This window comes from Thiomicrorhabdus cannonii, from assembly GCF_013391695.1.
Classification (GTDB): domain Bacteria; phylum Pseudomonadota; class Gammaproteobacteria; order Thiomicrospirales; family Thiomicrospiraceae; genus Thiomicrorhabdus; species Thiomicrorhabdus cannonii.
In genome coordinates, this window is record NZ_JACBGH010000004.1 from 114,494 (window position 1) to 229,836 (window position 115,343).

Sequence of the window (115,343 nt, forward strand, 5' to 3'; positions counted from 1 at the left end):
AATGGCATCGTCTTCATTAAAGTCCACCCGGATGCCGACCGCCCCCAGCCGTATCAAGCTTTCCACCTGCGGACGCGGCGTGCGGTAGGTAAACACCACCGGCTGCCCTTCCGCTAAAAAGCGTTTAGCCAGATAAAAGCCGATGCGCTGACCGGCGCCGGTAATCAAGATTGCGTCGTTTAACATACTCATTTCCTTAGAGAAGCCTTGAACGAGATGGAGCACACATCAAAATGGTTAAAAATCACCAACCCAGTTTAGCATAGTGCGTTTTGACAGCGTTCCAACAAAAGCGTACATTGTTTCCACTCTCCCACTTGATGAAACGCCTTATGAAAACGCCATTATTCCATCGACTTACCCGCCCGTTTTTTATGGTATTCGGCCTGTTTTACAGCTTAACGGCACACGCACAGCTGCAAGTCGGGCAAACTGCCCCGTCCTTTGCCCTCTACGACCAGCATCAACACCTGCAAAAACTGGACGATTACCGCGGTCAGTGGGTGGTGCTCTATTTCTATCCCAAGGACGACACCCCCGGCTGCACCGCCGAGGCCTGCAGTTTTCGCGACAATATCAACAAACTGATTGCCAAACAGGCGGTGATTCTGGGCGTCAGCGTCGACAATACCGACGACCATAAAACCTTTGCCGCAAAATACAACCTGCCGTTCAGCCTGCTGGCCGATCCCGAAGGCAAGGTCGCCAAACAGTACGACGCCCTGCTTGACCTCAAGGTCTTGCGCTTCGCCAAACGCCATAGTTTTATCATCGACCCGCAAGGCCGTATCGTCCGCATCTACCGCAGCGTCGATCCGCAGCGCCATGTGGCCGAAATATTGAAAGACCTTGAAGATTTGCAGCAAAAGACTGAGTAAAGCACTCGGGATTGGTTAAAATGGACTGAACGCCACTATCCGTCAAGGAGCGCGCCATGAACAGATTCCTCCCCTCCCTGCACCGCTGGCTGTTTGCCCTGCTGGCGGCTTTCAGTTTAAGCGCTTGCGCCAAGGAGCCCGATATGACTACTACCAATCCATCTGACACCGACAGCATCGTCCTCGGCATGGGCTGTTTCTGGGGCGCCGAAAAACGCATGAGCGAACTTCCCGGCGTACTCGATGTCGAAAGCGGCTACGCCGGCGGTGACGCCGAAAAGGTCGGCTACTATGACGTGCTCGGCGAAGAAAAAGCCATCCGCATGGGCAAAAGCGCGCTGCGCAACCATGCCGAAGTCATCAAAGTCACCTTTGATCCCGCCGTGGTCAGTCTGCAGAGCGTGCTCATCAAATTCTGGGAGAACCACAACCCCACGCAGGGCGACCGACAGGGTAACGATGTGGGCAGCAACTACCGCAGCGCCATCTACTACCGCAACGCCGCCCAGAAAGCGGTGGCCGAACAGACCCGCGACGTCTATCAGCAGGCGTTGAGCGCCAAAGGGTTCGGCCCCATCACCACCGAAATCGCCCCGCTGAAAAACTATAACAGCGCCGAAGAGTACCATCAGGATTACCTTAAAAAGAATCCCAACGGTTATTGCGGACTGGGCGGCACCGGCGTGGCCTATCCCGGCTCGCAACAGTCCGCCAAACCGCAAGCCCCGCGACTGGAGGCCAAAACCCTCCATTTCGACCGCCAGCTGATTGTGTTTGAGGCCGAAGAGTGTGAATTCTGCAAACTGTTCCACCAAGAGATTCTGTCGAGCTGGCAGTCCGAGGTGCCGGTGGCCACCACCTTCAGCACGCAGCCGCCGGAAGGCTGGAAACTGGAAAAAACCCTGTTCGCCACGCCCACCATCGTGTTGTTTGAAAAAGGCGTGGAGAAATCGCGCTTCACCGGTTACAACGGCGACAAGCCGCGTTTCTGGAAATGGCTCGGCTTTCAGCTATTAACGCCGGAGCAGCAGCATATCGCCTTTGAACAGGGCACCGAATACGCCTTTAGCGGTTCGCATCTCGACGAAAAACGTCCCGGCACCTTTGTCGATCCGATTACCGGCGCGGCGCTGTTCCGCTCCGACACCAAGTTCGACAGCGGCACCGGCTGGCCGAGTTTCTTCAACCCGGTGCCCGGCGCGATTACCGAACATGAAGACAATTCGCACGGTATGCGCCGTATCGAGGTCAGAAGCGCCAGCTCCGGCATCCATCTGGGCCACGTCTTCAACGATGGCCCGCCGCCGACCTACAAACGCTACTGCATCAACGGCAATGTGCTCAAATTTGTACCGGATGAAGCCGCTAAACCATAACAAGCAATAACGCGGATTTTGCGCTTTCAAAAACTGAACAGGCCGGGTAGGAAAGATTCCATACCCGGCCTGTTCAGTTTTATAACCCCCAAAAAAACCGCCCCTTCAACGCACTGACGACCCACCCCTGTCGCCATTCAAAATCCGCACCTCGCGCTGCGGGAACGGAATGCTGATGTGATTGTCGTGCAGGGTTTTCCAGATAATCATCAAGAGGTCCGAGCCGACGCGGTTTTTGCCGTCATCCACCCCCTCGATCCAGTATTCCAGCTGGAACACCACGCCGGAATCGGCAAACTCGACGATTTCGCAGTCCGGCTTTTCCGGTTCCTGCAACACCTGCGGATGCTGCTGCACCGCCTGCAGAATCAGTGCGGGAATGGCCGGAATGTCGCTGTCGTATGCCACCGAAAACTGCAATGTATAACGCTGCCGCGGATCCTGATGCGTCCAGTTCACAAAGGTACTGGTAATGAACTTCTCGTTGGGAACCACCACGATTTTACCGTCATAGGTCTGCAAGGAGGAGGAGCGCATATTCAGCGTTTTGAGCACACCGGCTTTGCCGTCCTCCAACTCGATGTAATCGCCCACCGCCAGCGACTTGTCGAGCAGAATAATCAGTCCGGAGATGAAATTGGACGCAATCTGCTGCAAACCGAAACCGATCCCCACGCCCAAAGCGCCGCCGAACACCGCCAACGCCGTCAGATTGATGCCCACCGCGTTCAACAGCAGCAGGAAAATCACCACAAACAGCGCAATCTCGAACAGCTTGGCAAACACCTCGCGGCTGCGCGCATCCAGATTCTGTTTGCTGCGGATCAGTTGCTGACCGTATTGATTGGACAAGCGCCCCAGCCAGAAAAGCACCGCACCGAACACCAGCAGCCTGAGCACCATATAGACGGAAACATGCACCTCGCCGACTTCGATGGACAGGCCGTCAAGCAGACTCACCGTCTGGTCGAGAATCCCCAGCATATAAAGCAGTGCCGTGGGAATCATCACCCACTTGAGCATCACTCCGAGAAAAAGATGGTTGACGTAACGGTTTACGGCGACAAACAGCGCCACGATCAGCACCAGACTAAACGCAAATTTAAGCAGTTCATGCGGATAGTTCAGCTGCATAAACAGGCTGTGGGTCAGCCATAGCAGCCCCAACAGCACCATCGGCAACAATAACTGCCTCACAACCGTCAAAGGTGCGGCAAACCAGCTTACGTTCTGATTCAGGCTTTGCAGGCGCGTTTCCAACATCCTTGCGGCACGCGCAGCCACGCCCATGGACAGCACCACGATCGCCGCCAGCACGGCCGCTTGCAGATACACCTCGGGGCGCCCTAGCCAATCCTGAGCCGCCTGCATCCATACGCCTATCTGTGTCGCCAGACTCTCCATCTGCGTTTCCTCTTTATTGCTAATTTTATCGGCAAACAGCATAATCGGGCTGACGCCCCAAAACCCTTAATCCAACCCTTAATCCATTCCAACACAAAGCGGATACCCGATGCAAACAGCGCGCCTTTGGCTGGCCCCTCTCTTTCTGCTTCTGTACCACACGCCGCTTTATGCGGAAACAGACGTTGCCCCGATGCCCGCCGAAACCAGCCGCTTGGGCTGGCTGGAACAGGCCCGGCTCGAAGGGCTGAACGACACCCTCGAAGCCAAAATCGATTCCGGCGCCGATCACAGTGCGCTGCATGCCGAGCATATCGACTATTTCCAAAGCGACGGACAAATCTGGGTGCGCTTCACCACCGTCCAGCAGACCACGCTGCGCAAACCGCTGCTGCGCGAAAGCCGGATCAAACAGAAAAACGCCGCGAGCCAACGCCGCCCGGTGGTGCGCTTACGGCTCTGTTTAAACGGCCAATGGCGGGAGGTCGAGGTCAACCTGGTCAACCGCAGCCAGTTCAAACAGCCGCTTCTGATCGGGCGCTCGGCCCTGTTGCGCGGCGAGCTGATCGACGTGCAGCAGACGCACCTCACGCAACCAAACTGCTCACAACAAAACCAAGAGAATTAGCGCTGTTTCAGGCGTTTTTGCAAAGCACTCTTCGGGTCTGCCGCCTTGTCGGTGCGCACCGTTTTTCTCACCGGGCGTTGCAGAATCAGATTATTGGGGTAGGCGATCTCATTGCCTTTTTCGTCGGTCAGCAGCACATTGAAAAAGTTGATCTCGCGGATCACCCCTTTCACACAGTTACTGCCGTCGATAATCTCGATCTCATCCCCCACCTTGGCCGGCATGGTGAAGAACACAATAATGCTCGCGGTGATATTGCTCAGAATCGACCACTGCGCCACCAGCGCCACGCCGATGACCGCCAGCACCGATGACGCCACCACCAGCAGCGCCTGATAGTCGATGCCCCATACCACCAGCAGCACGATCAGCCACACCACCGCAATCATCGCCTTAAAATAACGGTACACCTGCATGGCCCGGTTCAGCGGCACTCCCTTGACCTGACCGATATTCAAAATCAGCTTTTTCGCCCCCCACTGGGTCGCGATCACGGCAAAAGGGATCAGCACGCTGATGACAATCTGTGTATAAGGGATATTTTCCACCGAAACCGACATACTCACCTCTTGTTTTCAATCCCGCCTATCAGGACGGCGGCAGGGATATAAATGGATTCCTATTATCCTGATTTGGCGGCGGCTTTAAAACCAAAGCGCACAATTGCAGGAAATGATGTTAAAAACCTATACAATCTGTATAATTAAATCATCCTGTTTTCCTGTCCTGGAGGTCAAAATTATGCAACCCGCACTCTTTCCCCGTTTAAGAATCGCCGTATCGGACTGCCTGCGCGGCACCGAATGCCGTTACAACGGAGGCCATGCCCAGGACGACTTCATCAACCAGCAACTTGCAAACTATGCCGACTTCCTGCCGTTCTGTCCCGAAGCGCCGGTATTGGGTACGCCGCGCGAAACCATTCAACTGGTCGGCATCGACGGGAAAATACACGTGATGGGCACCCGCACACGTCGCGATGTCACCGAAGGCATCGAAAACTACACCCACCGCATGGTACCGAAACTGTTGGAACAGCGGATCGACTGCGCTATCGTCAAATCGCGCTCGCCAAGCTGCGGACTGGAGCGCATCAAAGTCTACCGCCCCAACGGCCAGTGGTTCGGCTCCTCCGACCCCATGAGCAGCGGCGTATTCACCGCCCATCTCCAGCAAAGCGCCCCCCAGCTTGCGATTGAAGAGGAAGGCCGTCTGCAGGACGCCTGGCTGCGCGAAAGTTTTATGATGCAGGTGTTTACCGCGGCGCGCTGGCGCGAGTTTCTCGCCGCCGAGCCCAGTTTGGCGGATTTTCAGGCTTTCCACCGCGACCACAAATACCTGCTGCTCTCCAAAAACGAAACGCTCTACCGTCATTTGGGCGCGCTGGTGGCCACCACGCGTAAGGACAATCTGCAGGAGAGCCTGCGCGGCTACGGCTACCTGCTGATGGAGCTGCTGGCCTACCGCAGCAAACGCGGCCATGTGCGCAATGTGCTCGACCACATCTACGGTTATTTCAAAAAGCAGGTCAGCGAAGACGAAAAACAGCACTACCACGACACCGTTCAGGAGTTTGTGGACGGCATCATTCCACTGGTCGCGGTCATTAAAATTCTCGAACAGTTTGTCAAACGCTACGGCTCGGACTATCTGCAATCGCAGGTTTTCTTCCATCCGTATCCGCCGGAACTGGCCTTGCGCTCAAAGATTACCGCTTATCGTTAAGCCGGTCTTGACCCGGTACTTTTTATCAGGCTAAGATGCTTGCTTTGGCAAATGATGAACGTAAACCGGACAACACGCAATGAAAGATCCCAAACTCAGAAACGCTCTGCTGTTACAACTGGTGGAAAATGCGCAGGACGGCATTGTCGTCGCGGAAAAAGAGGGACATGACACCATCCTGATCTATGTGAATCCCGCCTTTGAAAAACTCACCGGCTATCAGGCCGATGAGGTGCTTTATCAGGATTGCCGCTTCCTGCAGGGAGAGGATACCGCACCGGAATCGGTCAAACTCATCCGCCACGCGATTGACGAAAAACAGCCGGTGCGTTCGGTTTTAAAGAACTACCGCAAGGACGGCTCGATTTTTTGGAATGAGTTGAGCGTGACGCCCTATTATGACGACGTGGATGGCGTGACTTACTACATCGGCATTCAGAAAGACGTGACCGACCAGGTGCTGCTGCAACAGGCGCTGGAAAAAGCGGAGGAGCGCATTGCCGCGCTCGAAGCGGAATTGAAAGGCGCGGCCTCAAACTAAGCGCGCCGACAGGCGACTAAAGCGCCTGCCAACCCTCGCAATGCACCCCAAGCTGGGTGTTGAGGGCTTGCAACGTCTCCTGCGGCTCGATACCCACCGCAAAATAGTACAACCCGAGCGAGGCATGACGCTGGTGCCATGCCAGCCAGTGGTCGGCATCGCTGCCATCCCCGACCAAAGCCACGCCCTCGCATTTAAGCGTCTTAAGCGCCGCGAGCATCGGCTGATCATCTTCCTTGTCGACAAACGCCTGTCCGCCCCACAGCGGATACACGCCCAAATCGGCCAGTCGCAACGCCGCCAGCGCACAAAGCACCTCACTCATCTCTGGCGACCAGCCGACCGACGCACCCGACAACCAGATACGCGGCGGCTCGTTCAACGCGCGGCAGGCGTGGTAAAGACGCGTCATCAAACGCGGGCGTAACACGCTGCTCCACAAAACCCGGCGTGCCGCATCGCGCCCGTTAACCGCTTGACTCGCCTCGACCAACAGACGGCGGCACAACGACTCCGGCCACTCCGTCCACAGGCGGTCAAACAAACCTTGCAACGCGCTCACATCGGCCTCATCAAGTGCCGCCAGCAGGGCCGCGGCAAAATCCGTTTCCTCCTTCGCCGTGGCAACCACCGGGCTGGGAACGCTTGCGGGCGCGTCATTCAGAAACTGCTTGACCTGACTGATGGGAATGCCTTTCTCCGTCAAGGCCACCGCGCGCTGGATACGCTCCACCACCTGCTGCGTAAACAGACGGTGACCGCTCGGCGTGCGCACCGGCTCAAACAGGCCGTAGCGGCGTTCCCAGGCACGCAGGGTAATGGGGTTGACACCGGTCAGTCGGGAAACCTCACGGATGGGATAAAGCGCTTCACTCTGATTCATGGCTACATCTTTCTGGTCTGGCGGATAACCTATTCAGCTATTGGACAAAACCGCGTCATAAAAGTCAAAAATTATACAATAAAGCGCGCAACCGAGTACGTGTCTCTGAAGCGCCCGTGTTCAAGTCATATTACCCGGCGTTTTCATCGCCTCGACACGCTGCAAATGCGCCGCGCGACTCGCCTGCAGATCGACTATCGGCAAGGGATAATCCACTCCCAGTCTGACACCTTTCATCTGGCACTCCAGCGGCTGCTCCCAGGGCGCATGAATCGCCTTGGCCGACAGCCGCCGCAACTCCGGCAACCAACGGCGGATATAATCGCCCTGTTCATCAAACTTGCGGCTTTGCAGCACCGGATTAAACAGCCGGTAATAGGGCGAGGCATCCACCCCGCAACCCGCCACCCACTGCCAACCCATGGCGTTATTGGCGGGATCGGCATCAAACAGGGTGTAGTCAAACCATGCCTGCCCGACGCGCCAGTTTTGATTGAGGTTTTTGGTCAGCAAAGAAGCCACCAACATGCGCACGCGGTTATGCATCGTGCCGGTCTGCCAAAGCTCGCGCATGCCGGCATCCACAATGGGGATGCCGGTCTGTCCGCGTTGCCAGTGCTGCAAAGCGGCCGCGTCCTCGTCCCACGGCATCGCCGCAAATTTCGACTGAAACGGCTCAAACTGGCTGTGCGGCGCGTGCCACAACAGATAACGCGCAAACTCCCGCCATACCAGCTGGCGTAACCACGCCTGCGAACCGCCGCTGTCGACGCCGCCTGCTTCCTGCAAGGCCAGCAGATAACAATAGACCGCGCGGACATTGAGCTCGCCGAAATGCAGTGCGACCGACAGTGCCGACGTCGCCGGCAGTGCGGGAAAATCGCGCTGCAGCGCATAGTCGGCCATATCCTCCTGCGCAAAGCGTTGCAAACGCGCCCAGGCTGCGACCTCCCCCGGCGTTTCGTTGGCCATCAGCCCTTGCGCCCAGGGGCGTTGCATCAGCGCTTGCAAGCTTTCCGGTAAAACTGAACAGGCCGGGTCGGCCGGTTTGAGCCGCGACCAATCGCCCACCGCTTCGTCCAAAGGCTCGATGCGCGCGGCCTGCGCCTGCAACGCTTTGTAAAACGGCGTAAACACGGCATAAGGCTTGCCCTGGCCATTAAGGACGCTGTCGGGCGGCAACAGACTTTCGGAAAAGAACGGCTGCAGCGCGATCTTGTTGCGCCGGCAGACCGTCAGGGCCTGCTGCTGCATGGTTTGAAACGGCTCGCCGGGCTGGTAGGTATAATGCACCGCGCCAATCTGCTGCGTCCGGATCAGCCCCTCCAATGCCCTTTCAAAATCGCCGGCGACTATCCACAGATCGCCGCCGAGTTTTCTGATGCGCTCCCGCAGGTACGTCAGGCCATGCGCCAAGCGCAGCGTATTGGCGCTTTGCGCACCGCCGACGGTCTGCGCCGGATCGTGAAAATACGCCAGAATGACCGCGCCGCCGTGCTGCGCGCTGTGCGCCAGAGCTGACTGCAGGGCCGGAAGATGGGTGGTGCGCAGTTCGCGCTGTAACCAGACAAGCGTATTCATAAGTTGCGTGTCAACGCCTCCTTGAGTGCGACTGAAAGCGGCTCGTCACCAAGCCAGAGTCCAAAATACAACGCCTTGAAACCGGGCGTCCGGGTTTCAAATTGCAGCGCGCCATTCAACGCCAGTTGGGTGCGACCGTCGGGCAGATGCGTCAGTCGGTAACAATCGCCGGGCGCCACGTCGCGATAGCGTTCATGCAATCCCCCGACGGCGGCCTGCAAGGGCGGACTCAACCCATCCGGCAAATGCGTCTGGGCCGCCTCGATGAGCCACTCGCGCTTGATGGAACGACGATAACACAAAGTCAGACGCAACGGCACGCCGTCCTCGGACCAGTGTGCGCCGAGCGTGCCGGCGGCGCGTTCCACCTGGGCGTCATACAGCGCCATCCACAACCAGTGATCGGTGGCCTGCGACACGTTCTGCCAGACGATGGGCGGCACTGATTCGGCGGGCGCAGTTTGCGCCTGCACAGTGGTCCCCATCCACATCAACCATGCGCCAATCCATGCCCGAGCCGGCCTGTTGAGTTTCACAGACCGCTCTCCAGTTCGCTGTCGCCCTGACTGAACTTGCTGAAAAACAGCGTCACCTCACCCACCTTAAAGCCCCACTTACTGACCTCGGCGCGGTTCAACAGCAGTTCCGGCGTTTGCAGAAACATCCAATCGTCAAACTGCACGTGAATGGAACTGTTTTTGTAGGGCAGATCGAGCGTATAACGCCAGTTAAGTGCATTGCCGGCTGATTCGCCATAGGCCTCGCCCACCACATCGGCGGCCCGGCCGACGTAGCGGCCCTCGGCAGTGCGGGTAATCTGCCAGATGCGCGTCTGCCGCTCGCCGTTGTCGTAAATGAAACGTTCGTCCAGACGCAGCTGGTTGCCGATCACCTCGCCGCTGATCGCCACCTTGAAACGGCGCTCCACCCGACCGGAACGCGCCTGAAACTGCCCCCAGGCGTAAGTTTTGCCGTCAAAGTAGGCAAAGAGGTCAAATTCCGGCGCGGTGTTACGGTACTCCTGAACATCCATGCTGCTGCATCCTCCCAATAATATCAACAGGCCGGTCAGCACAACCGCCGCCCAGCGTTTAAACGGCATCGGCTTAAAGCGTGTCATGCGCAGGTGCCTCAAAGGTGACTTGATGGACATTGATATGCCCGGTTTCAAAGCCGACGCTGCAATAGTCCAGATAGTAATTCCACAGGCGTTGGAAAGCGCGGTCGTATCCGAGGCGCTCAAGCTGCTCGTGTTCCTGATTGAAACGGTGCTTCCACAGCTGGCAGGTACGCGCATAATCCTGTCCGAAGGCGAAACTGTCTGTCATCTGCAAACCCGCGTTATGCCCGAGTTCACGCAGTTGCGTCAGGCTTGGCAGCAGTCCGCCCGGAAAGATATAGGTCTGAATAAAATCCACGCTGTTCTGGTAGCGTTGCGCGTGCGCTTCGTCGATGGTAATCACCTGCAGCACCGCCTTGCCGCCGGGCTTGAGCAGGCGTTGAATCTGCTCGAAATAGACCTGCCAATACTCCTTGCCGACCGCTTCGAACATCTCGATGCTGACGATGTGGTCGTAGCTGCCGGTTTCATGGCGATAGTCCTGCAAAGCCACCTCAAACCGCGCTGCGTCGGCCGACTGCTGCAAGCGCTGCTGTGCATAAGACTTCTGTTCCACCGACAGCGTCAGCCCTTTGATCTCGGCCTGCTGCTGCAAGGCCAGTTCCATAAATCCGCCCCAACCGCAGCCGATTTCCAACAGTCGCTCGCCGCCCTTGAGCTGCAACTGCGCCAGAATACGCTGGTATTTGGCACGCTGCGCGCTGCCAAGATCCGTGTGCGTGTCGCTAAACAGTGCGCTTGAATAGGTCATGCTCGGGTCAAGCCACAAACGGTAGAAGGCATTGCCCAGATCGTAATGAAAAGCGATATTGCGCCGGCTGTTACTCACCGAGTTGTGGCGGCGGCGATGCTGCCAACGCTCCAGGAATGTCAGCCATCTGCCGCCAAGCAGCGACTCGAACAGATGGCGGTTGTCATACGCCAGATGCATCAGTTGATAGAGTGACGGCGTTTCGAGCGCGCCTTCGTAATAGGCCTGCGCAAAGCCCAGCTCGCCGCGCGTTTTCAGCAGCCAGTAGGTGCGCAGCGGCCGCACAATCACCAGTTCGGCGTGATACCCGGCCTGTCCACTTTCAAAACGCCAGGTTTGTTCGCCAAGCGACAGTGTCAGACTGCCTTGGCGAATATCGTCAAACGGCAGACGCATCAGCAGCGCCTGCCAGGGCAAAGGACGCAGCAAACGGCGCCACCATGCCAACCCCAAAGCGCGGGTACTCAGAGTTTTCATTATTGTTTCATCTCCGTATGACTGTAACGCACCGCACGCAAAGACGCCGGTGTCTTGTGGAAACGCGCGCCCTTCAACCAGATTTTGAGCGCCCACCAATGGATCAGCGCCATGACCTTGAAGGTATTAAAGGGCTGCAGCAGTGCGGCTTTAAACACATTGGCGCCGGTCAGCGCCTGCCGTTTTCCGCTCTGCGTGGCGAGCAGACGCGGCTCGCCGTTTTCGCTTTCGTGAATCGCCAATCGGTAATCCTCGGCGGGCGCGCTGAAACGGAAACGGTAACGGCACACCATGCCCAGAAACGGCGACACATGAAATACCTTGTCGGCGGCGGCCTTGACCTGCCCGTTTGGGGTGAGCGCAAGAGCACGGCCGCCATCCGCCAATACATAGTGATGCCACTGTCCGAAGGTATTGCTGACTTCGGCGATAATGCCGACCAACGCCCCTGCCGCATCGTAGGCGTACCACATGGCCAGCGGATTGAAGGTCCAGCCCAAAAAGCGCGGCAGGCAGACCAGTTCAATCCGCGCCGCGGGTTCGGGCAAGCCGTATTGCGCCAGCAGAGCGTCCGCCCAAAGGCGCCACGGCCGGCCGTCACGCGCGCCGTAGTCTTTAAAATAGAGGCTCAACAGATTGAAACGGTTCAGCGACAAGCCAGGCACGGCGGCCAGGTCTTCGGTCACGCGGTCGATGTCGATGCAGACGCTGAGCACCTTATAATTGAAGCGATAGGACACCTCGCCGAAACGGGCGTGCATCACCTCGCAGCGATACAGTCCGCTAGGCATGGCGCACCCCGGCCTGTTCAATTTCCCACGGCAACGGCAGCTGCCAGCGGCGAGCCAGCTCCACCGCGCTTCTGAGGCCGTCCTCATGGAATCCGTAGCCGAGCCAGGCACCGGCAAACCAGATACCGGCCTCGCCCTGATGCTGCTGCACGGCGGATTGCGCCAGCGCCGCCGCCGGGTCGAATACCGGATGCTCGTAGACGATTTTTTCAAAGACTTTGTCGGCGGCAGGTTCGACGATTGGATTGAGCGTGACCAGCAAGGGTTCGCTTGCCTCAATGTGTTGCAGACGGTTCATCCAATAGGTCACCGCCACACGGTCTTCGGGCAGGCGGCTGTCGCGCAGATAGTTCCAGCTCGACCAGGCCAGGCGGCGCTTGGGCATCTGCGCCGCGTCGCGGTGCACATAGGCCAGATTGGTCTGATAGCGGAAATCGCGCAAGGGCGCGAAAATCGGCTTGAGGGTATCGTCCAGCAGCGCAAAACTCTGGTCGGCATGACTCGCCAGCACCACCTGATCGAAACATTCCTGCGAACCGTCGGCAAAGGTGATTTCCAACGCTTTGCCGACGCGACGCACATTCAGCGCCTCGGCCTGCAGGCGCACCTCGAAATCGGCCTGCTGCAACAACGCATCGATATAGCGTTGCGAGCCGCCCGTCACCGTTTCCCACTGCGGGCGCTCGCTGACATTGAGCAAACCGTGATTTTCAAAAAAGCGCAGAAAACTGCCCACCGGAAACTGCATCATGGTGGCGGTAGGACACGACCAGATGGCGGCGGCCATCGGCAAAAGATAATGCTCCCGCAGGGCTTTGCCAAAACCGTGGCGTTGCAGATAGTCACCCAAGGTCTGTGTCAGAGTGTCAGGCTGCTTCAGGTCGGCCTTGGCCTGCCGGTTGAAGCGCACAATCTCCGCCAGCATCTTCCAGTGCGCGGCCGACAGCAGATTGCGGCGCTGCGCAAACAGCGTGTTGAGATTGCTGCCGGCATACTCCAGACGGCCGCCGTCGATGGACACGGCAAAGCTCATTTCCGTAGGCTGAGTTGCCACTCCAAGATGGGCCAACATGGCCGTCAAATACGGATAATTGGGGCGGTTGAAAACGATAAACCCGCTGTCCATCTCGTAGGATTCCGTCTTGCCGGGCAAACTCACCCGACGGGTGTTGGTGTGGCCGCCGAGCCGATTCGCCTTCTCCAGCAGCGTCACCTGATGACGCTGACTCAAAAACCAGGCACTGGCCAGGCCGCTGATACCGCTGCCGATGACCGCCACTTTCTGGGGCTGTGTAAGACGTTGCTTGAATTGCGTGTGCATTTTGTATCCCACCGTAAGAAATCGCTGGCTTTATTTTATACACAAGTTATACAATAAAGCCATACAAATTCAAAAATAGTTATACACATGAGCCATTCCCCTTTGCCATCACACAGCCTCGATGCCTCTCGGAAAACGCCGATACTCTGGCTGGTCGGCGCCTCCGAAGGCATCGGGCTGGCGCTCACCGAGATCGCCCTGCGACACGGCTGGCGGGTCATCGCCAGCGCCCGGCAAGCCGAACAGAACCCCACCCTGCAGGCATGGCAAAAGACGTTTCAGCCGCGCCTGACCCTGCTGAATCTCGACGTGACCGACAGCGCACAATGCCGCCATGCCGCGGAACGCGCCCGCAACACCTACGGAAAGATTGATATCTGGTTCTACAACGTTGCCAGTTACCGGCCGATGAATCTGGCGGAGTCCAATGTGGCGGACTATGAACAGATGAACCAGACCAACTATCTGGGTGCGGTGCGCTTGCTGCATGCGCTCTTGCCGAACAGCGCGCCGCACGCCGCTCAGCGGCCCGTTAAATGGGTCTGGAATATCAGCCTGGCCTCTTATTTCGGGCTGCCATACGGCGGGGCCTATTCTGCCCCCAAAGCAGCCCTGCTCAATCTGGCGGAAGCACTTGCTCCCGAACTGGCGACGCAAGGGATTCATTTGCAGGTGATTAACCACGGTTTCGTCAAAACGCGCCTCACCGCCCAAAACGACTTCGCCATGCCCGGCCTGATGACGCCGCAGGCGGCGGCGCAACGTATTTTCGACGCCATGCAATCATCCGATGCCTTTGAAGTGCGCTTCCCGCTGGCCCTCGGCCTGTGGCTGCGCCTGCTGCGCTGCCTGCCGAAAAACTGGAGTTTGAAACTCAGCGCCAAACTGCTCAAAAAAGGGGAAAAGCCATGACCAGCCCGGCCTTGCAAACCTATGTCGAGGCGTTTGAAACGCTTAATCCGCAAACCCTGCACACCCGACTGGCGCCGATGTTGCATGAACAGATCCATTTCAAAGACCCGTTCAATGACGTGTTCGGCAAAACCGCCAGCCTGCAGATTTTCGAGCATATGTTCGCGACCCTCGATCAGCCGCGCTTCAAGGTGCGCCAGGCCGCGATGAGCGACACGCACACCGCGCTGCTGCGCTGGCAGTTTCACTTCAACCGCCGGAATCAACTGACTTCGCACTGTATCGAGGGGATGAGCTGCGTGCGCTTCAATGCACAAGGCCAAGTCATCGAACATATCGACCACTGGGATGCGGCCGAGCAGGTCTATGCCAAGGTGCCGCTATTGGGCTGGGGGATAAAATGGATAAGACGCCGCTTAAGTGCGCCGCACAGCGTTTCGCAAAGGCAACCCGCAAAGTCAACGCGCAAAGGCGACTGAAGGCCGGCAGACCCGGCCTGTTGAGTTTTTGGAACAGGTTGGCAGCGTCTATCCCAGCAAATCGGCCAAAGCCGCCTGCGCGCTGGCATAACGGAACTGGAAACCGGCCCGCAGCAGACGTGCCGGCACCACGGCCGCCGAATGGGTCAGCACCTGCGCGCCTTCGCCAAACAGCAGGCGCAGCTGCCAGGCCGGCAACGGCAGCCAAAACGGGCGATGCAGGACTTCCGCCAGGGTTCGCCCAAACTCGGCATTACTGAGCGGCTGCGGCGCACACAAGTTATACACGCCCTGCATCTGCGGCTGCTCCAACGCAAACAGCATAGCGGCGCACAGGTCGTCGATATGCACCCACGAGAAGCACTGCTTGCCACCCGCCACCGGACCGCCCAAACCGAGTTTGAAAGCCGGCAACATCTTCGCCAGGGCACCGCCGTCCGTACCCAACACCACCCCAAAGCGGAAAATCAGCGGGGCAGGCACCAGCTGCCGTGAAGCCGCCTCCCATGCCGCTCCGAGTCTGCCGAGTTCGGAATCATCCACGCCATCACAGCTTTCGTCGCACGGGGCGGTGCAATCGTTCTGCGGATAGATGCCGATGGCCGAGGCCGAAAAGATCCGCGCCGGCGGTTGAGCGCACCGCGCCAAGGCTTCGGCCAGCATCGCATTGGTGTTGAGACGACTGTCCCATAGATCGCGTTTGTGCTTCGCCGTCCAGCGCTGCCCGACATTGGCGCCGGCCAGCATAATCAGCAGATCGCGCCCTTCGAGCAAAACCGCCAGCCCCTCCACATTGCTGAAGGCTTCGCGCCCCATGACCTCGACCTGATGACCGGCCTCACGCAAATGCCGCCGCAGGTGCCGGCCGATAAAACCGGTTCCTCCCAAAATCAGAATGTTCTGTTGCGCCAATGCCATTTAATACTCCTCCATCAGCCGTTTGGCCGTTTCACGAATCGCCGCCTGCTGTTCCGCCGACTTGGCCTGCCAGTTCTTAACCTGCATCCCTAATCGCGGGTGGCCTTGTAGCCAGTTTTCGTGGCGGGCGATAAAATCCCAATAAAGCGCGGTAAACGGGCAGGCCTGCTCACCACTCGCCTGCTCTGGCCGATAGCGGCACCGCGCGCAGTAGTTCGACATACGTTGAATATAAGCGCCGCTGGCGATATAGGGTTTGGAACCGACGATACCACCGTCCGCGAATTGCGACATGCCCAGGGTATTGGGGATTTCCACCCACGCCACCGCATCGGCATACATCGCCAGATACCAGCGATGCACCGCCTGCGGCTCGACTCCGCGCAGCAAGGCAAACAGGCCGGTCACCATCAACCGCTGGATATGATGACCATACCCTTCATGCAACACCGGCCGCAGCGCCTCGTGCAGACAGACATAATCGGTTTTGCCGTGCCAATAAACCTCCGGCAGCGGTGCTGCGGCCTGCAAGGCATTCATGTCCGCCCAGGCGTTGCGATGCGACCAATACAAACCACGCACATACTCCCGCCACCCCAGAATCTGGCGGATAAACCCCTCGACCGCATTGAGCGGCGCACACCCCTGGCGGTAGGCGTTTTCGGCATCGGCAATCAGCTCGCGCGGATTGAGCAGCTTCAGATTCAACGCGGCCGAAATCCGGCTGTGATAGAGCGTGTCTTCGCCGAGCCACATCGCATCCTGAAAATCGCCAAACAACGGCAGACGCGTCTGCACAAAGTCCTGCCATTGCGCCAACGCCTGCTCGCGCGTCAACGGCCAGAGAAAATCCCCCCAGAATCCGGGCAGGCCGGGTAGATGGGCTTCTATCTCGGCACGCACCGCATTCATGACCTTGCCGCTGGCCGCATCCTCCAAGGATTCCAGCGGCGGCAAGGCACCCGGCCCCTGCTTGCCGAACGCCTGGCGGTTATCCTTGTCAAAATTCCACACCCCGCCTTCCGGTTGACCGTCGGCACGCAGCAAAATGCCGTGTTTACGGCGCAAATAGCGATACCAGTATTCCATACGCGGCTGTTTCTTGCCGGCAAGCCAGTGCGAAAACTCACCGGGTTCGGCCATAAAATGGCGGTCCGGCAACCAGTTCAGCGTCAGCTTTGCGGCACCTGCCGCGGCTTCCATCAGCTGTCTTACCCGGTTATCCCCCGGCAGCACCGCATAGACTGCCTGCGGCCGATGACGTGCAATCGCCTGTTGTAACGCCTCGCCCAAATCGGCCAGGCGCTCATGCAGGAAACGGTAATCAACCCGCCAGCCCTGATCCTGCAGGCGCTGTGAGAACAGGCGCATGGCGCTCAAAAACAGCAAGGTACGCTGCTTGCTGGAGAGCGGTTCAGTGGATTCACCAAGCACCTCGGCCATCCATACACAATCGCGGGTGCGATCGGCCTGTTCCCAGAGCGCACTGTCTTCATTGAGTTGATCCCCCAACACCAACAACAGATGCCGACAGGGCAAGGTCTGTTTCATAACGGATTCTCCTTAACGCCCTGACGGCGACAGCGCTGCGAACAGTAACGTACGTTTTCCCAGTTGAGCCGCCACTTCTTGCGCCAGACAAACGGGCGCTGACAAACCGGACAGATTTTTTGCGGCAGATGTTCTTTGTGATGCGACATGAGCGCCCCCTGAACAAATTCAAATGTACACTTATTGTATAATAATTGACAAAACTTATACACAAAGATAGAGTAACAAGTGAAACATTAAAGTTTTAATGTTCTCTGCTCTAGGCGTAAACAGGTAATGGCATCAAGCAACAAAGGGTGGGCTATATCTGAATTTACGCCGCTTTAGGCCTGGTCTGAAAGGCCGGGCCTCTTTTTCAAGGATTTCTTTGAGTCGCTTTATCCCGTCTGCCTGACAGGGCAAATGGCCAATTTAAAACCCAACGGGGAGGGTTTATGTTTTGCAGCAACCTCAAACAGCAACTGAACAGACTGGAACAGGCTAACCTCGAAAAAGAGGCTGTTCTCAAGGCGATGGATCGCGCCCTGGCAATGATCGAATTCGATCCGCAGGGAAACATCCTCGGATGCAACCATAACTTCCAGCAGGTCATGGGTTACAGCGAAGAGGCGGTGCGCGGCAAACACCACAGTCTGTTCGTGAGTAAGCAGGAAACCGCAAGTGCCGGTTATGCCCGCTTCTGGCAAAGACTCCGCCAGGGCGAATTCTTTTCCGGACGCTACAAACGGCTGCGTCAGGACGGCACCGCCGTTTGGCTGGAAGCCACCTATAATCCGGTGATAAATTCAAATGGCGAGGTCGTCAAGGTGATCAAACTGGCCACCGACATTACCGCTAAAGTCGAGCGTGAACTGTACGACAAAGCGCAAATGGAGGCTTTGAACAAAGTCATGGCGGTCATCACCTTTGATCTGCAGGGCAATATCCTCGATGCCAACGATAATTTCCTCAAAGCCACCGGCTATCAACTCGATGAGATACAACACCGGCATCACCGCCTGTTTGTAACACCGGAATATGCGGCATCGGAGGAATACGCGCTTTTCTGGAAGCAACTGGCCCAGGGCATTCACCAGGCCGGCACCTTTGAACGGCGCACCAAAAACGGCGAGCCGCTATGGCTGGAAGCGAGTTACAACCCTATTCTGGATGACGAAGGCCAGCCGTTCCGGATTGTTAAATACGCGACCGATGTGAGCCAAAACGAGAACACCCGCCTGCTCAGGGATGTGATTGATAACGCCGGCGACGTGCTGCAACGCTTTTCGCAGGGCGATCTGACCGCCAGAATGCGTGAGCATCTTGAAGAGGGTCAGGTCTGCATGTTCCGCCCCGAAATCAACCAGCTCACCCGCAGCATCGGTGAAATGGCGGAAAAACTCGATGAGGTCATCGCCTCGGCGATTGAGTCTTCCAACGTGGTGCAAAGCGCCGCCGGCGAAGTCAGCAACGGCGCGGCCGATCTGAACCAGCGGGTACAGGAGCAGGCCGCCGCGCTGGAGCAGACCTCCTCCACCATGCATCAAATGAATGCCAGCGTGCAGAACAACTCCGCCAACGCCAGACATGCGGCCAAAGTCTCCAACGATGCACAGCTGAAAGCCGGCGATGGCGTGAAGGTCATGCAACAGACCATCGAGGCGATTAACGCCATTCAGGAGGCCAGCACCCACATCGCCGAAATCGTCTCGTTAATTGACAGCATCGCCTTCCAGACCAACCTGCTGGCGCTCAATGCCGCGGTGGAAGCCGCCCGTGCCGGAGAACACGGTCGCGGCTTTGCGGTGGTGGCCGGCGAAGTGCGCAACCTGGCGCAGAAATCGGCCGAAGCGGCCAAAGACATCAACAAGTTGATCAACGACAGCGTTGCCAAAGTCACCCAGGGAACCAAACTCGCCTCGGAATCGGGCGAGGCGCTGCAGGAGATCAACAACGCAATTCAGGCTATCGTGCAACTGATCAAACAAATCGCCGATGCGTCCGATGAACAGGCCACCGGCATTGAACAGGTCCATCAGGCCATCACCCAAATTGACGATGTGACCCAACAGAACGCCGCGCTGGTGGAGCAGACCTCTGCCGCCGCCGACAGCATGAACGAACAGGCCACCCGGCTTCGCGACAATATGCGTTTTTTCAAGCTGAGCGCGCATTCAAACCAAGCGGCGCCTTCGGCTAATCCCGCCATCAGAAGCGCGCCGCAAACCTTGACGCAACCCGCGAAACCTGTCGCCAAACCATCCGCAACGCTGGCGCCGGCAAAAACGGCGACAAACACCGACCAGCCGATAAAGGCGGCCATACAGCAGGCACGGGATACCGAATGGGAGGATTTTTAAGGCGACTGCAAAAGAGTGGATGTATAGATTAAGTACAATATTTGACAAATGTTATACAACTGAATATATTAAATCACGAAGCATTAAAGTCTTAATGTTCTCTGCTCTAAAAGGCGACAAAAGGTCAAGTTTTACACCCTTGACTGAAGGCCTCTTTACACCGGGCCTTACGCAATTTTTCAGCCCCCTTGCGGGGCTGCCTTTTTGCCGGGTTGCAGGCTCAATCACAGTAACGATAGCAGAAAACGCGCTTTCAGAAGATGACTGGCATCAACACAGCACTAACGCTATTGCAACGCTATTGCAACGCTATATGCCGCTATAGTCCAACCAAACATTAAACGCCGAATCGCTCACTACAGCGGCGCCATCGGTAATAATCATACCGTCATCATCCGCATAGAGATGCATGCCCGGCATGACGGTCAAGCCGGTAAACGCCAAATCGCACGACTGTAGAGTTTCGCTCGCAGAAGACTCTCTAATCGGACAGGTTCCCAACCCCCAGATGGCCAACGGCAGCCCTTTTAGAAACTGCGCGTTCCTGACATAGCCATTGACCACCAGACCGCGCCAGTTGTTTCGAATCGCCAAATCTGCAATTTTACGGTCAACCACTGACACATAACGCTGCCCGCTATCAATAAACAGCACGCGTTTTTTTCCATCATTTTTGAGAACCTCTTCCACTTCGTCGGCACTGCCGGTCTTAAGCGTCTCAATATCGGCGCTAATCGACGTGGAACCGCCGTATGATTTAAACAATGGACTGACCACTTGAATATTACCGTGATAGGTATCGCAAATCTCTGCTGTGCCAAATATCATCTTTATCTCCTTATCCCGTCAAATCGCACCAATAACAACCGTTATGCACCACAAATATTGCATTTCAGCGTGTTTTTAGGGGCTTCGCTAGCTATACAGCATGACCGATACCAAAATGAACAGGCCGGGTAAAAAAGCCCCAACCGGCTTAATGTTCCGCTGCGATATTGACCAAACCCGACAAAACGGCACTCAGCACCTCGACCTGCGGGCATTCCGAAATGCCATATCGGTTAGCCAGATAGGCTAAATCGTTGTATGACAACCACACCATCCCGCTCTCATCCTCCCAAGCGAGAATTTTCAGCGGCAGATCCAATCCGATGGCCTGGCTCGCCGCCATCAAAGGCGTTCCTCCCTGGGGACTGCCGAAAATCAACAGCTCCGTCGGCCGCAACTGTTTGTCTACTTGAAGCGCCCCGGCTGCGTGGTCGATGCGGGCGAAAACCTTCATTCCGTGCGCTGTCACTTCGGCCTCCAGCTTATCGACCGACCGTTTAACGGAGTTAAGACTGGGAATCTTAACTAACCCTTTGTCACTGACGGTTTCGGCTTGATATTCGGACATATTCACATTACCTACATGGCTGAACATTAAGCGGAATACAGCTCGTTATAAAGTTTATTGGCAGAGGCCACCAATTCACCACTCAGCGCAAAACCGATGACATTTTGCTCTTCCTTGTAGAACAGCTGCTGGTTGTCGCCCACATTGAGCGTCGTTTCCCACAAACCGTGCGTGGCATGCAGCGGCGGACTCAACATAATCGACAAACTGGGCGTCTTGGTCTTAATCAGCGTTGGCAGCACTTTAAATACCTGCTCATCAGCGCCAAATATATGCGAAGCCAGCGCTTTAACCTGCCTTCTAATAGGCTCCAAATAGGCCTGAATAACGCCATCGATTTCAGCGCAATCGCCTATCGCATAGATATTCTCATCACTGGTGACACAGTGTTCATCAATACAGATGCCCAGATTCGTCTTCAGTCCAGCCTTTTTCGCCAATTCAGTATTGGGAGACAAACCAATGGCCGCCAAGACCAGTTCGGTTTGCAGCACTTCGCCCTGATCGGTTTTAAGAACATATTTCCCTTCATCACCGTAATCGATAGACTTCAGCTCTGAGTTGAAAACAATGTCGATACCACGACTCATGAGCTTCTCTTCCAGCCTGCGTGCAATCGCCTCCGGCATAATCTGGCTCATCAGATGCGCGCCCCGCACAATGAGACGCACCTTAACGCCATAAGATGCCAAATCTTCGGCCAATTCGGTCGCGATCAGACCGCCGCCAATCAGGGTCACCTCCTGTTTACCCTGAAGCTTGCCATAAAACTTCTTATAAGCCTGCAGATCATTGATGGTCATCACTTCATGCACGGCATCGCCTTCGATTCTTGGCATTAACGCCTTCGCTCCGGTCGCGATAATCAACTTGTCGTAAGCGAACGAGCCCGTGGTTGTCATGACTTTCTTGCGTGCGGTGTTGATCGACATAACCTTGGTTTTGGTTTTAACGCCGATATTCAACTCAGCCGCTTTTTGATTGGCGGTCGCTTCGGGAATATCATCGGGTGTTCTGTTTTGACCCAATGCCATCGACAAAGCGGGCTTGGGATAGACCGTTCCATCATCCGCCGTCAACAGCGTGATGACCGCCTCATCGGAAACCGCGCGAATCGCTTCAGCCGCCTGCCAGCCGGCATAGCCGGAGCCGACAATCAGTACATCCGCCTTGGTGCTCGCTTTGCGCTTAGTTCCCTCACACGACGGTGCTGCAGATTTGGATTCATCGATCAGAACAAAATCCGATTTACTGACCAAACACAAGGGACAGTACCAATCGTCAGGAATATCCTCAAAACGCGTGCCCGGCGCCAAACCTGAATCCGGATCGCCCAATTCCTCGTCATAAATCAGACCACATGTCTTACAGATGTACTTTTTAAATGGCTGGCTCATAGCAATCTCCTAAGCCGCTGACAAGCGATCAATCTCTTTTCTTAAGTGCTTAATCGACGGGGTAACAATAATGACAAAATAGGCTTCGCGCTGCTTGCGATGCGGCGCGGCATCCATAATGTATCCCTTGGCGCCCGCATGCTGCATGACCGAATCCGCAGCACGCTTACAAATTTCAGCTCCAAGCAGACGCGCCTCCAGAACCGAACGGATATAGTCTGCACCGGGCGTATAAGGTTCCTCGCACAACCCTTGAATCAAATCCAGCGCATCCTCGAGCTCTTCCCGCAACTCATCGGGCGAATCATCCAGGTACTCATTGATTTCGGACAGCGTCAAATTGGCTTTGTTCATTTCATTGATCGCGCCCTGAATCACGCCGGCCGCCATGCCGGTTTGCAGCAGAATGAACCCCGCCTTGATTTTTTCCAGATAGGGCTTTAACGGATCTGCCAAAAGATATTTTTTGGGCAAGAATGCATTATCAAAAATCAACGAGTAGGTGCCCGTACCCTCCATACCGACAAACTTCACCATCTGTTTCATGGTCAACCCGTCCAGATCGCATGGAATCAACGCCATGACATCGCGAATGGGCGTGCCATCCTTTTTATGAAGCGTGAAAATCGACCCGAAGAAGTGCTTGGAGGAGCTCTCCAATAAATTTGAAACCCATGGAAGCGTACCGTTGATGACATAGCCATCTTCCGTTTCTTCTGCCGACAACTTCAACTCTTCAATCCCGGCGAAATACTTCATCGGATTGGAAAGCGCCGTCGCACCAAAATATTCCCCGTTTACCATTTTTGGTAATACATTCTCTTTCAGCCACGTGTTCTCAGAGTTTTCGATATACCAAGCGCATACCGATTGCGCCCACATCATAAAACCTGTAGACATACACTCTTCTGAAACCGTTGCCATATCCGCAATCGTTCCAAACAGATTCAGGTCACCATTGTTTTGCGAAGGAATATGGTGACGAAACGCGCCCGCCTGACCGACCTTCTCCAAAATAGAGGTGGTGTACTCACCGTGATCAATCGCTACCGTTAGCGGCTTTAAATCCTTCTGAACAATTTGTTTAATCATCATTGCAATCCTCTTGGCAAGGACTGGCCCGGCGCACCGGGCCAGCATCTCTCTTATTTCTTCAATTCACCAGACATCTTCACAGAGTTCATATAGGTGTTAGCAACCGGTGACCACTTCATGGCATGGGCAACCAGTTCCTCAAGCACCTCTTGAGATGTGCCTGGAGATTCAATTACGAAATAGGCGCGAACTTCCGTCACCCCCAGTGGCTTGTTAGGATCCAGGTCACCTGTCCCCCACACGGCAGTGATATTAATGTCGCCTTCCAAATGCACTTCCAGCTTAGTCAATGGAATACCACGGTTGGTTGCGTTAGCTTGCACACCCACAGACAAACATGAACCCAATGACAACAAGGCCATTTCAGATGGGTTTGGAGCCGTATCTTCACCTAACAATCCTGGCGGCTCGTCCACAACGATGGCAGGAAGATCACGAATATAGTTGAAGTTTTTGAATTGTCCTTCCAGTACGGTTTTGGACTTCAACGTCTTAACTGCATTCGGGTCGGCCTTACCGGCCTCACCTAACTTATCCAAACCGCTCTTATCAATTGGACGCAGGCATGATGGGATAACGATTTCTGACATGAGATTTCTCCTAAACAATTAAATAATTTATTGGTCTAAATCATTTTCGCTGACCGAAAACTGTTAAGTACTTAGCTTCGGAGATGCCAGAATTTGAAATAATCTTTATAAACAATAGGTTAAGGCCACAAAAACTCATTTTTTTACATTTCACACCCCTTCTTGAACCACTTTGTTAACAATTGACAACAATCTTTGGAAAAACACACTCCATATTGTTAACAATTAAAACTAATCGCAGCCAAAAAAAGCATAAAAACCTAGCAATAACATCATGTTAAAAAAGATGGCACAACACTTGTTAAATAGACAACGCACTCTATTACCAACCCAACGGAGAACTTAAAATGTTGACAAAACTAGAGATGACCGAAGCAATCATGGTTGCCAAATCCGAAAAATCATTAACATGGACACAAATTGCTGAAGCCGCCGGCTTGAGCGAGGTGTACACCACGTCAGCCTGTTTGGGCATGAACCACCTGGATGCTGAACCGGCAGACAAAGTTGCTGCGATCCTGGGGCTAGACGCAAGCGTGTCCAAAGCATTACAAAGCTACCCAACTAAAATTTTCGAACAAGCCGTTCCTACGGATCCTCTGATCTACCGCCTGTACGAAATTGTCGGTGTCTATGGAGAAACCATGAAAGAAGTGATTCAAGAGAAATTTGGTGACGGCATTATGAGCGCCATTGATTTCACGATGGATATCGACAAAGAGAAGAACCCGGCCGGAGACCGTGTAGTCGTCACAATGAACGGTAAATTCCTGCCCTACAAGGCCTGGTAACTGTCAGCCCCAAACCATTAAAGCGCGGGGCAAACCCCCTGAAAACAAAGCCCGTCTACACGACGGGCTTTTTTATTCCGACTCAAAAAACCCATCTCAACAAACATCCAGCCAATGAACCAAATTGTTAACACTTTGTTCCAAAGTGGACATGTTTGTACACAACCATGAGGCTAAAAAACGATAACATATTGATTTATATGAAATATAAATTGTTGGCATTTATCATTGCTATATAACAATCGAAAACATGTAAAGGAATCAACACCATGTCAGCTTCAAACATTTGGATTTCAGACCTTACACACTATTACAACAAAAAACAGAAAAGCCCTACGCTGGACAACATCAACCTGAGTATCCCTAAAGGACAGCTGACGGCATTGATTGGTCGAAGCGGTTGCGGCAAATCAACACTATTACAAATGATGGCGGGACTCTTGTTCCCCAGTGACGGCGCTGTTCGCATCAACGGACAGACCATCGTAAAACCGAGCGCAAAATGGAACATGATGTTTCAAAAACCGTCACTCTATCCGTGGATGACCGTGAGGGAAAACGCAGCTTTAGGCTTGGTATTTGCCGGCACTTACAAAGAGAAAGCCGACCGCGTTGAAGAGCTCTTGGATATGGTCGGTCTTAAAGAACACAAAGACAAAAACGTCCAACAGCTTTCGGGCGGGCAACAACAACGTGTTGCCTTGGCGAGATCTTTGGCAACCGAACCCGAAATCCTCCTGCTGGATGAACCCTTTTCAGCGCTCGATGCGTTTACCCGTACCGCCCTGCAAACAGAGGTCGCTCAAATCTGCCACGATCAAAACATCACCATGGTTCTGGTAACGCACGACATTGAAGAGGCGGTTGCCATGGCCGACAAAGTCATCATCATGAGCCACAACCCCGGAAAAATCGTTGGCGAAAAAGACATTCCGCTGCACTACCCACGAGACAGAAGCAGCAAAGATTTTGCAACACTTAAAGAAGAACTCTTTGCGGAGTTTGAAAAGATCGACTTAGAAAAGCAGCGTGAACTAGAGGCAATGGCGTCCTAATCAGCTGTATCCATCACATCAAATAATCACGTTTAACATTCAGGAGAGACCACTATGTGTCAATATTGCAGCCCAGACAATGAAATGTCACGACTAGATTATAAATTCAACCCAGCCAAAGGTCGCCGCGAATTCATCCTTGATAGCTTAGCCACAGCCGGAGGATTGGCGGCGGCTATGAGCCTCCCTAACCAAGCCTTTGCAGCCCCCGCCATGCCTAAAGATGAAGTGGTCAGAATCGGCTACATCCCGATTACCGATGCCAGCGCTTTGCTTGTTGCACATGGCATGGGCTTTTTTGAGGAAGAAGGACTAAAAGCCGAAAAACCCACGCTTATCCGCGGCTGGTCTCCGCTTATCGAAGGTTTTGCCGCCCATAAATTCAATTTGGTGCACTTCTTGAAACCGATTCCTGTATGGATGCGTTATAACAACAATTTTCCCGTCAAAATCACCGGTTGGGCACACACCAATGGTTCCGGTTTAGTCGTGGGCAAACATACCGGCATAAACGCCTTTGAAGAATTAGGTGGCATGCAGGTTGCCGTTCCTTACTGGTATTCGATGCACAATATCGTGCTGCAAATGGCGCTGAAAAATGCCGGATTGGAGCCTGTTATTCAAGATCAGAACCTGCCTCTTAAAAAGAATCAGGTCAACCTCCAAATCATGCCTCCTCCAGATATGCCGCCTGCCTTGGCAGCCAAAAAGATTGACGCATACATCGTAGCGGAACCTTTCAATGCGGCGGGTGAAGTGCTGGCTGGCGGGAAAATGCTGCGCTTTACCGGTGACATCTGGAAAAACCACCCATGCTGCGTAGTGTGTATGCACGACGAAGATACAGAGCAGCGCAAAGAGTGGTCACAGAAAGTCATGAATGCGGTTGTCCGCGGCGCGGTTTACGCTCAGGAAAACAAAGAAGAAGTGGCCAAAATGCTTTCACGAGAAGGCAAACGTTATCTTCCAATGAAGGCTGATGTCGTGTTAAAAGCCATGACCGATTACAGCGATGCCAGCTACGCCAATCCAGATGCCATCAAACACCCGGACTGGGGCGTTGGCCGCATCGATTTCAACCCCTATCCTTACCCGTCAGCAACCAAGTTCATTGTTGACCAGCTAAAAGAAACCTTGGTCACCGGCAACACAAGCTTCCTAAAAGAACTGGATACCGACTTTGTGACACAAGATCTGGTCAATTATGAATTCGTCAAAAACGCGATGGATAAATACGGCGTGTGGGACAAGGTCAAAGGAGTGGATCTTAGCAATCCGACCCATCGTCAGGAGGTATTTGAACTATGACAACAGCAGCAACCATTACCCCTAAAGCAGGATGGTTTGCAAACGCCATGAGCGGTTACGGCAAAATGCCTTTGTGGATGCAAAGTGCAACCAATGCCACTCTAGGCATGACTATCCTGTTGGTTCTTTGGTGGATTGGCGGGCTCTTAATCGCCTCCAACCCGGATACCGAAGCGTTTGCCAATTTTGCGCCAGGACCAACCCTGGTGTCTTTATGGCACCTTATCGAATCGGGCACCTTATGGGAAACCATCTACTCCAGCCTATATAGAATTATTATCGGGCTATTCTGGGGGATTGTGATTGGCGTACCCGTTGGCGTACTGGTGGGTTATTTCCTCAATTTCCGTCAAGTCGCGAATATGCCGTTCCAGTTCCTGCGCATGATCAGCCCGCTGGCCTGGATGCCGATTGCCGTATTGGCATTTGAAACCTGGGATCAGGCGATTATCTTTCTATTGGCGATGGCGACGGTTTGGCCGATTATTTTCGGTACGGCTCACGGCGTGCAACGCATTGACCCTAACTGGTTCAGAGTGGCTAAAAACCTCGGCGCAGACGGCTATCAAATGCTACGCCGCGTGATTATGCCGGCCATTGCACAGGACGTCTTCGCCGGCATCCGCCTGGCAATCGGTGTGGCGTGGGTGGTATTAGTACCGGCTGAGTATCTGGGCGTGACGTCTGGATTGGGCTACGCCATCAACGACGCTCGCGATACGCTGGATTATGACAAGCTGGCGGCCATCGTGGTGGTGATCGGCGTGATCGGTTACCTGCTGGACTTCATTGCCATGAAATTGATCAAGCGCTATTCATGGCACGTTGAATAAGTTAATTCCCCCATCGTTGAAGCCATTGAACGTCACTCAATGGCTTCAACCTTTACCAGATTATCCAATAAATATTCCTGCCCGGAGTCGTCCATGAGATATTCTCGACCATCTCTTACGTACAGATTGGCTATCTTGATGTTGACTCTCATCGAACCGCCATCAACGTCATGAAACTCAAGATTAACCGGCTGATGCCGCATACAAAACAGCTCAAGCTGGTCGTACAATGCACAAGATATGGCCACTTTCTTCCCCTCACAACCTTCTGATTCATAGAGCGAAATGATAACATGAACTCAACTAATCACATTGACTTCCACCACCCTCCAAAGGCCGACTTAGTGAAAAGCAACGAGTTATTGGACATCGCAAATCACTCTGAATATCTGGTTATCAAAGAAGCTGCAGAACAGATTGAAAACGCCAACAACCCACAGAAAGCCATTCACTCGATTCTTAGCCTTATTTCACGGCAAATGGGACTTAACCGCGGACGCGTTTTGCTTCAGGACGGGCCTTCAGGCTACCTGTACACGGCCTACTCATACGGTTTGACCAGCGAAGAGGTTTCACGAAGCCGTTTTGCCATCAATGAAGGGATTACAGGAAAGGTCATGTACACTGGTATGCCGATTATTGTTTCCGACATTGACAAAGAGGACGACTACCTTTTCAGAACCGTCGACCGCCTGACCCTTCCGGAGGGAAAAGTCTCCTTTATTGCCACTCCCATCATTCGCAATAACATCGTCATTGGCGTACTCGCCGTCAACCGTTTAAGCACCCCAAACAGAAACAGACAGCTCGACAAAGACCTCGGATTGCTCAAACTGATCGCCCTGTTTATCAGTGAAATTCTGGCGGTTCACGCCATGATCGAACAACAGACACAGATTCTAAAAGAAGAAAACGAACAACTCCGGGCATTGGCTTTAGGCCAAGGCAGCCAGTACGGCATCATTGGCGAGAGTCCGGCACTGATTGCGACATTGAATAAAGTTTCACGGGCCACCAACACCTCTGTCACCGTCATGCTGCAAGGCGAATCGGGCACGGGGAAAGAACGCTTCTCACGCATGCTTCATCTGGCCTCACACCGACAAGACGGGCCGTTTATTGCGATTAACTGTTCCGCCATTCCTACCGACCTGCTGGAATCCGAACTATTCGGCCACGAAAAAGGCGCTTTTACCGGAGCGATTCAGGCAAAACAGGGCAAAATGGAACTTGCCAACCACGGCACCCTCTTCCTCGACGAAATCGGGGATATGCCACTTGATTTACAAGCCAAACTCCTGCGCGTACTTGAAGAGCGAAGCATTACACGCATTGGCGGAACCAAACCGATCCCGATTGATATTCGCATTATCGTGGCAACCCACAAAGACCTCCACGAACAGGTCAATCAGGGGCGATTCCGACTCGACTTATTCTATCGTTTGAATGTCTTTCCAATCGAATTGCCCGCTTTGCGCGACCGTCAAGGCGACATCAAACTGCTTGCCCGCCATTTCCTCAACCAAGCCAACCAAGAATACGGAGCGAGTGCTGTTTTTGATCCGGATGCGATGAAATTCCTCGAAAGTTACAATTGGCCTGGGAATATCCGCCAACTGGAAAATATCGTCAAGCGCGCCGTGTTACTGGCGGACAAGCATCGCTTTATCTCCAGTGATCTCATCAATCTCATCATCGCTGAAGAACGCGGCATTATTCTAAAAGACGCATCGTCCGAAACAGATGTTCATACCCCATACAAAGCGCCTGCGGAAGCCCCAAGAGCAGAATTGCCCCCGCCTGCGCTTAAAGAACCCGCCTATTATGAGAGCCCTCAACCGGCTCATCATTTTGTGGATCCTTATCCCGATTCTCTCTTGCATGAGGATAGCAAAAGAGCCTATTGGAGGGTGTCTGAAAACGAAAAGGAAAGGCTTTTAAATGCCCTGCATGCTGCTCACGGCAATAAAACCCGTGCTGCCATGCTATTGAATATGACGCCGCGCCAATTCGGCTATCGCTTGAAAAAACTCGACCTTGAATAGACCTTAGCGTTAGTAAGCCACGAAAAAGTTGCTCGCGTTTTATCAAACCCTCTCATCCCTCTATTGCTAAAGGCCGTCACCCACCCGGCCTGGCTAAATTATTTTTCGCTTCCCTCTTTATCACAACGCTTATCAAACACAGACGCCCGCCTTTATTGGCTGAGAACAGGTTATTCTCTCATTAAGACGTCAACGCCTTAAGCCATGTAAACATAGGTAAACAATGTTTAACCTTTTGTTAACATTCAATAACACAAAAAATACCAATTTAAACTACAAATATAATGTATATTTTTAAATAAATATCACATCATATTGTTATTAAAAGAAATACAAAAAATGGCACTCCTAAAGCTAAGTCATTAGCAAACCAACAAGGAGAGCACTATGAGAAAAAACGTTTTATCCCAACATATCCATTCCATTCTTCAGGCTTCTGCCCTGGGAGCCGGCCTGTTACTCGCGCCGGAATATGCTGCGGCTGCCGAGAGTTTTACAGAAGCCCTAACAGGGGGCAAACCGACGGTCGATATCCGCATCCGTTATGAAGGCGTCGAGCAAGACACCAAGGAAGACGCTTCAGCCATCACGGCAAGAACACGTATCGGTTATCTAACGGGAGACTATAAAGGCTTTAATGCGTTTGTTGAAATGTCAGATACGTCAGCACTGGGCGATCGCAAAGACTTCTATGTACCTGCTGGTCCTTATGCGGGCGGAGACAGCGCAAAAGCCGTTGTACTTGCCCCATCTCTAACCGTTTTAAACCAAGCCTGGATTGGCTATACACTGGGTAAAACCAACGTAAAAGCGGGTAGACAACGTATCACCATGGATACTCGCTTTTTGGGTAACGTCGGTTGGCGTCAAAAAGAGCAGACTTACCACGGTGTCAGCCTGAACACCAAAGACATTCCTAATGTCGATCTGAATTACGCCTATATCACTAATGCCAGCAATCCTGTGGGCGTCGACTCAGAAATGACCAGTCACGCTGCAAAAATCGACTTTACCGGCATTCCGTTTGGGACTTTAAGCGCGTATGGCTACTTCCTGGACTATGAAACCGGAACAGACAGCCAAACGCTGGGGGCCCGATTTGCAGGAAAATCTAAGTTAACAGACAATCTAGGACTTATTTACCATCTAGAGTACGCTTCTCAAAGCGAATATGCCGATAGCGACAACATCGGCGGCGATTATACGCATGGAAAGCTTGGGGTAGACTTTGGTAAAGCGACGGTATTGGTTGGCCAAGAAACATTAGGTGGTAACGGCAGCCATGCATTCCAAACACCGCTTGCCACCCTTCACCTTTATAACGGCTGGGCAGATATGTTTCTTGCCACGCCAGCGAACGGTCTAGTGGACAAATACATCAACCTATCCGGCAGTGCCTTTGGCTTAAAACTAGCGGCCACGTACCATGACTTTACTTCGGATAAAGGCAACATCAATTACGGCACAGAGTACGATCTACTGGCACTTAAAAAGTTCGATAAGACCTACACTGCCGGCATTAAATACGCGTCGTTTGCAGCTTCGAATGACTATACCTACAAAGATACCAATAAAATTTGGGTGTGGGGTGAAATGAAATTTTAATCCTTCATGACTTCATTTAACGTGTTTTCCAATTTCGCCTAGTGGTCTTATGGCCACAACCCGGAAAGCGACTTAATCGTCGCTTTTCTTATTCACCATCTATCAAAAATTTGCCAAACCACGCGGCAACGTATCCGCCTCTCCCTGTTATCCTAAACACCAGAAATCAACAGCCTCCAATATAAACAACAACACAGATCAAGAGAACCTGTTCTTTTGAACGCATTTGCACTATAAATGCCTTTCCGAAACCCTTATAATACAAAACCCTTAAAACACGCGCCCGTAGCTCAGCTGGATAGAGCGCTCCCCTCCGGAGGGAGAGGCCGGGAGTTCGAATCTTCTCGGGCGCGCCATTATTCCATACGCCATCCAATTACGGATGCGACCGTTCCTCCTTCACTACAACACCCAAGCTAACTCAGACCTTATGACTGTTGATGAAGCACTTGAACAACTGCCGGAAATTTTAAAACGGAATTTGGACCGCAATCTTTGCGTCTGTAATGAAGTGCCTAAAATCAGGGTGATTGCGGCGATCGCGGAAGGTGCACACGACCTTGAAGCCGTGCGACAGAAAACCTATGCATCGGACGGCAACGGCTGCTGCCGCAGACAAATTGAAGACCTGTTGGAGTGCCTGGCCTCGCCTGAAAGCGGCGACTGAGTTTATTCGAGCTCGACGCCGTTATTGTGCAAAATCGCCTCTTTGGCGAAGTTGAGATCGGCCTGAAACTCTGCATACACGGTGTATAACGGCTCACCCTTGCGCACCGCCTGATCCAATTTTTTGTGCAAATACACCCCCGCCCCCTTGTCCAGAGGCGCACCGGCCAAACTGGCGATGCGGGCGATCTGCAGGTTATCGATGGCGCAGACACGGCCGTCTTTTTCGGCGAGCACATCAAACGTCAACTTGCCCGGTGTCAGCACCTGCTCCTTCTTGCCCTGAGCGAGAATAATCGCGTTAAACTTCTCCAGCGCCCGCCCCGAGTCGAGAATGTCGCGGGCAATCTCATAGCCTTTACCGCCGCGCACATCGGGGTCAAATTCGATAATCCGCCCGGCCAGACGCAACGCTTTTTCACGCAAATCCTGCGGGGCGGCCGGGGCATTCTCCAACACCTGCAACACATCCCGCGCTTCCAGAACAGGCCCGACACCGCGCCCCACCGGCTGTCTGCCGTCGGTAATCACCACGTCGATCTGCAACCCGAGGTTATCGCCCACATACTCAAACAATTTGCGCAAGCGCATCGCCGACTGCTGCGAGCGCACCTTGGCGGTCGGCCCCACCGGAATGTCCACAATCAGATGCGTCGCGCCGGCGGCGAGTTTTTTGGACAGGATGGAAGCGACCATCTGCCCCGGAGAATCCATCGCCAAAGGGCGTTCCACCGCAATCAACACATCATCCACCGGTGCCAGTTTGGCGGTTCCGCCCCACGCCAGACTGCCGCGCAATTCACGCACGATTTTCTGCAACTGCTTGATGCTCAGTTCGACCTGGCTGAACACCTCCATGGTATCGGCCGTTCCGGCCGGCGAGGTGATCGCACGGCTGGAGGTTTTGGGCATAAACAGGCCGTGAGCCGCCACAATCGGCACAATCAGCATACTGGTGCGGTTGCCCGGAATCCCGCCGATACAGTGCTTGTCCACCACCAACGGCTCCTCCCAATCAATGCGCTCGCCGGTGTCCACCATCGCCTGCGTCAGATACAGCACCTCATCCCGATCCATGCCGCTTTCGGCGCACGCCACCAGATAGGCGGTCATCTCGATTTTGGAGTAACGGTTGTCGGCAATGTCGCGGATAATTTCAAGGTACTGCTGGTAGTCGAGCGATTCGCCGGCGATCTTGCGATGCACATAGGAAAACGACTTGGGTTGCGACGCCGGACAGATACGCACCGGCGCCCCTTCCGGCAAACCGAACTGGGCGAACACCTGCTCGCTCAAACCCAACTCGCCGGGCGCCACAAACGCGTCGTCGTCAACCACATTCAACACCGCCAATACCGAATGGCCGTCATCCTTGGCATGCACCTCGATCTTGCTCAGCGCCTGAAACCCTTCAATCTGATAGACTTCGCACTGCCGGTGCAGATAGGCCACGTTTTCTTTGTGGGTATCAATCGCGATGCGTCGCAGTTTTAAATTGGCCATGCTTTCCTCGGCTAACGTTTAGCTTGTATGCGTTTATCATTCTACCCCAAGCCACCGCGTAAACCGACGATTGCCACGCTCTATATTTGGATAAATTATATTAATTATTAACGATAAAAATAATTTATTAAAATAACCGGAAAACACCCTGTCACGGATACGATTATGCTTGCCCATTTACGCCTTACCCCGCTGCCGCTTGCGCTCATCCTACTGAGTCCGCTGCTGATTTTTGCCTTGCTGCAACCGGCCAAAGGCCTGCCGACGAGCGCCCTGCTGCTCTATATCGGCGCCTTGATGGGCGCGGCATTGAACTATTTTCACTTCGGTTTCAGCAGCAGTTTCCGCGAGCTGCTGAGCGCGCGCAAAACCAGCGGCATGCGCGCCATTGTGTGGATGCTCGGCATCGCCATTGTGCTCTTCGCACCGCTTTTGGCGATGGAAAACTGGCAGCAACAGAACTTTAACGGCTTTATCCGCACCATCGGCCTGGCACTGCCGGTCGGCGCCTTTATTTTCGGTATCGGCATGCAGATCGGCTGCGGCTGCACCTCGGGAACGCTGAACCGTGCCGGACAGCTGCAACCGCTCTCCTTCACCACCCTGCTGTTCATGGTCATCGGCGGCACTTTCGCCGCCTACAGCTACGATACCTGGAATAACTGGCCGGCACTGGAGCCCTTCGCCTTTCAACTCTCTTTCGGCTGGATTTTAGGATTAGTGCTGCAACTGGGACTTTTAGCGGCGCTCTACCTATTGCTTTCACGTCTGGAACAGCAGCGCCATGCACGCATTGAAGCGCTGTGGAAAAACCCAACAGGCCACCCCTTTCTGCTGGCGGGCATCAGTTTGGCAATCCTCAACGCCTCGCTATTGTTCATCAGCGGCCAGCCGTGGTCGATCGCCTCGATCTTCCCTTACTGGGGCAGCCGTCTGATTGATCTGCTCAATCTGCCGCTGGATTGGAGTTTCTGGAGCTATACGATGGAAAACGCCACGCGCATGAACCAAAGCTGGCTGGACAACCCGGTCAGTCTGACCACGTTGGGCGTGATTTTGGGGGCTTTGACCGTATCGCTGATCAAGCCGCGCGAAAAAGTCGCCGTCACATTGCGCGGCCTGAGCGCCAGCATGATTGGCGGGGCGATTATGGGATTGGGTGCGGTGATGGCCTCCGGCTGCAATATCGGCGCCTTTTTCAGCGGCATCGCCTCGGGCAGCGGCCACGGCTGGGTGTGGCTGGTATTTGCGTTAATGGGTAATTATATCGGCGTTAAAATCCGCCAGCAGGTGCGCTTAGGATAAAGCCAAATAAACCACGAAGTACACTAAGATCACGAAGATTTCAATCAAGGTGAAAAACGTCTCTCAATCCGGTCTTCGTGCGCTTCGTGTACTCTGTGGTTTAGAAATTCAATCAATGATTAATCAAAATTAAATTTCCTGCGGTGCGATACGCCCGGCCAAAGCGCCGGCAATCACCACAAACGCCGCCGCCAAGAACAGACAGGCTTCCATGCCGCCCACCTGATAGACATAACCCGACAACAAAGTGCCGGCCAAACGCCCGCCGGCATTGGCCATGTAGTAAAAACCCACGTCTTTCGACGCGCCATCGGCGTCGGCGTAAGCCACAATCAGGTAGGAATGTACCGCCGAGTTCAGGGCAAACGCCACCGCAAACACCATCAAGCCCACCAGCAACACCCATTTGGTTTCAAATTGCAGCACCAAACCCATCGCCACCGGAATCGCCGCCAACGCAAACGCGAGCTTCATGGCCGTGACCGAGGTGGGCAAGGTTTTCGCCTGCTTGCCGGTCAGTTTTGGCGCCATCGCCTGAATCAGACCGTAACCGATAATCCACAACGCCAGATAAGCGCCGATCTCGGCATGGCTCCAGCCGAGCACACCCGCCAGATAGACCGGCAAGGCGACCACAAACCAGATGTCGCGCGCGCCGAACAGGAAAAACCGCGCCGCCGACAGACCGTTGATGGCTGGGCTTTTCGAGAAAAGCTGTGTGAATTTCGGCTTGTTTTTCGCCTGTCCCAAACGGTTATCCAGAAACAGCAGCGACACCAGCAACGCCAAACTCAACAGGCCGGCTAGGCTATACAGCGCATTTTCAAAACCGATCGTCGTCAACAGCAAACCGCCGATAAAGAAGCCCACCCCTTTCAAGGCGTTTTTGGAGCCGGTCAAGAGCGCCACCCATTTATACAGGGTGCCGTCGGCGTCATTCGCCAGACTTTTAATGCTGCTTTTGGCGCTCATTTTATTGAGGTCTTTGGCAATGCCCGACAGCGCCTGCGCCACCATCACATAGGCGACCGTGAGCCAGTCGGGATTGAGCGTCAGCATCAGCAGCGCGACTATCTGCAATATCAACCCCACGTCCATGGTCACTTTCAGACCCAAGCGAGCGCCGAGCCAACCGCCCAGCAGATTAGTGACAATGCCAAAGAACTCATACAACACAAACAGCAAGGCCAACTCAAACGGACTGTAACCCTGCTGATAGAAAAACAGCAGCACCAACATGCGCAAAGCGCCGTCGGTCAGCGTAAACGCCCAGTAATTGGCGGTGACAATAGCGTATTGTTGTATGGGATTCATCATTGACTCTTTTAAGAATTTTTAACCACAGAGGCACAGAGACACCGAGTATTTAGAACAGTTCAAGTGCCAAAAAACTCAACAGGCCGGCTCGGAATATTTTGCGCTTGAATTCAACCATCAATTGCAACACAACCAAACCTCCTCAGTGTCTCGGTGTCTCTGTGGTGCAACGTGTCGTTATTCGCCCAGTAACTGATTCGCCAAACCGGCTTTGACCGCCAGCTCCATCATGCGCGCCACGTAGCCGATTTCATTGTCGTACCACGCCAGCACTTTCAACTGCGTGCCGTCGACCACCATCGTGGAGGGCGCATCAATCACCGACGAACACAACTCGCCTTCGTAATCCACCGACACCAGCGGGCGCTCTTCGTACCCCAGAATATCCTTCAGATAGGTTTCCGATGCCGTTTTGAACAAAGCGTTGACCTCTTCCACCGAAGTTTCGCGCTGCATCTCCAGCACCAGATCGGTCAAAGAGGCGTTCATCAGCGGGACGCGCACCGCGATGCCGTTCAAGCAGCCGTTCAGCTCCGGAAAAATCGTGCCGATTGCCGTGGCCGAACCGGTCGAAGTCGGAATCAGCGATTCGAACCCGGCGCGTGCGCGGCGCAGATCCTTATGACCGTGATCGACCACCTTCTGCGTGTTGGTGCGGTCGTGCATCGTGGTGATCATGCCGTGCTTGATACCGATCTGCTCATGCAACACCTTGATGACCGGCGCGATGCAGTTGGTGGTGCAGGAGGCGGCGGTGATAATGCTGTCTTCTCCGGCCACAAAAATGCCGTCATTGACACCCATGACGATGTTCTTGATACCCTCTTTCATCGGCGCGGCCACAATCACCTGTTTGACGCCCTGCTCCAGATACGGCTGCAAACTTTCGCGGGTGCGGAATTTGCCGGTGCATTCCAATACCACATCCACTTCCAACGCCGCCCAATCGGTCGCAGCGATCTCCTTATTCTGCGAATAACTGATTGCATGCTCGCCGATAATGATCTGATCGGCATCTTCATGCGCCTCATGGTGCCAACGGCCGTGCGCCGAATCGAAATTGAGCAGATGCGCCGAACCGTACGCATCGGTGGCGATCTCATTGATATGCACAAACTCCACTTCCGGCCAATCATAGGCCACACGCAACGCCAGACGCCCCATGCGCCCGAAACCGTTAATCGCCACTTTTACCGTCATGACTGTTTCCTTTTTCTCAATTTGAACGGCGGCTATTACACCCGATTGAGATGACAATCAGGTGACAAGCCCATGAAAGTTAGTCGGCCGCCTTCAACCAAGTCTCAACCTGCTCGGCACTGGGCATACCACCGGCATGGACGACCTTTTCATCCATCACGATAGCCGGCGTGCTCATCACCCCATAAGCGGCGATTTCGGCCACATCTTCAACCTTCACGATGCAGACTTCACGATCCAGTTTTTCCGCCACCTGCTCGATCAACGCGGCGGTATTGTTGCAGGTGGCGCAGCCCGTGCCCAATACCTTGACAACCAGCGCATCGCTACCGCAACAAGCATGGTTTGATGAACTGTCACAGCATGCCGTTTTAGGCTCGCTGTCGCCACAGCAACCAGTTTCACCGCCGCAGCACCCGGCCTGTTGAGTTTTTTCAGCCGTTTTTTCAGACTCGCAGCAAGCGTTATTGTCGCTGCAACATCCTCCGCTTTTCGCTGTGGATTCCGCATCGCACACCACGCCGCAAGCCACACATTCACCACGGGCGTTTTTGAACATCGGACAGAAACCCGTAAACGACGCCTGAATGGCATTGACCGCCATCAAAATCATCAGCCATAAAAACGAAACCTTGGTCAGGTCGATCTGCCCCATAAAATGCGATACCGCCAACAGAACCAACATCATCACGGCAAAAAAACGCAACGGGCGATTGCCCTTCACTGCAATAGTCATCTCTTTCTCCTTTTGAATCACAAAGTGCTTAAAATTTAAGCATAAAAATAATTGAAACCATAACCCACCAGCATAAAGGCCACCGCCAAGACACCCGCAAACAATCCCAACGCCGGCCAGCGAATGACCTTTCTTAAAATCAGCAGTTCCGGCAACGACAATGCGGCAATGCTCATCATCAGCGCCAAACTGGTTCCCAACGGCACGCCCTTGGCCAACATCGCCTCCACTACCGGAATCACGCCGGTGGCATTGGAATACAAGGGCACGCCCAACAACACCGCCGCCGGCACGCTCCACCAATTACCGGCATCGGCCAGATGTTCGCTGACCCAACTCTCCGGCACATAACCATGAAACAGCGCCCCGACGGTAATACCAATCACCACCCAATGCCAGATGCGTTTGACGATCACCTTGACCTCGTTCCAGGCAAACTGATGACGCAACTGCCAGCCTTGCACCACCGCCTGCTGCTCCTGCTGCTGACGACGTTTGATCTCCCAAACGTAAGACTCTACCCAGCGCTCCGGCTTGAACCAGCCGATCACCACCGAACCGACATACGCCACGACCATCCCCGTTAACACATAGGCCAAAGCCACCTGCCACCCCAGCAGCGTAATCAACAGCACCACCGCCACTTCGTTAACCATCGGACTGGCAATCAAAAACGCAAAGGTGATGGTCAGCGGAATACGCGCCTCGACAAAACCGATAAACAAGGGAACCGACGAACACGAGCAGAAAGGGGTGATAGAACCCAACGTGATCGCCAGCGAGCGCCCCAACCAGAGCGGTTTGCCCATCACACTATCGCGGATTTTCTCGGTGGAAACATAAGCACGCAGCAATCCCATCAGATAGATGATCAGCACCAGTAGAAAGAAAAGTTTGGCAATGTCCGCCACCCAGAAACTCACCGCCTGCGCCAGCGCCGTGTGCGCCGACAGTCCAAGCAACTGCAGCGCAATCCAATTTCCCAAAGCATCAAACAGGGATAACATACTCTATCTCATTTTGTATATTCGCATATACGGATATATAATATTCAGGAGAGATACAAACCGCAAGCGGAATTCGCCTTTTGGAAGCAAATCCTGCAAAATGCACCCTATGAAACATTGACCCAATTAAATATCAACACATGGAAATATGAATACGGACCTCAATCACAACCCGCAACTGGAAGCCCTGACGCAAACCTTCAAGGCGCTCTCTGAACCGGTGCGCCTGCGTATCGTGCACCTGCTGTTGCAGCGCGACAACCTGTGCGTCTGCGATCTGACGGAAGTCCTGGCGCTCAACCAAAGCACCGTTTCACGCCATCTGGCCACCCTTAAAAACGCCAATGTGGTGCGCGCCTGGCGCGAAGGCACCTGGATGCATTACGCCATCCAGCCGGACACGCTCAGCCTGCTGCAGTTAGAGCTAATGAAACAACAGTTGGGGACGATTCTGGCTGACGACCTGGAGGAACTTGCAACCTACGAACAGCAACCCAGAAAATGCTCGCTGCCTTCTGCGGACTAAACGCTGCCAAGCGCGTGCCGCATATAAAAACCCGGCAAAAAAACATGCGTTTTTATCCGTAAGCGCCTCAAAAAACAGTGACTTAAAGATCACTTTGCCCACTTTCTTAGACCAGAATTTTATATAATAGTCTGCTTATGTCCTTTCACCTTATCACCTTAAGAGTTGGGTAAATGAAAAATAGAGTGTTTGATGTCGTCATTGTGGGCGGCGGAATTTCCGGTTGTGCGCTCACCTATGTGCTGTCTAAATACAGCGATGTGAAATCCATTGCCGTCCTCGAAAAGTACGGCTCGCTCGCTCCGCTTAACTCCAATGCGCGCAGCAACAGCCAGACCTTGCACTGCGGCGACATCGAAACCAACTACACCCTGGAAAAGGCCATCATCGTCAAACGCCAGGCCAATATGCTGGTCAACTACGCCAAGCAGGTGGAAAAGAACGACTTTATTTTCAAATTCCCCAAAATGATTCTGGCGGTGGGTGAGGACGAGTGCGCGCGCCTTGAAGAGCGCCACCACAAATTTGCCGACGCCTTCCCTTACATGGAACTGTGGGATGCGGAGCGCATCGCCGAAGTCGAGCCGGCCGTTGCCCTGAAAGACGGCAAGCCGCGCCCCGAGAAAATCCTGGCGTCCGGCTGTACCGACGAATATTCGGCGGTCAACTACGGCAACCTGTCAAAATCGTTCATCAACAGCGCGCGCAAATACGGCAAGGAGATCAATGTCTCCTTGAGCTCGCAAGTCACCAAGATCAAACGCTTCGACGACCACTATGAACTGACCACGCCGCAAGGCACCTTTTTGGCCAGCTTTGTGGTGGTATCCGCCGGTGCGCACAGCCTGCTGCTGGCCAACCAGCTGGGGCATGGGCTGAATATGTCGATTTTGCCGATGGCGGGCAGCTTCTACTATGTACCGAAGATTCTGAACGGCAAAGTCTACACCATGCAGAACGACAAACTGCCGTTTGCCGCCCTGCACGGCGACCCAGATCTAGTGGAAATGGATAAAACCCGCTTGGGACCAACGGCACTGGTGCTCCCTAAACTGGAACGTTACACCGGCGGCACCTACTGGGATTTCTGGAAGAGCCTGAAGCTCGATTTCAAAGTCATCAAAGTCTTCTGGGACCTGATGAAAGACAGCACCATCCGCAACTACATCTTCCGCAACTTTGCGTTTGAGATTCCGTGGTTGCGCACCCGTCTGTTCGCCAAGGACGCGCAGAAAATCCTGCCTGATCTGAAACCGCAGGATTTGGAATACGCCTCCGGAATCGGCGGCTTGCGCCCGCAGGTCATCGACAAAACCGAGATGAAACTGAAGCTCGGCGAAGCCAGCATCGTACCGGAAAACGAAAACCTGATTTTCAATATGACCCCGTCGCCGGGCGCCACCACCTGTTTGGGGAACGCCTACCGCGACGCGCAGATTATCGCCGAACGTCTGGGCATCCACCTCAACAAAGAGCAACTGGTCGAAGACCTGCTGGACGGCGAAGACCTGCTGTTCTTCAAATAAGTCTGCGTTAAATGCCAGTCAACGCCCTGCCCACGCACCTGATTACCGGCCTGCTGGGCAGCGGCAAAACCACTCTGCTGCGTCATCTGATCTCGCAAAAACCGGCTAACGAACGCTGGGGCATTCTCATTAACGAGTTTGGCGACATTGATTTGGACGCCGCCACCCTGCAAGCGACCAACAGCGGCGAACACGTACACATCCAGGAAGTTTCCGGCGGCTGCGTCTGCTGCACCGCACAACACGGCCTCACCCAAGCATTGCACACTCTGTTGCAACAACCGCTCGACCGGCTGTTTATCGAACCCACCGGGCTCGGCCATCCGGCCAAACTGCTCGATACCCTAAAGCGCACCGCCTTTGCACGACCGCTCGCTCTGCAGGCCGTGGTCTGCGTCATCACCCCTTCGCAACTCACGCCGGAACGCTGGCAGAAATCGGCGGTGATGCGCGATCTGGTCACGCTGGCCGATCTGATTGTGCTCAATAAAACCGACCAGGCCGGGTCTGAACTGCAGCAGCAGGCGGTCGCCTTGCTCAACGGGCTTTACCCGCCCAAAACAGCCGTTATCGCCACCCAGTTCGGCCGCCTGGACTGGACGCAACTGCAGCGCCCGCACCAACCTGCGCCCTTGCTGTTTCTGCAAGGGCTGGATGAACACGCCGAGCACCTGGCCTGTGCAAATACAAAATACACCAGCAGCCTGCCGCAACACCCGGCCTGCTGGGTTTCTCACGACGCAAAAACCGCCAGATTACGCGCACTCGGCTGGATTTTCAGTGCCCAAACGCAGTTCAACCGCATCGCCCTTAAAGCCTTTTTTAACGAAATCTCGCCCCATCTGGCACGCGCCAAGGGCCTGCTTAAAACCGGCAACGAGTGGCAGCTGATCAACTGGAGCGACGGCCAACTCACCTTCGAAGACATCGCCTGGCGGCAGGACAGCCGCTTGGAGCTGCTCTTCAACAACGAGGTCGAACTCACGGAAAACGACCTTGAATTGTCTCTGGCCGCCACCATTAACAATCTTAATAACAGAGCAAAATAATCGGAATTAAGGCGATGCCATTTCCCAAAGTTTGCTAGAATTGCTCTTCATTTTCATTTAGATGAGACTTTTTTGACGCTTTTATGGCAACAGATTCAAACTGTTACCGCGCCAAAAGTCCCATTGGCACGGCAGAAAACTGCCTCTTACAAGTCGAAGGAAATTGCATGACCAAGCACATGCCCGATATCGCATGCCAACCGCATCACGGTCCATCCGGTCAACTCAACTGGGTAGGAATGAGCGGGATTGAACTCCCGATTTTAGTCAAACAAGCCCAAGCAGACGGCTCCGCCGCCGTTGAAGTGCGCCTGTCCTCGCAAGCGCAGGCCTACGTCAACCTGATCGACCCGCAAAGCAAAGGCATTCACATGTCACGCTTGTATTTGCTGCTTGATCAGCTCGCCACGCAGGAAGCCTTGACACCGAATCGCGTCAAAACCATTTTGGACAAGTTTGTCGAATCGCATCAAGGCTTGAGCACACACGCCTTTGTCGAATTCAAGTTCGATTACTACGAACGCCGCCTCTCGCTCAAAAGCGACAACAGCGGCTGGAAACACTACCCGACCACGCTGCGCGGTGAGCTGCGCAACGGCCAATTCGAGTGCGAGCTTTCCATCGAAGTGCCCTACTCTTCAACCTGCCCCTGCTCAGCCGCGTTATCGCGCCAGCTGATTCAGGAAGCGTTCGAAGCGCAGTTTGCCGGAAAGTCGCTGGACTACAATACGGTTCTGGCCTGGCTGGGCACGCCCGAAGGCATCAACGCCACACCGCACAGTCAGCGCTCCTACGCGCAGGTTAAGGTCAAAGTGCAGGCCGGCGACCAGCTGGAAATCTCCGACTTGATCAACCACATCGAAGACGCGCTGCAAACGCCGGTACAAGCCACCGTCAAACGTGAAGACGAACAGGAATTCGCCCGCCTCAACGCCAGCAACCTCATGTTCTGCGAAGACGCGGCACGCCGCCTGCAAAACCGTCTGGACAACAGCGCCGAGTATCTCGACTTCTGGGTACGCGTCAACCACCTCGAAAGCCTGCATCCGCACGATGCCGTGGCCATTGTCACCAAGGGCATCGAAAACGGCTACAACGACGAGCCCAACTATATGGATCCGATGAAATAACCATCGTTTCCTGTAGCCAAAAACAAAATAGCCCGCAAATGCGGGCTTTTTTATGGCGCTAAAACCTTACTCAACAAAAACTCAACAGGCCGGGTTATTTCAAATGCGCCAACCCAACCTAAACCGATTTGGGAGATGATTTGCGTGAAGGTCAAGGCGGATTCGAGAGACGTTTAGTTAAACTAAACGAACTCGAATCCAACGCAGAAATTCACCAAATCAGACCCAAATCAGAAGTCGCCGCCAGTGAGCTCGCGGTACACATGTCTCGCGTTAGTCGGTGCCGCCTGATCGAACACCGGACGGTCTTTGTACATCGACTGGTCAATCGCCTCGGCAGCGTCGCCGTTACCGCCGGCATCGACCACCTTCTTGACCTGCTGATGCAGGTATACCAGATAATCGTAGGTCTGATGTTTAATCGTCTCGAGGCTGGCCGGCGTGCCGTGCCCCGGAATCACCGTGGTGTCGGCCGGAATTTGCCCCAGCATGTTCTTAAACGACGCTTCCCATGCAAAGGAGTCGGTGTAGTTGAAGAACACCGGCATACGTTCGTTGAAGCCTAAATCGCCGGACAGCAGCAGTTTGCGCGACGGCACATAGACACTGGTGGAAGCGGGCGTGTGGCCCGGGCCGAAATCTTTCAGAATGACTTTCTCGCCGTCGCCGACGTCTATCGTCAACTCGCCGTCGTAGGTCGTGAATTTGTCGGAAACATTACGCGCCGGGTCGGTGATCTCTCTGCCGACACGGGTTCCCCACTCTTCCTTGATGAAATCAAACGCTTCGTCAAACTGCTGGTTGGCCATGGTGCTGGAATAGAGGTTTTTGACACCCACATCCACCCAGTAACTGGCGCCGAGATAGGCATGCCCCTGGTTGTTTTCAACCGCCACCCATTTGACCGGTTTGTTGGTGACCTTTTTGATCTGCTGATGCAGGCTGTACGCCAAGGCCGGATTGGCGCCGGCGTTAAACACAAACACACCGTCTTTGAAGACGATAAACGACAGGTTGTTATTCAAGCCGAAGTTGGAGGGGTTGTGCCAGATCATGCTGCCCACCACGGCATACACACCCGGCATCACTTCCTGGGGTTGCGGAATCGGCAGAACCTTGCCGATATACCCGGCGCTCTTTTCGGTTTTAATGACATCCTTGGCATAAGTATCGATCGACTCATGCATCATCGGGCTGATATTGGCCAGCTCCTTGGCATAGGCCTCAAAGCCCGCCACATAAGGATCCTCATGAGCTGCAAAAACTTGATGAGCGTATAGCAGTGCTGACGACGTTGCCAGCGCAATGATAGTTTTCTTCATGCTTTCCTCCTTGACCATAGTGACCGCTACACATCATAACATTTTCAATTTTAGGCACTTATCACTAAGTTCTATCGAGCAAATTAGAATTTTTATGCTCGTAGACATCGAAAATGGTGATGGCCATCGCCGCAATCACCGGGCCGAAAAACAGCCCGATCACCCCAAAATGGATCAGACCGGCAAAGGTCGAAAGCACCGTCAGCAGCGTATGATTGGCCACCGCCAAGCCATGCCCTTTTTCACCCAACGAGCGCGTAATCGCACTCATCATCACCGGACGCATAATGTTGTCGATGACAAATCCGGTCACCACCACACCCCAGAAAGCAATAATCGCCGCAGTCCAATAATCGCCCTGCAAACCGGCCAACACCGCCACCGGAATCCACACCAGGGCCGCGCCCACCACCGGAATAAACGACGCCACCGCAATCGCCAAACCAATGAACAGGCCGGGTAACCCCAAAAACCACGCCACCAGCGCAAACGACAGCCCCTGCATCAGCGCAATCCCCAGTACCGACAGCGTCAGCACCGTCGACAGACTGGCAAAACGGTCCATAATCATCTTGTCGTAATAGTTTTCGAGCGGCGACAGCACCTTGATGTGATGGGCGATGCGGTGGCCGTCGCGGTAAAAGAAAAACAGCGCAAACACCGACAACCCCAAAAAGGTCAGAAACGACGAGGTACTGCCGACAATGCCCTCCAACAAGAAAAACGTGACTTTCTGCGCGCCGGCAATGATCTTCTCGGAATTGGCGCGCAACTGTTCCAACGCGCTCAACTGCGCCTCCTCGCCTATCGGCAGGTGGCTTAACAGACTCTTGTTAAGCTGCACCAGACTCTCGGCGTTCTGCTGCGCAAACCAGCTCTGGGCATCGCCGTATAAGTGCCCCACCTGCAAACTCACCTCCACCAGCAGATAGGTCACCGGCGCAATCACCCCTAAAAACACCAGCAAACTCATGCCCGAAGCCGCCAGCGTCGGTGAGTTTTTGCAATGCGGCAGTAATTTGCTATAAAAACCGTAAGTCGCGGTTGCCAGAATCATCGCGAAGAACAACGCTTCCAAAAAAGGCGCAAACAGCCACAACAGACCAAACAGGGCGAGGATGAGTAAAATCAGTAAAAAGCCTTCCTCATAAGGCGCATTTGCACGCATAATAAACTCCGAGAAATCATAAAAAAACCAAAGAGTACCCTATCATGAACGCCTATATTGAAAAAGTCACTATCCGTCCTGAAGGCTCCCTGCAGATTCTCTCCGCTCAGGAGGCCGAGCAGTTAAGCGATACCAGCGCCGGAGGCCTGAACGCGATTCTGCGCCAATGCGCCTTGGCGGTACTCAATACCGGCGCACGCGGCGACAGCGCCCACGCGCTGCTGCAGGAACATGGCGAATTCACGATTCAGGCGATTGTGAAAGGGCGCGGCGTACAGCTGATTATCGAAAATCCGCCGCAGCACGCCTTTGTGGACGGCGAAATGATCGAAGGCCTCAAAGAGCACCTCTTTGCCGTGGTGCGCGACCTGATCTATTCGCGTAACGAAATTCTCGATCTCGGCCAGCTCGACCTGACCCGCAGCGAACACATCACCAACGCGGTGTTTCTGGTGGCGCGCAACGCCCAGCTGCTGCGTCCCAATATCCTGCCCAATGTGGTGGTCTGCTGGGGCGGCCACTCCATCCCGCTCGAAGAGTACCACTACTGCAAACATCTGGGCTACGAGCTCGGCCTGCGCAATCTGGATATCTGCACCGGCTGCGGGCCGGGCGCCATGAAAGGCCCGATGAAAGGCGCCGTGCTCGGTCACGGCAAACAGCGTTACCCCAATGCTCGCTATATCGGCCTGTCCGAACCGGGTATCATCGCCGCCGAAGCGCCTAACGCCATCGTCAACGAACTGTGCATCATGCCCGACATCGAAAAACGTCTGGAGGCTTTTGTGCGCATCGGCCATGCGATTGTGGTGTTCCCCGGCGGCGCCGGCACGATGGAAGAGATCCTCTACGTGTTGAGCCTCAAACTGCACCCCAAAAACGCCGACATGCCGCTGCCCATTTTCCTGAGCGGCCCGGAAAGCAGCCGCGCCTATTTCGACAGCGTGCTCGACTTCATCGAAATCACCCTCGGCAAAGCCGCCTGCGAGCATCTGCAGATTCTAGTCAACGAACCGGAAAAGGTCGCCAGCCAGGTCAAAGCGGCCATGGAAACCGTCCGCCAGGACCGCAAGGCGAGCAGCGATGCCTACTACTTCAACTGGCGACTGCATCTGGATGCGGATTTACAAATGCCGTTTGAACCGACCCACGCCAATATGGCCAACCTCAACCTGCATAAAAACCAGCCGGCCCACCAGCTCGCCAGCCAGTTGCGCAAAGCGTTTTCGGGCATAGTGGCGGGTAATGTCAAGGCCGACGGCGTGCGCGAAATCGAAAAACACGGCCCCTTCGAGATTCACGGCGACCCTGAAATCATGCAGGCCATGGACAAGCTGCTGGAAAGTTTTATTGCACAAAAACGCATGAAGATTGACGCAAGCAATTATAATCCTTGCTACAAAATTATCCGCTGAACGAACTGTGACGACTATGACTGAACCAAGCCTGACTTTTGAAGATTTTGACCTTGATCCCGCCCTGCAGGACGCGATCAAAAAAATGAACTATCACAAGCCCACGCCGGTTCAGGCCGAAGCCATTCCCGCGCTGCTGGAACGTCAGGACGTATTGGCGGGTGCGGCCACCGGCACCGGTAAAACCGCCGCGTTCGTCTTGCCCATGCTGCAATACCTGCTCGACGAACCGCGCCATCCCGATTTGCCGCGCGTGCTGCTGCTCGCGCCCACGCGCGAACTGGCGTTCCAGATTCACAAGGTCGTCAAACAGCTCGGCACCTTCTGCAACTTTAAAACCGCCATCATCACCGGCGGTTTCGACAAAGCCAACCAGTTCAAAACCCTGCGTCAACCGTTCGATATTCTGGTGGGCACGCCGGGGCGTCTGACCTATCTGATGGCCGAAGACGCCCTGAACCTCTCCGACATCGAGATGGTCGTCATCGACGAGGCCGACCGCATGCTCGACATGGGGCAAGGCAAAGACGTGCTGGCACTGCTGGACGCCATCCCCGAAGACTTCCAGGCCGCCTTGTTCTCGGCGACCCTGTCGGGTGCGGGCGTGCGCAAGTTCGCCGAAGAGATTCTGGATGATCCGGTGACCGTGCAGATCGAAGCGCCGAACCAGCAATCCGAGCAGATTCAGCAAATCGTCTATCTGGCCAACGACAAGGCCCACAAGCAGGCCTTGCTGGAAAACATCCTCAATGACGCCACCTGCCAAAGCGCGATTGTGTTCTGCAACAAAAAAGAACGCGCTCTGGAAGTCACCGAGTGGCTGCAGTCGCGCAATATCTCCGCGCAGGTGCTGCACGGCGATTTCATCCAGGCGGTGCGCATGGACAAGATGCACAAGTTCAAAAGCGGCAAAATCAAAGTGCTGGTGGCCACCGACGTCGCCGCGCGCGGTCTGGACATGCTGCACATCACCCATGTCATCAACTACGACCTGCCGTTTAGAGGCGACATCTACATCCACCGCATCGGCCGCACCGGCCGCGCGCAGCAGGTGGGCATCGCCGTCAACCTGGTGGAACGCCACGACCTGGAGAATCTGGAACGCATCGAATACCATCTGCAGCAACAGCTGCCGGTGGGCAAGATTGCGGGACTGGAAGCCAATTTCAAAATGAAAGACGTCGCCAAAAAGCCGGCCAAGAAAAAGGTCAAAAAGAAAGACGCGACGAAGAAATCGGCCGCAAAAACCGCCAAAAAGAAGAAATAACCGCGCATAAAACCGCGTCGTTTTTCGGCTGACAGAAACTCAACAGGCCGGGTAGAGAATATCTTTACCCGGCCTATTCAGTTTTTAAAGACTTAAATTTTGCGTTTAATGTGAGTCGGTTTTCACCGTCGTTTGCGGCTGCGACGACAGAATATCAAAGTAGTAGTGCGCCAGCGCAATCACCGCCAGCACCGGGGCGAACAGGCTCAATAGCGGCAGCAGGCTCAGGGCGAAGAAACCCGCCAAGGTCAGGGTTGAGGTGCCGTTGCCCAAACCTTTCACCTGATTGAACAGCGCTTCCGGCAGAATCACCTGCCCGACATCGAGCACCACGGAATAGCGGAAGAACAGAAAGCCGAGCAGCCAGAACCAGACGATATTGATCAGCGGAATAAACAGCATCGGAATGGTCACCAGAAACAGCAGCAACATCAGCAGGCCGAATTTGGTCAGCTTCCACAGCATGCCGCCAATCGAACCGTGACCGCTGTACGGCGTATGCGGGTAATGTTTGTCATGCACCACCTTGACCAGCGAATCGGTCATAAAGCCGGTAATCACCATCGCAAACAGCAGCACCAGATAACTGCCCAACAGAAACCCGAGCACGCCGGCCACCAAGGTCACCACAAAGCCGATGATCCACAGCAGCAGACCGCCGATTAACGGAATCGAGCCGATGGTGTTTTCGGCGTTCTGCGACCAGGTCGTAAACTCCACCACCATCGTATTCTGCGTAACCCAGTCACTGAACAGCAGCACCCCGAACAGGCCATAACCCAATAGCGACACCAACACAATCGCCGCCGCAAACGGGATAAACAGACGCCACAAAATCGCCGGCTCTTTCAGGTCGGCCAGCGTTTTCCAGTAAAGCTCTACCATGCAGCCGCCTTATTTAATCCAGATCGATTTGATATTGGTGAACTCGCGGATGCCATGCACCGACAGTTCGCGACCGTAACCGGAGTTCTTGACGCCGCCGAACGGCAAACGCGGATCCGAAAAGGTGCTGCTGTTGATATAGGTCGCGCCCGATTCCATGCCGCGCGCCATCGCCTCGGCAGTGGCCAGATCCCCCGTCCAGATGGAACCGCCCAGACCATAATCCACGGCATTGGCGATCCCCAGAGCGTGCGCCGGTTCGGAGGCTTTCAACACCACCGCCACCGGCCCGAACAGCTCTTCGTTGTAGGCCGGCATATTGCTGGTCACATCGGTCAGAATGGTCGGCGCGTAATAAGAGCCCGGGCGATCCAACTGATAGCCGCCGGTGACGATTTTCGCCCCCATTTCCACCGAACGCATCACCTGATCGTGCAGTTCGTCCAGCAGATCCTGACGTGCCATCGGCGCCAGAGTGGTCTCTTCATCCATCGGGTCGCCGGCTACAAAGTGGTTTTCAACCGCCTCTTTGAATTTCTGGATAAAATCGTTGGCGATAAACTGATCGACAATAAAACGTTTGGCGGCGATGCAGCTCTGCCCCATATTGCTGAAACGCCCTTTGACCGCCCCTGCAATCACCTTGGACATGGGCGCATCGTCGAGCACAATAAACGCGTCCGATCCGCCCAGTTCCAGCACACATTTTTTCAGCTCGGAACCGGCAATCGCCGCGACCTTGCGGCCGGCCGGCTCGCTGCCGGTCAAACTCACGGCACGCACCGCCGGATGGCGAATGACACTTTCGACCTTATCGGAGCCGATCATCAGGGTGGTGAAGATGTAATCGGGGAAGCCGGCCTTGCGGAACACCTCTTCGATTGCCAGCGCACATTGCGGCACATTGGAGGCGTGTTTCAGCAGGCCGATATTGCCCGCCACCAGCGCCGGCGCCGCAAAGCGGAACACCTGCCAGAACGGGAAGTTCCACGGCATCACCGCCAGCACCACGCCCAACGGCAGGTAGGCCACATAACTCTTGCTGGCGTCGGTTGCCACCATCTCGTCCGCCAGAAAGGCCGGGCCGTGTTCGGCATAGAACTCGCACACCCACGCCGACTTTTCGATTTCCGCCATCGCTTCGGCATAGGTCTTGCCCATTTCCAGCGTAATCAGCTCGGCCAGCAAATCGGCATCGTCGCGCAACACCTCGGCCACATTGCGCATCAGAGCGCAGCGGTCTTCAATCGGCGTCAACTTGGCCCAGTCGGCAAAGGCGTAACCCGCCTCGGTCACCACTTCATCCAATGTTTCCTGATCCCAGGTGTCAAATTCGGCCAACAACTCGCCGTTGGCAGGATTAATGGATTGCATTGTCATAAACGGGTTTCTCCTAAAAAAACAAACCCACTTGAGAAGCCAAGCGGGTCGTTGTCACTGAATCTTTTTTGTTATGGCGGTTAAGCCATCACCGCCTCTTGCGCCCAGGCGCCGGCGGCCAGGAAGTTTTTACTGATCTGCACGATGCCGACCCCCTCAAAACTCACCTCTTCGGCTTCATCGGCCTTGTTTTGCAGGGTCTTGAGAATATTGAGCACCTCGCCTATCGGCCCTTCGTGCTTGACCAGGGCCAGGTTCAACTCCTCGCTTAACGGCAAAGCCGCCACCACCTCAATAATCGGGGTTTTGAAGTAGGCGTCCAGATTCGATAACAACCCGGCGAGGAAATAGCTGTCTTTTTCTTTGGCATGTCCGCCCTGCTCGGCCATCAGCTCGCAGAACTTGGCGTTCAGCAGCGAGGTGGTCAACAGCGCCTGCGGCACATCTTCCATATTGGACAACATCAGCAGGTTCACCCAGAACTTCAGGCGCTTGAGCCCCATATAGCGCAAACCGTCGGCAATCTTTTCAACACGCACCGGCATATCGTTGGCGGGGTGGTTGATGGCCATGAGCAGTTTATGACTTAAACCGACATCCTGCGAAATAATCTCACTGAGTTCGTCAAACTGGGTGTTGGGCGAATTGACCTTGGCCATCAGCTGCAACAGATTCAGCTTGTTGCCGGAAAGCTGATTGCCGTTGACCACCGTCGGATTGGTGAAGAAATAGCCCTGATAATAATCAAAATCGAACTGCTTCAGATAATCGAACTCTTCCTCGTTTTGAATGGCATCGGCAATCACCTTAATGCCCTTGTTATGGAGCTTCTCCACCATCAGGTGAAGCTGCAGCTCGTTGAAATGGCTGACCTTGATTTTGACATAAGAGGTAATGGTAGCGAGTTTCTCACTCTCCGCATCATCGATGTAATCGTCCAGCAGAAAGTGATACCCCTTCAATTTGAGTTCCTTGAGCGAACGCAAGGTGGCGGAATCCTTGAGCACCTCGGTGCCGATTTCCAGCAATACCAGATGATCAGTTCCGAATTGCGGAATGCTTTCGGGTTTCAGCAGCGGCGTGGGAAGATGCAGCATGCAGGGATAACTGCCCACCAGCGCATGAAATCCGAGATCGTTTTCGATTTTGTCGATCAACGCCTCGGTGGAAGGAACCGAATGGCCATTGGGATTCATCCCCAGATGAAAGCGCAATTCGTAGGCGAACAACCCCATATTCTGATCCAATACCGGCTGCCGCCCCACATACACTTCCGACTTGCGCATCTTTTCTGATCCTATCCTTATCCAATAACCCCAACTGTACGCGGTTTTTTGGGGACATTCAAGCATCCAACCGCGCAAAAACCCGGCCTGTTGAAAACCCAGCAGGCCGGGTAGGGAGCCGCTTTTAACGGTTAAACAACAAACGCTGTCCCGGCGTGAACTCGGCAAACTGCCCTTGGTGGTATTTCAACTCACCCGAAACAAAGGTACCGATGACGCTCGACTTGAAGGTATGCCCTTCCCACGGCGACCAAGCGCATTTGTAGAGATTATGCGCCTTGTCGTCGGTATGCGGTTTGTTCATGTCCACCAATACCAAATCGGCCCAGTAGCCTTCACGGATAAAGCCGCGGTCCTCAATCTGGTAACGGATGGCGACATTGTGTGCGGTTTTCTGCACCACCGTTTCCACGTCAAACACACCGTCATGCACCATATCCAGCAGCGCGCTCAACGACTGCTGCACCTGCGGCAGACCCGACGGCGCTTTGAAATAACTGTTCGCCTTCTCTTCCAGCGTATGCGGCGCGTGGTCGGTGGCGATGATGTCGATGCGTCCCTCTTTCACCGCCTGACGGATTGCATCGCGGTCGGACTGTTTTTTGACCGCCGGGTTGCATTTGATCAGACTGCCTTGGGTTGCATAATCGGCATCGCTAAACCACAAATGGTGGACGCACGCCTCAGCAGTGATTTTTTTGCCTTCCACCGGGCCGGGCGCAAACAACGCCAACTCTTCGGCGGTGGTGATGTGCAGCACATGCAAATCGGCGCCAGTCTCTTTGGCCAATTCAATCGCAAAATTGGACGACTTGTAACAGGCTTCGCGGCAGCGGATGTCAGGATGGGCCGACATCGGCACATCCTCGCCGTACTGCTCGCGGTATTTGTCCTCATTCGCCTTGATCATCGGCGTGTCTTCGCAGTGAGTGGCGATCAGCATCGGGCTGTGCGTGAAGATTTCGCGCAACGCCTGTTCGCGATCCACCAACATATTGCCGGTAGACGACCCCATAAACACCTTCACGCCGCAAACATTGCGCGGGTTGACCTTTTTCAACTCTTCCACGTTGTCATTGGTCGCGCCAAAATAGAACGAGTAGTTGATCCACGACTTCTGTGCACCGATGGCGTATTTAGCTTCCAGATTCTCAATGGTGGTCGTCGTCGGATTGACGTTAGGCATATCCATAAAAGTGGTGGTGCCGCCGGCCAACGCCGCTTTCGATTCCGAAGCGATATCGCCTTTGGCGGTCAGGCCCGGCTCGCGAAAGTGCACCTGATCGTCGATAAAACCGGGCAGCAGCAGCAGTCCCTGCGCGTCGATCACCTTATCCGCGGCCGCTTCGATATGAGGCGCGATTTTGGCAATCCGGCCGTGTTCGATCAACACATCGGCCACCTGTTGCTGCCCCTCGTTGACCAGGGTAGCCTGAGAAATCAAAATGCTTGGTAAGTCGCGACTCATACTTCGGTTCCTATTTTTATGGACGGTTGGCGCCTGTCATCCAGACTTAAGAGAGCTTTGCACGAGGTGGTTGCACGAATAAAAATGGTTAAAAATCGCCTGATTTTTGTTGAAAAACTTGCTAATAGCCAGCTATTCGCTGCGTTTTTCGCCTCAATCAGCCAATTTTTTCCTCATTTTTCTTTTGCGCCCCACTCGTGCAAAGCTCTCTTTAAAATAAAACTTATTTTAACGTGAAGCCCAATCCGATTGGGGCTTTTTTAAACAAGCAAAACGCATACAGTCTTAAGAGTTTCAACACACTAAACGCGTTAAAATAACGCTTATTTATCACCTTACCGCGCGAGGAGACGGGCATGAATCCCTTTAAATGGCTACTGATCGGCCTGGTGCGTTTCTACCAGCTCTTTATCAGCCCGCTGCTCGGGCCGCGCTGCCGCTTTTATCCGAGCTGCTCGCATTACGCGATCGACGCCCTGCAGCAACACGGCGTCTTATGCGGCACCTGGCTGGCGATCAAACGCATCGGCCGCTGCCATCCCGGCAATCCGGGCGGAGTCGATCCGGTACCCACCTGCGGCTGCCGAAAACATTGCCAGGAGCCGCTGCCGGAAGACGACGCCAACGCCCCCCAAAATCCTCCTGACAAACCTCATCAATAACCGTTATCCAGCGGAATGTTTAAATTCATCGGGGTGTCATATTTTGCTGCCAAAATAGGCTACAATGAAATGATGACTCAACCGCCGGGCGATCCATTGCGGGATCGCTCCAGCACCAGCCAGGTAACCCGATTATGCTTGAAACCGCGCCAGAAACCCTTGATGTTCAAACCTTAGAAGAGATGGTTCCAGAAGAACCGAACTACCCGCGTTACATCAACCGCGAACGCAGTCTGCTGGAGTTTAACCGACGCGTTTTGGCGCAGGCGCAAAACCCCGACATTCCGCTATTGGAACGCCTCAAGTATCTGTGCATCTCCAGCAGCAATATGGACGAGTTCTTCGAGGTGCGCCTGGCCAGTCTGTACGAACTGAAAAACGATCCGGCGGCGCGCACCAAACCGGACGACATGGTGCCGCAGGAAGCCATCAACATGCTCAACGCCGTAGCCCACGAGCTGGTGGAGGAGCAGTACCACACCCTTAACAATGTGCTGATTCCGGAGTTGCAGAAAGAGAACATCCGCTTTGTGCGCCGCAACCACTGGAACGAACAGCAACGCGAGTGGATTCGCAACTTCTTCGTCGAGTCGCTGCATCCGGTGCTAAGCCCGATGGGATTGGATCCGTCACACCCTTTCCCCAAAATCCTCAACAAAAGTTTGAACTTCATCGTCTCATTGGAAGGCAAAGATGCGTTTGGCCGTTCCAACGGTCTGGCCATCGTCCAGGTACCGCGCTCCTTGCCGCGCATTATCAAGCTGCCTCCGGAAGCGACCAGCGGCGAAAACGACTTCATCTTTCTCTCCTCGATTCTGCACGCCAATGTCGCCACCCTGTTCCCGGGCATGACGGTCACCGGCTGTTACCAGTTCCGCGTGACGCGCAACACCAACCTGTTTATCGACGAAGAGGAAGTGGACGACATCATGCGCGCCCTGCAGGGCGAACTCAGCGGCCGCCAGTACGGCGGCGCCATCCGTCTGGAGGTGGCCGACAACTGTCCGCGCCATATGGTGGACTACCTGCTCGACCAGTTCAAACTCAACGAGGATGCGCTCTATCAGGTCAACGGCCCGGTCAACCTGCACCGTTTGAATGCCGTCCCTGACATGGCCAACCGCCCCGACCTGCTGTTTGCGCCCTTTACCGCCAAACTCTACAAGCAGCCCAAGGCCAGCAAAAACGGTTTCCGCCTGTTCAACCGCAAAAAAGGTCCGGAAAGCCTGTTTGAACGCATCCAGCGCAAAGACATTCTGTTGCACCACCCTTACGACTCGTTTGCGCCGGTCATCGACTTTTTGCAGGCGGCCGCCACCGACCCTGACGTACTGGCGATCCGCATGACGCTGTACCGCACCGGCAGCAAGTCGGCGATTATCGACGCCTTGGAAAAAGCGGCGCGCAACGGCAAAGAGGTCACCGCCGTGGTCGAACTGCGCGCCCGCTTCGACGAAGACACCAATATCATTCAGGCCACCCGTCTGCAGGACGCCGGCGCGCATGTGGTGTACGGCGTGGTGGGCTACAAAACCCACGCCAAGATGATTCTGGTGGTGCGCCGCGAGGGCGAGAAACTGCGCCACTACACCCATCTGGGCACCGGCAACTACCACACTATTACCTCGCGTTTTTATACCGACTTCGGTCTGCTGACCGCCAATCCGGCGGTTGGGCGCGACACTTCCAAAATCTTCCAGCAGCTCACCAGCCTCGGCACCACCGACGGCCTTGAGGTGCTGCTGCAATCGCCGTTCACCCTCTACTCCGGCATGCTCAAGCGCATCCGCCGCGAAGCGCAAAACGCGCAGGAAGGCAAACCGGCACGCATTATCGCCAAAATGAACGGTCTGCAGGAACAGGGCATTATCGATGCGCTGTACGAGGCCTCGCAGGCCGGCGTGCAGATCGACCTGATTATCCGCGGCATGTGCAGCCTGCGCCCCGGCGTACCCGGCCTGTCGGAAAACATCCGCGTCACCAGCATCGTCGGGCGCTTTCTGGAGCACCACCGTATCTATTATTTTGAAAACAGCGGTGCCGCGCCGGAACTTTACTGCTCCAGCGCCGACTGGATGAGCCGCAACCTGTTGTCGCGCGTGGAAACCTGCTTCCCGATTCTGGATGCCGACAACTTCCAGCAGGTCTATACCGAAGGTCTGGCGATCTATCTCGAAGACAATGTCAACGCCTGGGAACTGCAGGCCGACGGCAGTTACATCCAACGCTTACAGGGCGAACAGACGCCTTTCTGCGCGCAGCAGTCGCTCATCGAAAAATACAGCAGCACATCCATTTAAGCCAAGACCCAAAATTGTTTTATCCCCTTTTTCGATAAAAGGGGGTAAACTATGGGCTCTTTTTTTGGGGCTTCGCTCGTAGTTTGATCATTTCTCGCACCCGTTTTTAAGCCTTCTGAAGCCACCTGCTGCCGTTTACGGCCGCATCCGGTGATGCAAAGCGGCTGCGACCTTTAAGCGTTTACACCATGAATGACACTGTAACACCGACGCCGGCACCTGATGCGCCGCAAAACCTCGACAATACGCTGTATGCGGCGATTGATCTGGGCTCCAACAGTTTTCACATGATTATCGCCCGTGAAGTCCACGGCCAGATGCAGGTAGTCGACAAACATAAAGAGATGGTGCGCCTGCGCGCCGGCCTGGACGAAGAGGGCAAACTCAGCGAAAAGGCCTTTGTCCAGGCGATCGAATGCCTGCAACGCTTCGGCCAACTGATCAACAACATCCCTACGCAGAACGTCCGCGCGGTGGGCACCAACACGCTGCGCAACGCCAAAAACAGCCGCGAATTCCTCAAAGAAGCCCGCAAAGCCCTCGGCCACAGCATCCAGATTATCGCCGGCCAGGAAGAAGCCCGCCTGATCTATCTGGGCGTGGCGCATGGCATGCCCAACAACGACGAACAGCGCCTGGTCATGGATATCGGCGGCGGCAGCACCGAATACATTATCGGCAAACACTTTGACCACCACCATCTGACCAGCACGGAAATGGGCTGTGTGAGCATCACCCAGACTTATTTCCCGCACGACATCGTCAGCAGCTTCACGATGCAGCAGGCCATTTCGGCGTGCCGCCAAACGCTGCGCCCGCACCGCGTCAAACTCAAAAAACTGGGGTGGGACATCGCCATCGGCGCCTCCGGCACCATCAAATCCATCGGCCAGATTCTCGAGCAGAACGGCTGGTGGGACAACGGCATTACCCTCAACGGACTGTATAAGTTGCGCGACGCCCTGATTCTCGCGGGGCATGCCGATGCGCTGCAGTTGGAAGGGCTGAAAGACGACCGCCGCCCGGTGTTATCGGGCGGACTGGCGGTGCTGATCGCCACTTTTGAAGAGCTGGGCATCAAACAGATGCAGGTTTCGGCCAACGCCTTGCGCGAAGGCCTGATTTTTGACACCCTGGGGCGCCTGTTTTCCGACGACGTGCGCGAAATCAGCGTCAATGCGATGCAGCAATGGATGCGGGTTGACGTGCAGCAGGCCAATCATGTCGCGCAAACCGCGCTGGCGCTCTACAAACAGGCGCACAACAGCTGGCAGCTGCGCAACAGCGAATACGACTACCGCAAGCTGCTCACCTGGGCCGCCAAACTGCACGAGTGCGGCATTGCCATCAGCTACAAACGCTACCGTCACCATAGCGCCTATTTGATTGCGCAGGCGGAAATGGCCGGCTTTGACCAGCAGGAAAAACAGATGCTGAGCATTATGCTGCTGAACCACCGCGGCAAATTCATTGCCGAGGCGTACGACGTGATTGATACCGAACGCGACAAACTGCTCTATCTGACGGTCTTGTTGCGTTTGGCGGTGCGCATCCACCGCGGCCGCGATTTCGAGGAAATCGAGCCGACCCTCTATATCGAAGACAACAACCAGATTCATCTGGAGTTTGAAGACAACTGGCTGGAACAGCACCCGTTGACGCGTCTGGATCTGGAAGTCGAAGCCAAACGCCTCGAAGCAGCCGGCTTTAAACTGACATTTGTCTGAAAACAACGCCTCAAAAACTCAACAGGCCGGGAGAGAAGCGATTTCACCACGAAGGTCACGAAGAACACGAAGTTTTCCTAAAAAACCGACGTATCGACTTAATACATCTTTTTGATTCAAAAGTTTTTTAAATCAAGCGTGAAACAGAAAAACAACGCCGGCAACTGATTAACATCCAAAGTCTTCGTGCTCTTCGTGACCTTCGTGGTTAACTCATCCAACCCGGCCTGTTCAGTTTTGAAACACGGCTTGTGACTCCGCCTTTAATAGATATCCAACTGCAAGCGGCGCGCCTTGCGTAGAGTCTGCCAATAGTCGCGCGCCTCTATTTCATCCATTTCACCGCATTGCATAAACAACGCGATAAACGCCGCCTCCACGCCTTTGGCGAGCTGATCCTGACTGCCGCACACATACACATGCGCACCCTGCTGCAACCAATCCCACAACGCCGCCTGATGCTGCGCCATCTCATGCTGTACATAGTGTTTTTCTGCCTGGTCACGCGAAAACGCCGTATTCAACCGCAGTTTGCCCTGCGCCTGCCAAGCCTGCAAAACATCGCCAAACAGAAATGAACAGGCCAGGTGGGTTTCGCCAAAAAACAGCCAGTTCTGTCCGCTGTCGGATTGCGCTGCGCGCTGCTGCATAAAGGCGATATAAGGCGCCAGCCCGGTGCCGGCGCCGAGCATAATGATCGGCGTTTGATGGTTGGCCGGCAGTTTGAAGGTGGGATTGGGCTTTAACTCCACCTCAACCGCCTCACCAATCTGCAGCTGACTGACCAGAAAACTCGCCACCCCGAAGTGCATGCGCTCGGACACCGCGGCATTTTGGTAGGCAACCAAACGTATCAGCAGATGCACCTCATTGCCCACCGCCACCTGCGCCGAGGCGATGGAGTAATAACGCGGCGCCAGAGGCGAGAGCAGCGCCAAAAAGTCGGCACCCAGTTCACACAGCGACGGAAAGGCATCCAGCAGGTCGAGAATATCGCGGCCGTAAGCGTAATCGATCATCGCCTGACGATCCGCCCAGTCGCCCAACTGATACTGGCGTTGCAGTTTATTGAGAATGGCCGGATTGAGCTGGGAGATTTCCAGATGCTCGGTCAAGGCAACGCGACTGGAGACTTGGCCAGCGCGGCGCACTTCGACGCGTTCATCGCCGCTCAGGCGTAAACGCTGCAGCAGCGCCTCGACCCATTCAGGCTGGTTTTGGACGCTCAAGGTCAGCCAGTCGCCCGGCTCGTAATGCAGCGTTTCACCGGCAGGCGGCGTTAAGACAAGGTGATAAATGGTTTTGTCATCACACGCAGGCGTGAGATTGATCAGCTGTTTGACTTGCAGTTGCATCTAAGAACACTCTCTTGGCGAAACACTTCCCGCATTGTAACACGCAAAAAGCCCTTCGCCAGGAAGCGGCGGGAAGGGTTGGTCAGCGGATATGTTCCATCAGCACCGTCATCCAGGGTGCTGTGACCAGAATCGTCACCGCCGACATCAAGCCCGCCACCACGCCGATTCCGACCTGCATGGTCACATTGTTCTGCTTGATTTCGATGTCAGCCATTTGACGCTCCACCGAGCTGAAAATATCCACCTGTTTTTTCAGCAGACCGTTAAGCGTTCGAATCTGTTTGAAAAGCAGTTGCTGTTCTTTTTCGATCTGCTGACGTGACTTGATGCCCTGTTCCTCTAGCGTGCGCATCTGCTGCGCCATTTGCCCGATAGAACTGTCCATCTGCGCCACCAGATTCTTCAGCGCAGTTTTGTCTTCATTGAGCCATTCAAAATCCGGCGTGACCATATCCGACATATCCATATCGTCGTACTTGCTCTTGCCTTGTGCCGGACTTTTGCCCATGTGGCGGCGCATCGCCTGTTCCAGCAACACGCTTTTCGATCCCAGAGGTTCAATGTTTCTTAAATCAATCGCCATGTTTTTCTCCCTGTGCTTGTTATGCGCCACACCGTCAATTTTTTGTCAGTGCGATTCGGTATAATCTTCTGTTATTGGCCTTAACGCAGAGAGCGTGCCAACTTGGCGCGACTGAAAAAATTCACAAGGAAAAAAACATGAAATATATCGGAGCCCATGTTTCCGCCGCCGGCGGTGTCGAAAACGCGCCGCTGCGCGCCCATGAAATCGGCGCCACCGCCTTTGCGCTGTTTACCAAGAACCAGCGCCAGTGGAAAGCCGCGCCTTTAACGCAAAAGAGCATCGAACAGTTCAAAGCCAATTGTGAACGCCTCGGCTACGGCCCCAAACAGATTCTGCCGCACGACAGCTATCTGATTAACCTCGGCCATCCGGACGTGGATGCGCGCCAGAAATCGCTCGACGCCTTTATCGACGAACTGCGGCGCTGCGAGCAGCTTGGCATCGACCGCCTCAATTTCCATCCCGGCAGCCACCTGCGCGAAATCTCCGAAGAGGCCTGTCTGGATCTGATCGCCGAATCGATCAATTTTGCGCTCGAGCAGACGCAAGGCGTGATCGCGGTCATCGAAAACACCGCCGGACAAGGCTCCAATCTGGGCTATCAGCACGAACAGCTCGCCTACCTGATCGACAAGGTGGAAGACAAAACCCGCGTGGGCGTCTGCTTCGATACCTGCCACGCCTATGCGGCGGGTTACGACCTGAAAAACGATTATGAAGGCGTCATGGCCGACTTTGCAAAGGTCGTCGGTTTTGAGTATTTAAAAGGCATGCACCTGAATGATTCCAAAGCCAAGCTCGGCCAGAAACTCGACCGCCATCACAGCCTGGGCGCAGGCGAAATCGGCTGGCAAGCCTTCAGAAAAATCATGCAGGACCCGCGCATTGACGACATTCCGCTGACGCTGGAAACCATCAATCCGGACATCTGGGCCGAGGAAATCCAAACCCTCAAAGGGTTTATGAATTCAACGGGGTAAAATAGACTTTACCACCCGGCCTGTTGAGTTTTTAAAAACGGCGTTTTGCAAAAAAGTTGCGGCGCCGTTTTTGCATGGAGTAAGATAATCGCACTTTGTTTACACCATGAATCCTATCAATGAATAAAAACCAGTTTATCGAATTCGTCATGCAAGCCGGCGTGCTGAAATTAGGCGAATTCACCCTCAAGTCGGGACGCAAGAGCCCCTACTTCTTCAATGCCGGCCTGTTCAATACCGGCGCGCAACTCTCCACACTGGCACAAGGTTATGCCGCCACCCTGGCAGAATCGGGCGTGGATTTCGACGTGCTGTTCGGCCCGGCCTATAAAGGCATTCCGCTGGCGGCAACCACCTGCGTGGCGCTGTCTGAAAAACACGGCATCGACAAGCCTTATGCCTTTAACCGCAAAGAAGCCAAAGACCACGGCGAAGGCGGCAATATCGTCGGCCACGCCCTGCAAGGCAAAGTCATGATTATTGACGACGTCATCACCGCCGGCACCGCCATCCGCGAAGCCATCGACATTATCAAGGCCAACGGTGCCGAACCGGCCGGCGTGTTGATCGCGTTGGACCGCATGGAAAAAGGTAAAGGCAACCTTTCGGCCATTCAGGAAGTGGAAGCGGAATACGGCATCCCGGTGATCAGCATCATCAATCTGCACGACATCATCGCCTACATTCAAACCCAGCCCGATATGCAACACTATCTGGACGCGATGATGGCCTATCGCAGCGAGTATGGCATCTAAGTATGCCGCGATGTTGTCCGCAATCGATCAGGAGGTAAAATGTCGAGACTCAGAGAACTGTTGATACTGCGTCACGCCAAATCGGACTGGAAAGACCCGACCCTGGCCGATATAGACCGTCCATTGGCCGGGCGGGGCAAAAAAAACGCCTCCAAAGTCGGCAGATGGATCGAACAGCAAAACCTGATTCCCGACCTGATTCTCTGCTCCCCTGCCAAGCGCGCCCAACAAACCTTAAAACGCGTCTGTGTTGAATGCGGCGCCCAAACCCAAACCGTTGGCGCGTTGTATATGGCCGACCTCGACACCCTGCTCAAGGTGTTGGCTGACGCCCCCGATGTCGACCGGCTGATGATTGTCGGCCACAACCCCGGCCTGGAACGCCTGTTCAACTACCTTAACTGCCACATGGACGAAAGCACCGTGACGCTTTTTCCGACTGCGGCACTGGCCCACTTCATCCTGCCTGCCGACTGGCATAATTTATCTTGCGGCGCCGGCAAACTGTCGCAGTTCGTGCGCCCCAAAGAAATCCTGCTGAAAGAGTAACCTCCAGATTTCATTCTGCTTTTTCCTGTCGGCAAGACTTAATTCAAATCATTTATGGTGTTTATAAGGCCCAAAATATTTTCTTCGGGCCTGCCTAAAACCTAGGCATTGCTTTTCTAAAATGCTATTCTGTTTGTAGCTTGATTTAGCCCACCTATCAAAACAAAGGAAGATGCCATGAAAACAAAATTACTCCCTTTAGCAGCTGTTCTAGCCCTAGCTTCGATTCAAGCACAGGCTGCAGACATCCCATCCGAAGGCACTAACGCCTACGTCGTCGACTACCGCGGCTTGGTAGTACGTGACGGTTTCGGCGGTTGTGTACGTTCTATCGATTGGACCAAAGAAACGGCGATCGCCAAGTGTGAAGGCTGGGAAGAGCCTAAGCCAGAGCCGGCTCCTGCTCCAGTTGTCGTTCCAGCACCGGCACCAGAACCTGCTCCGGTTGTTGAACAGGTTAAAGAAGATGCTCCTGCGGCTTTCCGCGGTTTCTTCGACAACAACAAAACGGTATTGAAAGACGCCGCCAAAGAAAAACTGGATATCTATGCTGACTATATGGCGCGTCACCCAAATACCAATATCAAGGTAACGGGTCATACTGACTCCGCCGGTAGTGAAGCATACAACCAGCAACTGTCCGAAAAACGTGCCAATGCCGTTAAAGCCTATCTGGAAAGCAAAGGCATTGACGGTGCGCGCATCGAAACGGCCGGCATGGGTGAAACCAGTCCGGTAGCGACCAACAAAACCAAAGAAGGTCGTGCTGAGAACCGCCGCGTAGAGATTGAAGTGATTAAATAATCCTTTGCCTCTCCACTAAAAAAGGCCGCAATTGCGGCCTTTTTTGCTTTCGTCGGCTTTGTCTGCTGCAAACTACATCCACGCCTTGGCAATCAACGAAATACCGACCAGAACCGTCACCACCTCAAAGCTGCGCTTAACCAGCTTATTGCCTTTGACAATCGCAAAATGCGCACCCAGATACCCGCCGATAAGCGATCCCAAAATCAGCGCCGGCAGCCAATCCCAGCGGATTTCCCCCAAAATGCCCAGCGTGATCGCCCCCGAGCCGTTCCAGAAAATCCCCACCAGAATCAGCGTATAACCCACCGCAGTTTTGTAGTCCAGCCCAAACCAGCGCACCAGCCACAAGGTTACAAACAGTCCCGTTCCGGAGGTTAATGAGCCGTTTAAAGCGCCAATCAAAAACAATACCGCACCGCCGATCAATAAGCCCGAAAGGTCACGGTGCTGATGGTTTTCAGACTGCCCCAAATTGGGTTTAAACCACGAATACAGCCCCAAACCCAAGGTCAGCACCCCCAACAGGAACTGTGACACGCGGTCATCCACCTGCAGGATAATACTGGCACCCAATACCACTCCCGGCAGGCCGGTGGCCAGAATAAACGCCGAAAAGCGCCAGTCGAAGCTCGAAGAGCGCAGATGGCGCGCCGTTGCCCCCAATCCGAGAAAGACGCTGGCGACCTTATGGGTTGCCAGCGCGATGCCAAACGGCAAGCCAAGGAATAACAGTGCCGGCAACTGCAACAAACCCGCACCACCTCCCGCCAGCGCCGAAAACAGATTGGCAATCAGGGAGATAACAAACAACAAAATCTGATCAAACAGCACGTTCTAACCCTTTTCAGGCGGAAATAAAAAAGCCCCTCACCCCTGCTTTCACAGAGTTGAGAGGCCCACTAAACAACCTGACGACTTAAGCGTCGGTCTTATCGTTTTTATGCAGGTGCACATCCATTTGCGGATACGGAATGCTGATGCCCGCTTCGTCAAACGCCAGTTTGACCTTTTCGTTCATACTCCAGTACACATCCCAGTAATCGGCGGAATTGACCCACGGACGCACGATGAAATTGACGCTGCTGTCGGCCAGCTCGGACAGCGCCACCACCGGTGCGGGGTCTTTCAGAATACGCTCGTCTTCGGCCACCAGCTTTTCCAGAATCGCTTTGACCTGACGGATGTCGTCTTCGTAGCTGACGCCAAACACCATATCCACACGACGCGTATCGCGTGCCGAATAGTTGGTGATGGAACCGGAATAGATGGCGCCGTTAGGCACGATAATTTCCTTGTTGTCACCGGTGCGCAGGGTAGAACTGAAAATATTGACCGTCTCGACCACACCGGTCACACCACCGGCTTCAACAAAATCGCCGGCTTTGAACGGTTTGAAGACCAGAATCATCACCCCGGCTGCAAAGTTCTGCATGGAGCCTTGCAATGCCAGACCGATCGCCAAACCGGCCGCACCGATCAACGCCACCAGCGAGGTGGTATCCACGCCCAACTGATCCAACGAGGCGATAATGACAAACAGCATCAAGACCGCATTCACAATGGAGCTGACAAAGTTAATCAGCATTTCGTCCATGGTTTTGGCACGTCCCAGCAGCTTTTTAAGCACTTTGACGACCAGTTTCACTACCCATCTACCGACCACAAAGATCAGCAATGCCAGCGCGATTTTGATTCCCCAAGGAATCGCATACTCATTCAACATCATATCCAGTTCCATAATGCCTCCTCAGACCAGAACTATAAAGTTACGCCTCTTCACCTGCGGTGATCAGCGTGCCTACACCTTCATCGGTAAAGACTTCCAACATCACGGCGTGCTCGACACGGCCGTCGATAATATGGGCGGAATGCACACCGTTTTGCACCGCTTCCAACGCACACTGGATTTTCGGCAGCATACCGCCGTAAATGGTACCGTCTGCAATCAGCTCATCGACCTTCTTGGCGCTCAAGCCGGTCAACAGCTGCCCTTGTTTGTCCAGCAGGCCCGGTGTATTGGTCAACAACATCAGTTTTTCCGCTTTCAAGGCCTCGGCCACTTTACCGGCCACCAAATCGGCGTTGATATTGTAAGAGTGACCGTCAGCGCCCACACCTACGGGTGCGATCACCGGAATGAAATCACCCTGAATCAGCATATCAATGACACCGGTATTGATTTTAGCCACCTCGCCGACATGACCGATATCGATGATTTCAGGTGCGTCCATGCCTGGGGTGTTTTTGGTGATTTTCAGCTTCTTGGCGACAATCAGATTGCCGTCTTTACCGGTCAGTCCCACGGAGTTACCGCCGTGACGGTGAATCAGGTTGACGATTTCCTTGTTCACCAGGCCGCCCAACACCATCTCGACCACATCCATGGTTTCGGAATCGGTGACGCGCATGCCCTGCACGAACTCCGATTCCTTGCCGATGCGTTTCAGCAAATCGCCGATCTGCGGGCCGCCGCCGTGCACCACCACCGGGTTCATGCCCACCAGCTTCATCAACACGATGTCGCGTGCAAAGCCTTCCATCAGGGTGTCTTCGGTCATGGCGTTTCCGCCGTATTTGACCACGATGGTTTTGCCGGAGAAACGTTGGATGTAAGGCAAGGCTTCGGCCAGTACCGAAGCGATATTCTGCGCCTGTTCTTTATTCAGGTTCATGGTGTTCTGCACTCTCATGGTCATATTCTTCTGTTAATCAAATAGTGGGAGTTCAATCGCGGAAGTTATTAAACTGCAATGGCATTTCCAGATCTTCCATGCCGCGCAGCAGTTGCATCACTTGCTGCAGGTCGTCGCGTTTCTTGCCGGTGACGCGCACACTGTCACCCTGATTGGCGGCCTGCACCTTCAGCTTGGAATCTTTGATCGCCTTGATGATTTTTTTAGACAGGGCGGCATCCAAGCCCTCGCGCATTTCGATCACCTGCGTGGCGGTTTTAAGCTGGATGTTGGGGTCCTTGACCTCCATGCACTTGACGTCGATACCGCGGCGGTTGGCTTTCTCCACCAGAATGTTGTACATCTGCTCCAACTGAAACTCGGACTCCGTCTTCACCGTGACCGTCGTTCCTTTCAGCTCGTAGCTGCTGTCGGTTCCTTTAAAGTCAAAACGGGTGGTCACTTCCTTATTGGCCTGATCCACCGCGTTGGTGAGTTCGTGTTTATCCAGTTCCGAAACAATATCAAATGAAGGCATTTTTTCTCCTCAAGCACCCGGCCTGCTGAGTTTTTTCAGGCCGATTTCAATCCAGTTCAAATGCTTTATTCTATCACTAGTTTTCCCGGCTAAAAGCGCCTAAAACGGCTAATTTCGGTTATTTTTCGACATCTTGCGCCGCCTTTTCCAAACAGACGTATAATAAGCGACACGATTTTATCGATGATAACCGAATGTGCCGAATGTACTGAATGTAATTATGCCCACCAAGATACCCGCCCACACCCTGCCGCTTTCCCGTTCAGCCCAATCGATCGCTCCCTTTAGAGTCATGAAAATTCTCGGCGAAGCTAAGGCGTTGGAAGCGCAAGGTCGGGACATCATCCATATGGAAATCGGCGAACCGGACTTTCCCTCGCTGGCGTGCGTCAACGAAGCCGCCTTTGCCGCTACGCAACAAGGCCTGACCCACTATACCCCCACGCTCGGCCTGCCGGCATTACGTCAAAAACTCGCGGAGTTTTATGGCCACTTCTATCAGGCGCACGTCGATGCGGCGCGCATTCTCATCACCCCCGGCTCGAGCAGCGCGCTGCAGCTGACATTGACGGCCCTGCTGAATCCGGGCGACAAGGTGCTGATGGGCGATCCAACCTACCCGTGCAACCGCCAGTTTGTCGAACTGCTGCACGGCCAGGTCGTCAGTGTGGCGCTGAATGAAAGCTGCAACTACCAGCTCACCCTGGCGCAGCTGCAGCGGCACTGGCAAGCCGACATCAAAGCGGTGATGGTCGCCACCCCGGCCAACCCGACCGGCACACTGATCGAGCAGTCCGAACTCTTTGCTATGGCGCAGTTTCTGGCTGAACGCAATACTTGGCTGATTGTCGACGAAATCTATCAGGGACTGGTTTACGGACGCCCGGCGGAAAGCGTGCTGGCGCACGCCGGTCTGCCCGACAATGTGATTGTCATCAACTCGTTTTCCAAATTCTTTGGCATGACCGGCTGGCGACTGGGCTGGTGCATCGCACCTCTGGCATTGATGCCGATTCTGGACCGGCTGGCGCAGAATCTCTATCTGGCAGCGCCCACGCCTTCGCAGTACGGCGCCTTGCGGGTCTTGGAGGCGGATGCCTTGGCAGAACTGGAACAACGCCGCCAAATCTTTGAGCGCCGTCGCCAAGTGTTGATAGAGAGCATGCAACAGGCGGGATTCAAGCTGAAAACGCAGCCGCAAGGGGCTTTTTACCTGTATTGGGATGTGTCGGACTATACCGATAATGCGGAGGCATTGGCGGTCGACATTCTGGAAAAAACCGGCGTCGCCTTAACGCCGGGAACCGACTTTGGAAAACAAGAAGGCCATCACCACCTGCGGCTCGCCTATACCACCGAGGAGAAACGTTTGATTGAAGCGGTACAGCGCATCAAAACGTTTTTGAGCGCCCTGCCGTAAACACCTAAGTAAACACCTAAACAATTTACGCGCTGAACACAATCAGACTCTTACGAACCGTATCCACCACATCCTTGCCGATCATCAGGTCCTCTTGCGCCTGAGCCAGATACTGGCGCGCCTCTTCGGTCACGTAAGTGCCGTAAGAAACCTCGTTGACAATCGAGTTGGCCACCTGCACCATCGATGCCATGCCGCGCATTTTGTCGTTGGCAATCACCTCCGGGGAACGGTGATGCAGCATAATTACGTTCAACATTTCCACCGGAAGCTGCCATTTCTTGCCGATCAAAAGGCCGATATCGCCATGGTTTGAGCCGTAAAACTTGTTCTCCAGACTCATCCCTCTAATGGGATTGGCATGCACCTTCAAAAAAACCTTGGGGTAGTTCTCGGGGTCTTTAGAGGCCAGCAACAGACAACCCGCATTATGGAACAGTCCCAGCAGATAGGCCTCATCACGCGAAACCCCTTCCAGATACTCGGACAACTCCGCACAGCAAAAGGCGACATCCTTGGAGTGTTCGACAATCTCCTCAAAGTGACGGCCACTGAAAAGATTGTTCAAGGCCGCGGCCACCACCAGGTTTTTCAGGTTAATCAACCCCAGCACATCCACGGCTTCACGAATCGATTTGACCGGCACCTTGAGTTTCATCACCGGCGAGTTAACCAGACGCATGACCTCGCCGGAAAGCTTGACGTTACTTTCTATAATGCGCGTTATGTCCTGAAAGTTTGGAAATTTGCTTGCCAGCACCGCATCCAGCTCCAGAATCTCTTTGGGCAGGTCAGGAATTTTGACTCCCTGAATCGCCTGCACCGCGGCACGTAATTTTTGTTCCATTTTGCCACTCTACTCTCAATTTACCGGACAATATTAATCAGCTTTGATGGCGCTCACTAGCAGAAAGATTTTATATTGTCATCAATAAAAATATTTAATAAGACGTTTTACCAATTCACTCAACGCCATCTTCAAAACGGCAGTTTCAAATCCGGTTTAACTTGCAACATCAGGGTTCTGAATGCCTCCTGAATGCGCTTGAGCGCTTCGGGGGTTTCGCCCTCAAAACGCATCACCAGCACCGGCGTGGTATTGGACGGACGCACCAGCCCCCAACCGTCGGCAAAATCGGCGCGGATGCCGTCCAGATCAAACACCTTGGCATCCGGAAAATGCGCCACCGCTTTGAACTGTTCCATAAACGCATAATGCTCGCCTTCGGCAAATTCCACATCCATCTCCGGCGTGTTATAGGCATCCGGCAGCGCCGAAAACAAGGCGTGCGCACTGCCCGGTTGACTCGCCACAATCTCCAGCATGCGCGCTGCGGTGTAGATGCCGTCGTCAAACCCGTACCAGCGCTCCTTGAAAAAGATATGCCCCGACATCTCGCCCGCCAGCGCCGCGCCGGTCTCTTTCAGTTTGGCCTTGATAAACGAGTGGCCGGTTTTCCACATGGTCGGCTTGCCGCCGTCCGCAGCGATCTCTTTGGGCAACAGCGAGGAACATTTGATGTCGAACAGAATCTCCGCCCCCGGCACACGGCTCAACACATCACGCGCATAGAGCATCATCTGGCGGTCGGCATACAACACCTGCCCTTCATTATCGACGACACCGCAGCGGTCGCCGTCGCCGTCAAACGCCAAACCGATGTCGGCTTGAAGTTCTTTGACCTTGGCAATCAGCTCCACCAGATTCTTCGGCTTGGCCGGATCGGGATGGTGATTGGGGAAAGTGCCGTCAACGTCACAATACATCTCGGTGACATCGCAGCCCAGATCGCGCAGAATTTGCGGCGCATAGGCACCGGCCACGCCATTACCCGCATCCACCACAATTTTGAGCGGGCGCTTAAGGTGAATGCCAGTCACAATCGCATGATGATAAGCCGGCGCAATGTTAAGTTCGCTGAAACGGCCCGCACCTTGGGTGAAATCGTCATTCTGGATGCGTTTCAGCAGGGTTTGAATCCACTCGCCGGAGAGCGTGGTGCCGTTGACCACCATCTTGATGCCATTGTAATTCGGCGGATTATGCGAGCCGGTAATCGCCGCGCAGGAGTTCACGCCCTCCAAGGTGGCCGCGGCAAAATAGACCATCGGTGTGGTCACCTCACCGATATAAATCACGTCCACGCCGGCGGCCTGCAGGCCTTTGGCCAAGCGCTCGATAAAACGCGGCCCCGACAAGCGGCCGTCGCGGCCGATGACGATTTTGGTCTGCCCCGACAAAATCACCTCGGAACCCAACGCCCGGCCTATCAACTCCACGGTTTCGTCGGTGAGCGCCTCATCCACGACTCCGCGAATGTCATAGGCTCTAAAAATGCTTTCCACTACCTGCTCCATACGTTTTCCCTACTTGCTTCAGACCCGGCCTGTTCAGTTTATTTGAAGTTCATTTAGTGCCGGTAGAACCGAAACCACCCTGACCGCGCTCGGTGGCATCGCCGAACTCTTCCACTTGCGTGAACACCGGTTGCAATACCGGGACAATCACCATCTGCGCAATACGCTCGCCAACCTGCACCGTATAAGGCGTGTCGCTGCGGTTCCAGCAGGACACCATCAAAGGCCCCTGATAATCGGAGTCGATCAGCCCAACCAGATTACCCAGCACGATGCCGTGCTTGTGCCCCAAACCGGAGCGCGGCAACAGCATGGCGGCCAGGCCGGCATCGTCCAGATGAATCGCCATGCCGGTCGGAATCAGCACCGTCTGCCCCGGTTCGATCGTCAATTCCGCCTCGATACAAGCGCGCAAATCCAAGCCGGCGGAACCTTTGGTGCCGTAATGCGGCATTTCAATTTCTTTGCCTAAACGCGGGTCCAAAATCTTGTATTGCACTTGGATGGTCATCTCTTCTTCCTCATTTGCTTCAGCATTCAAATGGCCACTATTCTAACCCAAACTTTAGGACGGATATGCAGAAACAGAAAGCATCGACAAAACCCGCAAAACATGCACAATGAAAGACCTAGATACTCATCAATATCGCCGCAAAGGAGACCGTATGCGCCCTACCCCTGCAATCAAACCGCTTCTTAAAGGACTCTGCCTAGCCGGCCTGTTCACTTTTGGCTGGCTGCAAAACGCACAGGCCGACAGCATCCACCTTAAAGACGCCGGCTTCGCCACCCCCGAATCGATGGAGTATTACGCCGCCGAAGACGTCTATCTGGTCGCCAATATCAACGGCAGCCCGTTTGAAAAGGACGACAACGGTTTTATCTCCAAAGTCAGCCCGGACGGCAAAGTCGTCGCGCTCAAATGGCTGGACGGCGAAGCGGCCGATGTGGCCCTGAACGCCCCCAAAGGCATGACGATTCTCAACAACCGCCTGTACATTGCCGACATCGACCGCATTCGCGTGTTTTCACTGCCTGACGGCAAACAGCTTAAGGACATCATGGTGCCCGGCAGCAGCTTTATGAACGGTTTGAGCGTGGCTGACGACAACGCCCTTTACGCGACCGACAGCGGCATGGCGCCGGGTTTTAAACCGTCGGGAACGGACGCGGTGTACCGCATTTCAACCAGCGGCAAAATCGAAACCCTGCAAAAAGGCGCTTTGGGCCATCCTAACGGCATTATTGCCAACAACAAAGGTTCGGTGATGGTGACTCTGGGCAGCGGCCAGGCCTACTTTATGGATGCAAACGGCCACGTCGATGCACGCATGACCCTGCCGTTTAACCGCTTGGACGGCCTGCTGAAAATGGCCGACGGCCGCTTCATCACCTCCAGCTGGGCGGCCAAAGCCATTGTGGCCATTAACCCCGACTACACCTTAAGCACCTTGGCTGAAGGCTTGGAGTCACCGGCTGACCTTGGCTATGACGACAAGCGCAACCGCCTGCTGGTGCCGCTGTTTTTGAAAGACGAAATCGTGATTATTCCTCTGGAATGATCACCCAAAGCCGGGGGAGGTTAGCCGCCCCCGTTCTCTTGTTGGCTCAGCCCCCTTAAAACGGCTTCTGGCCGTACTAAATTGATTTATTTGGGTTTATAGGAATGATGCGTTAAGCTAACCGACAGTACACCGAAACATCTCAATAGACATTCCCCTGCACACTTGTGGTGTTGAGAAAGCAAATGAAGCCAAGCATCCTGTCAGAAAAATCGTTTTTCAATCTTCAGCTGAGCAGTTCATTGGCTTTCACGTCGCTGCTGGCCTTGATCTTAACGGCGTTTTTTATCTACAGCCAATGGCACAGCTATCTCACCCAGTCTCAGGCCTTCAGAAAAAGCTTTTCCGACACCCAATTCTCCATGCTGAATGAGGCGGTGACCCAGGAAAAAAACTATATCGAATCCTTAATCGGTAAACGCCAATTCGATGTGCAACAGCAGCACAGCGTGTTGGAACGCCTCCGCCAATTGCGAATCGGTCCCAATAAAAACGGCTACTTCTTTGTACTGAAGCTCAACAGTATCAACGGCGGCGAAGACTTTGCGCGCCATCTGCTACTGCCCATCGACCCCTCCCAGGAAGGCCAACCGATGAGCTCCCACGATACCGACAGCCAGGGCAATTATTATCGCAAAGACTATCTGCATCAGCTTAAAGAGCACGGCAAGGCCGAAGCGCGTTACTGGTACGACAAGCCCGGCAGCGATTTCGCCAGCCAGAAAATCAGCGTGATCTACTGGATTAAGCCGGTGAATTGGATTGTCGGCGCCGGCCTCTACCTGGATGATCTGGAGAGTGTCATCCATGAACAGGAGCAACAACTGCGAAAGGCGTTTTTTATGCAGGCCGCCACCGCCTTTTTAATGACCCTGCTGTTTTTGATAATCGCCACCAGCATTAACCTCTATCTGCAAGGCAAGCTCAAAATCCGCTTTGCCGCACTCAAATCGCAATTGACCGAGTCGCAGAAACAGCTGGAAGATTTCAACCTGAATCTGGAAAAAGAGGTGGCGCAGAAAACCCGTGAACTGGAAAATCTCTATCAGCGTGATCCGCTGACCGGGCTTTTCAATCGCAGCAAGCTGCTGTCCGACCTCGAAAAACACGCCTCTGCAAGCCCTACAAAAGGGTTTATTCTTATCGATATCGACGGTTTTAAAGAACTCAACGACCTTTTCGGCAACGAAATGGGCGATCGCCTGCTTGTTTGCCTGGCAAAAAATTTGCAGACCCTCATCCCCGACACCCGGGAGGTTTACCGGGTTGGCGGCGACGAGTTCCTGGTTTGGGTGAATGCTTTGCCCGACGAGACGGAACGCCGACTTCTGGAACTCCATCACAGCCTGACGGAAAACCTGCAGGACAACGATTTGCAACCGATTCTGTTCAGTATCACAATTGTCGCCGCGGAGGAGAGTTCGCAGCCTCTGAGCACGCTGGAAATGACCATGCGCCATGCCAAGAACAAGAAAAAAGACGTTCTGCTCTACTCGCCGCTGCATGACCAGCACCAGCTTTACATGCACAATCTGAACACCACGCAACTATTGAAACGCGCCATTGCCGAAGAACGGATTATTCCGGTTTTTCAACCGCTTTTGAACCTCAAAACCGGGCAGATCGACAAATACGAATGTCTGATCCGTATAGCCGATGGCGAACAACTGATGCCTCCCGGCAAGTTTCTGGAGGTGGCTAAAAAATCCAAGCTCTACGCGCAGATGACTGGCATTATGCTGCAAAAAAGTTTTGCGAAATTTGCCGAAAGCACCACCCAATTCTCCATCAATCTCTCTTACGAGGACATTGTTGGCGAGGAGATTCCCAGAACGCTGGAACGTTTGCTGACACCCGGCATTGCGCCGCGCGTCACCTTTGAAATACTCGAAACGGAAGGGATCGAAAACTACGAGCAGGTCTCGGCCTTTATTCACAAGGTCAAAGCGCTCGGCTGCCGCATTGCCATCGATGATTACGGCACGGGCTATTCCAATCTGGAACATCTGCTGAAGCTGCAGATCGACATTCTCAAAATCGACGGTTCGTTGATCGAAAGCCTGCCTCAGCCACACGCCTTGGCGATCGTGCAAAGCATCGTATTTTTTGCCAAACAGCTTAATATCACCACCGTGGCCGAATTTGTCAGCAGCGCCGACATTTATGAATGGGTGAATAAACTCGGTATTGATTACGCCCAGGGCTATTATGTGGGCCGGCCGCTCAGCACGCTGCAAACCACGCAACGCAATAGCGTTCATACCAACGATTAACCGACACCCCGAGCCCAGGGTTCCTAATATTAGACAGCCAATACACAGCAAAACCGGATTACTCGGCCGTTTCATGCAGTAGCACGTCCATGACTGGGGTTTGCCCTAACAGACGAGTTTCTCATCCAGTGTTAGAATGCTAGCTAATTTAAGGTGTTGACAGGATTCTTCGCAATTCACATGAAAGCTTTCACGCTGATAAGCACTCTCTTTCTGCTACTAAGCACGCTCTCCAGCGCCTCGGCAGAGGTTGTCAACATTGGTCTGCTGAATCACAGGGATAACGAAGCCTACCAAGCATTCTGGCGGGAAACAGCCAGAACCCTCTCATCTAAAATCCCGGGGTACACTTTTGTTATAAAACCGCTCGGCCTCGAGTGCCTAACGCATGCCATCAGCAAGCAACAACTGCATTTTGCCATCACCAGCTCGGCTCACGCCGTACTACTGGAAAAAAATCATCACTCCTTTCCAATGGCAACTCTGCAATCATTCTATAAAAATCACGCTTTCAGCCACTATGGTGCCGCCATTATTACCAAAGCGGACAGGAATGACATCAATGGTCTGGCGGATCTAAAAGGACAACATTTCATAGCGGCCTCACCCTATGAATTCGGCGGTTATCAGATGGTGTGGCGGCAACTTCAAGAAGCGGGCATCGATCCGCAAAAGGACTTTTTTGAACTGTTCTTCACCAATGACCGAGATGAGGACATCGTCAGATCAATTTTAGAAGGCAAAGCCGATGCCGCCGCCATACAGTCCGGCACGCTTGAGCGGCTGATAGACCTCGGAGAGCTGTCACAGGGTCAAATCAAGCTGCTGCATCCAGAATCAACCCCAGCGGACTTTCCGGCACACAGCACCATTCTGTACCCCGAATGGAGTTTTATTGGTCTGGAGAACACGGATATCGCTCTTGCAAAACGCATCACCGACATCCTGTTATCCATGCCCAAACAGACCTCAAACAGCAGCTATATCCCGGCTTACGCCTGGACGAAAGCAGAAGACCCAACTACCGTCCACGGACTGCTACGAGCCCTCAAGCTGCCGCCTTACGCACCGATTGAACACCTGAGTTTAAAAGACTTTTTGCTTGAAAACCGCATCGGCGCAGGCTTTATTGTCATCTTGATTGTCATGCTGCTGTTCTTTAATGCGAGAATGCGTCAAGTCAATCGTAAACTGGCTTTTTCCCAGTCGGAACTCGCTATTCACCGTGACAATCTTGAAAAAGAGGTACAACAGCGCACCCAGGAGCTTTATACCGTCAATGCCATGCTCGAACAGGATATTCAAGCGCGACAGAAGGTTGAGAATACCTTGCGCAGAAGCCAAACAGTATTGCAGGGGTTTTATCAAATACTGGTGCATCCCGATCTGGATTATCTGAAGAAACTGCATCAACTCATGCAGCTGGCTAAAAACCACTTCAAAATGGACGCCGTTTTTTTATACCGAATCCAGTACGCTCATCACGACGGCGATGTGCAGAAATTAGAACTCACCGCCCATGATGGAGACATCGTATTACAGGACGAAATCACACAATGCCTCCATGAGCGTTACCTGTCTTCCCCCATCCATGACCTGCAATCCTATTACAATAATGTGTGCAACAAACGCATGATCATTCTACCGGTCAACGTCAACGATAAGCTCCACAGCCTTCTGGTCTTTGCGGGACATATGCGTTCAGAACAAATTCTCGTCAACGTCGACAAAGAACTTTTAAGGTTAATGACGCAGTGGATTCGCTCCAGTATAGAACGCCATGATATTGAAGAGGAACGTGAAAAATACCGCCTGCAACTGGGTAAAGTGGCCCGCCTATATACGATGGGAGAAATGGCCAGCGGCTTGGCTCACGAAATTAACCAGCCCTTAACGGCGGCCACCAACTATGTAAGCGGCAGCCTGCTCCGGCTCAGAGAGGGGGCTGTGGCCTCGGAAGTGGAAAACGGGCTTCAGCGCTCTTTGCTTTGTTTGAATCAGACGACCGCTATCATCAGAAGATTGAGAGAATTTGTACAAACAGGTGTGCCGCGGGATGAGGTCTTTGATTTCACCGCACTGATCGAACGCGTGCTTGACCTTTTGAAGGCCGAAGCACGCCAAAAACAAATCGCGCTGATTCACGCCACCTCGGCCAAAACATTTTGGGTCAAAGGAGACCGGGTGCAATTAGAGCAGGTCATGCTCAATCTGGTTCGCAATGCGATTGACGCCTGTGATGCGCAGGGCGAAGTTTACATAGAAGTTAGTTCGGAAAATGGTTGCATTCAGGCCAGTGTGCGCGATACCGGCATCGGCATAGACGCGGCGGAAATCGCCAAAATATTCGATCCATTCCATACCTCCAAACCCTTTGGCATGGGACTGGGGCTGGCGATTTGCAGAAGCATTATTGAAGCGCACGGCAGTACCCTGAAAGTTGACAACCTCAATCCTGGAACCGTCTTCTCATTTAAACTTCCCAAAGTGGAGCAACCGTTGGATGGTGTTGCGCAGCAGCCGTAGCACACCGCCAACCTTGAACGAAAGGAGCAATGCATGAACGCCTGTGTCTATGTGGTCGACGATGACAGACTCGTAAGAGAATCGTTGGAATGGCTACTCGAATCAGTCAACCTGTCCGCACGACTCTATGCAAACGGCTATGACTTTCTGGACGATTTCACCCCCGGCCTGCTGGGTTGTCTGGTACTCGATGTGCGCATGCCGCATGTCAATGGCATGGACCTGTATCAAACCATCAAGCAGATCGATCCGAACTTTCCCGTCATTATCGTGACGGGACATGCAGACGTACCTTTGGCCATCAGAGCCATGAAACAAGGGGTCTTTGACTTTATAGAAAAGCCATACAACGACCAGCATATGCTTGAACGCATTCAAACCGCCATTCATCAATGCAACGGCCTACACAAAACGCTGGAACGCAAAAACGCTCGGGCAGAACGTTTTGAAAAGCTTTCAAAACGCGAGTTTCAAGTCCTGCAACAAATTCTACAAGGCAAACCCAATAAACTGATTGCCGACGATCTTTGCATCAGTATCAAAACGGTTGAAGTGCATCGCGCCAATCTCATGCAAAAACTGGAGGTCAAAACGGTAACCGAATTAGTGCGCCTCTCCATCCTTGCCGGCAAAGATACGAACCACCCGGATACTATCCTCAAAGAGTAGGTCTCTTCCTGCCTGCCTTCGAGAACCAGGAGAACACTGCTTCTGTCAGGGACATCTCACCACCACACCTAGGGAATTCCCTAAGTAATTCTAGCAAGCATCCTAGTTATTCCCCATCTGTTTTGAAAGTACACTGAGCTAACGATAAAAATCATTATTAATGATTTATTAAATTGGTTAATTCAACAAGGAAGCACATCCATGTCTTTGAATCGTCGGGAATTTATTCATGTCATGTCCATAGCGGCCGCAGCGGGAATGCTGCCGAAAACAGCATCAGCCTTCTCAGCCAAACCATCTGCCAAAGCGCTCCCGATGGAGATGTATCACGCTCCCTTGCAGGGCAAGGTGCGAATTCTTCATACGACTGACACCCATGCTCAATTAAAGCCCATCTACTATCGCGAACCCAATGTCAATCTTGGAATCGGGCCTGCCTACGGGCAGTTGCCGCACATTGTAGGGCACAAACTTTTAAAAACACTCGGCATACAGGAAAACAGTCCGCTAGCCCACGCTTTCAGTTTTTTGGACTTTCAGGAAGCCTCTGAAACCTTCGGCAAAGTCGGCGGTTTTGCGCACATCAAGACACTGCTGGACCACCTGCGCGAGCAGGCGGGAGGACAGCAAAACACGCTGACGATGGACGGCGGCGATTTGTGGCACGGTTCTGCCACGGCGCTATGGACGCGTGGGCAGGATATGGTGGAGGCCTCCAATTTGCTTGGGGTAGACATCATGACGGGGCACTGGGAATTCACCTACACGCAACCCGAAGTGTTGCGCAATATCGCCAAATTCAACGGAGAGTTCCTGGCGCAGAACATGCGCATTAAAGAGGACTCGCTTTTCGGCGACAACTACCGCGCGATGGTGGATCAGCACAACGGCATCGGACTATTTGATGAAGATAACGCCCTGCCCTTCAAACCCTATACCATCCGCACCCTAAACGGCGAACGCATCGCAATCATCGGCCAGGCGTTCCCAAGAACCGCCAACGCCAACCCCCGCGCCAATTTCCCAGACTGGTCTTTCGGACTGCGTGAAGAGTCGTTGCAAAAATCCGTGGATCATATCCGCGCAACCGAAAACGTCGCTGCAATCCTTATGATTTCGCATAACGGCATGGATGTAGACATCAAAATGGCTTCGCGCATCAGCGGAATTGACGCCATTTTCGGCGGACACACCCATGACGGCATCCCTAAAGCGATTCCGGTAAAAACCCCGGAAGGCGGCGTCTGCCACGTCACCAATGCCGGTTCCAACGGTAAATTCGTCGGCTGCATGGATCTGGACATTCAGAACGGTCGATTGCGCGGCATCCACTTCCAACTCTTCCCGGTCTTCGCCAATGTACTGCCGGCAGATAAAACCGTCGATCAGTTCATCACCCAGATGCGCCAAACAAAATATAGCGAGTCCATTATCGAGTCGCGTAATCCCAAATACGCCGTCAATCAAGACCGCCTGGGTAAAACCTATGAATCCATTTTAAATGAAGAATTGGCGATCGCCGAAGACACCCTCTATCGCCGCGGCAACTTCATGGGTACCTGGGATCAGGTGATTGTGAATGCATTGCGTCAAGAACATGATACCCAAATCGCCTTCTCAGCCGGTGTCCGCTGGGGAACCTCGGTCATCGCCGGAGAGGCGATCACTATGGAGCGGGTCATGGACGAAACATCCATGACTTATGGCGAAACCTACAAATCCGAACTGAGCGGCGCACAGATCAAGGATATTTTAGAAGGGGTATGCGAAAACATCTTTCAAAAAGATCCCTACCTGCAATCTGGCGGCGACATGGTTCGTGTAGGCGGACTGAGTTATACCTGCGAACCCAACACCACTCTCGGCCATCGCATCAGTGACATGCGCCTGGACGACGGCACCTTAATTCAGGCCAATAAAACCTATACCGTGGCCGGTTGGGGACAAGTGGAAGAAATGGGTGCCGGCAGACCGGTATGGGATGTCGTCGCCGATCATTTGCGAAATCAAAAATCCGACATGAAACTCAAACGCGTCAACCATCCTACACTGAAAGGCATTTCTGACAATCCGGGATTGGAGGGCTACCATGGCAAACTAATTTAATTTTTTTCGTGATTTGATCTGAGTTTACTCCGTTTTTCCGCCTGTTTTTCCTGACAGTCGGAAAGACTTTCCCCCTTGGTCTCTTTGGGTCACGGGGGCTTTTTATTTTTGGAACCCGGTCACCGTAAATAGAACCTAAACCTGACGGAGATGCTATGAAAACGAATCGCAGAATCCTGACCATCCTCTGCTTATCCTGGCTGCTGTCCATTCCAACGAACGCGCTGGCCGTAAACACCATTGACGGACTGGTTTCCGCCACCTGGCTGAAGGAACACCGGCTCGATCCCGGTCTAAAGATTATTGAAATGTCAGACTCTTCAAGCTTCAACTTTGAAGGCCATATCCCCGGCGCCGTATCCACCAACAAATCTGACTGGCGTTTTCAGGAACCCGACGGAACCCTGCTCCACCTGCCGGACAACGCACTGCAAGACCTGATACAAAACCTGGGAATCCATGACGATGACGCCGTGGTGATCTACTACAAAGGCAAAAACCTCAATGAGGTGTTAGGAGCCCACTACCTGTTCTGGCTGTTTCATCGGCTAGGACATACCCAAGTGGCCATGCTCAATAAAGGATGGCACGGCTGGCTGGAACAAAACGGTGAAATCGAAGAGGACAATATGGCGCCTGCGCGAGGCAATTTCAAAGTACGTTCTCTAAGAGCACTGGAAATCAACTCCGTGGAACTCTACGCGATACATCGTCACTACAACGTGATTGACGGCCGACCTGCCAGCCATTTTTCAGGAAAACAGAAGTTTCCTGCCAATAACCGTTACGGGCGCATTGCAGGAAGCATTAACCAGCCTTGGGAGGAATATCTGCAGACCGACGAGAAAGGATTAATCTATATTGATGCCGAAACGCAGCCTTCTCTCTTGCAGAAACCGATGCTGACACAGGAGCAGCCTCTGATTTTGACCTGCTTTGGCGGCACCGGCGGCGCTACCAATTATTTTATGTTTTACATCAACGGCTACCGTAACCTGAGACTGCACGACGCCGGCATAAGGCACTGGAACACCCTTCAACTGCCTCTAGTCCAATGACAACAAAAATCGGGTATGTAAATTTTGTGATTGTTATAAATAGACTTTACACCTAATAAATATTCTTGAGGACGGGTAAGTTCGGCCCCTTTGAGTTGAGTGTTAGCCTGACTTGGCGAAAGGCTCTGAAAGCGATGAGCTGTCTGAGCAACCTTTGGTTGCGAGTTCGAAATCGCCAGAGCCTGAGGCTTAGTCCGGCTTCACGAGACGAGTAGGGGTGCCCTTTCTTTTCGCCTCTTTTCTTTGGGCAAGCAAAGAAAAGGGGTATCTCAAGGTATTCACAATTCCTATTTTGGATGCTTTTGACTGCTTGAGAAAAATATAAATTGTGGTCAAAACAATCACAAAATTTACATACCCCAAAAATCCTAATGATTTTTCGGTCTCATTATGACCGGCTCCACTGTTAGCCCTGCATGGATTGGCTTACAAACCGCAGCAATGCGCCCGCCAGTTCGTGCTTTGACATCGTAGGCAACACTTTTTCCGACGTTTCGGTTAGGAGCGTCAGTGCATTGTCGTCGCGCTCAAAGCCTTGGCCTTCGCCCACCTGATTGGCGCAGATCATGTCGAGTTTTTTACGGCGCAACTTGTCTTTGGCGTAATCGACCACGTCGTTGGTTTCCGCCGCGAATCCGACCACAAAGGGTTTATTATCCTGCGCGGCCACCCAGGCGACGATATCGGGATTCTTAACCAGTGTCAGCGTCATCTCCTCCACATCCTGCTGCTTCTTGAGCTTCTGTGAAGCCGGCTGCTCGACCCTGAAATCCGCCACCGCCGCGGCGCTGATAAAACAGTCCGCCGCGGCATAATGCTGCTGCACCGCCGCAAACATCTGCCGGGCGGAACGCACGTCGATACGCTTGACCCCTTCAGGCGTCGGCAACGCCACCGGCCCGGTAATCAAGATCACCTGAGCACCCGCCTTGGCCGCCACCTCGGCAATGGCAAAGCCCATTTTGCCGGAACTGCGGTTGCCGATGAAACGCACCGGGTCAATGTCTTCATAGGTCGGGCCGGCGGTGATCAGCAACGCTTTATTCTGCCAAAAAGCCTTGAGTTCAGACCCGGCCTGTTGAGTTTGCAAACGCGCTTTTTCGGCATGCATCACCGCCTCAAAAATCGCCTGCGGTTCGGGCATCCGGCCCTCGCCAACCTCACCGCACGCCTGCTCGCCGCTGGCAGGCGGCAGAATATCCAAACCGCGCTGTTTTAATACGGCTACATTCTCTTGCGTGGCGGCATTGCGCCACATCAGCCGGTTCATGGCCGGTGCCAGCATTATCGGGCGGTCGGTCGCCAGACACAGCGTCGTCAACAGATCATCGGCACGCCCCATGCGCAGCTTGGCCAGGGTTTCGGCACTGGCGGGTGCGATCACAATCTGATCGGCCCAACGCGCCAGCTCGATATGCCCCATGCCGGCCTCCTGATTAGCATCGAAAAGACTGTCGCGCACCGGATGCCCCGACAGCGCCTGAAACGACAATGGCTGAATAAACTCTTTGGCGCCGCTCGTCATCACCACCTGAACCTGATGACCGGCTTTGACAAACAACCGGGTCAGTTCCAACGCCTTGTAAGCCGCAATGCCCCCGGTGACCCCCAACAGTATTTTCATGTTCGACCCATCTTGCCTGATTAAACTGCCATTATGATAACCCGATTTTGCGTCAGGTTGGCATGAGGTTGGCATCAGGTTGGCATCAGGTTGGCATCAGCGGCGGTGTTGCGCGTGACCGCGTGTGTTTTAAACCCAGTCATGTTTAAATAACCACAATCCCCACACTTAAATTCACCCAAGAGAATGCAAAGATGAATTTGGCTCGCGCTTTTAGACACTGCCTATTGTCACTGTGCCTGATGGTCATGGCATTGCCCGTCGCCAGTCAGGCGGCAGCGACTGCCGACCCGGTTCTGCCGGCACAAGCGGCAAGCGCGCTGACGTTGCAGGACATTGAACTTGCCAGCCAGACTCTGGCGCGCAGCGACCAGTTGAATGAGGAACAGAAAAAAACGCTGGGGCAGCAACTTGAAAAAGCCGGCAACTGGGTTAATGAGGCGCTCAAGGAGCAGCAAACCTACCAGCGGCTGAATCAAGAAGTCGCCGGGTTTGAAGCGCGCCAGAAAGAGTTGGCGGCCGGACAGAAAATCCTGGTGGAAAGACTCGCCAATCTGGAAAAAACCGATGCCGAGAAACGTTCCGCCAGCGAACTGACGGCGGCGCTCGGCGAGATCAACCAACAGCTCGATGCCACCCAGCAACAACTGTTGCATTGGGAACGCACTTTGAGCGAGCTTTTACCGCTTGCCAGCGAAGGGGCGGGACGCCTCACTCAGCTGGAAAGCACGCTGGCGCAGCTGCAGGAGAGTGCGGCGCATAACGAGGCGAATCCTCCGGCCGACCTCGGCCTGCGCATCCAGCAGCTATCTCTTAACGCGCGCGTCCAGGCGCTCAAGGCCAATCTGCAACTGCTCGGCTACAAAATGAGCAACCTCGGCCGCCTTACCGAAGCGGCTCAGAGCGAACGCGATTACTGGTTTCTGAAAAAAACCGTCCTGCTCAAACAGGCGTCACAGCTGCAGGCCAAACTGCAAACCCTCAAAGCGGCCGAGGCGGAAGCCGATCTGCAGCAAACACTGCAACAGGAGATTGCGGCCGACCATCCGCTTTACGCTTTATACAGCCAGATCATTGCGCTGCAACAGGAAAAAAACGAGCTGATCCTGCAGGAAAAGTCGATTACCCAACAAATCAATCACGGCAACGAAGCCATTGCCACCCTGAAAACCCATTTCAGCCGCGACAAACAGATCGTGGCATTGGAAGGCTCCCGCGAAACCATTGCCCAGGTGCTGCACAAGCGTCTGGAAACGCTCGGAGCCTTCACGTTCAAACCGCGCGACTGGCTGAAGACCAAGAATCTGATCAACGAAGCCGTGCTCAAGCAACTGCTGTTAAATGAAAAGCTCAATGACATTAACCGCCAGACGCCCGAAGCGCTGACCCGCTCCCTGCTGGGTGAGCCGACGCCCGCGATGAGTGCCGACGAACAACAACACTTCTCGCAAGCCACCGCCAAACTGACCGCCGACTATGTGCAAACCGCCAGGGAACTGCAAAGCCTCTATCCGGCTTATATCAGCAAGCTCTCGGAACTCAACACGGTTTTCAGCCAGCAAGAGGAACAGCTCACGCAATACCGCCGCTTCCTCAACGACCATCTACTGTGGCTGCCTAACGTCACCTTGGGCGACCTGCTCAATACCCAGGCCCTGACATCGAGTCTGGCGGGCTTGCTCTCCCCGAGCGCTTTGGCACTGTTGACCGCGGATGTCCGCCAGATCGTCCAAGCCCATCCGGAACTCGTGTTTTTATGGATTGTGCTGCTTGCCCTGTTGCTGGCGCCCAGACAACGCATCATCGTGGCGCTTGGTCAGGCGGCGGCCCATACCACTTCGATCCGCACGGATGCCTACCGCTACACGCTTCAGGCCGGTTTTTACACGCTGCTGCTCAGCCTGCCTCTTCCCTGGCTGCTGTTCGGCGGCGCGCTGCTGCTGAACCAGGCGGAAGCGCCGTCCGACTTTACTCTCAATCTGGCCCAGGGACTGGCCGATGCCGGCCTGTTGATTTTGCTGCTTGCGATGCTAAAGCAGATCTGCCGCGCCGACGGCCTGGCGGAACGTCATTTCCGCTGGCATAACAGCGTCCGCCACACCTTGGTGCAGGAACTGCGTTGGGTCATGCCGTTAGGCGCCATCCTGATTCTGCTGATTGATTTGAGCGCCAACGCCAACAGTGCCGCCGAAACGCAACTGATCGGTCGTCTGGCGTTTATCACGCTGATGGTCGGTATGATCGTGCTGGGCTATCGCCTGTGGTCTTCGCGCAGCGAAATCATGCAGGATTTCAGCCATACCGCCAAAACCCAGGCCTGGTTGCAGCTGCATTTTCTGTGGTTTCCGCTGCTGCTGGCCTTTCCGCTGTTTCTGATCTGGGCGACGGCGGCGGGCTATTACTACTCGGCGCTGGTGATCGCCGAACGTTTCCACTGGATGCTCGGTTTGGTACTGGTCATCTATATCGTGCGCGAACTCTTCTTGCGCAGCCTCTACTTGTCGGAGCGCAAACAGCATTACGCGGAACGCCTGCAAAAACGCCAGGCGCAACTGGCGCAGCAGGGCAACGCCGCGGAGGCCAACGCCCTGCCCGAGCTGCCCGAAGAGCCGGAAATCGATTATGAAAAGCTCAGCAAACAGGTCAGACAGGCGCTGAATCTGGTGTTTATTCTGGCTTTTCTCTCCGGCATCTGGTTCATCTGGCAGGACGTACTGCCGGCACTGAACCTCATCAACGACAGCACCCTCTCCCTGACCAAATCACAGGTCGTGGACGGCGTGGTGCAGCAGGTACCGCTCACCCTCGGCGACCTGGTGTGGGGCGTCGCTTTAGGCGCCATGACCTTGCTGCTGGCCAAAGACCTACCCGGCCTGCTGGAATTTATGCTGCTCAAGCATTTGCCCATCAGCGCCGCCGCGCGTTATGCCATCACCACCCTCACGCAATATATCATCGCCATTATCGGTCTGGTGATGATTTTCCGCGCGCTGGGCATCGAATGGTCGAACATCCAGTGGCTGGTGGCGGCGCTGTCGGTGGGTCTGGGCTTCGGTTTGCAGGAGATTGTCGCCAACTTCGTCAGCGGGATTATTTTGCTGTTTGAACAGCCGATCCGCGTCGGCGACATCGTCACCGTCAACGGGGTATCGGGTAAGGTATCGCGCATCCGCATCCGCGCCACCACCATCGTCAACTGGGATAGACAGGAACTGGTCATTCCCAATAAACAGATCATCACCGGCCAGTTCATCAACTGGTCGCTGACGGATCAGGTGACGCGTATCCGGGTTGACGTGGGTGTGGCCTACGGCAGCGATGTCGCCAAAGCGTTAAAGCTGATTAAAGAGGCTGCGCTCAATCACCCCAAAGTGCTCAAGGACCCCGAGCCATTTGTGGTTTTCGAAGCCTTTGGCGACAACTCTCTGCAACTCTCCTTGCGGGCGTTTGTTGAGGATCTGGACAACTTCATCCTTATCCGTTCGGAGCTGCACAGCGCCATTAACGAAGCCCTTAAACAGGCAGAGATTGTCATCGCCTTCCCGCAGCGCGATGTCCATCTGGACACCTCGCAACCGCTGGAAATCCGCGTGAGCAAGGCCGCCAGAGAGAACACCGCCGGCACTTAATCGAACAGGCGCTCCAAATCGCCGCACACCATCGGCCGGCCCTCGGCGCTGACAGCCACACCGATGGCGCGCGAGGAGACCATCAGGGCATCGTCGCTCTGACGGTGGGCGTGCTGGATAAACACGAATTTCAAGCGCGACTCGCGCTCCACCGTCACACTCACATAAAAATCGTCCTTGGGACGCAGCGAGCGTTTGAAATCCAGTTCGATCCGCGTCACCATCAAATTGATTCCCGCCTCGGCCAACGCCGAAAAATCGACCCCTTTCTCCAGCAGGAACTCATGGCGCGCATGCTCGAAATAATTCTGGTAAACGCTGTTGTTGACCACACCCTGCAAATCGCACTCATAATCGCGCACACGCATCGGATACTTAAACATTGACTGCCCCTTCACTGACTATTCCTTTCATTTTTAAGATGGGTTATCTTAGCAACTCTACGCAAAAAAGGAATCGGTTCGATGGCAATCAGCGACTGGCATGAAAACGACCGTCCTCGCGAAAAACTGCTGAAGTTTGGCGCTCACAGCCTGAGTGATGCCGAACTGTTGGCGATATTTCTGCGCGTCGGCGTCAAAGGCCAAAGCGCGGTCGACCTGGCGCAAAGCCTGATTGACCACTTCGGCGATCTGCATAGCCTGCTCAATGCCAACGAAACCGAATTCTGCGAAGCCAAAGGTCTCGGGCAGGCCAAATTCGTGCAGCTTAAAGCCGTCCTGGAAATGTCGCGTCGCCATTTTGAAAGCGGTCTGAAAAAAGGCGATGCTTTCACCCAACCCGAAAGCGTTGCCCGCTACCTGCTTCATCAAATCGGCTTCCAGCAGCGCGAACAGTTTGCCCTGCTGTTGCTCGACCAGCAACACCACCTGATTAACCTCGAGGTGCTGTTTCACGGCACACTCAATCAAGCCAGCGTCCATCCGCGCGAAGTGGTTAAAGCCGCTCTGGCGCAAAATGCCGCCGCGGTGATTCTGGCGCACAACCACCCCTCCGGCGATCCGTCGCCCAGTCAAAGTGATATCGACCTGACCCGTACACTCAGCCAAGCGCTGGCGCTGGTCGACATCCGCTGCCTGGATCACATCATTCTCGGCGACTTCGGACGCTGGCACTCTTTGGCCCACCACGGGCAAATGCCTTAAAAGATCAAGAACCATGCTCCAGAACCCCACAAGACCCGGCCTGTTGAGTTTTTCAAAACCGTTTTCAACGCATTTTGCATTGCGCGCCATGCAAATACTTTGGCTATGGTTGACACTTACTCTAGCGTTTTATGTCAGCTGGATAACATTATCCAAAGTCGATTTCCTGTATGGAACCTGGTATGAGGTTGGCGACTTTGAAACGCACATCAATCATTATGCGCCACAAAACCGTTTTCGTCATGGCTTTGAACAAACCGACAAAACCACACGTTTAGCGTTGTTTGGCGGGATTGTGGAGGCCATTCACCACCAAGGCAACGGATTGAAACAATTACACTACACCGATGCAAAAAATCGCACTATTCCGCTACTGCATCAGAGTGAAGTCGTTCATCTTAAGGACGTAGCCAACTTAATCGACTTCCTCTCATCTTTGGGCTGGGGGCTTGCTTTGGCATGGTTGATAATAACAGCCATACTCCTTTCCAAACGACACTTTCCCAACATAAAAACAAGCCTGCTACAAATTGGTCTCACGCTCATGGCCATTGGTTTACTCATTGCCGCTGTCGGCGCCAAAGAGATTTTCTATCAACTGCATATCTGGATCTTTCCGGCAGACCACCGCTGGTTCTTCTATTACCAAGACTCGCTCATGAGCACGCTGATGAAAGCACCCGATCTGTTTGCCTATATCGCCGCCAGCCTGACGGCATTGAGCCTACTTTGCTTTATGCTGGTGCTTATGTTCTTTCACTTACCAATCATCAAAAACGTCAAAAAATTGCGCTAAAAAGCACTCATCGTTCCAATTTCAGGCAAAAATAAACAACAACACAAAACCTTCTTATTTCCTTCATAAAACCGAGCCTTTTCTGCAACCTGCCTGTAATAGTGTTTGCTTATGATTTCCGCACCCACCCAGGGGATTTAGGATCTCAACAAAGGAACACTTACATGAAACTGAATAAACTGACTCTGGCTATGTCGCTTGTATTGAGTGCATCGGCTTTAACATTAGTCGGCTGTGCCGGTGAAGACGTCTCTGACTCAGACCTTGCAAACGCAATTGCAGATGCACGTACATTCCAATCAATTGAATTTACCGATACAGCTGCACCATCAACAGCTGAAAAAATGGCTACAACTTACACCGAGTCTTCAGCCATTATTACTTATACCGACGGTACGACTAAAACATTCCCTCTAACGTACAAAAAGCTTTTTGGCACAACAAGCAAAGTGGGCACCAATGCCAATCCTGCTGGTCAGCTTTATGATATGGACATGAATCCTTTAGAAGACTCATTGGGAATGCCACTCGTTGCTGAAACGCCAGATTCGAACAGCTTGCTAAAAATTGGCGACAAAATCTATATGGTTTCGCATCTGGAATATGACTGGATTATTTCTGACGGAAGTAAGGCTCCTAGCCGTGCACCAATGGGAATGATTCTTACTGAAATGCAACAAGATTCAAAAACGGGTGAATTGACTGCTGTTGATCAGGCTCCAATCAGTTTCTCAAATGTTGATGGTCTATGGATTCCATGTTTCGGCTCACAGACACCTTGGAACACGCACCTAGGTTCTGAAGAAGATTACGACATGCAGTACAATCCTCTAAGTAGTTCGTACACAACCACAACAAATGCTATTAATGTTATGAGTGACATGTATTTCAACTCAACTAAAGTAGCTAATCCATATCACTATGGTTTCTTCCCAGAAGTGACTGTTAATGAAGATGGGTCGACTAATGTCGTTAAGCATTACTCTATGGGTCGCGGTACGTGGGAAGCGGGTAAAGTCATGCCAGACAGTCGTACTGTTTACTACGGTGATGACGGCACTAACGTTGCACTATTCATGTATGTTGCCGATGAAGCTGAAGATTTGTCAGCAGGTACTTTATACGCTGGTAAATTCTCACAAAACGGTACTTCATACAGCGGCGACTTCAGCTGGGTTAAGCTTGGGCATGCTACCGATGCAGAAGTTAAAACGCTAGCAGACACAACGACTTTTGATGACATTTTCTACAATGGAACTTTTGACAGTGGCACAGAAACATGCCCAACTGTTTCCGGTGTTGCGACTACACGTGTTCGTGCCGGTTCAACGTTTGATGAATGTTTGGCCGTCAAACCAGGCATGGAAAAAGCGGCTGCTTTCTTAGAGGCTCGCCGTTACGCAGCTCTTAGTGGTGCAACCGTTGAGTTCAACAAAATGGAAGGTATCGCGGTTAACGATGCTGATAAAAAATTGTACATGGCTATCTCTTACCTTGATAAAGGCATGAAAGACAATGCTCTGCCAGCTTCGATGGAGCACATCAAAATGGCTAAGATCAATGCAGGTGTCACTTTCACGCTTCCAATGACTCCAGGTCAAGTTGATCAAAATGGTGACCGCATTGAGTCTGATTATGTTGTAACTTCAATGTATGCTGAAGACAAGCTCATCGGTCGCGATATCGCTGCTGATGCACTGGGTAACACAGCTGATCCTGACTTTATCGCAAACACTGACAACATCTTCTTCTCTGAGAAAATGCGCACTCTGTTTGTAGGTGAAGACTCTGGTACTCACGTTAACAACTTCGTATGGGCATACAACGTTGATACTAAGAAGCTATCTCGTATCCTGACTAACGTAGCGGGTGCGGAAGCAACGGGTCTACAAGCGGTAGAAAACATGGACGGTTTTGCTTACATCATGAGCAACTCTCAACACCACGGTGACTACATCAGCACTATGGATGCCACGTTGGAATCTGCAGTTGAAGCAACTGGTCTTGTTGACAAGTTTGATGGTAACTTCGGCTACATTGGTGGAATGCCAGCAATCAAATAAAACCGTGAGCTAATCACAACAAAGCCGGCAACAGTGCCGGCTTTGTTCCTTTATCTCCAGCAAGTATTTAAAGAAAAATCATCTCAATGTCTTGCCAGATGCTTTTTCCTTAGATTCTTTAAATTAAAAGACGCACAATGATCATGCTTAAATATCTGTTCTTTATCGCTTCCTCATTAATCATTCTTAATGCGGGTTGCCAACCTACCGATTCCAACGATACCAGTTTGAATAACGATAGTGACGAAATCATTGCAACGCCCAATATCATTGGAAAATACTTTAACCCTATAACCTTTACAAATCCTTACGCAAATGTTCCTGCACAGTGCTATATCGAAACCAGCAATGGAAGACAGAACGCTTGCCTATTCTGTCATACCAATGGTCTATATCACTTAGGAGTTGGAAACAACAATCCACAAGCGGGAGCCATTCCTGGCTTGAATTTGCAGATTGACTATGGTTTTGATCCATTAAGCACCACTGCTCCCTATGCATCAATCAACCGCTGGGAAAACACACTCTATCCGGAAAAATTAGCGCAATATGTTGCGGAGTTAGGCATTGTCATGAATGACTGGGACATGCAATCTTATATTCGAACAGATAACTGGCAGGCTGCTTTTAATCAGCGTTTAGGCTCACCAAAAGATTGGGATAGCGGTTATGAAAATGCAATGCGTCTCCTACCGGGTCTTAACCCACAAGATTTACCTGCGGATTCCGATGGCTTTGTGAGAACAACCAATACTGAAAATGCCTTCTTTACAGATGCGAAGGGCGGCATCACTGGCTGGCGTGCCATTAACTTCATGCCTTATGGGATTTTCACCCCAATCAGCGGATCGGTATCCGGTATCTATATCCGTCTACCTGAAAAATTCATGAAAAACCAAAATAATGAATTTGATCTGACCACCTATCAGACGAATTTAGATCTATTGGAAAAAGCCATTAAGGATGAACTTGGTGCCCTGGAGGAAACAACCTATGCAGGGATGGCTAATGACGAAACTCTGCTTCGAGGAGCCTATCCAAAAGGAACAGAATTTGCGCACCCTTTGCACTATGTTGATATGGAAGCCGATGACATTAATGCAGTCAGTCAATTCACAGGAACGCGCGCTCAAAGAGTCAAAGAAGTCCGTTATATGTACAAATATGAAAGCTATGATCCGATGGGCTCTACACCAGGCAGTGGCGAAGGTGATTCTATCTACGGAAACAATGAGCAAGGCTGGGTTTATAACGGAACCGGCTGGATTTTGTCCGGCTTTATTGAAAACAAGGATGGTATTTTACGTCCTCAGACAACAGAGGAACTGACTCAATGTATCGGTTGTCACTCCGGTTTTAAAAATACCGAATTCCCTAACTTTTCCAGCGGAACGGGGGGCACTGTGGATAGCACCTGGGCATTTCCTAGAAAACTACCGAATAATTTAGGCTGGCAAGAAATGAATTATCTTGGATTCACCATCAATTCAGACGGCAGCGTTAAATCGACCATTCAAGAACCCAATAACCGTGAAAAAGGCATGGGGGAATTTGGACTATTCTTGAGTTATGTAGTGGGAGCTAGTCTATATGGCGAGGTGCCACCTATTTATGAAAATAATTTCCAGAACATTATTACTCAAACAAACGGTTATTCATACGATTGGCCGACCCTGGATACCACAACAGCTCAAGACTTTGAAAATACCAGTGAACAACGTCAAACTCTACTAAGAGAATTTGTCGAGCGCGGTGATTATCTAGACAATGATGGAACCATAAAGAGCTTTTTACTTTATCCATCAGAAGACTTTGCCCTCGCCAACGCTCAACGTTATCGCCAGGTTGTTGCAACTCAACGCTATAAATATGGGAAAGACGTCTTTGCACAAACTCCTAGCAACTATCATCACTATCGTCTACCAGATCAGACTGCCCTTAAAATTGATGGTACAGCTTACGAATTTGGCGAGATTATTACCGAAAGATCCGTGCAACTTGATGAACCGACCAGATTTGATTACAGAGCCGGCGACTCAATCACGCTGATCAACAAAGATCTGCCTTTCGAAAACGGTGGAACATACTTCCCTGAATATGTTCCTTATATCGCAGATAAATAACACTATAAGGTAAAAGAACCGGAATCCAACAACCAATTTTTAAACAAGCACCAAGATAAAATCATCCAGGAGAGCGTGAAGCGGACATCCTATTGAATTCAAGAATAATTACTTGCAATTCAATGGTTTTTTGTGGATAATTCCGCTTCTTATTTTTTGCGCGTTGTTTAACGTGTGCTAAATATAGAAATATTCGAATATTTTTATTTTTTACAGAAAAGCTGGGTGGCGTTAAACGTTCTCAGTATTTTCGTTATTTTAGAGGGATTGTGAAATGTCTAGAGTATGCCAAGTGACAGGCAAGCGTCCTGCGGTCGGTAACAATATTTCTCACTCTCACCGTAAAACACGTCGTCGCTTTTTGCCAAACCTGCAAACGCACCGTTTTTGGTCAGAAGTTGAGAACCGTTTTGTAAAACTGCGCCTATCTACTGCAGGTATGCGTATCATCGACAAGAACGGTATTGACGCGGTGATCGCTGAAATGCGTTCACGTGGTGAGAAGGTCTAAGGAGACAGCCATGCGCGATAAGATCAAACTAAAGTCAACTGAATCTGCTTATTACTACACTACTGATAAGAATAAGAAGAACATGGCTGGCAAATTCGAGATCAAGAAATACGACCCTATCGTTCGTAAGCACGTCTTGTTCAAAGAAGCCAAAATCAAATAAACTTTACCCAAGTTTAGCTGATGAAACCCGATTCAAAAGATCGGGTTTTTTTATGCCCGCAACAAACCGGGCAAACCGAAACTACCCCTTGGATGGATGATTAGTGTTGGATGGCTGACTATTGGCCTGAGGATTAAACACCACGACACGGTTACGCCCCTGAGTCTTCGCCAAATAGAGCATTTCGTCGGCATACTGATAAAGCGTTTTGGAATCCATCTCCTCACCCGGTTCGACATAATACCCGCCAGCGGAAATGGTCATAACGCCATAAGGCGAGGTGCGGCTCTCAACCCCCATCTGCTCCACCTCTTTGCAAACCTCCTGCAGATGCAGTTCAAACTCTTCGCGCGAAGCGAACACCGACAAGACAAAAAACTCCTCGCCCCCTAGGCGGAATACAAAGTCATTGGCGCGGAGAAAACCTGTCTTGATCTTATCCGAGGTCATTTTCAGCAGTTTGTCGCCGTACTGATGGCCGTATGAGTCATTAATCGCTTTAAAATAATCGATATCGAACATGGCTGCCGCCAGCCCATGGCCTTCGCGATGCATGCGGCGCAATTCCTGCTCCAGCACCGTATTAAAGTGACGGCGGTTATACAATCCGGTCAGATCATCGGTAATGGAAAGCTGTTCGATCCGTTTTTTATCGGTAATATCCACACGCGTGGCCAGCACAGCGACGACCTCACCCCTCAAATTTTTCTTAGGGGTTAAGGTCAAATTAATCCAATAAGGCTGTCCTTGCTTGGTTCTGGCCTCGACTTCTCCCTGCCAGGTATGGCCGGACTGAACGTGAGCGTAAATGGCCTGGATCTGTTCAGGCGAAATACTCTCTCCCACCAAACACAAATAGTCCATTCCAATCAATTCATCGTGGCTATAGCCGCTCAGAATGGAAAACGAATCTGCTGCGGCAAGGATTTTCATCGACTTCAAATCAATCTCGGTTGCATAAGAAAGTTCGTGAATCTGCCTGATATAAGCTTTCTGGCGGCGTTTCTGATAAGCGTAAACCAGCAGCAACACAAGCAGTCCCAGCATAATCAGCACGGCGGGAATGACGATTTCCAATACTTCTTTTAGATTGACCTTGTTTACCATCTCCAGCTTGATCCAACGGTTGTAGATGGCTTGACGCTCCTCGTCCGGAAGCGAATTCAAGGTTTTCTGTATAATGCTGAACAGCAACGGATTATCTTTCTGCACCCCCATCGACAGTTCAAACCGCTCGTCAAACTGGCCTACAATCTGGATGCCCTCCAAACCGTTCTTGCGAAGGGTGTGGTTGATGACCGCGAGATTGCCGAGATACCCCATCGCCTTGCCTTCGAGCACGGCATCCAAGCCCTGCTTGACCGTATCGACCAGCACCAGATTGATTTTGGGATAGTGCGTTTTAAGAAACTCGTGCGACCAGTAGTCTTTGACGACCGCAATGGTCTGATCGTTCAGCAGTCTGTAATCATCGATAAACGGCACCTCTTTGCCTGCCGCCAAGACCATCGGAAAAGAGAGATAGGGCAAAGTGAAATTCATGTACTCCTGACGCTCGGGGGTCGCCACGGCGCACGCATACATATCCACCTTGCCTTGCTTGGCCAACTCCACCGCCTCGGGCCAGGTTTTGTCTTTCAGAACCTCAAACTTCAACCCCAACCGGGACTCGAACAGCTTGATATATTCCGCGGTAATGCCGCTGTAACCCTGTTCGGGATCCATAAACTCGAACGGTTCCCAATCCGGATCGTTGCCCAGCCTGACCACCGGATGCTTCAGCAGATAGGCCCGTTCTTCCGCCGTATAAACCGGCGTGTTTTCGTTAAACACAAATCCTTTGATATCCAGACGATCCAGCTGCTCCTCCGAAATCAGCCCCGCCTCCTTGGCATCCAGCGCGGTGGCGAGCAGTTTGGGCAATTCCACATTGCCAATCGGCGTATGACCGGATTGCACATAACGCACGGTGGCACGCGCTTCCGCCAATAGTGCGTCGCGCGATTTCACTACCGGGTAATGGGACATAATAAAGTCCACCACTTCTTTCTGGTGGGTGATTGCATACTTCCATCCCAGAATCGTCGCGCGCTTGAACTTCAACACCATATCGGGATGCACGGTCGCCAATTTGGAAGAGGTGATAATCAGATCGCCATAGCTTTGCACGCCATAGGTTTTCGGATCAAGAGTATAAAAAGGAACGCCCTGTTCGGTCAGACGATAGGGTTCATTGGTGTAGTAGGCGGTATAAAAATCGATTTTGCGGTCAATAAAGTCGTTCAAATCGCCGCTGGAAGGCACCTCTTCAATCGGCTTTTCCACCACCGCCTGTGCCTTATTGAGTAGCGCTATCACCTGCAGGTTTCCGTAATGCATCACCTTTTTGCCGGACATGGCGCTTAAATCATGCAAGGGGTCGTGCGACAACAGCACAATCGGCGAAAACTGGAAGGAGGCCATCACTAAGGAAATCGGCGCGCCCTTGGCATAGTCCGCCACCATGGCGCCGTAACCGATACCAAAATCGGCACGACCGGAAACCACCTCATCCACCACCTGAATGCCCGACTTCCAGGACTTGACGGTCACATCCAAGCCTTCGTCGTGATAATACCCCTGTTGAATGGCCGCATACACACCGGCAAACTGAAACTGGTGATTCCAGTTAATCTGCACGGAAACCGGTTGCAATCCTTTGGCAGGCGCCGCTGCCGACACGTACCCCGAAACAATGACCAGAAAAACGGTCAAACAACCGCGCCAACACAACCACCCTGTTTTCGAGAATAAACGCATCCACCACCCAAAAATTTAAAAAGGTTTATTCCTGTGATTATAGGTGCAAACGTTCATTTAATGAAATTCTCTCTTAAATCAATACTAAGATGCGCAGAAGAAACGCAAAAACCCGGTTTTTCACAACTTATCCACAGGCGGTTTTGATGTGCATGCAACCTGCCTGTTAACACCAGAATTTGTTTACAATAACCGGCCTGATCATCAAGAAACACGAATCACCATGCCCGAACTACCCGAAGTCGAAACCACCCGCAAAGGCATCTTGCCGAAAACCGATCAACAGACGATTCAGCGTCTAATCGTCAGAAACCCGCATCTGCGCTGGAAAGTCGATGCCGATCTGGTTCATATTCTGCCCGGCCTGAAAATCCATCAGATCAGCCGGCGCGGCAAATACCTGCTGCTGCAAACTGAAGAAGGCACCCTGCTGATTCATCTGGGCATGTCCGGCAATCTGCGGGTGCTGCCCATCGGCACGCCGGCGCAAAAGCACGACCATATCGACCTCGAACTGGAAAACGGCTGGCTGCTGCGCCTTAACGACCCGCGTCGCTTCGGCGCTTTTTTATGGCATTCGCACTCCTCCGGCGAGCTGGAAAAGCATCCACTGCTCGCCAAACTCGGCCCCGAACCTTTAAGCGACGCCTTTAACGGCGACTATTTTTATCAACAAACCCGCAACCGGACGGTGGCCATCAAAACGCTGGTGATGAACAGCCATATTGTGGTCGGCGCGGGCAATATCTACGCCAACGAGTCGCTGTTTTTAAGCGGCATCCACCCGCAAACGCCGGCCAATACGCTCAGCCGCGCGCAGTGCGAAACACTCGCCAACCACATCAAGCAAGTCCTGGCGGCGGCGATTGAACAGGGCGGCACCACACTGAAAGACTTTATGGCGCCGGACGGCAAGCCCGGCTATTTTGTACAGAAACTGCATGTCTACGGTCGCGATAACCTGGCCTGTTCAGTTTGCGGCACGCCGATCGAACGCATGGTACTCAACCAGCGCGCCAGCTATTTCTGCCCGCACTGCCAGCCGCTCAAGCGAACCAAAGTCAAAACGAAAGCCAAATAACTTGCGCAATTTTTGCACGGTTACAAGCGCCAAATCGCCTATAGTAATCCGATAAAAACGGAGAACTCATTATGCGAATTCGTCACAAACTCATGCTCTGGCTGCTGCTGTTCGGCGGTCTGATGCTCGGCCTGATGCTGTGGAGCAATCATTACGTTCTACACAGCACGCTGCTGCAATATGTCGATCAGCGCGACCAGGCGCGCCTGCAACGCTTGCAGCACAATATCGAGCACTATTTACAGCTCTCCCACACCGATTCGCTTAACCAGGTGCCGCAAACCGTCTGGCTGCGACTGCTCAACCTGTCGCACCGTGTCGATCTGACGCAGACCGACATTCCGCTGGAATTTCTGGTGCGCCCCAGCCGCCGCACCCTCACCCCCGACGAATTCGAGGAGCGCGTCAGCCTGCTGGATGTCCAAGGCAATCTGCTCTACGGCCCGCTGCAAAAGCCGCATAGCGTCACGATACCCTTGACGCTGCAAAACCAAGCCATCGGCCAACTCAGCTTCAACCACCGCCGCCAACTCAGCGAACAGGCGGATATTGAATTTGCCCAAACCCAATCCAAAATGCTCACCTGGGGTGCCTTGCTGGTGAGTCTGATCGGCGCGCTGCTGCTCTGGCCGCTCGCCAACCACCTGTTAAAACCCATCCAACAACTCACCCACGGATTACGCCAGCTGGCACTGGGCCATTACAGCACGCGCCTGAGCAACGACCGCCGGGACGAGTTCGGTCAGCTGCAGCACGACTTCAACCATCTCGCCGGCACCTTGGAGCAGAGCCAGAACAGCCGCAATCAGTGGATTGCCGACGTTTCGCACGAACTGCGCACGCCGCTGACCATTCTGCGCGGCAGCATCGAAGCCATGCAGGACGGCGTGCGCCCGGCCAATGAGCGCAACCTGCAGGCTTTGCAGGAAGAGGTGCAGCATCTCGGCACACTCATCGAAGACCTCTACCAACTCAGCCTCAGCGATGTCGGCGGCCTGCAATACCGCATGGAACGTTTGGATCTTAGCGAACTATTGGAAACCGAGCTGCTGACATTGCAGCCCCGTTTCAGCGCCAAAGGGCTTCGCCTCGAATGGCAGCTGGAGGCCAAAGAGGCCGAACTGACGGGTGATGCCAACCGCCTGCAACAGCTGATCCGCAATATCCTGCTCAACAGTCTTTCCTATACCGATGCGCCCGGCCAGGTCACGCTTAACCTGACGGCCACGCCAAACCAGCTGCTGATTGACCTGCAGGACACGCCTCCCGGCGTGAGTGAGACCGCCTGCGCGCGCCTGTTTGAGCGTTTCTACCGCACCGAAGCCTCACGCAACCGCCGCCACGGCGGCAGCGGCTTGGGGCTGGCGATTGTGCAGCAGATCGTGCAGGCGCACCAAGGCAGCATTACGGCCAAACCTTCGGCACTGGGCGGGCTGCACCTGCAAATCAGCTTGCCCAAGGCCAGTTGACACCCGGCCTGTTGAGTTTTTAAAACACGCAAACATGCAAAACCCTTTGGAGGGCGTATGACACGGATTTTAATTGTTGAAGACGAACCGCAAATCGCCGAAATAGAACGCGATTATCTGCAAAGCCACGGTTATGAAACCCATCTGCTTGAACGCGGCGACGAGGTGGTGGCGTGGCTCAAAGCGCATGACGCCGACTTGATGCTGCTGGATGTGATGCTGCCCGGCATGGACGGGCTGCAAGTCTGCAAAGCGGTGCGCGAATTCAGCCAGATTCCGATTATGATGCTGACCGCACGGGTTGAAGAGATCGACCGCATTCTCGGCCTGGAACTCGGCGCCGACGACTACCTGTGCAAACCCTTCAGCCCGCGCGAAATGGTCGCCCGCGTCAAAGCCCTGCTGCGCCGCAGCCAACGCCAAGCAACCCAACCCAACCACGACTTCCACCTCGACGCCGAACGCTATCAGGTCGTTTACCAAGGCCGCAGCTGCCCGCTTTCCGCCGTGGAATTCGCCCTGCTGAAACTCTTGAGCGACACGCCCGGCCGCATCTATTCGCGCAGCCAGCTCATCGAAAACATCTACACCGACCACCGCGTGGTCTCCGACCGCACCGTGGACAGCCATATCAAAAAACTGCGCCACAAACTCGCCGCCGAACTCACCGACAAGGAAATCATCCACTCCGTCTACGGCGTGGGCTACAAATTCGAATGGCCTGAAAGTCCCGAAAAAACGGCGTAAACACCGGCGTAAGCACCGGCGTAAACACTTGCCGATTTATTGTCCATTTGCTGCATAAAGTTTGCACAGTTGTTTTGCATACTGAACCCGTACAACCCGTTCAGCCAATCCAACAAGAGGATGACGATCATGCAAACTACATTACGCCAAACCTTTTTCACCCTTATCGGTACCGCCATGCTGCTGGGCAGCGGCTCGCTTATGGCGCATGACAAGCCGGCAGACCATCAACCGCAACACCACAAACCGCACCATCATGCCAAAATGTTTCACGGACACGCCCATCCATCGCACCGCATGCATCACGCCCGGCACGAACACCGTCTCGACAGAATGCGCGTGGCGCTGCAACTGTCGCCCGGTCAGATGATGGAATTACGCGTGCTTTTCAAAGACCACCAGGCCGAACGCAAAGCACTGCGACACCAACACATCAAGCACCTGCACGGCGTGCTCACCCCGCATCAACGCCATCAATGGCGCGAATTGCGTGCACAGCGAGCCTTACATCATTCCCACCGGTACTGAATCACGTCCATAAAAAAACCCACCTGCAAAGGTGGGTTGGAATCGTCTCAAAACTCATCTAAACGAACTTAAGCGTGCTGTTCCACCGCGCGCAGGAAGTTATCCATGTGATGCAACGCCTGACCGGGCGATCCGTCAAACCCCAGCATTTTCGCTTTGCTCAGAATCTTGCCAAACAACACCTCTTCTTCATGCTGCTCGGCGATAAACCACTCGATAAAATTGAACGTGGTGTAGTCCTGCGCCTGGAATGCCTGGTTGGCAATGTTCTTGATCATCGCCGATACCTTCAATTCATGCTGGTAAGCGGCATTGATGACCTCCATCAAATTGGCAAACTGCGTCGGCGGCGCAGCGATCGCCCCAATGGTGACCGGAATGCCGCACTCGCACAAATAATCAAAAATCTTGTCCATGTGGGTGCGCTCTTCTAGACTATGTCCCCTGAAAAACAGCGCCGCGCCCTCCAGACCTTGGGACTCGCACCAGGCGCTCAACTGCAGATAGACGTTCGACGCATAAAACTCCGCATTGACCTGCTCACCCAATAATTTCGCGATTTCCGGCTTTAACATAACCTTCTCCTTAACCTAATCGAAATACTCAAGTTGATAACTTTAAACTATTGCTCAAAGCATCTTAACCCCAAATAACCAGCGTTACAACAGAACTATTTATTCTGAAAAATAAACATGCTATTGATTTTAAAGAACATTTAAATAATAGACAAAGTTCAATGTCATTTGATTTCGAGCAGACTCCACCTCTTCACCAACTAACCAATCTTAATATAACCTTCAAAAAATCATCATAACTCCTTAACCGAACCCGCTTTCCTTACGACTAGAATCGTCCATCTAAGCCATTTATTTTTAACGTTTTTTTTGAGACGAGGAATACCCATGCAACTTAAACCCATTGCAGCCGCTGTACTCTCCCTGACCTTAGTCGCCTGCGCCGGAGAAGATGGCAAAGACGGCCAAAACGGTACGGATACCGCCAGCCAAATCATCAGCCTGAACGAAACCGGACGTTATGCGTCCGGCATTTTTGACCAGAGCGCCGCTGAAATCGTTACCTACGACGCCACAACACAGCAGACTTTTGTGGTCAATGCCAACTCCGGCCAAGTGGATGTACTGGATAGTCGCACACCTTCCCAACCTCTGCTGGTGCAATCGTTGAACATTGCGGCCGATATGCAAACAGCCGGTGATATTGCCGATGCAAATCTGGTAGGTGCGGCCAATAGCGTGACGGTACATAACGGCTTGATGGCCGTCGCCATGGAAGCCGCCCAAAAAACAGATAACGGCTGGGTCGCTTTCTATAAGATTTCTGATCTGAGCTATCTCACCTCAGTGCAAGTCGGCGCACTGCCTGACATGGTCACCTTTACGCCAGACGGCAGCAAAGTGCTTGCCGCCATCGAAGGTGAGCCAAACGACGACTACACTATTGACCCGGAGGGTGAAATCGCCGTCATCGACATTACCTGGAACGGCACTGCACTGAACACGACCCTGACTGAATTGGGTTTTACAGACTTTAACGTCGGCGGTACACGCCATGCCGAACTACCTACCGATAAAATGGTCATCGACGGCTTCAATGCCAGCGTCGCCCAGAACGTGGAGCCTGAATACATCGCGGTCAGCAGCGATAGCCAAACCGCCTATGTCGCATTACAGGAAAATAACGCGATTGCAGTCGTGGATCTAGAAACTAAACAGATTGACCGCATCTTTGGCATGGGCTTTAAGGATCACTCTATTCCCGGCAACGAACTGGATGCCAGCCAGAAAGATGGCGTGAATATCAAAAACTGGCCGGTTATGGGTATGTATATGCCTGACAGTATTGCCAGCATGACCTTCAACGGCAAAACCTATCTATTGACAGCCAATGAAGGCGATTCACGTGCCGACTGGCTGGCAAACGTGACCGACCAGGCGGCCTGTGAAGCATCTGGCTACTTTTTCGATGCGGGCGACAACTGCGTCGATGAGTTCTCAGCCAAAGATTATTACAGTGCCGACAATGTCACCTTGGTTGATTCAGAAGGCAATCCGTTTGCCTCAGCGAATGGCGGATTCGGCGAAGATAATGAATTGTATCGCCTGAAATTCTCCTACCACACCACCGTAACCAAAAACGGCGGCACCGAATTCACCAAACTCTATGCCTACGGCGGGCGCTCCTTCTCCATTTACGATGCTGAAACCGGGGAACAGGTATTCGACTCCGGCAGCGATTTTGAAGTAATTACCGCCAACCGCTTCGGTGAAGGCTTCAACAACGATAACGCCGAAACAACTGGCGACGACCGTTCCGATAACAAAGGACCGGAACCCGAAGCGTTGACCGTCGGCCAGATCAACGGCCACACCTACGCCTTTATCGGCCTGGAGCGCATGGGCGGCATTATGGTCTACGACGTTTCCAACCCGTTCAGCCCGACGTTTGAGCAATACATCAATAACCGCGATATGACGCAGCAAGCCGAGGACGATGTCAACGGAGACTACGGTCCGGAAGGCTTTAAGTTCGTTTCCGCCGAACACAGTCCGAGCGGCAAGCCGATGCTGATGGTCGGCAACGAAGTCAGCGGCAGCACCACCTTCTACACGATTGAGGTGAACACTTTGCAGCCTTAAATGGAGAGAATGCCATAAAACTATCCAGCCGGCCCTGTGCCGGCTTTTTTGTCCGGCCCAAACAGCGCGCCCTTGACTGTGCGCGACGAACGGGTACATTATCGGCTTATGAAGCCGACGCCCGCCATTATCCCGCCCCACCTCACACTTCACACCGCCAACGGCGAAGAAGCGTCTTTGAACGCACTTTTCTCCAACCTTCCAAATCAAACACCCTGGCGCGGCCGCCTGGCGCCGACCCCATCCGGTTACCTGCATCGCGGCAATATCATGAATTTTCTGCTGAACTGGCTGGTACTCAGAATCAGCGGCGGCGAAGTCGGCCTGCGCATCGACGACATGGACCCGACGCGCAGCCGACCGGAATATATCGAGGCGATTTTTACGACGCTCGACTGGCTCGGATTGGACTGGGACTTCGGCCCGCAGACTGTGGCCGAACAAAAAAAATTCAGTTTTCAAACTGAACAGGCCGGGTTGCAAACCCTCGCCGAAAGCCTGTTGGAAAAAGGCTTGGCGTATGCCTGCGACTGCACCCGCAAACAGCTGCAAGGCCAAGGTCCGACCTACCCCGGCCACTGCCGAAACCTCAACAAACCCTGGCAGCCCGGCATCAACACCTTGCGGCTTGCGGCCTACAAACTAGCGCATCCGCAAAATTGGCCGCAAAAAACTCAACAGGCCGGGTTATCCGCCCGATTACCCAACATGCCGCCGGTTGACGACACCGTGATCTGGAGTCGCGACAACTACGCCAGCTACCAGCTCGCCTCGGTGTGGCGCGACGAGCATGACCGCATTTCGCTGTTGATTCGCGGTGCCGACCTGCTCGATTCCAGCCGTTTTCAGAATGTGCTGGCGCAGGCGCTGCAACTCAAGCACTATCCGCAAACGGCGGTGTGGCACCATCCGCTGCTCACCGACGACCACGGCCACAAGCTCGCCAAATCCACCGGCTCGCAGGCGCATCCGCTGCCCGAAAGCGGTTTGCACCCCGCCGAACTGATTCGCCAGTTTGCCGGTTGGATCGGCCTGCCGGAGCACAGCGTTGCGCTGCTCGGCACACTTCACGACCTGCGCCACGCGCTAGAAGACAGTTTGCCCTAAGCAGACTGCCCTGAGCAGACTACCCTAAACAAGCGGCTTCTTAACCCGCCTACTCGGTCAACGACACCGCCTTGATCAACGCATACACCTTCTGCCCCGGCTGCAAGCCCAATCGCCGCGCGGAATGGGTAGTGACTTCAGCAAACAGTTTCTGCCCGTCCTGCATCTGCAAACGCACCAGTAAACGCGGCGCGGCACTTTCAACCAACTCGACAATCTCGCAGTAAAGGTGATTGATCACACTCAAATCCTTGGGATCCGACAGCGCAATACTGACATCGCGCGCCAGAATGCGCGCCCGCACCTGCTCGCGCTGCGTGTCCGCGCCTTCGGACAACCACAAGGTGTCTGAGCCCAAACGGATGGGATGCAACCCCTCTTGCGACGGCAACGGCTGACCGTGCAGCACCGACACCGCCCCCTGATCGTCAAACAGCGGCGAGTCGGGACGCGCCAACGCCTCCTGCAACGTTTCAATCGTCTCGATGCGACCGTCTTTCATAAACACCACGCGGTCGGCCAAGCGTTCCACCTCGGCCGGCGCATGGGTGATGTACAGCATCGGAATGCGGTATTCGGCCACCACGTCCTCAATCAATTTCAGCAGCTCGCTTTTGGAGCGCCAATCCAGCGCGGAAAGCGGCTCGTCCATGCACAACAGTTTGGGACGCATCAGCAACGCCCGCGCAATCGCCACGCGCTGGCGCTCGCCGCCGGACAGAAAATTGACGCCACGATCAAGTTTGTCGGCAATGCCGACCCGTGTGACGATGCCTTCAAAATCGGCTTCGGCCGCCTTGCGTTCCGCTTTGGGAAGACGCTTCAAACCGTACAGCAGATTCTGTCTGACGCTCATATGCGGAAACAGCGCGGCGTCCTGAAACACAAAACCGATATGGCGCTGTGGCGTCGGCAGGCTGTGCTTGCCGTTTTGCCAGACTTGGCCGTTGACGCGCAGTAGCCCTTCGGTCTGCTTATCCAACCCGCTGATGGCGCGCAACAACGTGCTCTTGCCGCTGCCGGAACGCCCGAACAGCACGGTCACCCCCTGCAGCGGCAGTTCAAATTCGCCGCTGTCGAGCTGAAAATGGCCCAAAAGCAGTTTCAAATGTCCTTGAATTACATGAATAGCGGCCATCTCACCCCACCTTTACGCCAAAACGACGGTTAAGGCCGTACACCAACATCAACACGCACAGCGAGAAAATCAGCATCATCGCCGACAAGATGTGCGCCTGATCGTATTCTAGGCTCTCCACATGGTCGAAGATGTCGATTGACACCATACGCGTCTGCCCCGGGATATTGCCGCCCACCATCAGCACCACGCCGAACTCGCCGACGGTGTGCGCAAACGCCAAGGTCGCCGCCACCAGAAAACCGCGCTGCGACAGCGGCACCACAATCGTGAAAAAACGGTCGAGAAAACTCGCGCGCAGGGTTGAGGCCGCATCCAGCAGACGCTGCGGAATCGCCTCGAAGGCGTGCATCAACGGCTGCACCGCAAACGGCAACGAGTAGAACACCGAGCCGATCACCAGACCTGTTTTGCTAAAGGTCAACTGCCCTTCAAAGCCGAAAAAGCGCAAAAACTCGGTTACCGGGCCGGTAGGATTAAAGATAATCAACAGATAAAAACCCAGCACCGTCGGCGGCAGCACCAGCGGCAACGCCACCAGAGCTTCCAGCACCACCTTGTTGGAGGAGCGCATTTTCGCCATCCACCACGCCAAGGGCGTGCCCAGCAGCAGCAAGACCACGGTGGTGATCGCCGCCACTTCCAGAGTCAGCCAGATCGGCGCCAGATTCACCGAAGTTCCAAAGAGTTCAAGCATAAAACTTTCCCAAAAAACGCGCCGCAAAAACTCAACAGGCCGGGTCAATCCTTGCCAACCCGGCCTGTTGAGTTTTTACAACGGCAATAACAAGCAGAAATTATTGCACGTTATAGCCGTAACGCTGGATGATTTCAATCGCTTTAGGCGTTTTGACAAACTCCATAAACGCCGTGGCCGCCACATTATTGGCACCGCGTTGCGTCAGAATCGCGCCCTGGTTGATCGGCTTGTATTCCGACTGCGGCACGATCCAATACTGGCCTTTTTGATAGACCGGACTTTGCGGGTCAACCAACTGCGACAGCGCGACAAAACCGATTTCGGCGTTATTGGTCACCACATACTGAAACGCATGGGCGATGCTCTCGCCGTTGACCAGCTTGGCTTTGACGCCGTCATACAAACCGACTTTCTGCAAATAGGCCTCGGCACGCTCGCCGTAAGGCGCGGTTTTGGGATTGGCGATGGCCAAATGGTTGAACTTGGCCTCTTTCAACACCTCCAAGGCGTGCTCGGCCACCGGATACTTGGCGCTGTACAACGCAATCTGCCCTTGAGCATAGACAAAATAACTCTTCTCGATGCCGATACCATCTTCCGCAGTTTTCAACGGACGCTTTTCGTCCGCACCGAAGAAGGCGTCAAACGGCGCGCCGTTTTTAATCTGCGCATACAGTTTGCCGGTCGGCCCGAAAGCAAACTTCACCTGATGGCCGGTCTGCTTTTCAAACACCTGCCCGATCTCTTCAATGGTTTTGGTGAAGTTCGCCGCCACCGCGATATTCGCCGTATCCGCCATCGCCGGCGCACTGCCCAACAGCGCCGCCCCCATTGACACACCCAACGCCATCACTCCCAATAAACGTTTCATCATTTTCTCCCTTCTGAACACTTTTATAAACTTAACTACATATCGATAGGCAAATTTTTTAATGAATGCGTCACCCATTTAGGGTGAGCTTTTTAAACTACAGAGAACGCGAAGCGCACGAAGATTAAATAAAAAGTGTTTTAAAAACCTTCATGTTCTTCGTGAACTTCGTGGTTTTAGGCTTACATCAATCCGCTACCGCCAACAACACATGACTCGATTTCACCAAAGCGCAGCAACGACCGCCCACTTCCAAGCCCATCTCTTCAAGACTGGTATTGGTGACAATCGCCGACACGCGCTGCCCGTCGCCCAGCTCGAGCGTCACGTCGCTGTTGACCGCGCCCTTCTCAATCGCGCTGACATGACCGCAAAACTGGTTGCGCGCACTGACTTTGAAACGGCCGGCGGTGTCTTCGCTCAAAATCACCCAGCTTGCCTTGATCAGCGCATAGGCATCGGCACCGATCTCCAGCCCCAAGCGCTCCAGACTTTCCGGCGTGATCTGCGCCACCACGTCCAAACCCTGCCCCACCGACAACACCACTTCGCTGTTGACCGGCCCTTTCTTGATGTCCTTGACCGTTCCGTGAAACAGGTTGCGTGCACTGGTTCGCATGGCGATTTTCCTCATGATTTCCAACTGACTGAGCACCCCCGGCGAGAGTTTTTCCAACTCGCGCATCCAGTGCTGCATCTGCTCGTTAAACAGGTGATAGGCCGCCACCAGCTGCTCGCCGGCCGGCGTCAGCACCATGCCGCCCCCGCCGCTGCCGCCTTTCTGCGCAATGACCAACTCCTCGCCGGCGGCCAGATTCATCGCCTCAATCGCTTGCCAGGCGCCTTTGTAGCTCATGCCGCAGGCACGCGCGGCCGACGACAGCGATCCCAAGGTGGCAATCTTGCTCAACAGCAACAGGCGGCGCTGCCCGGAACGGGTCTGCTTGCTGCCCATCAAAAAGGATTGCACCAACTGTTCGGGTTGCCCATGCTCCATTTAGCTATTACCTTTAATACATAACGTGTGAATTATAAAGATTACCTAAAGCAAGTCAAGCCGACCGTCACGATGCGGATGCATTGTAGTTCATCCATAAACATGCTATGTTCAACCTCTTATTAACCGAAACCATCTCTTATGCTTCGCCGAACGCAAAATGCCGAACAAACCGATTTTGAAAAAAATTTGGCCGCTTAACCGCATTACCAGCCACAGCGAAAAACTGCTCTCCGGATTGGGCGGTTTCCTCGCGATTTTGCTGGTGATGTTCAGCAGCCTGCATTTCTTGGAGCTGCAACCCGCCTGGGGCATCGTCGCCTCGATGGGAGCCAGCGCAGTGCTGCTGTTTGCCGTTCCGCACGGCCCGCTGTCGCAACCTTGGTCAGTCATCGGAGGCCATGCAACCTCCGCCTTTATCGGCGTGAGCTGCGCGCTCTGGATCAAAGACCCGGTCATCGCCGGCAGCCTGGCCGTCGGCCTGAGCATCACCGCCATGTATTATCTGGGCTGTCTTCATCCGCCCGGCGGCGCCACGGCGCTGACCGCCATTATCGGCGGAGAGAGCATTCATTCCTTGGGTTATCAATTTGTGGTGACCCCGGTGCTCATCAATGCCCTCGCCATCGTTCTGCTGGCCGTGCTCTTCAACAATCTGTTCGCCTGGCGGCGCTATCCGGCCAAGCTGCAAGCCGCCAAATCGGGCGCTTCCAGCGCCGCCATGCCGTTACAGCATGAAGACTTTCTGGCGGCACTCAAATCCATCGATTCGTTTGTCGATGTGCATGAGGAAGAGCTGAAGCGGATTTTTCAACTGGCGAATCTGCATGCCAAAGAGCACGCTATTTTGACGGCCGACCAGATTCAGCTCGGCAAATGCTACAGCAACGGCTGTTTCGGCGAAGACTGGAGCATCCGCCAGATTATCGATGAACAAAAAGAGTCCAACCCCGACAAAGACTGGGTGATATTCCGGCAGATAGTCGGACAGGCGCCCAAACGCTCCGACTGCGTGACACGTCAGGAGTTTGCCCGCTGGGCGGCGTATGAGGTGAAACTAGAAAACGGCGCGTGGGTAAGGGTCAGATAATCACGCGCATCGAGAGTGCGCGACGCGTAGCAGGATGGGATTGTAGCCCCTCTAAAAAGCCAGTATGATGAGGCCATGATGAAACGTTTAGCTGTTATTTTTCTTGCCATGCTGCCGGCTGTCGGCGCACTTTACGGCTGCGAGCGCAACGCGCCGGAGAATGTCGAACAGTGGCCGCTGCTCAAAGAGTGTAGCCTGCACCAGCAAAGCTGCACGGTTACCCAAGGCAATGCCAGTGTCACCCTGAAAATCAGCCCGCATCCGATTCCCATCGCCAAACCGCTCGGCATCGAAGCCGATATTAACGGTCTGCCCGCCCAGAAGGTGGAGCTGGATATTTCCGGCATCAATATGTATATGGGCTACAACCGCGTCACCTTGACTTCCACCAAACCCAACCGCTTTGTCGGTACGTCCATGCTGGCCTTCTGCACCAATCAGACCATGCAGTGGCAGATCACCGTGATTATCCACCAGCCAGACGGCAAGCAGGTGCAGGTTCCTTACTATCTGGAAACCGTCAACCGCTAGTGATGTTGGCTTGCTTTATTGGTTGTTTTTGCTGCGCAAGGCTTCGGCCACACGCGGATGCACAAACTCACTGACATCCCCGCCCAGTGCCGAAATCTCGCGCACCAATGACGACGAGATAAACGCATACTGCTCCGCCGGGGTCATAAACATGGTCTCGACTTCCGGTGCCAGTTTGCGGTTCATCGACGCCAGCTGAAATTCGTATTCAAAGTCGGACACGGCGCGCAGACCGCGCAGCAGCACATTGCCGTTAATCTCGCGTACAAAATCCACCAGCAGGCCGCTGAATCCCAATACTTCGACATTCGGCATCTGTGCGGTCACTTCCTTGGCCAAGGCCACGCGCTCTTCCAATGTAAACAACGACTTTTTATTGCGGTTGTCGGCCACGGCAATCACCAGACGGTCGTAAAAACGCGCCGCGCGTTCAATCAAGTCGAAATGCCCGCAGGTAATCGGGTCGAAAGTACCGGGATAGATGGCGGTAATACTCATGTAAAGATTCACTGAAGAAGTTAAATGAAGCGCTTATGATACCGCAAACCGCCGGCTTTGCGGCCGCTAAAAAAAGGCGTATGATAAAAATTCAGTTGTTATGGAAACTGCCGTTTTTCTTTTTAAATTCAAGGATAAAACCATGGAAACGCCCGACCACAACTTGAACGCCCTGTTTGCACAACTCGGCCTGGCCGATACGGATGAGGCGATCGACCGCTTTATTGGCGCCCATCAGGGCATGGATCGCGCTATCCCCTTGGCTGACGCGTCTTTTTGGACAGACGCGCAAGCCGCTTTTCTCCGGCAGGCCATTGCCGAAGATGCCGACTGGGCGGAGGTCGTCGATCATCTGGATGCCCGACTACGCGGATAGAAAAAGGTTAACCCCGGCGGAACAGACCAAAACGCACCTGAGAGGTGGTTTTTTCGCGGTGGCACAGCCACCCCTCCGGCAGCGTCGGCCACGGCAGGTTTTTCTCCTGCTCAAGATACAACCAGGCCTGTTCAGTTTGCAGCCAGCCGTTTTGGAACAACAGATCCACCGCGGGCTGCATCAGCCCTTGATTAAACGGCGGGTCTAAAAAAACCACGTCAAACGTACTTTTGGCCGGTTGTGCCAGCCACTGCAAACTGTCGGTTAGCACCACCTCGGCGCTGTTTGTGCCGAGGCGGTTTGCATTGGCGCGCAACTGCGCCGCATTGTCGGCGCCCAACTCCAGAAAAACACAGCTTTTGGCGCCGCGCGACAAGGCTTCAAACCCCAAAGCACCCGATCCTGCAAAGACATCCAGACAGGCCACCCCCGCAATCTCGAACTGCAACCAGTTGAACAGCGTTTCACGCACCCGGTCGGAGGTCGGGCGCAACCCCTGCGCGGTCAAGACCGGCAGCTTGCGCCCGCGCCAATCCCCGCCGATAATGCGCACCTCGCCCAAACCATTGGGCGAAGCCGTTTTGCCCGGCGGCTGACGTTGGGCGGTTTTGATTCGCCCCTGTTTATGCGCTTTGCTCACGATACCCTCTTGATGCCAATTAGAACTGCCACTTAGAACTGCCACTTGATGGCCGCCTGGGTCACGGATTCGTCGACCCCTTTGACGCCATATTTGTTATGCCAATAATTGTGCTCCACCCCGAACCACCAGTGCTTAGGCTGATCCCACCAGGCACCGATATCAACCATCAAACGCGGTTGAATCAACATACGATCGCTTCTACCCAGAGTGCTTTCGGCCCAGGCGTAATCCATAAATCCCTCAAACAACCAATTGACCCGGCCTGTTGAGAAATCTCGAACCCACACCACCGTCAACTGCGGCGCCGAACCCTGATCGCCCGCATAAAAATCGCTGCTGGAATAACGCTGATACAGCGCCAGCTTCAAAAAATCCCAATCCGGCAGGTTTAAATCCACGCCCAAGCCAATCAACTTGGCCTCTGCATACTCCCCCTTTTCCCAGGTCGCGGTGAAGCTCACATCCTTCAACCAAACGGGCAGTGCCGAGAGTGCAAACAGTTTTTTCCATGAAAGGCTCGGCGAAAACTCGCCGTAAAATTGATGGTCACCCCGCTCGGGCACCGTCATATCGACAGACAGAAAGTTGGAACCATACGCCCAGCCGTCGGCATGCTCGAAGGTGAATACCTTAGCCGCAAAACGGCTCTGGTCGGCCACCGACTTGAACCCCTGTGCCTGTTGCGCCAGTAACGCATTATATTGCCATTCAAACGCCTGCGCCGGCAACGCCAGCCACCACAAACAAGCCCAGAACCCTATGCGTTTCATTATCGGTTCTTGCCTTTAGCCAGGGCGATATGGTCGTCAAAGATTTCGATCTTGCGGGCTTTGTAAAGTTGGCTCAAGGTCTTCTTGTAACGCGCTTTGCTGACGCGGTATTGTGCAAAAATCGCCTCGGGCGCGCTGTAATCGGTTAAATCGGAACGCCCCCCTTGTTCCTGCAAATGCTGCAGAATCTGTTCGGCCAACTCATCCCTGCCCGCCTGCCCGGGTTGCTGCAACGTCAGATTGATTTTGCCGTCGTCACGGATCGACTGGATATAGCCTTTAACCTTCTGCCCCATGTGCAGCGGCTGCAGCAGTTCCGAATGATGAATCAATCCCAGATGCGTGCCGTTGATGACGGCGGTATAGCCCATCTGGCTGCGGCTGGCAACCAGCAGATTGACCGCCTGTCCGCTTTTGAAATCAGCGTTGTGCTCGTCCAGATACAAACTCAATTTACTCGACGCGGCGATGCGCCCGCTGTTGTCCAGATACAGATAGACGACATAAGAGCGACCCGCCTCCATCGGCACACGCTGCTCGGAATAGGGCACCAAGAGGTCTTTGGGCATCCCCCAATTCAAAAAAGCGCCGGTGCGGTTAACCTGGGTAACGCGCAAATAGGCGACTTCGCCGACACTCGCCAACGGCTTTTCGGTGGTCGCCACCAGCCGGTCCTGAGAATCGAGGTAGATAAACACCTCCAGCCAATCCCCCATTTTCGTATTGGCAGGAACATAACGCTTAGGCAGCAATACCTCGCCCAAACGCCCGCCATCCAGATAGAGGCCAAACTCAACCTCTTTGACTACTTTAAGCCGATTAAACTGTCCAACTGCGACCTGCTGTCTCATTTTGCTGTTACACCCCTACTGTTATGCGACACATTGTAACCAGTGCACGAAAACGATACCGAACTTTCGCAGCCGGATACGGGTCCCATGCAATTAAATTTTTCATACCCTATTGACGCGCCATACCAAAATGCTAAAATTCACGCCTTACCGCTTGCGGATGTGGCGGAATTGGTAGACGCGCACGGTTCAGGTCCGTGTGGAGCAATCCTTGAGAGTTCGAGTCTCTCCATCCGCACCACTATTTATAAAGCCCGTGGCCTCTTTTGGCACGGGCTTTTTTGTTTTCTGCATCCTGCAGATTATTCCGCGACGAAACCACAAAGCTCTCCCTGCGCCGGCAAAAAAAACATAAAATGAACTCTATGTTTGTCCAAAATCACCGCAGGAGTCGCCATGAAACACCTAATACGCACCTTCTGGCTAATGCTAACGCTGTTTGCGCTCGGCGGCTGTTCCGGCATTAGCGTCTATCAGGATTATGACCCGCAGGTTAATTTAAAGGCCATTAAAACCCTGCAATGGCTGCCGGAGTCGATGCAGGTTTCTCCCAAAGCGGCGGTTTTCGCGCAGCAGCATCCGCTGCTGGCGCAACGCATCGAACAGGCGACTGCACGCAGCCTGAATGCCCAAGGCCTGCGCCTGCAGAGCGATAACGCCAATGCCTATATCACCTATCACATTGAAGTCAAAACGGTGTTGCGCCCCGACCCGCTGACCCCGACCTTCGGTTTTGGCGCTTTCAGCCGCCACAGCGGAATCATGTGGCAAACCCCACCCCAATATTATGAAGAGGAGGAAGGTCGCCTAATCATCGATATTTTGGATATCAACGGGCGGGTGCTATGGCGCGGCAGCAGTCCGGCGTTAATCACTGAACAGGCCACCCCTCAACAGACTACCGATTATATCCAGGCGGTCGTCTCCAAAATACTCGCGCAATTTCCGCCCGCCCCGCCCTCTTCTCAACCAAAGGAGTCGCAATGAGAGCAAACGACATCGAACTCTGTCAGGAAAATCGATCGCCCGGCTGCAAACAATGTCATGCGCCGCTGGGCTTTGACTTCAGCTTTGCCTTTCAACCGATTGTAGACCTGGAAAACCGGCGCGTGTTCGGTTATGAAGCGCTGGTGAGAGATTTGCAGGATCATACCGCCGGCAGCGTGCTCAAACGGGTCAACGACGACAGACGCTACGCTTTCGACCAGGCCTGCCGGGTCAAAGCCATCGCCCTGGCCAGCCAGTTGAAAATGGACTGTATTTTGAGCATCAATTTTCTGCCCAATGCGGTCTATGAACCCAAACATTGCATTCAAAGCACATTACAGGCAGCCAAACAGTTTAATTTTCCGGTTGAAAACATCATGTTCGAGGTGACCGAGTCCGAACACGTCGCCGATCCACAACATCTGACCAAAATCTTTCAGTATTACCAGACACAGGGTTTTGTGACCGCTTTGGACGACTTTGGCGCAGGTCACGCCGGCCTGAATATGCTCGCGCATTTTTTACCCAATGTACTGAAGTTGGATATGGAACTGGTACGCAATATCCATCAGGACCACACCAAGCAAGTGATTATGAAACACCTGCTAAAAATGTGCGAGGAACTCAAAATCACCGTCTTGGCAGAGGGCTTGGAGTGCGTTGAGGAGACTCGCTACTTCTATGACCGTGGTGTGCGCCTGATGCAAGGCTACTTTTTCGCCAAACCGGCCTTTGAAGCCCTGCCGGAAGTGGATTTCAGCTTTCTGGACGCATTTTAGAGTCGCGCGACGTGGCGTCCTGAATCCGCTCTTTGCCGCGGCTAAACAGCCATAAGGCAACGCCGTCGCTTACGCCTTGAGCAGCGCTTCAAACGTCTTCGCCGGCAAAGGACGGCTTAGCAGAAACCCCTGGAACAGATCCGTGCCCTGCTCCAGCAAAAACGCCAGCTGTTCGGGCTTTTCAACGCCCTCGGCCACCGTCGTCAACCCCAAGCTTTTGGCCATGGCCAGAATAGCCTGGATAATCGCCATATCGTTTTTGTCTTCGGGCACATCGCGTATGAAGGAACTGTCTATCTTCAGGGTCTTCAGCGGCAGTTTTTTGAGATAGACCAACGAAGAGTGCTCGATGCCGAAATCATCAATGGCAAACTGCACACCGAGCGCATGAATCTGCTCAAACACCTTTAACGCCTGTTCGGGCGAGGCCATCACAAAGCGCTCGACGACCTCCAGCTCCAGCCACTGCGGCTGGCATTGGGTGGAGTCCAGCACCTGCTTGACCGTGTCCACCAAACTGAACTTGCTGATCTGCCTGCCGGACAGATTCACCGAAACCTTGCCGGGATTCAGCCCCTGCTGACGCCACTGCACATTCTGCCGGCAGGCCTCCCTCATCACCCATTCACCGATTTCGATAATCAAATCGCTTTTCTCGGCTTCGGCAATGAACGCCCCCGGCATCAGCAAGCCTTTGTGCGGATGGTTCCAGCGAATCAGGGCTTCCGAACCGACTATCTGCTGGGTACGGCAGTCGTATTTAGGCTGATAATAAAGCTCAAACTCGGCATGTTTAAGGGCGCGCCGCAGTTCGCTTTCCAGCTGAACATGCTGCAACGCCTTACGCGTCAACTCGTCGGTATAAAACGCATAGGTATTGCGGTCGTTGCCTTTGGCGCGGTACATGGCGGCATCGGCATTGCGCAGCAGCACCTCCGAAGTCAGACCATCCTGAGGGTAGATGCTGATACCGATGCTCGCCCCCACATAAAACTTGCTGTTATCCACCTGCAGCGATTTTTCCAGCGCCTTCAGCATCTTCTCGGCCAACGGCACCATGTCATCCGGCGATTCAAAATCGCGCAGCAGTACGGCAAATTCGTCGCCGCCCAAACGGGCGATAATATCCGACTGACGAATGGCGGAAACCAGACGCTGCGAAACCAGCTCCAGCACCTGATCGCCCACATGATGCCCCATCGAGTCGTTAATCTGCTTGAAGTGATCCAGATCGATAAAAAACACCGCGAGCTGTTTTTGTTTGCGGCGCGCATCGGCCACCGCCTGCTCCAGCAGACGGGTGAACAGTTCGCGGTTGGCCAGCCCGGTCAGAGGGTCGTGATGCGCCAGATGGTACAAACGGTCTTCGGCGCGCTTGCGTTCGGTAATATCACGACTCACGCCCACCAAACCATACAGCGTGCCATCCTCGCCATAATAAGGTGTCTTGACCGTGTCCAGCAGCCGGCTACGGCCGTCCGGATAGGTCACCCACTCCTCGTTTTGGCGGGATTTACCTCCGGCAAACATCACCGCGTCCTGCTCTCTGAAAAAGCTCGCCACCTCCGGATCAAACAGATCGAAATCGGTTTTGCCGACAATCTCTTGCTCGCTTTTGCCGACAAACTCGCCGAATGCCTCGTTGCATCCCTGATAACGCCCCTCGGCGTCTTTAAAGAAGATCAGATCGGAGGTGGCATTGACGACCGATTTCAACAACTGTTTCTGTTTAAACAGCGCCTGATCGGCCAGATACTGCTGGGTAATATCCTGAGTAGTGCCCACCAGACGTTTCGGTTGACCCGACTCGTCGTAGCG

The 115,343-nt window shown here is 53.6% G+C and carries 106 protein-coding genes and 2 tRNA genes (2 of these 108 running past the window's edge); 56 read left to right on the forward strand and 52 right to left on the reverse strand.

Annotated elements, in window-relative coordinates; translation table 11 throughout:
* Window positions 1-186, reverse strand: partial view of a dihydromonapterin reductase gene (folM, locus tag HZ297_RS06285; RefSeq protein ID WP_178862150.1) — the 5' end (the start) only. Its footprint begins 525 nt before the window's first position; only the first 186 of its 711 coding nucleotides appear in the window; its start codon is at window positions 184-186; its stop codon lies beyond the left edge, outside the window.
* Window positions 187-332: 146 nt separating this feature from the next.
* Between folM and HZ297_RS06290 the strand changes: the two genes are divergently transcribed.
* Complete coding sequence (locus HZ297_RS06290) at window positions 333-878, forward strand: peroxiredoxin (RefSeq protein WP_178862151.1); 546 nt, start codon at window positions 333-335, stop codon at window positions 876-878.
* A gap of 56 nt (window positions 879-934) precedes the next feature.
* Window positions 935-2,254 carry a peptide-methionine (S)-S-oxide reductase MsrA gene (gene msrA / locus HZ297_RS06295; protein ID WP_246261693.1) on the forward strand — a complete coding sequence of 440 codons (1,320 nt, stop codon included), beginning with the start codon at window positions 935-937 and terminating at the stop codon, window positions 2,252-2,254.
* A gap of 105 nt (window positions 2,255-2,359) precedes the next feature.
* On the opposite strand, the gene HZ297_RS06300 is transcribed toward msrA, so the two are convergent.
* Window positions 2,360-3,700 carry a mechanosensitive ion channel family protein gene (locus tag HZ297_RS06300; RefSeq protein ID WP_178862152.1) on the reverse strand — a complete coding sequence of 447 codons (1,341 nt, stop codon included), beginning with the start codon at window positions 3,698-3,700 and terminating at the stop codon, window positions 2,360-2,362.
* Window positions 3,701-3,767: 67 nt separating this feature from the next.
* Between HZ297_RS06300 and HZ297_RS06305 the strand changes: the two genes are divergently transcribed.
* Window positions 3,768-4,286 carry an ATP-dependent zinc protease family protein gene (locus HZ297_RS06305; RefSeq protein ID WP_178862153.1) on the forward strand — a complete coding sequence of 173 codons (519 nt, stop codon included), beginning with the start codon at window positions 3,768-3,770 and terminating at the stop codon, window positions 4,284-4,286.
* Here the strand turns inward: HZ297_RS06305 and HZ297_RS06310 are convergent.
* Window positions 4,283-4,846, reverse strand: a complete 564-nt coding sequence (locus HZ297_RS06310; RefSeq protein ID WP_178862154.1) for a mechanosensitive ion channel domain-containing protein — start codon at window positions 4,844-4,846, stop codon at window positions 4,283-4,285. The two genes, HZ297_RS06305 and HZ297_RS06310, sit on opposite strands and share 4 nt — an antisense overlap.
* A gap of 181 nt (window positions 4,847-5,027) precedes the next feature.
* On the opposite strand from HZ297_RS06310, the gene HZ297_RS06315 reads away from it, so the two are divergent.
* Window positions 5,028-6,011 (forward strand): YbgA family protein, encoded by a 984-nt coding sequence (locus tag HZ297_RS06315; protein ID WP_178862155.1) that lies wholly within the window; start codon window positions 5,028-5,030, stop codon window positions 6,009-6,011.
* Window positions 6,012-6,090: 79 nt separating this feature from the next.
* Window positions 6,091-6,552: a PAS domain S-box protein gene (locus HZ297_RS06320; RefSeq protein WP_178862156.1), complete on the forward strand. Its 462-nt coding sequence runs from the start codon at window positions 6,091-6,093 to the stop codon at window positions 6,550-6,552.
* Between the two features lie 16 nt (window positions 6,553-6,568).
* Here HZ297_RS06320 and HZ297_RS06325 read toward each other — a convergent pair whose 3' ends face one another.
* The 7 genes from HZ297_RS06325 to HZ297_RS06355 all read right to left on the reverse strand — a co-directional run bounded on the left by HZ297_RS06325 (window position 6,569) and on the right by HZ297_RS06355 (window position 13,476).
* Window positions 6,569-7,435, reverse strand: coding sequence for a MerR family transcriptional regulator (locus HZ297_RS06325; RefSeq protein ID WP_178862157.1), 867 nt, complete (start codon window positions 7,433-7,435; stop codon window positions 6,569-6,571).
* A gap of 120 nt (window positions 7,436-7,555) precedes the next feature.
* Entirely contained in the window at window positions 7,556-9,016 is a 1,461-nt protein-coding gene (locus HZ297_RS06330; RefSeq protein ID WP_178862158.1) for a cryptochrome/photolyase family protein, read from the reverse strand.
* The gene (locus HZ297_RS06335) at window positions 9,013-9,501 is read right to left on the reverse strand and encodes a chalcone isomerase family protein (protein WP_178862159.1); all 489 of its coding nucleotides are present in this window, start codon (window positions 9,499-9,501) and stop codon (window positions 9,013-9,015) included. Before HZ297_RS06335 ends, HZ297_RS06330 begins: the two co-directional genes overlap by 4 nt.
* A 47-nt stretch (window positions 9,502-9,548) precedes the next feature.
* A complete protein-coding gene (locus tag HZ297_RS06340; RefSeq protein ID WP_246261695.1) occupies window positions 9,549-10,136 on the reverse strand; it encodes a DUF3833 domain-containing protein in 588 nt (195 codons plus the stop codon).
* Window positions 10,123-11,364 (reverse strand): SAM-dependent methyltransferase, encoded by a 1,242-nt coding sequence (locus HZ297_RS06345; RefSeq protein ID WP_178862160.1) that lies wholly within the window; start codon window positions 11,362-11,364, stop codon window positions 10,123-10,125. The genes HZ297_RS06340 and HZ297_RS06345 overlap by 14 nt, the downstream gene beginning before the upstream one ends.
* Complete coding sequence (locus HZ297_RS06350; RefSeq protein WP_178862161.1) at window positions 11,364-12,155, reverse strand: DUF1365 domain-containing protein; 792 nt, start codon at window positions 12,153-12,155, stop codon at window positions 11,364-11,366. The genes HZ297_RS06345 and HZ297_RS06350 overlap by 1 nt, the downstream gene beginning before the upstream one ends.
* A complete protein-coding gene (locus tag HZ297_RS06355; protein WP_178862162.1) occupies window positions 12,148-13,476 on the reverse strand; it encodes an NAD(P)/FAD-dependent oxidoreductase in 1,329 nt (442 codons plus the stop codon). The genes HZ297_RS06350 and HZ297_RS06355 overlap by 8 nt, the downstream gene beginning before the upstream one ends.
* Before the next feature lie 87 nt (window positions 13,477-13,563).
* On the opposite strand from HZ297_RS06355, the gene HZ297_RS06360 reads away from it, so the two are divergent.
* On the forward strand, window positions 13,564-14,388 hold the full coding sequence (locus tag HZ297_RS06360; protein ID WP_178862163.1) for an SDR family NAD(P)-dependent oxidoreductase: 825 nt from the start codon (window positions 13,564-13,566) through the stop codon (window positions 14,386-14,388).
* A complete protein-coding gene (locus HZ297_RS06365) occupies window positions 14,385-14,867 on the forward strand; it encodes a nuclear transport factor 2 family protein (RefSeq protein ID WP_178862164.1) in 483 nt (160 codons plus the stop codon). Before HZ297_RS06360 ends, HZ297_RS06365 begins: the two co-directional genes overlap by 4 nt.
* Before the next feature lie 48 nt (window positions 14,868-14,915).
* On the opposite strand, the gene HZ297_RS06370 is transcribed toward HZ297_RS06365, so the two are convergent.
* Genes HZ297_RS06370 through HZ297_RS06380 form a run of 3 tightly spaced genes read right to left on the reverse strand, consistent with a single transcriptional unit; the run spans window position 14,916 to window position 17,485 of the window.
* Window positions 14,916-15,785, reverse strand: coding sequence for a TIGR01777 family oxidoreductase (locus HZ297_RS06370; protein WP_178862165.1), 870 nt, complete (start codon window positions 15,783-15,785; stop codon window positions 14,916-14,918).
* Window positions 15,786-17,336, reverse strand: coding sequence for a cryptochrome/photolyase family protein (locus HZ297_RS06375; RefSeq protein WP_178862166.1), 1,551 nt, complete (start codon window positions 17,334-17,336; stop codon window positions 15,786-15,788).
* Window positions 17,333-17,485 (reverse strand): DUF2256 domain-containing protein, encoded by a 153-nt coding sequence (locus tag HZ297_RS06380; protein ID WP_178862167.1) that lies wholly within the window; start codon window positions 17,483-17,485, stop codon window positions 17,333-17,335. The genes HZ297_RS06375 and HZ297_RS06380 overlap by 4 nt, the downstream gene beginning before the upstream one ends.
* Before the next feature lie 285 nt (window positions 17,486-17,770).
* On the opposite strand from HZ297_RS06380, the gene HZ297_RS06385 reads away from it, so the two are divergent.
* Window positions 17,771-19,675: a methyl-accepting chemotaxis protein gene (locus HZ297_RS06385; RefSeq protein ID WP_178862168.1), complete on the forward strand. Its 1,905-nt coding sequence runs from the start codon at window positions 17,771-17,773 to the stop codon at window positions 19,673-19,675.
* Window positions 19,676-19,984: 309 nt separating this feature from the next.
* Here HZ297_RS06385 and HZ297_RS06390 read toward each other — a convergent pair whose 3' ends face one another.
* From HZ297_RS06390 to HZ297_RS06410, 5 genes are all read right to left on the reverse strand, one after another.
* Window positions 19,985-20,503, reverse strand: coding sequence for an RraA family protein (locus tag HZ297_RS06390; RefSeq protein WP_178862169.1), 519 nt, complete (start codon window positions 20,501-20,503; stop codon window positions 19,985-19,987).
* A gap of 148 nt (window positions 20,504-20,651) precedes the next feature.
* Window positions 20,652-21,071 (reverse strand): DUF302 domain-containing protein, encoded by a 420-nt coding sequence (locus tag HZ297_RS06395; RefSeq protein ID WP_178862170.1) that lies wholly within the window; start codon window positions 21,069-21,071, stop codon window positions 20,652-20,654.
* Between the two features lie 26 nt (window positions 21,072-21,097).
* Window positions 21,098-22,468, reverse strand: coding sequence for an FAD-dependent oxidoreductase (locus HZ297_RS06400; RefSeq protein WP_178862171.1), 1,371 nt, complete (start codon window positions 22,466-22,468; stop codon window positions 21,098-21,100).
* A gap of 9 nt (window positions 22,469-22,477) precedes the next feature.
* Complete coding sequence (locus HZ297_RS06405) at window positions 22,478-23,563, reverse strand: acyl-CoA dehydrogenase family protein (protein WP_246261697.1); 1,086 nt, start codon at window positions 23,561-23,563, stop codon at window positions 22,478-22,480.
* A gap of 50 nt (window positions 23,564-23,613) precedes the next feature.
* Window positions 23,614-24,153: an OsmC family protein gene (locus HZ297_RS06410; RefSeq protein ID WP_178862172.1), complete on the reverse strand. Its 540-nt coding sequence runs from the start codon at window positions 24,151-24,153 to the stop codon at window positions 23,614-23,616.
* Window positions 24,154-24,500: 347 nt separating this feature from the next.
* On the opposite strand from HZ297_RS06410, the gene cynS reads away from it, so the two are divergent.
* From cynS to HZ297_RS06430, 4 genes are all read left to right on the forward strand, one after another.
* Entirely contained in the window at window positions 24,501-24,944 is a 444-nt protein-coding gene (gene cynS / locus HZ297_RS06415) for a cyanase (RefSeq protein WP_178862173.1), read from the forward strand.
* Window positions 24,945-25,213: 269 nt separating this feature from the next.
* Window positions 25,214-25,999 (forward strand): ABC transporter ATP-binding protein, encoded by a 786-nt coding sequence (locus HZ297_RS06420; protein WP_178862174.1) that lies wholly within the window; start codon window positions 25,214-25,216, stop codon window positions 25,997-25,999.
* A gap of 54 nt (window positions 26,000-26,053) precedes the next feature.
* On the forward strand, window positions 26,054-27,307 hold the full coding sequence (locus HZ297_RS06425; protein WP_178862175.1) for an ABC transporter substrate-binding protein: 1,254 nt from the start codon (window positions 26,054-26,056) through the stop codon (window positions 27,305-27,307).
* A complete protein-coding gene (locus HZ297_RS06430; protein ID WP_178862176.1) occupies window positions 27,304-28,140 on the forward strand; it encodes an ABC transporter permease in 837 nt (278 codons plus the stop codon). The genes HZ297_RS06425 and HZ297_RS06430 overlap by 4 nt, the downstream gene beginning before the upstream one ends.
* A 32-nt stretch (window positions 28,141-28,172) precedes the next feature.
* Here the strand turns inward: HZ297_RS06430 and HZ297_RS12205 are convergent, their stop codons facing one another.
* A complete protein-coding gene (locus tag HZ297_RS12205) occupies window positions 28,173-28,388 on the reverse strand; it encodes a Rho-binding antiterminator (protein WP_178862177.1) in 216 nt (71 codons plus the stop codon).
* A gap of 45 nt (window positions 28,389-28,433) precedes the next feature.
* Here HZ297_RS12205 and HZ297_RS06440 point away from each other — a divergent pair, with 45 nt between their 5' ends.
* The 4 genes from HZ297_RS06440 to HZ297_RS06455 all read left to right on the forward strand — a co-directional run bounded on the left by HZ297_RS06440 (window position 28,434) and on the right by HZ297_RS06455 (window position 32,457).
* Window positions 28,434-30,185, forward strand: a complete 1,752-nt coding sequence (locus HZ297_RS06440) for a sigma-54 interaction domain-containing protein (RefSeq protein WP_218644560.1) — start codon at window positions 28,434-28,436, stop codon at window positions 30,183-30,185.
* 387 nt (window positions 30,186-30,572) lie between these two features.
* Window positions 30,573-31,790, forward strand: a complete 1,218-nt coding sequence (locus tag HZ297_RS06445) for an alginate export family protein (protein ID WP_178862178.1) — start codon at window positions 30,573-30,575, stop codon at window positions 31,788-31,790.
* Window positions 31,791-32,069: 279 nt separating this feature from the next.
* Window positions 32,070-32,146, forward strand: a tRNA-Arg gene (locus HZ297_RS06450).
* 74 nt (window positions 32,147-32,220) lie between these two features.
* Entirely contained in the window at window positions 32,221-32,457 is a 237-nt protein-coding gene (locus tag HZ297_RS06455; protein ID WP_178862179.1) for a (2Fe-2S)-binding protein, read from the forward strand.
* Window positions 32,458-32,459: 2 nt separating this feature from the next.
* On the opposite strand, the gene HZ297_RS06460 is transcribed toward HZ297_RS06455, so the two are convergent.
* The gene (locus HZ297_RS06460) at window positions 32,460-33,959 is read right to left on the reverse strand and encodes a thymidine phosphorylase family protein (protein ID WP_178862180.1); all 1,500 of its coding nucleotides are present in this window, start codon (window positions 33,957-33,959) and stop codon (window positions 32,460-32,462) included.
* Window positions 33,960-34,124: 165 nt separating this feature from the next.
* Here HZ297_RS06460 and HZ297_RS06465 point away from each other — a divergent pair, with 165 nt between their 5' ends.
* Complete coding sequence (locus HZ297_RS06465) at window positions 34,125-35,264, forward strand: YeeE/YedE family protein (protein WP_178862181.1); 1,140 nt, start codon at window positions 34,125-34,127, stop codon at window positions 35,262-35,264.
* Window positions 35,265-35,393: 129 nt separating this feature from the next.
* Here HZ297_RS06465 and arsJ read toward each other — a convergent pair whose 3' ends face one another.
* From arsJ to HZ297_RS06490, 4 genes are all read right to left on the reverse strand, one after another.
* On the reverse strand, window positions 35,394-36,578 hold the full coding sequence (gene arsJ, locus HZ297_RS06470) for an organoarsenical effux MFS transporter ArsJ (RefSeq protein ID WP_178862182.1): 1,185 nt from the start codon (window positions 36,576-36,578) through the stop codon (window positions 35,394-35,396).
* A 180-nt stretch (window positions 36,579-36,758) separates the two neighbouring features.
* Window positions 36,759-37,781, reverse strand: a complete 1,023-nt coding sequence (locus tag HZ297_RS06475; RefSeq protein ID WP_178862183.1) for an ArsJ-associated glyceraldehyde-3-phosphate dehydrogenase — start codon at window positions 37,779-37,781, stop codon at window positions 36,759-36,761.
* Window positions 37,782-37,860: 79 nt separating this feature from the next.
* Window positions 37,861-38,517 carry an MTH895/ArsE family thioredoxin-like protein gene (locus tag HZ297_RS06480; RefSeq protein ID WP_281357415.1) on the reverse strand — a complete coding sequence of 219 codons (657 nt, stop codon included), beginning with the start codon at window positions 38,515-38,517 and terminating at the stop codon, window positions 37,861-37,863.
* 35 nt (window positions 38,518-38,552) lie between these two features.
* Window positions 38,553-39,524 carry a permease gene (locus tag HZ297_RS06490; protein WP_218644561.1) on the reverse strand — a complete coding sequence of 324 codons (972 nt, stop codon included), beginning with the start codon at window positions 39,522-39,524 and terminating at the stop codon, window positions 38,553-38,555.
* Window positions 39,525-39,672: 148 nt separating this feature from the next.
* Here HZ297_RS06490 and HZ297_RS06495 point away from each other — a divergent pair, with 148 nt between their 5' ends.
* The 4 genes from HZ297_RS06495 to folE2 all read left to right on the forward strand — a co-directional run bounded on the left by HZ297_RS06495 (window position 39,673) and on the right by folE2 (window position 43,755).
* On the forward strand, window positions 39,673-40,050 hold the full coding sequence (locus tag HZ297_RS06495; RefSeq protein WP_178862184.1) for an ArsR/SmtB family transcription factor: 378 nt from the start codon (window positions 39,673-39,675) through the stop codon (window positions 40,048-40,050).
* Between the two features lie 173 nt (window positions 40,051-40,223).
* A complete protein-coding gene (locus HZ297_RS06500; RefSeq protein ID WP_178862185.1) occupies window positions 40,224-41,576 on the forward strand; it encodes an FAD-dependent oxidoreductase in 1,353 nt (450 codons plus the stop codon).
* Between the two features lie 11 nt (window positions 41,577-41,587).
* Window positions 41,588-42,625 (forward strand): CobW family GTP-binding protein, encoded by a 1,038-nt coding sequence (locus HZ297_RS06505; protein ID WP_178862186.1) that lies wholly within the window; start codon window positions 41,588-41,590, stop codon window positions 42,623-42,625.
* A 167-nt stretch (window positions 42,626-42,792) separates the two neighbouring features.
* Window positions 42,793-43,755, forward strand: a complete 963-nt coding sequence (folE2, locus tag HZ297_RS06510) for a GTP cyclohydrolase FolE2 (protein ID WP_178862187.1) — start codon at window positions 42,793-42,795, stop codon at window positions 43,753-43,755.
* A gap of 230 nt (window positions 43,756-43,985) precedes the next feature.
* Here folE2 and HZ297_RS06515 read toward each other — a convergent pair whose 3' ends face one another.
* Window positions 43,986-45,077: an MBL fold metallo-hydrolase gene (locus tag HZ297_RS06515; RefSeq protein WP_178862188.1), complete on the reverse strand. Its 1,092-nt coding sequence runs from the start codon at window positions 45,075-45,077 to the stop codon at window positions 43,986-43,988.
* A gap of 64 nt (window positions 45,078-45,141) precedes the next feature.
* Window positions 45,142-46,245 (reverse strand): AI-2E family transporter, encoded by a 1,104-nt coding sequence (locus tag HZ297_RS06520; RefSeq protein WP_178862189.1) that lies wholly within the window; start codon window positions 46,243-46,245, stop codon window positions 45,142-45,144.
* A gap of 44 nt (window positions 46,246-46,289) precedes the next feature.
* Here HZ297_RS06520 and ppnN point away from each other — a divergent pair, with 44 nt between their 5' ends.
* Together ppnN and HZ297_RS06530 are read left to right on the forward strand one after the other, a co-directional pair.
* Entirely contained in the window at window positions 46,290-47,660 is a 1,371-nt protein-coding gene (ppnN, locus tag HZ297_RS06525; protein WP_178862190.1) for a nucleotide 5'-monophosphate nucleosidase PpnN, read from the forward strand.
* A gap of 16 nt (window positions 47,661-47,676) precedes the next feature.
* A complete protein-coding gene (locus HZ297_RS06530; RefSeq protein WP_246261699.1) occupies window positions 47,677-48,927 on the forward strand; it encodes a DEAD/DEAH box helicase in 1,251 nt (416 codons plus the stop codon).
* 105 nt (window positions 48,928-49,032) lie between these two features.
* Here HZ297_RS06530 and HZ297_RS06535 read toward each other — a convergent pair whose 3' ends face one another.
* The 4 genes from HZ297_RS06535 to HZ297_RS06550 all read right to left on the reverse strand — a co-directional run bounded on the left by HZ297_RS06535 (window position 49,033) and on the right by HZ297_RS06550 (window position 53,946).
* Window positions 49,033-49,812: an EI24 domain-containing protein gene (locus HZ297_RS06535; protein ID WP_178862191.1), complete on the reverse strand. Its 780-nt coding sequence runs from the start codon at window positions 49,810-49,812 to the stop codon at window positions 49,033-49,035.
* A 9-nt stretch (window positions 49,813-49,821) separates the two neighbouring features.
* Window positions 49,822-51,192, reverse strand: coding sequence for an NAD-dependent succinate-semialdehyde dehydrogenase (locus tag HZ297_RS06540; RefSeq protein ID WP_178862192.1), 1,371 nt, complete (start codon window positions 51,190-51,192; stop codon window positions 49,822-49,824).
* Window positions 51,193-51,272: 80 nt separating this feature from the next.
* Complete coding sequence (locus tag HZ297_RS06545; protein WP_178862193.1) at window positions 51,273-52,478, reverse strand: EAL and HDOD domain-containing protein; 1,206 nt, start codon at window positions 52,476-52,478, stop codon at window positions 51,273-51,275.
* A 124-nt stretch (window positions 52,479-52,602) separates the two neighbouring features.
* The gene (locus HZ297_RS06550) at window positions 52,603-53,946 is read right to left on the reverse strand and encodes a dihydroorotase (protein WP_178862194.1); all 1,344 of its coding nucleotides are present in this window, start codon (window positions 53,944-53,946) and stop codon (window positions 52,603-52,605) included.
* A gap of 356 nt (window positions 53,947-54,302) precedes the next feature.
* Here HZ297_RS06550 and yidD point away from each other — a divergent pair, with 356 nt between their 5' ends.
* The 3 genes from yidD (at window position 54,303) to ppx (ending at window position 58,635) form a co-directional block, all read left to right on the forward strand.
* Window positions 54,303-54,608, forward strand: a complete 306-nt coding sequence (gene yidD / locus HZ297_RS06555) for a membrane protein insertion efficiency factor YidD (RefSeq protein ID WP_178862195.1) — start codon at window positions 54,303-54,305, stop codon at window positions 54,606-54,608.
* Window positions 54,609-54,790: 182 nt separating this feature from the next.
* The gene (gene ppk1, locus HZ297_RS06560) at window positions 54,791-56,908 is read left to right on the forward strand and encodes a polyphosphate kinase 1 (RefSeq protein ID WP_178862267.1); all 2,118 of its coding nucleotides are present in this window, start codon (window positions 54,791-54,793) and stop codon (window positions 56,906-56,908) included.
* Window positions 56,909-57,096: 188 nt separating this feature from the next.
* Window positions 57,097-58,635 (forward strand): exopolyphosphatase, encoded by a 1,539-nt coding sequence (gene ppx, locus HZ297_RS06565; protein ID WP_178862196.1) that lies wholly within the window; start codon window positions 57,097-57,099, stop codon window positions 58,633-58,635.
* A gap of 263 nt (window positions 58,636-58,898) precedes the next feature.
* Here the strand turns inward: ppx and HZ297_RS06570 are convergent, their stop codons facing one another.
* Window positions 58,899-59,990 carry a flavodoxin domain-containing protein gene (locus tag HZ297_RS06570; protein ID WP_178862197.1) on the reverse strand — a complete coding sequence of 364 codons (1,092 nt, stop codon included), beginning with the start codon at window positions 59,988-59,990 and terminating at the stop codon, window positions 58,899-58,901.
* An 82-nt stretch (window positions 59,991-60,072) separates the two neighbouring features.
* Complete coding sequence (locus HZ297_RS06575) at window positions 60,073-60,576, reverse strand: hypothetical protein (RefSeq protein ID WP_178862198.1); 504 nt, start codon at window positions 60,574-60,576, stop codon at window positions 60,073-60,075.
* 137 nt (window positions 60,577-60,713) lie between these two features.
* Between HZ297_RS06575 and nfo the strand changes: the two genes are divergently transcribed.
* The 4 genes from nfo (at window position 60,714) to HZ297_RS06595 (ending at window position 63,667) form a co-directional block, all read left to right on the forward strand.
* Entirely contained in the window at window positions 60,714-61,559 is an 846-nt protein-coding gene (gene nfo / locus HZ297_RS06580) for a deoxyribonuclease IV (RefSeq protein WP_178862199.1), read from the forward strand.
* A gap of 119 nt (window positions 61,560-61,678) precedes the next feature.
* Window positions 61,679-62,314, forward strand: a complete 636-nt coding sequence (pyrE, locus tag HZ297_RS06585) for an orotate phosphoribosyltransferase (protein WP_178862200.1) — start codon at window positions 61,679-61,681, stop codon at window positions 62,312-62,314.
* A 39-nt stretch (window positions 62,315-62,353) separates the two neighbouring features.
* Window positions 62,354-62,863 carry a SixA phosphatase family protein gene (locus HZ297_RS06590; RefSeq protein WP_178862201.1) on the forward strand — a complete coding sequence of 170 codons (510 nt, stop codon included), beginning with the start codon at window positions 62,354-62,356 and terminating at the stop codon, window positions 62,861-62,863.
* Window positions 62,864-63,040: 177 nt separating this feature from the next.
* A complete protein-coding gene (locus tag HZ297_RS06595) occupies window positions 63,041-63,667 on the forward strand; it encodes an OmpA family protein (RefSeq protein ID WP_178862202.1) in 627 nt (208 codons plus the stop codon).
* Between the two features lie 72 nt (window positions 63,668-63,739).
* Here the strand turns inward: HZ297_RS06595 and HZ297_RS06600 are convergent, their stop codons facing one another.
* The 4 genes from HZ297_RS06600 to HZ297_RS06615 form a co-directional block, all read right to left on the reverse strand.
* Window positions 63,740-64,498 carry a sulfite exporter TauE/SafE family protein gene (locus tag HZ297_RS06600; RefSeq protein WP_178862268.1) on the reverse strand — a complete coding sequence of 253 codons (759 nt, stop codon included), beginning with the start codon at window positions 64,496-64,498 and terminating at the stop codon, window positions 63,740-63,742.
* 88 nt (window positions 64,499-64,586) lie between these two features.
* Entirely contained in the window at window positions 64,587-65,408 is an 822-nt protein-coding gene (locus HZ297_RS06605; RefSeq protein ID WP_178862203.1) for a mechanosensitive ion channel family protein, read from the reverse strand.
* Between the two features lie 28 nt (window positions 65,409-65,436).
* Window positions 65,437-66,360 carry an acetylglutamate kinase gene (argB, locus tag HZ297_RS06610; protein WP_218644562.1) on the reverse strand — a complete coding sequence of 308 codons (924 nt, stop codon included), beginning with the start codon at window positions 66,358-66,360 and terminating at the stop codon, window positions 65,437-65,439.
* Window positions 66,361-66,394: 34 nt separating this feature from the next.
* A complete protein-coding gene (locus HZ297_RS06615; protein ID WP_178862204.1) occupies window positions 66,395-66,880 on the reverse strand; it encodes a YajQ family cyclic di-GMP-binding protein in 486 nt (161 codons plus the stop codon).
* Window positions 66,881-67,100: 220 nt separating this feature from the next.
* On the opposite strand from HZ297_RS06615, the gene HZ297_RS06620 reads away from it, so the two are divergent.
* Window positions 67,101-68,300, forward strand: coding sequence for an aminotransferase class I/II-fold pyridoxal phosphate-dependent enzyme (locus HZ297_RS06620; RefSeq protein WP_178862205.1), 1,200 nt, complete (start codon window positions 67,101-67,103; stop codon window positions 68,298-68,300).
* A 25-nt stretch (window positions 68,301-68,325) separates the two neighbouring features.
* Here HZ297_RS06620 and HZ297_RS06625 read toward each other — a convergent pair whose 3' ends face one another.
* From HZ297_RS06625 to dut, 3 genes are all read right to left on the reverse strand, one after another.
* Window positions 68,326-69,147: an HDOD domain-containing protein gene (locus HZ297_RS06625; protein WP_178862206.1), complete on the reverse strand. Its 822-nt coding sequence runs from the start codon at window positions 69,145-69,147 to the stop codon at window positions 68,326-68,328.
* Window positions 69,148-69,278: 131 nt separating this feature from the next.
* The gene (locus HZ297_RS06630) at window positions 69,279-70,658 is read right to left on the reverse strand and encodes a phosphomannomutase/phosphoglucomutase (protein WP_178862207.1); all 1,380 of its coding nucleotides are present in this window, start codon (window positions 70,656-70,658) and stop codon (window positions 69,279-69,281) included.
* Window positions 70,659-70,707: 49 nt separating this feature from the next.
* Window positions 70,708-71,169, reverse strand: a complete 462-nt coding sequence (gene dut / locus HZ297_RS06635) for a dUTP diphosphatase (protein WP_178862208.1) — start codon at window positions 71,167-71,169, stop codon at window positions 70,708-70,710.
* A gap of 154 nt (window positions 71,170-71,323) precedes the next feature.
* On the opposite strand from dut, the gene HZ297_RS06640 reads away from it, so the two are divergent.
* The 6 genes from HZ297_RS06640 to HZ297_RS06665 all read left to right on the forward strand — a co-directional run bounded on the left by HZ297_RS06640 (window position 71,324) and on the right by HZ297_RS06665 (window position 80,852).
* A complete protein-coding gene (locus HZ297_RS06640; RefSeq protein ID WP_178862209.1) occupies window positions 71,324-72,220 on the forward strand; it encodes an SMP-30/gluconolactonase/LRE family protein in 897 nt (298 codons plus the stop codon).
* Between the two features lie 185 nt (window positions 72,221-72,405).
* The gene (locus tag HZ297_RS06645) at window positions 72,406-74,493 is read left to right on the forward strand and encodes an EAL domain-containing protein (RefSeq protein ID WP_178862210.1); all 2,088 of its coding nucleotides are present in this window, start codon (window positions 72,406-72,408) and stop codon (window positions 74,491-74,493) included.
* Window positions 74,494-74,673: 180 nt separating this feature from the next.
* Complete coding sequence (locus tag HZ297_RS06650) at window positions 74,674-77,019, forward strand: sensor histidine kinase (protein WP_178862211.1); 2,346 nt, start codon at window positions 74,674-74,676, stop codon at window positions 77,017-77,019.
* A gap of 33 nt (window positions 77,020-77,052) precedes the next feature.
* Window positions 77,053-77,688, forward strand: coding sequence for a response regulator transcription factor (locus HZ297_RS06655; RefSeq protein WP_178862212.1), 636 nt, complete (start codon window positions 77,053-77,055; stop codon window positions 77,686-77,688).
* A 201-nt stretch (window positions 77,689-77,889) separates the two neighbouring features.
* Window positions 77,890-79,794 (forward strand): 5'-nucleotidase C-terminal domain-containing protein, encoded by a 1,905-nt coding sequence (locus HZ297_RS06660; protein ID WP_178862213.1) that lies wholly within the window; start codon window positions 77,890-77,892, stop codon window positions 79,792-79,794.
* Window positions 79,795-79,949: 155 nt separating this feature from the next.
* A complete protein-coding gene (locus HZ297_RS06665; protein WP_178862214.1) occupies window positions 79,950-80,852 on the forward strand; it encodes a sulfurtransferase in 903 nt (300 codons plus the stop codon).
* 406 nt (window positions 80,853-81,258) lie between these two features.
* Here the strand turns inward: HZ297_RS06665 and coaBC are convergent, their stop codons facing one another.
* Entirely contained in the window at window positions 81,259-82,476 is a 1,218-nt protein-coding gene (coaBC, locus tag HZ297_RS06670) for a bifunctional phosphopantothenoylcysteine decarboxylase/phosphopantothenate--cysteine ligase CoaBC (RefSeq protein WP_178862215.1), read from the reverse strand.
* 194 nt (window positions 82,477-82,670) lie between these two features.
* On the opposite strand from coaBC, the gene HZ297_RS06675 reads away from it, so the two are divergent.
* The gene (locus HZ297_RS06675; protein WP_178862216.1) at window positions 82,671-86,105 is read left to right on the forward strand and encodes a mechanosensitive ion channel domain-containing protein; all 3,435 of its coding nucleotides are present in this window, start codon (window positions 82,671-82,673) and stop codon (window positions 86,103-86,105) included.
* Here the strand turns inward: HZ297_RS06675 and HZ297_RS06680 are convergent.
* Window positions 86,102-86,488 (reverse strand): acyl-CoA thioesterase, encoded by a 387-nt coding sequence (locus HZ297_RS06680; protein WP_178862217.1) that lies wholly within the window; start codon window positions 86,486-86,488, stop codon window positions 86,102-86,104. The two genes, HZ297_RS06675 and HZ297_RS06680, sit on opposite strands and share 4 nt — an antisense overlap.
* Before the next feature lie 81 nt (window positions 86,489-86,569).
* Here HZ297_RS06680 and radC point away from each other — a divergent pair, with 81 nt between their 5' ends.
* From radC to rpmG, 6 genes are all read left to right on the forward strand, one after another.
* Window positions 86,570-87,250, forward strand: a complete 681-nt coding sequence (gene radC / locus HZ297_RS06685; RefSeq protein WP_178862218.1) for a RadC family protein — start codon at window positions 86,570-86,572, stop codon at window positions 87,248-87,250.
* A 13-nt stretch (window positions 87,251-87,263) separates the two neighbouring features.
* The gene (locus HZ297_RS06690; RefSeq protein WP_178862219.1) at window positions 87,264-88,046 is read left to right on the forward strand and encodes a lipoprotein intramolecular transacylase Lit; all 783 of its coding nucleotides are present in this window, start codon (window positions 87,264-87,266) and stop codon (window positions 88,044-88,046) included.
* Between the two features lie 164 nt (window positions 88,047-88,210).
* Window positions 88,211-90,109 (forward strand): PhoX family protein, encoded by a 1,899-nt coding sequence (locus HZ297_RS06695; protein ID WP_178862220.1) that lies wholly within the window; start codon window positions 88,211-88,213, stop codon window positions 90,107-90,109.
* Window positions 90,110-90,246: 137 nt separating this feature from the next.
* On the forward strand, window positions 90,247-92,232 hold the full coding sequence (locus HZ297_RS06700) for an Aq_1262 family (lipo)protein (RefSeq protein WP_178862221.1): 1,986 nt from the start codon (window positions 90,247-90,249) through the stop codon (window positions 92,230-92,232).
* A gap of 274 nt (window positions 92,233-92,506) precedes the next feature.
* Window positions 92,507-92,743 (forward strand): 50S ribosomal protein L28, encoded by a 237-nt coding sequence (gene rpmB / locus HZ297_RS06705; RefSeq protein WP_178862222.1) that lies wholly within the window; start codon window positions 92,507-92,509, stop codon window positions 92,741-92,743.
* 10 nt (window positions 92,744-92,753) lie between these two features.
* Window positions 92,754-92,906, forward strand: a complete 153-nt coding sequence (rpmG, locus tag HZ297_RS06710; RefSeq protein ID WP_173274019.1) for a 50S ribosomal protein L33 — start codon at window positions 92,754-92,756, stop codon at window positions 92,904-92,906.
* Between the two features lie 81 nt (window positions 92,907-92,987).
* On the opposite strand, the gene HZ297_RS06715 is transcribed toward rpmG, so the two are convergent.
* Complete coding sequence (locus tag HZ297_RS06715; protein WP_246261701.1) at window positions 92,988-95,660, reverse strand: transporter substrate-binding domain-containing diguanylate cyclase; 2,673 nt, start codon at window positions 95,658-95,660, stop codon at window positions 92,988-92,990.
* Window positions 95,661-95,928: 268 nt separating this feature from the next.
* On the opposite strand from HZ297_RS06715, the gene mutM reads away from it, so the two are divergent.
* The 4 genes from mutM (at window position 95,929) to HZ297_RS06735 (ending at window position 99,530) form a co-directional block, all read left to right on the forward strand.
* Window positions 95,929-96,786, forward strand: a complete 858-nt coding sequence (gene mutM, locus HZ297_RS06720) for a bifunctional DNA-formamidopyrimidine glycosylase/DNA-(apurinic or apyrimidinic site) lyase (RefSeq protein ID WP_178862224.1) — start codon at window positions 95,929-95,931, stop codon at window positions 96,784-96,786.
* A gap of 71 nt (window positions 96,787-96,857) precedes the next feature.
* A complete protein-coding gene (locus tag HZ297_RS06725; protein WP_246261703.1) occupies window positions 96,858-98,255 on the forward strand; it encodes an ATP-binding protein in 1,398 nt (465 codons plus the stop codon).
* Window positions 98,256-98,312: 57 nt separating this feature from the next.
* On the forward strand, window positions 98,313-99,002 hold the full coding sequence (locus HZ297_RS06730) for a response regulator (RefSeq protein WP_178862225.1): 690 nt from the start codon (window positions 98,313-98,315) through the stop codon (window positions 99,000-99,002).
* A 129-nt stretch (window positions 99,003-99,131) separates the two neighbouring features.
* Complete coding sequence (locus HZ297_RS06735; RefSeq protein ID WP_178862226.1) at window positions 99,132-99,530, forward strand: hypothetical protein; 399 nt, start codon at window positions 99,132-99,134, stop codon at window positions 99,528-99,530.
* A 68-nt stretch (window positions 99,531-99,598) separates the two neighbouring features.
* Here HZ297_RS06735 and HZ297_RS06740 read toward each other — a convergent pair whose 3' ends face one another.
* Window positions 99,599-100,105: a ferritin gene (locus HZ297_RS06740; protein WP_178862227.1), complete on the reverse strand. Its 507-nt coding sequence runs from the start codon at window positions 100,103-100,105 to the stop codon at window positions 99,599-99,601.
* Window positions 100,106-100,432: 327 nt separating this feature from the next.
* Here HZ297_RS06740 and HZ297_RS06745 point away from each other — a divergent pair, with 327 nt between their 5' ends.
* On the forward strand, window positions 100,433-102,187 hold the full coding sequence (locus HZ297_RS06745; RefSeq protein WP_178862228.1) for a choice-of-anchor I family protein: 1,755 nt from the start codon (window positions 100,433-100,435) through the stop codon (window positions 102,185-102,187).
* A 108-nt stretch (window positions 102,188-102,295) separates the two neighbouring features.
* The gene (locus HZ297_RS06750; protein WP_178862229.1) at window positions 102,296-103,294 is read left to right on the forward strand and encodes a glutamate--tRNA ligase family protein; all 999 of its coding nucleotides are present in this window, start codon (window positions 102,296-102,298) and stop codon (window positions 103,292-103,294) included.
* A gap of 49 nt (window positions 103,295-103,343) precedes the next feature.
* Here the strand turns inward: HZ297_RS06750 and modC are convergent, their stop codons facing one another.
* The 4 genes from modC to HZ297_RS06770 all read right to left on the reverse strand — a co-directional run bounded on the left by modC (window position 103,344) and on the right by HZ297_RS06770 (window position 107,000).
* Window positions 103,344-104,432, reverse strand: a complete 1,089-nt coding sequence (gene modC, locus HZ297_RS06755; RefSeq protein ID WP_178862230.1) for a molybdenum ABC transporter ATP-binding protein — start codon at window positions 104,430-104,432, stop codon at window positions 103,344-103,346.
* A gap of 1 nt (window position 104,433) precedes the next feature.
* Window positions 104,434-105,129, reverse strand: coding sequence for a molybdate ABC transporter permease subunit (modB, locus tag HZ297_RS06760; RefSeq protein ID WP_178862231.1), 696 nt, complete (start codon window positions 105,127-105,129; stop codon window positions 104,434-104,436).
* A gap of 100 nt (window positions 105,130-105,229) precedes the next feature.
* On the reverse strand, window positions 105,230-106,003 hold the full coding sequence (gene modA / locus HZ297_RS06765) for a molybdate ABC transporter substrate-binding protein (RefSeq protein WP_178862232.1): 774 nt from the start codon (window positions 106,001-106,003) through the stop codon (window positions 105,230-105,232).
* A 187-nt stretch (window positions 106,004-106,190) separates the two neighbouring features.
* Window positions 106,191-107,000 (reverse strand): TOBE domain-containing protein, encoded by an 810-nt coding sequence (locus HZ297_RS06770; RefSeq protein ID WP_178862233.1) that lies wholly within the window; start codon window positions 106,998-107,000, stop codon window positions 106,191-106,193.
* Between the two features lie 178 nt (window positions 107,001-107,178).
* Here HZ297_RS06770 and HZ297_RS06775 point away from each other — a divergent pair, with 178 nt between their 5' ends.
* Window positions 107,179-108,090, forward strand: a complete 912-nt coding sequence (locus HZ297_RS06775) for an HPP family protein (RefSeq protein WP_246261705.1) — start codon at window positions 107,179-107,181, stop codon at window positions 108,088-108,090.
* A 78-nt stretch (window positions 108,091-108,168) separates the two neighbouring features.
* On the forward strand, window positions 108,169-108,621 hold the full coding sequence (locus tag HZ297_RS06780) for a hypothetical protein (RefSeq protein ID WP_178862235.1): 453 nt from the start codon (window positions 108,169-108,171) through the stop codon (window positions 108,619-108,621).
* Between the two features lie 15 nt (window positions 108,622-108,636).
* On the opposite strand, the gene coaD is transcribed toward HZ297_RS06780, so the two are convergent.
* Complete coding sequence (coaD, locus tag HZ297_RS06785) at window positions 108,637-109,119, reverse strand: pantetheine-phosphate adenylyltransferase (RefSeq protein WP_178862236.1); 483 nt, start codon at window positions 109,117-109,119, stop codon at window positions 108,637-108,639.
* A gap of 142 nt (window positions 109,120-109,261) precedes the next feature.
* Between coaD and HZ297_RS06790 the strand changes: the two genes are divergently transcribed.
* Complete coding sequence (locus HZ297_RS06790; RefSeq protein ID WP_178862237.1) at window positions 109,262-109,495, forward strand: DUF2789 domain-containing protein; 234 nt, start codon at window positions 109,262-109,264, stop codon at window positions 109,493-109,495.
* Window positions 109,496-109,502: 7 nt separating this feature from the next.
* Here the strand turns inward: HZ297_RS06790 and rsmD are convergent, their stop codons facing one another.
* The 3 genes from rsmD to HZ297_RS06805 are packed head-to-tail and all read right to left on the reverse strand — an operon-like array spanning window position 109,503 to window position 111,759.
* Window positions 109,503-110,135 carry a 16S rRNA (guanine(966)-N(2))-methyltransferase RsmD gene (rsmD, locus tag HZ297_RS06795; RefSeq protein WP_343034772.1) on the reverse strand — a complete coding sequence of 211 codons (633 nt, stop codon included), beginning with the start codon at window positions 110,133-110,135 and terminating at the stop codon, window positions 109,503-109,505.
* Window positions 110,136-110,167: 32 nt separating this feature from the next.
* Window positions 110,168-110,908, reverse strand: coding sequence for an outer membrane protein OmpK (locus HZ297_RS06800; RefSeq protein ID WP_178862238.1), 741 nt, complete (start codon window positions 110,906-110,908; stop codon window positions 110,168-110,170).
* Window positions 110,908-111,759, reverse strand: coding sequence for a CvfB family protein (locus HZ297_RS06805; RefSeq protein WP_178862239.1), 852 nt, complete (start codon window positions 111,757-111,759; stop codon window positions 110,908-110,910). The genes HZ297_RS06800 and HZ297_RS06805 overlap by 1 nt, the downstream gene beginning before the upstream one ends.
* 156 nt (window positions 111,760-111,915) lie before the next feature.
* Here HZ297_RS06805 and HZ297_RS06810 point away from each other — a divergent pair.
* The 3 genes from HZ297_RS06810 (at window position 111,916) to HZ297_RS06820 (ending at window position 113,525) form a co-directional block, all read left to right on the forward strand.
* Window positions 111,916-112,000: transfer RNA gene (locus HZ297_RS06810), tRNA-Leu, on the forward strand.
* Between the two features lie 155 nt (window positions 112,001-112,155).
* A complete protein-coding gene (locus HZ297_RS06815) occupies window positions 112,156-112,746 on the forward strand; it encodes a DUF4136 domain-containing protein (protein WP_178862240.1) in 591 nt (196 codons plus the stop codon).
* Window positions 112,743-113,525, forward strand: a complete 783-nt coding sequence (locus tag HZ297_RS06820) for an EAL domain-containing protein (protein WP_178862241.1) — start codon at window positions 112,743-112,745, stop codon at window positions 113,523-113,525. The genes HZ297_RS06815 and HZ297_RS06820 overlap by 4 nt, the downstream gene beginning before the upstream one ends.
* A gap of 69 nt (window positions 113,526-113,594) precedes the next feature.
* Here the strand turns inward: HZ297_RS06820 and HZ297_RS06825 are convergent, their stop codons facing one another.
* Window positions 113,595-115,343, reverse strand: partial view of a sensor domain-containing protein gene (locus HZ297_RS06825; protein ID WP_178862242.1) — the 3' portion only. The gene runs 1,074 nt beyond the window's last position; 1,749 of the gene's 2,823 nt are visible here — the last part of the coding sequence; the start codon falls outside the window, past its right edge; the stop codon is at window positions 113,595-113,597.

What these genes read in the sequence shown, in the direction of transcription:
- HZ297_RS06430 (WP_178862176.1), top strand. Translation starts at nt 27,304, where the DNA reads ATGACAACAGCAGCAACCATTACCCCTAAAGCAGGATGGTTTGCAAAC.
- msrA (WP_246261693.1), top strand. Translation starts at nt 935, where the DNA reads ATGAACAGATTCCTCCCCTCCCTGCACCGCTGGCTGTTTGCCCTGCTG.
- HZ297_RS06675 (WP_178862216.1), top strand. Translation starts at nt 82,671, where the DNA reads ATGAATTTGGCTCGCGCTTTTAGACACTGCCTATTGTCACTGTGCCTG.
- HZ297_RS06770 (WP_178862233.1), bottom strand. Translation starts at nt 107,000, where the DNA reads ATGGAGCATGGGCAACCCGAACAGTTGGTGCAATCCTTTTTGATGGGC.
- HZ297_RS06815 (WP_178862240.1), top strand. Translation starts at nt 112,156, where the DNA reads ATGAAACACCTAATACGCACCTTCTGGCTAATGCTAACGCTGTTTGCG.
- HZ297_RS06445 (WP_178862178.1), top strand. Translation starts at nt 30,573, where the DNA reads ATGAGAAAAAACGTTTTATCCCAACATATCCATTCCATTCTTCAGGCT.
- HZ297_RS06625 (WP_178862206.1), bottom strand. Translation starts at nt 69,147, where the DNA reads ATGGAACAAAAATTACGTGCCGCGGTGCAGGCGATTCAGGGAGTCAAA.
- HZ297_RS06680 (WP_178862217.1), bottom strand. Translation starts at nt 86,488, where the DNA reads ATGTTTAAGTATCCGATGCGTGTGCGCGATTATGAGTGCGATTTGCAG.
- HZ297_RS06405 (WP_246261697.1), bottom strand. Translation starts at nt 23,563, where the DNA reads ATGATGATTAAACAAATTGTTCAGAAGGATTTAAAGCCGCTAACGGTA.
- HZ297_RS06590 (WP_178862201.1), top strand. Translation starts at nt 62,354, where the DNA reads ATGTCGAGACTCAGAGAACTGTTGATACTGCGTCACGCCAAATCGGAC.
- HZ297_RS06425 (WP_178862175.1), top strand. Translation starts at nt 26,054, where the DNA reads ATGTGTCAATATTGCAGCCCAGACAATGAAATGTCACGACTAGATTAT.
- HZ297_RS06495 (WP_178862184.1), top strand. Translation starts at nt 39,673, where the DNA reads ATGAATACGGACCTCAATCACAACCCGCAACTGGAAGCCCTGACGCAA.
- HZ297_RS06750 (WP_178862229.1), top strand. Translation starts at nt 102,296, where the DNA reads ATGAAGCCGACGCCCGCCATTATCCCGCCCCACCTCACACTTCACACC.
- ppk1 (WP_178862267.1), top strand. Translation starts at nt 54,791, where the DNA reads ATGGTTCCAGAAGAACCGAACTACCCGCGTTACATCAACCGCGAACGC.
- HZ297_RS06545 (WP_178862193.1), bottom strand. Translation starts at nt 52,478, where the DNA reads ATGCGCAAGTCGGAAGTGTATGTGGGGCGGCAGCCGGTATTGGATCAG.
- ppx (WP_178862196.1), top strand. Translation starts at nt 57,097, where the DNA reads ATGAATGACACTGTAACACCGACGCCGGCACCTGATGCGCCGCAAAAC.
- HZ297_RS06355 (WP_178862162.1), bottom strand. Translation starts at nt 13,476, where the DNA reads ATGCACACGCAATTCAAGCAACGTCTTACACAGCCCCAGAAAGTGGCG.
- HZ297_RS06640 (WP_178862209.1), top strand. Translation starts at nt 71,324, where the DNA reads ATGCGCCCTACCCCTGCAATCAAACCGCTTCTTAAAGGACTCTGCCTA.
- HZ297_RS06605 (WP_178862203.1), bottom strand. Translation starts at nt 65,408, where the DNA reads ATGGAACTGGATATGATGTTGAATGAGTATGCGATTCCTTGGGGAATC.
- HZ297_RS06735 (WP_178862226.1), top strand. Translation starts at nt 99,132, where the DNA reads ATGCAAACTACATTACGCCAAACCTTTTTCACCCTTATCGGTACCGCC.
- HZ297_RS06725 (WP_246261703.1), top strand. Translation starts at nt 96,858, where the DNA reads ATGCGAATTCGTCACAAACTCATGCTCTGGCTGCTGCTGTTCGGCGGT.
- modC (WP_178862230.1), bottom strand. Translation starts at nt 104,432, where the DNA reads ATGGCCGCTATTCATGTAATTCAAGGACATTTGAAACTGCTTTTGGGC.
- yidD (WP_178862195.1), top strand. Translation starts at nt 54,303, where the DNA reads ATGAATCCCTTTAAATGGCTACTGATCGGCCTGGTGCGTTTCTACCAG.
- HZ297_RS06375 (WP_178862166.1), bottom strand. Translation starts at nt 17,336, where the DNA reads ATGAAACAGACCTTGCCCTGTCGGCATCTGTTGTTGGTGTTGGGGGAT.
- HZ297_RS06620 (WP_178862205.1), top strand. Translation starts at nt 67,101, where the DNA reads ATGCCCACCAAGATACCCGCCCACACCCTGCCGCTTTCCCGTTCAGCC.
- modB (WP_178862231.1), bottom strand. Translation starts at nt 105,129, where the DNA reads ATGCTTGAACTCTTTGGAACTTCGGTGAATCTGGCGCCGATCTGGCTG.
- HZ297_RS06300 (WP_178862152.1), bottom strand. Translation starts at nt 3,700, where the DNA reads ATGCTGTTTGCCGATAAAATTAGCAATAAAGAGGAAACGCAGATGGAG.
- HZ297_RS06515 (WP_178862188.1), bottom strand. Translation starts at nt 45,077, where the DNA reads ATGAAGAAAACTATCATTGCGCTGGCAACGTCGTCAGCACTGCTATAC.
- HZ297_RS06700 (WP_178862221.1), top strand. Translation starts at nt 90,247, where the DNA reads ATGATCATGCTTAAATATCTGTTCTTTATCGCTTCCTCATTAATCATT.
- HZ297_RS06335 (WP_178862159.1), bottom strand. Translation starts at nt 9,501, where the DNA reads ATGGGGACCACTGTGCAGGCGCAAACTGCGCCCGCCGAATCAGTGCCG.
- HZ297_RS06475 (WP_178862183.1), bottom strand. Translation starts at nt 37,781, where the DNA reads ATGACGGTAAAAGTGGCGATTAACGGTTTCGGGCGCATGGGGCGTCTG.
- HZ297_RS06645 (WP_178862210.1), top strand. Translation starts at nt 72,406, where the DNA reads ATGAAGCCAAGCATCCTGTCAGAAAAATCGTTTTTCAATCTTCAGCTG.
- HZ297_RS06505 (WP_178862186.1), top strand. Translation starts at nt 41,588, where the DNA reads ATGCCAGTCAACGCCCTGCCCACGCACCTGATTACCGGCCTGCTGGGC.
- HZ297_RS06650 (WP_178862211.1), top strand. Translation starts at nt 74,674, where the DNA reads ATGAAAGCTTTCACGCTGATAAGCACTCTCTTTCTGCTACTAAGCACG.
- cynS (WP_178862173.1), top strand. Translation starts at nt 24,501, where the DNA reads ATGTTGACAAAACTAGAGATGACCGAAGCAATCATGGTTGCCAAATCC.
- dut (WP_178862208.1), bottom strand. Translation starts at nt 71,169, where the DNA reads ATGACCATCCAAGTGCAATACAAGATTTTGGACCCGCGTTTAGGCAAA.
- HZ297_RS06420 (WP_178862174.1), top strand. Translation starts at nt 25,214, where the DNA reads ATGTCAGCTTCAAACATTTGGATTTCAGACCTTACACACTATTACAAC.
- HZ297_RS06660 (WP_178862213.1), top strand. Translation starts at nt 77,890, where the DNA reads ATGTCTTTGAATCGTCGGGAATTTATTCATGTCATGTCCATAGCGGCC.
- HZ297_RS06360 (WP_178862163.1), top strand. Translation starts at nt 13,564, where the DNA reads ATGAGCCATTCCCCTTTGCCATCACACAGCCTCGATGCCTCTCGGAAA.
- HZ297_RS06575 (WP_178862198.1), bottom strand. Translation starts at nt 60,576, where the DNA reads ATGGCGATTGATTTAAGAAACATTGAACCTCTGGGATCGAAAAGCGTG.
- HZ297_RS06380 (WP_178862167.1), bottom strand. Translation starts at nt 17,485, where the DNA reads ATGTCGCATCACAAAGAACATCTGCCGCAAAAAATCTGTCCGGTTTGT.
- ppnN (WP_178862190.1), top strand. Translation starts at nt 46,290, where the DNA reads ATGAACGCCTATATTGAAAAAGTCACTATCCGTCCTGAAGGCTCCCTG.
- HZ297_RS06805 (WP_178862239.1), bottom strand. Translation starts at nt 111,759, where the DNA reads ATGAGACAGCAGGTCGCAGTTGGACAGTTTAATCGGCTTAAAGTAGTC.
- HZ297_RS06315 (WP_178862155.1), top strand. Translation starts at nt 5,028, where the DNA reads ATGCAACCCGCACTCTTTCCCCGTTTAAGAATCGCCGTATCGGACTGC.
- HZ297_RS06500 (WP_178862185.1), top strand. Translation starts at nt 40,224, where the DNA reads ATGAAAAATAGAGTGTTTGATGTCGTCATTGTGGGCGGCGGAATTTCC.
- HZ297_RS06820 (WP_178862241.1), top strand. Translation starts at nt 112,743, where the DNA reads ATGAGAGCAAACGACATCGAACTCTGTCAGGAAAATCGATCGCCCGGC.
- radC (WP_178862218.1), top strand. Translation starts at nt 86,570, where the DNA reads ATGGCAATCAGCGACTGGCATGAAAACGACCGTCCTCGCGAAAAACTG.
- HZ297_RS06395 (WP_178862170.1), bottom strand. Translation starts at nt 21,071, where the DNA reads ATGTCCGAATATCAAGCCGAAACCGTCAGTGACAAAGGGTTAGTTAAG.
- rpmG (WP_173274019.1), top strand. Translation starts at nt 92,754, where the DNA reads ATGCGCGATAAGATCAAACTAAAGTCAACTGAATCTGCTTATTACTAC.
- HZ297_RS06535 (WP_178862191.1), bottom strand. Translation starts at nt 49,812, where the DNA reads ATGGTAGAGCTTTACTGGAAAACGCTGGCCGACCTGAAAGAGCCGGCG.
- HZ297_RS06595 (WP_178862202.1), top strand. Translation starts at nt 63,041, where the DNA reads ATGAAAACAAAATTACTCCCTTTAGCAGCTGTTCTAGCCCTAGCTTCG.
- HZ297_RS06570 (WP_178862197.1), bottom strand. Translation starts at nt 59,990, where the DNA reads ATGCAACTGCAAGTCAAACAGCTGATCAATCTCACGCCTGCGTGTGAT.
- HZ297_RS06350 (WP_178862161.1), bottom strand. Translation starts at nt 12,155, where the DNA reads ATGCCTAGCGGACTGTATCGCTGCGAGGTGATGCACGCCCGTTTCGGC.
- arsJ (WP_178862182.1), bottom strand. Translation starts at nt 36,578, where the DNA reads ATGAATCCCATACAACAATACGCTATTGTCACCGCCAATTACTGGGCG.
- HZ297_RS06690 (WP_178862219.1), top strand. Translation starts at nt 87,264, where the DNA reads ATGCTCCAGAACCCCACAAGACCCGGCCTGTTGAGTTTTTCAAAACCG.
- HZ297_RS06320 (WP_178862156.1), top strand. Translation starts at nt 6,091, where the DNA reads ATGAAAGATCCCAAACTCAGAAACGCTCTGCTGTTACAACTGGTGGAA.
- HZ297_RS06460 (WP_178862180.1), bottom strand. Translation starts at nt 33,959, where the DNA reads ATGGCCAATTTAAAACTGCGACGCATCGCGATTGATACCCACAAAGAA.
- HZ297_RS06455 (WP_178862179.1), top strand. Translation starts at nt 32,221, where the DNA reads ATGACTGTTGATGAAGCACTTGAACAACTGCCGGAAATTTTAAAACGG.
- HZ297_RS06540 (WP_178862192.1), bottom strand. Translation starts at nt 51,192, where the DNA reads ATGACAATGCAATCCATTAATCCTGCCAACGGCGAGTTGTTGGCCGAA.
- pyrE (WP_178862200.1), top strand. Translation starts at nt 61,679, where the DNA reads ATGAATAAAAACCAGTTTATCGAATTCGTCATGCAAGCCGGCGTGCTG.
- HZ297_RS06385 (WP_178862168.1), top strand. Translation starts at nt 17,771, where the DNA reads ATGTTTTGCAGCAACCTCAAACAGCAACTGAACAGACTGGAACAGGCT.
- HZ297_RS06790 (WP_178862237.1), top strand. Translation starts at nt 109,262, where the DNA reads ATGGAAACGCCCGACCACAACTTGAACGCCCTGTTTGCACAACTCGGC.
- HZ297_RS06325 (WP_178862157.1), bottom strand. Translation starts at nt 7,435, where the DNA reads ATGAATCAGAGTGAAGCGCTTTATCCCATCCGTGAGGTTTCCCGACTG.
- HZ297_RS06345 (WP_178862160.1), bottom strand. Translation starts at nt 11,364, where the DNA reads ATGAAAACTCTGAGTACCCGCGCTTTGGGGTTGGCATGGTGGCGCCGT.
- HZ297_RS06465 (WP_178862181.1), top strand. Translation starts at nt 34,125, where the DNA reads ATGCTTGCCCATTTACGCCTTACCCCGCTGCCGCTTGCGCTCATCCTA.
- HZ297_RS06440 (WP_218644560.1), top strand. Translation starts at nt 28,434, where the DNA reads ATGAACTCAACTAATCACATTGACTTCCACCACCCTCCAAAGGCCGAC.
- HZ297_RS06480 (WP_281357415.1), bottom strand. Translation starts at nt 38,517, where the DNA reads ATGACTATTGCAGTGAAGGGCAATCGCCCGTTGCGTTTTTTTGCCGTG.
- HZ297_RS06550 (WP_178862194.1), bottom strand. Translation starts at nt 53,946, where the DNA reads ATGAGTCGCGACTTACCAAGCATTTTGATTTCTCAGGCTACCCTGGTC.
- rpmB (WP_178862222.1), top strand. Translation starts at nt 92,507, where the DNA reads ATGTCTAGAGTATGCCAAGTGACAGGCAAGCGTCCTGCGGTCGGTAAC.
- nfo (WP_178862199.1), top strand. Translation starts at nt 60,714, where the DNA reads ATGAAATATATCGGAGCCCATGTTTCCGCCGCCGGCGGTGTCGAAAAC.
- HZ297_RS06310 (WP_178862154.1), bottom strand. Translation starts at nt 4,846, where the DNA reads ATGTCGGTTTCGGTGGAAAATATCCCTTATACACAGATTGTCATCAGC.
- HZ297_RS06520 (WP_178862189.1), bottom strand. Translation starts at nt 46,245, where the DNA reads ATGCGTGCAAATGCGCCTTATGAGGAAGGCTTTTTACTGATTTTACTC.
- HZ297_RS06780 (WP_178862235.1), top strand. Translation starts at nt 108,169, where the DNA reads ATGAAACGTTTAGCTGTTATTTTTCTTGCCATGCTGCCGGCTGTCGGC.
- HZ297_RS06365 (WP_178862164.1), top strand. Translation starts at nt 14,385, where the DNA reads ATGACCAGCCCGGCCTTGCAAACCTATGTCGAGGCGTTTGAAACGCTT.
- HZ297_RS06655 (WP_178862212.1), top strand. Translation starts at nt 77,053, where the DNA reads ATGAACGCCTGTGTCTATGTGGTCGACGATGACAGACTCGTAAGAGAA.
- HZ297_RS06630 (WP_178862207.1), bottom strand. Translation starts at nt 70,658, where the DNA reads ATGGAGCAGGTAGTGGAAAGCATTTTTAGAGCCTATGACATTCGCGGA.
- coaBC (WP_178862215.1), bottom strand. Translation starts at nt 82,476, where the DNA reads ATGAAAATACTGTTGGGGGTCACCGGGGGCATTGCGGCTTACAAGGCG.
- coaD (WP_178862236.1), bottom strand. Translation starts at nt 109,119, where the DNA reads ATGAGTATTACCGCCATCTATCCCGGTACTTTCGACCCGATTACCTGC.
- HZ297_RS06340 (WP_246261695.1), bottom strand. Translation starts at nt 10,136, where the DNA reads ATGACACGCTTTAAGCCGATGCCGTTTAAACGCTGGGCGGCGGTTGTG.
- HZ297_RS06665 (WP_178862214.1), top strand. Translation starts at nt 79,950, where the DNA reads ATGAAAACGAATCGCAGAATCCTGACCATCCTCTGCTTATCCTGGCTG.
- mutM (WP_178862224.1), top strand. Translation starts at nt 95,929, where the DNA reads ATGCCCGAACTACCCGAAGTCGAAACCACCCGCAAAGGCATCTTGCCG.
- HZ297_RS06800 (WP_178862238.1), bottom strand. Translation starts at nt 110,908, where the DNA reads ATGAAACGCATAGGGTTCTGGGCTTGTTTGTGGTGGCTGGCGTTGCCG.
- HZ297_RS06330 (WP_178862158.1), bottom strand. Translation starts at nt 9,016, where the DNA reads ATGAATACGCTTGTCTGGTTACAGCGCGAACTGCGCACCACCCATCTT.
- HZ297_RS06305 (WP_178862153.1), top strand. Translation starts at nt 3,768, where the DNA reads ATGCAAACAGCGCGCCTTTGGCTGGCCCCTCTCTTTCTGCTTCTGTAC.
- HZ297_RS06390 (WP_178862169.1), bottom strand. Translation starts at nt 20,503, where the DNA reads ATGATATTTGGCACAGCAGAGATTTGCGATACCTATCACGGTAATATT.
- HZ297_RS06370 (WP_178862165.1), bottom strand. Translation starts at nt 15,785, where the DNA reads ATGGCATTGGCGCAACAGAACATTCTGATTTTGGGAGGAACCGGTTTT.
- modA (WP_178862232.1), bottom strand. Translation starts at nt 106,003, where the DNA reads ATGAAACGTTTATTGGGAGTGATGGCGTTGGGTGTGTCAATGGGGGCG.
- HZ297_RS06410 (WP_178862172.1), bottom strand. Translation starts at nt 24,153, where the DNA reads ATGTCAGAAATCGTTATCCCATCATGCCTGCGTCCAATTGATAAGAGC.
- HZ297_RS06490 (WP_218644561.1), bottom strand. Translation starts at nt 39,524, where the DNA reads ATGTTATCCCTGTTTGATGCTTTGGGAAATTGGATTGCGCTGCAGTTG.
- HZ297_RS06400 (WP_178862171.1), bottom strand. Translation starts at nt 22,468, where the DNA reads ATGAGCCAGCCATTTAAAAAGTACATCTGTAAGACATGTGGTCTGATT.
- HZ297_RS06730 (WP_178862225.1), top strand. Translation starts at nt 98,313, where the DNA reads ATGACACGGATTTTAATTGTTGAAGACGAACCGCAAATCGCCGAAATA.
- folE2 (WP_178862187.1), top strand. Translation starts at nt 42,793, where the DNA reads ATGACCAAGCACATGCCCGATATCGCATGCCAACCGCATCACGGTCCA.
- HZ297_RS06290 (WP_178862151.1), top strand. Translation starts at nt 333, where the DNA reads ATGAAAACGCCATTATTCCATCGACTTACCCGCCCGTTTTTTATGGTA.
- argB (WP_218644562.1), bottom strand. Translation starts at nt 66,360, where the DNA reads ATGAGAGTGCAGAACACCATGAACCTGAATAAAGAACAGGCGCAGAAT.
- HZ297_RS06745 (WP_178862228.1), top strand. Translation starts at nt 100,433, where the DNA reads ATGCAACTTAAACCCATTGCAGCCGCTGTACTCTCCCTGACCTTAGTC.
- HZ297_RS06695 (WP_178862220.1), top strand. Translation starts at nt 88,211, where the DNA reads ATGAAACTGAATAAACTGACTCTGGCTATGTCGCTTGTATTGAGTGCA.
- HZ297_RS06740 (WP_178862227.1), bottom strand. Translation starts at nt 100,105, where the DNA reads ATGTTAAAGCCGGAAATCGCGAAATTATTGGGTGAGCAGGTCAATGCG.
- HZ297_RS06615 (WP_178862204.1), bottom strand. Translation starts at nt 66,880, where the DNA reads ATGCCTTCATTTGATATTGTTTCGGAACTGGATAAACACGAACTCACC.
- HZ297_RS06530 (WP_246261699.1), top strand. Translation starts at nt 47,677, where the DNA reads ATGACTGAACCAAGCCTGACTTTTGAAGATTTTGACCTTGATCCCGCC.